This window comes from Paracoccus sp. J56, assembly GCF_019633685.1.
Lineage (GTDB): Bacteria > Pseudomonadota > Alphaproteobacteria > Rhodobacterales > Rhodobacteraceae > Paracoccus > Paracoccus kondratievae.
In genome coordinates this window covers 56,556-168,478 of sequence record NZ_JAFL01000003.1, presented here as the reverse complement: position 1 = coordinate 168,478, position 111,923 = coordinate 56,556, and the positions used below count along the sequence as shown (strand labels likewise).

Sequence of the window (111,923 nt, the reverse complement as noted above, 5' to 3'; positions counted from 1 at the left end):
CGTCAGGACTGCCGGGTCGTAATGCCCAACGGCGACGAAGGAGATAAAGACTTCGTTCTCAGGGATGTTCAGAATGTTCCGGATCGCTTTTTCCCGCTCGGCGTTCATGGCGGTGTTAAGGCTGCAGCCCCCCAGACCCATCTGTTCGAGCCCAAGCAACAGCAGCATCATAAAGAGGCCGCCATCGATAAAGGCCTGGTTCCTTTCAACCGCGCCGACAAAGGCTGACAGATCGCTTGTGATAAGCAGCAGCTTTGGCGGGGTTTTGTAGCCCCGGAAGCCGCCTTGCAGCTCAAGCGCGGCCTTGATGGCATCGGGGTTGGTGAACTGATGGACCCGGACCGGTTGGCGGTTACAGACTGATGGCGCCTGCTGCGCAATCCGAATGGCGCGCTCGATATCCTCGTTGCGGACAGGATCCGATGTGAATTCACGGACGCTGCGCCGCGAAAAGACGACATCTACAAAACTGCGATTCTGGAACCTGTCGACCTCGGCTTCTCGGGTCAGATGGGCGGCCTGGACCCCGCCGGTACCTTTGTCCGCTTTCTGAATCGCCTCCTGGACAGGCGCGTGGAACAGCTTCCAGAAGTGAGATACGTCAAAGCCGATCTCACGATGCCGCTCGAAATAGTTGTGCATGACCGATGCAGCGATCTGGAAGAAGGAATCTTTTGGATCACGGCCCGCTTTGATCCACTTATTCATCTCTTCGGCCAGCGGCAGCATGTAGTCCTTGCCAAAGCCGGGGCGGAAGCTTTCGGACCGGCTCAGCCCCTTTTCAAAACCGTGGCTATAGAACATCAGCAGGGAACGCGCATTCTCGACATTGCGGGAGATGCGGTGCTGTGCATAGAAGTTGATAAAGCGGTTGATATCGTGTTCGCCCAGCTCTCGCACGACCGTTGCCGCGTCCTTCTTGCGTTTGGACGGTGCGACAGGCGCCGCATTCGGCACAACAGCCTCTTTGGGGATCGAGCGCAGAGATATCCCGGTAATATCGGCTCCGGCATTTACGCCGATGAAATGAACTGCCCCGAACATGATCTGAGAAAAGCCTGAGGTAGGCACGACGAAGCTCAGTTTGTCGGTGCGCGGCACGTTCGTTTTCTTTTTTGGTGCTACGGCACCAATAACGCGGAACTTTCCGGTTTGCGGGTTGCGGATGTGAACATTGACGAGGTCGGATGCTGTGCGCACTGTCCAGTCAATCGTCAGTTCATATGCGGAATCTTCCTTCAGCGGCTCGGGCAGGTCGGTCCATACCAGATTGCCCCGGACTGGAGATACAGCCTTCAACTGCGTGGCCTGACCAGTGTGGGTAACTGTCCATGCGTCGCTATTGGCGGTGAATTGCGGCGCCCTCAGGCTGAACTTCTGCTTGCTCATCTGGAACTTGATAAGTTCGGCAGATTTTCTCAGCGCCCGCTCCAGCTTGCCATTGCGCAGGCGTGCACCCAGGGACGGAGAAAGTTTCTTTTTCTCTACTGCGGCAATCGTGTTCCGGATCGGCGTCTTAAGTGCCGATTTCAGCCACAGCTTCGATTCTTTGACATGTGCGTCAAGAGCTGCGTGAATGGGAGTATAGTCGAGCGGAGCCAGGAAATCGGCGCTTCTGGTCAGGATGTCGTTTGCATCCAGCGTGAAACGTTCCTTATGGCCCACAATTCCAAACAGTGAATGGAAACGAGCCACACCGCGACGCTTGTTGCCAATCGAGGCAAAGGGTTTACCAAACTTCAGTGCGAAGGCCGTGCCGTGGAACGAGTCGGTCAGAACATACGAGCTGTTGGCATAAAGTTTGAGGAAATCGTAGGTGTCGATGCCCTCCTCGACCGCGCCCTCGATACCCATGCTCTGCTTGTTTTTTTCAAACAGGTGCGGCCATGCGTCAAGAATGATCCTGATTTTCAGGTTCTTTTCTTTTGCAACATGCTCGATCGCCGCCTTTTTCTCAGGCGTCGGGTCCAGAATATAAGCCAGCAGATAGGGCCCTGACACATCTCGTGTCGATTGGGCCGCCAGATCAAGATAGCGCTGGGTATCAAGCAGGAAGATCGGCTCGGCCACCTGCTTGGCCGGCACCTGATAGATGTCGCGTGCGATTTTTACGCCGGAATCTTCGCGGACCGAGATCGCGTGGAAGCGGCGCATCAACTCGGAGATGACGGGGACTTCATCAGGCGGCGAGAAATCTTTTGAGTGGCCAAAGGACGCCGCATAAGAGATCCGGCGTTTGGAATCCTCGGTAAAGTCCAGATAAAAGGCTTTGCCGAAATGCTGCGAGATCCCGTAGTTCCAGACCTGATCCGAACCGATTACAAAAGTATTGGCGATCCGGTTAAGTTCATGAACGGTCGTCTGACTGTAAATTTTGCTGAGATTATAATGCTTTCTTGCGAACTTGATCGCATGTGTATTCTGAATCTCTGGGTCATCCGCGCTGGCGCCGATCTTTGACACCATAAGGACCTTGTTTCCAAACGACTGAACCGTTTGATAAAGGCTGTAATAGGTTAGAACCGAGCCGTAGTTAGCTCCGACGCCGACCCCGATAATAGCTACGTCGTATTTTTCGTTGGCCTGATTGTCCATTTCAGTACGTCCTCATTCTCGTGGCCGGATATCGCGCACACCTTGGCGCAGTCCGTGTTTTCGTTCTTGGCTTAAGATTCAGCGTTGAAAGTGTTGTGCTGTTTCAAAATCTCACCAGCGTCTGAGCGGAATGGGGGCGATTCCACGTAGCGTATCAGAGATTTCCGGCTCGTTACTTTCCGATCTGTCTCGGCCAGTTCAGGGGGGCGGTATGCTATGCCATCATCTTCATGATTTGATTGCCGGGCGTGGCCATTGTGGTTCTTGCAAATGATGGCGCTAACGAAAACCTGAGCATTGGTTTCCTGGTGGGTTGGATGCTTACTGGCGATGATGGCGTTTAGGGTTTCTGGCGGCTGTTTTCTTAGGGTTCTGCGATCGGTCTGATAGCGGATATCTGTACAATCGCTTTTCCGGGGAACGATACTATCCATGCTGATCATGATGCCGATCTGGCCGTATTTCTGCTGTTCAAAGCTCTTTTTCCGGCTTGTCTGTCGCAAAGAACTATGTAACGTATCAGCATCAGTTTTATGCGACCCTGTGCGCAAGCTACGTGTGCGCGGCAAGAACCCCGAATATTCAATACTGGCTGGGCAGAACCTCTCAGAACCAGTTGCGTTGCGCTGAATACCATCAACGCCACCGTCCGGCAATCCGTGTTGTGACGCCATGCGCCGGATGCCGCTTTTCCTGGCGCCAGATGCTGTTGTCCGTCTTGTTCCGGCTCGTTACTGAGCCAAGGCGGGATGATTGGTTTGGCAAATTTGTGCGTTCGGAGCGTTGCGCCCTGCGCCTTGAGCCAGATACGAAACCGCCCGGAGGTGACAGGCCTCCGGGCGGTTCTTGTTCTGGCGATCCGGGACCCACGGTCCCGGCTATGATCAGGCCCGCAGGTCGAAGCGGTCGGCGTTCATCACCTTGACCCAGGCGGCGACGAAGTCGTTTACGAACTTCTCGGCGTTGTCGTCCTGGGCATAGACCTCGGCGTAGGAACGCAGGATCGAGTTCGAGCCAAAGACCAGGTCAAGCCGCGTTGCGGTCCATTTCACCGCGCCGGTCTTGCGGTCGCGGATCTCATAGGTCCCGTTATCGGCCGGTACCCAGGTGTTCGCCATATCGGTGAGGTTGGCGAAGAAGTCATTCGTCAACGCCCCCTCGCGGCTGGTGAACACGCCGTGCCTGGTGCCGCCGTGGTTAGTGCCCAGAACCCGCATACCGCCGACCAGCACCACCATCTCGGGCGCGGTCAGACCCAAAAGCTGGGTGCGGTCCAGCATCAGCTCTTCGGGGCTGACCGAATAGTCGGCCTTGAGCCAGTTGCGATAGCCGTCGTGGATCGGCTCAAGCACCGCAAAGGATTCGACATCCGTCATCTCTTGCGTGGCGTCGCCACGGCCGGGGGCAAAGGGGACCTCGATATCGAAACCGGCGGCCTTGGCGGCCTGTTCGATCCCGACATTGCCGGCCAGGACGATGGTGTCGGCGACACTGGCGCCGAACTCGGCTGCCAGAGGCTCAAGCACCGACAGGACCTTTTGCAGGCGCCCGGGCTCGTTGCCGATCCAGTCCTTTTGCGGGGCAAGGCGGATACGGGCACCGTTGGCCCCGCCGCGCATGTCCGAGCCACGATAGGTCCGGGCGCTGTCCCATGCGGTCGAGACCAGTTCTGCCACGCTCAGCCCGCTGGCGGCGATGCGTGCCTTGAGACCGGCGACGTCGTAGTTGCTGGTCCCGGCGGGGATCGGGTCTTGCCAGATCAGATCCTCGGACGGCACATCGGGGCCGATATAGCGGCTGCGCGGGCCCATATCGCGGTGGGTCAGCTTGAACCATGCGCGGGCAAAAGCATCGCTGAAGGCCTCAAAGTCGTTCATGAAGCGCAACGAGATTTCGCGATAGATCGGATCGACCTTCAGCGCCATATCGGCGTCGGTCATCATCGGCATTACCCGGATCGAGGGGTCCTCGACGTCCACGGGCTTGTCCTCTTCGGCGATCGAGATCGGCACCCATTGCGAGGCACCCGCAGGGCTGTGCGTCAGTGTCCATTCATGGTTGAACAGCATCCGGAAGAAGCCGTTGTCCCATTCGGTCGGCTTGGTCGTCCACGCACCTTCAAGGCCGGAAACAACGGTATTGCGCCCCACGCCGCGGCCTTTGGTGTTGATCCAGCCAAGGCCCTGAAACTCGGGCGATGCGGCCTCGGGGTCGGCGCTCAGATCAGCGGCGCTGCCATTGCCGTGGCATTTGCCGACGGTGTGGCCGCCCGCAGTCAGCGCCACGGTTTCCTCGTCGTTCATGCCCATGCGGGCAAAGGTTTCGCGCATCTGGTTCGCGGTCGCCTGCGGGTCCGATTTGCCGTTCACCCCTTCGGGGTTGACGTAAATCAGGCCCATCTGCACAGCGGCCAGCGGGTTCGACAGCGTCTCGGCCTTGCTCACATCGTCATAGCGGCCGTCGCTGGGGGCAAGCCATTCCTTTTCGTCACCCCAATAGGTGTCCTTTTCGGGGTGCCAGATGTCCTCACGCCCAAAGGCAAAGCCATAGGTCCTAAGGCCGGCGGCCTCATAGGCGACGGTGCCGGCAAGCACGATCAGGTCGGCCCAGGAAATCTTGTTGCCGTATTTCTTTTTAATCGGCCACAGCAGGCGGCGGCCCTTGTCGGTGTTGACGTTGTCAGGCCACGAGTTCAGCGGCGCGAAACGCTGGTTGCCGGTATTGGCGCCGCCCCGGCCGTCGCCGACGCGATAGGATCCGGCGGCGTGCCAGGCGGTACGGACGAACATGCCGACATAGCTGCCCCAGTCGGCCGGCCACCAGTCCTGGCTGGTATTGATCAGTGCACGCAGATCAGCCTTCAGCGCCTCGACGTCCAGCGTCTTGACCGCTTCGCGGTAGTTGAACCCCCTGAGCGGGTTGGTCTTGCTGTCGTGCTGATGCAGGATGTCCAGGTTCAGCGCGTTCGGCCACCAGTCCATGACCGAAGTGCCGAGCGCGGTATTCGCGCCGTGCATCACCGGGCATTTTCCCGAACTGGCGATATTGTTCCCGTCCATGTTGGCTCTCCTTTTGCTGGGCTGCGTCGCTGGGCGAGGCAGCGTGACCGGATGCGGATTGCGCCCATTCAGGGGACCGCAACGGATGGCTCCGATAACTCTTAGCAGTCTGCTGAGACTTGTATAGCGGGAGAGTTAAATTATTGGAATTTATTAATTTTGATATTCAAGATAATCAATGGTTATTATCCGGGCGGGATTCAGGGCCCTGCGCCTTGTCCATCAGACCGCGGATCCAGCGCCCTGCGGCATAGGCGACGGGCATACCCAGCACCGCCGCCGCTGCCATCGCGCGGGCGGGCGGCAGTACAGGCAGGCCAGTCCAGCTTGCCAGCAACGACAGCATGAAAAGGTTGATCCAGACCGCCGCCGCCGCGAATGGGTAAAACAGCAGCGCCAGTTTCCATGCCGGCCAGCCGTCAGTGACTGGTACCGTCCTCGAATGTGATCTTGTTCCAGACATTGTATTTCCCCGAAGGCTTGCGCATCGGCAGCCGTTTCACCTCTTGCAGCGTTTTCGCGTCATAGACGACGACCGCGCCCTCATCCTCCCACAGCGAGACCAGCACATGGCTGCCGTCGCGGGTGAATTCGCTATGGGCGAAGGTCCGGCCGGGAAAGGGGGCCAGTGTCCTGACGATTTCCAGCGTTTCTTTGTCGATGACATGCATCTGATCCTTGTGCGGGCCAAAGAACACATCCGCCCAGACATAGGGGCTGGAGGCATGACCGCGCAGGAAAAAGCCCGGACCCGCGGTCTTTATCTGCCCGACAAGGCTCCAGTCCTGCATGTCGATGACCGAGATGACGCCCTCGCCCAGATGAGGGGTCGCCATGACCCGGCGGCCGTCGCGCTGCCATGTGATGCCCGAGCCAAGATGCGGCATGCCCGGCAGAGGCAGTTCCGCAACCTTGTGCCCGTCGTCGAGGTCGATCACCACGCCCTTGTCGCCGTCGCGGTTGGCGCCGATCAGCTGGCGGTAGTCCGGCGAAAAGAAGAAGTCGTCCAGCGGCTCATTGATCGGGATGCGGCGGATTGCCAGGTCGGTGGTCCCGACCTCCCAGATTTCGGGCGCATCCTTCAGCGCCAGAACAAAGCTGTGGCGCTGCGGGGCCTGATAGACGGCGCTGACCCGGCTGGGCCTGTCCTTGACCCGCGTTTCAATCAGGCCGACGGGGTTCAGGTCCGCATCAAGAATGGTCAGGCTTTCCGGCAGATAGTTCGCCACCGCAATACGCTGACCGTCCGGACTGATCGCAATGTTGCGGCTGTTCAGGGCGGCGCGGATGCGGCCGACCTCGGACAGCGACCAGATATCGTATTTCTGCACCCAGCCATCGCGCGACATGATGTACACAAAACGCCCGTCAGGGCTGAACTTTGGCCCGCCATGGACGGCAAAGGGGGTGGCAAAACGGTCCAGCACCTCGAAACTGTCGCCATCAAGCACGCTGACATGATGGTCCCCGGTTTCGACGACCAGCGTGATATTCAGCGGATCGGCGGCGAAAACCGGACTGTCGGCGGGCTGGTAATCGGGGTTCATCTCGCGGCTGTCGGCGATCCGGGCAGCGTCCCAGTCCGGGCGATGGCCAAGTGGGGCGGTCACATATTCGACCAGCGCCGCGATCGCCTGGGGCGAGAGACGGTCGGAAAAGCCCTCCATCTGGGTCGAAACGCGACCCTGAGCGATCACCTGATCAATGCCCCGCACCCGACCCAGCGTTTCGGGGATCAGCGCGGGGCCGGTGCCGCCCAGCCGGTCCTCGCCATGGCAGGCGGCGCAATGTTCGGCATAGTCTGCGGCGGCATCGGCCTGTGCTGCCGCAGATGCAAGCATGGTCAGTGGCAGGGCAGCCAGCAGACTAGAAAAAACGATGGGCCGGATCATGGCTTTTTCCCCGGAAAGGTGTCACGGCAAGACGGTCAAGATCGGCACCCTCTGCGCCAATCTCGGCTGCGGAAAGATAACAGGCCGGATCCTCGGCCCATGGATCGCCGGTCAGTTGCAGCGCGCGGATGCGGGTGTTGCCGCCACAGACCGCCTGATAGGCGCAGGCGCCGCAGCGGCCCTTTAACGGGCGCGGACGGGTTCGCAGTGTTGCCAGCATGGGATCGTCGCCGGTCCAGATTTCTGAAAAGGGCCGCTCTTTGACCGAACCCAGCGTGTAATCCGACCAATAGGTATCAGGGTGGACCTTGCCCTGCGGGTCGATATTGCCGACGCCAAGACCCGAGGAATTGCCCCCCCATGCCTCAAGATGCTTGCGCAGGTGGGCGATGGTCTGGGCCGGAAAGCGGGTCTCGGCCCAACGCAGGAAATAGACGGCGTCGGTGTCGTTATTGCCGGTTACGATCTCCAGCGGCTCGCCCTTCTCGGCCGCCTTCCATGCGCGGTCGATCAGCAGGTCCATCGCGTGGCGGGTGCGGGTATGGGCGGTGTCCTCGCCCCGGTGCTTGTCTCCGCGTCCGGCATAGACCAGATGCGACAGGTAGAACTTGTCCACGCCCTCATCCCGGCACAGGTCCAGCATGGCGGGCAGGTGATGGGCGTTGCTCTCGGTGATGGTAAAACGCAGGCCGACCTTGATCCCCTGTGCCTTACAGGCCCGCACCCCGGCAAGCGCCTGATCAAAGGCGCCCTCGACGCCGCGGAACCAGTCGTTCACGGTCCCGATTCCGTCAAGCGAGATACCGACATAGTCAAAGCGCAGATCGGCCAGCCGCGCGACATTTCCGGCGTCGATCCTTGTGCCATTGGTCGAAAGAGCAAGGTGGCGAAAGTCCAGCCGCCGCGCCTCTTTGGCCAGTTCCCAAAAGTCAAAGCGCGCCATCGGCTCGCCCCCGGACAGGATCAGGGCCGGGACACGAAAATCCGACAGATCGCGCAGGACCAAGATCGCCTCGTCATGCGTCAGCTCGCCGGGAAAGGGCCGGTCGGCCGAAACTGTATAGCAATGGCGGCATTTGAGGTTGCAGCTGCGCGTCAGGTTCCAGATCACCACCGGACGGACCGTGCCCGGCCGTGTCCGGCGACGCGGGGGTGAGGGGGACACAAGCTCGCGCATATATTCGGTCAGGCGGAACATGGTTTACCTTTCTTGGCCGTCCCGAAGACGCAGGCCGGTTTTCTTCAGAATGCGGGTGGAGTAAAGGATGTCGTCGGCCAGACAGGCGGGGCCGAGCAGGGCGCGGATCCGGGTGCGCTTGTCCTCGACCTCGGTGCGGTTTTTCCCGTGCAGCATGGCAAAAAGGTTGTAGCGCCAGACCGGTGCACGCGGGCGCAGATAGCAATGGCTGACGAAATCAAGCGCTCCGATCATTTCGCCTAAGGTTCCGGCCACTTTATCCTCGACGTCCCAGACGCTCATGCCGTTCGCGGTCATCCCCAGCGCGTAATGATTGGGGGCCAGGGCGATGCGGCGGATCACCCCGCGCGCTTGCAGTTGGGAAAGCCGGTCGATGACCTGCGCCTCGGTCAAGCCCAGATCGGCGGCTATGCAGGCATAGGGAGCCTGAACCAGAGGCAGCCCGGCCTGAGTAGCCGCGATCAGGCGGCGGTCGGTATCGTCCAGCCTTGTCATGCCGTCACCCGAAAGCCGATGAAAAATTCGCGCAGCTTTGGGAACTGCCATACGGTCAACCCGGTCTCGGCCTCGATCCTGTGGGCGGTCCTGGCGATGCCTTCGGGTGTAGGGGTGGCAAGCACGAACCACATGTTCAGTGCATGGTCGCGGGCGTAGTTATGGGCGACCTCGGCGTGGGCGTTCACCAGCGCGGCGATGCGGTCGAAATCCGGCTCCGGCACCGAAAGCGCACAAAGGCAGAATGCCCCGCCCATCGCCTCTGCATCGAAAAACGGGCCAAAGCGGGTAATCGCACCGATCTCGCGCAGCCGTTGCAGCCGTGTAATCAGCTGGGCGCCGGTCAGCCCCAGCGTCGCGCCTGCGTCGTCAAAGGGGCGGGGCGTCAGGGGAAAACCCTCTTGCAGCGTGTTGAGAATGGCGCGGTCAGCCGTGTCCAATGCCTCGGGTGGCAGGCTGTGGCGTCGAAGGTTCTTCATGCGGCGATCCCGGTGATGGTGGCCCCGCGCTGGCGAAAGCAACGGGTCGAGAACAGGATGCGATGCGGGACATTCGTCAGTGCGGGCAGGGCGCGGGCTTGGGCCAGCACCTCCATCGCCTCGGCACGGGAACGCGCGTGTATCATGCAAAAGAGCGGCCAGCTCCAGCGTCCCGGCACCGATTGCCGCTGATAGCACAGCGTAACGCCCGGCACCCCCGCCAAAGCGGTGCCTGCGGCCTCGACCGCGGTGTCGGGCAGGCGCCAGACGACCATGGCATTCTGCGTCCAGCCAAGGGCGCGGTGCTTGACGATCACGCCGACCCGGGTCAGCAGGCGCGCTTCGGCCAGGGCGCGGATGCGCGAGATGATCTCGGCCTCGCTGCGATGCAGGGCCTGCCCCAGCGCGACGAAGGGGCGCGGTATCAGCGCCAGACCCGAGGACAGCGCCTGCATCAGCGGCTTGTCGCGTGGGCGCAGCGCCTCCAGATCGGCAGGCCGGTCCAGCGCCATCGCCCGGCGCGCGCCGGTCAGGGGGAAGCCAAGGTCGATGTTGAAGGCGCGCACCAGCGGCAGGGACAGGACGGAAAGGCCGGTCGCGGTCTCGATCCGCGCAAGGCTCGCCGCCAGCGCCTCGGCATCCGGGGCGGTGGCGACGAACCACAGGTTCCAGTCGTCCTCGCGAAGGTATGAATGGTTGACGCCGGGCTCTGTCCCGACCATTGCCGCGACCTCTTCAATCCGCCGCGCGGGTACTTGCAGCGCGGCCAGCGTCGAGGCGGCGGCGGTGTTCGGCCGGCAGGTGGCGCCTACGCGCGAGACGATACCTTCGGCCTGCAGGCGGGTGAGGCGTGCGATCACCCCGGCCTCGCTTGTGTCGAGCCGGCGGGCCATGGCGGCAAAGGGACGGGGCACCAGCGGCAGGTCGCGCTGAAAGCCGTCGAGCATGCGCAGATCCAGATCTTCCATGTCAAAGCCCCGTCCTGTGTGCGCGGTCGGTAAAGAAGATCCCCGAAGGCGCACGAGCCTCGATTTCGCCCAGAACCTCGCGGCTGCGGGTGTCGCGGATTTCGACCCGGTTCTCGTCGCGGACCGACAGCCAGACCTCACGCCCGCGCGGGGCGAACTCCATGTGCAGCACACCCTTGCCGGGGGTCAGGGTATCCAGAACCTCATGGGTCAGGGTGTTGACGACCTGCAGCTTGTCATTGTCCGGCGGGGCGAAATTCACCCAGACCTCGCGCCTGTCGGGGCGGGCAAGTGCAAAGACCGGCTGACCGGCAAGTTCGGTGCGGGCAATCTCGGTCAGGTTGTCGGCATCAACCCATAGCAGCTGGTGCAGCCCGACGGCGGGCAGGGCAAAGACGCCATCGGCCAGCGTCCAGCCCTGAAGATGCGGCATCTTGTAGACCGGCATATCGGGCTGGTCGCGGCCGTAATCGGGCAGAAAGCGTGTAACCTCGGGCGGATCCTGCCACAGGTCGATCTGCGTCAGCCCCTTTTCGCCGAAAAGCCCGACGATATAGCGCCGCCCGTCGCTGGTCAGCAGCGCGTCATAGGGGTTGGCGCCGATACCCTTGAGCCGGGTGATTCCGGGCTGTGCCGGGCTGTGCGAGTGGTCGATGATCCAGACTTCGCCCGTGTCCCAGGTGGCAACGATAAAGCGCGAACCGGGTGCGTCCGCGATGCCCACGGTTTTCGACCCCATCGGCACATCGGCAACCAGTTCCAGCGTTTCGGCGTCAAAGACCCGCACGCCCCCCGGTTCGTAATTCGCCACAGCGATCAGCTGCCCATCGTCCGAGATGGCGCCCCCGATCGAATTGCCGGCCTGCACCACGCGCCGGACCACCTGACGGGTCAGGATATCGACCTTGGTCAACCCGCCGTCGCGGCCAAAGACATAGGCGAAACGTTCGTCCGGGGAATAGACGAGGCTGGCATGGGACAGATCGCCAAGCCCCTCGATCCGGCCAAGTGCGGCGCGTTCGCTGCGGTCCACCACCAGCAGCGAGCCTGTTTCACGCTCGACGATCAGCCCCAGATCGCCAGTGCCGCGTAGCTCATCGGCCTGGGCCGGGGTGATGGTAAGCATGAGGGCGGCAAGAACAGCCTTAAGCATCATTCCGTCTCCGTCTTCATCAGGTAATCGGCGATCCAGCGCGCCTCATCCTCGGTCAGCAGGGGGCGCCAGCCGGGCATCGCGGTGCCGGGCAGGCCGTCCAGGATGACCTCGGCCAGATCTCCGGGTTCGCGCTCTGCCAGTGCCTCGGGTGTGATAGGGCGGCCAAGGCCGCCGGTACGGCGCAGCCCGTGGCACGAGCCGCAATCCTGCCGCACCAGATGGCGCAATTCGTCCTGCCGCGTAGCATCGGGCGGGGCTGCCATTGCCGCCCCGGCCAGAAGCATGGGCATGAGCGCCAGCCTAGCCATGCGCCACCAGCCGCCATTCCGGACGGTAGGATTCATGGGGCAGGTCGCAGTCATCCGCCATGGCTGCGACATGGCCGATGATGAACAGGACCGGGGTGGGCAGCGGCTTGCGTGCCAGTGCCGCAGCGATATCCTGCAATGTCGCAAGCAGCCGCTTTTCCTGCGGGGTGCTGGCTTGCGAAACGGCAAGCACCGGCAGGTCGGAGGGCATGCCGTGGCGGATCAGTTCCCGCGCTATCTCGGCCACGTTCGCCGCGCCCATATAGACGGCAAGCGTGGTCTGCGGATCGGCAAGAGACGCCCAGTCCAGATCCAGCGCCGCATCCCGTGCCCGGTGGCCGGTGACATGGCGCAGCCCGGTCGCAAGTCCGCGATGTGTCAGCGGAAACCGGGCCGAGGCCGCCGCACCCTGTGCCGCGGTGATGCCGGGTATATAGTCGCAGGGGATGCCCGCGCGGGTCACGGCCTCAAACTCTTCGCCACCACGGCCAAAGATCGTCGGATCTCCGCCCTTGAGCCGCGCCACGGTCAGGCCCGAGCGTGCCAGCTCGACAAGCAGGGCGTTGATCTGTTCTTGCGGAACAGGGTGAAACCCTGCCGCCTTGCCCACGGGGATGCGGCGGACATGGGCCGGAACGCAGGCCATCACCTCGGCCGAGACCAGCCGGTCATGGACCACCACGTCCGCCTGCTGCAAAAGCCGCAGTGCCCGCAGTGTCAGCAGCTCGGGATCGCCCGGGCCCGCACCGATCAGATCGACGCGGCCCATGCCCGTCTTGCCCTGTTGCGGCCTGTCCAGCGCCGCGCCGTTCAGGCCGCAACGCGCGGCCCCATTCGTCACCGTCTTGCCGGCCATGTCCGAACCCCATTGAAATGCTGCCGGGGCAGGGGCGCGAACGCCCCTGCCTGTGGTTGCAACCGTGCTGATCAATAGGTGTCGGTCATGGTGTTATAGACGTTGAACTTGCCGGTCGGGGTTATCAGCCGCTTGTCCTTGATGACGTGCTTAAGCTCCAGCGTCTGGTCGTCCACGACGACAAGCGCCGATTCCTGGTCCTTGCTGTTCCAGACGCTGAACCAGATTTCGGTACCGTCCTTGTTGAACTCACCCTGAACGACGCGAGGCTGGCCCTCGGTGATGCCCGCCCATTCGGCGATGGGCAGCGTCGTGAATTCGGGGTCCGAGCCGTCGCCCGTCAGCGCCTTGGTGTCAAACACCGCGACCGAGCCCGAGATTTCGGCCTCGGGGTTCAGCGGCGCGTCTACATAAAGGTGCTGCGATTTCGGATGCGTCTTGATGAACAGTGACCCGCCCCCCAACGCCGGGAAGCTGTCGAGGATCTTCCACGCGTTGTCGGGATGGCCCTCGGGATCGGTGCCGATCAGCGCCACCGAATCGTCGCCCATATGCGAGGTCGCCCAGACTGGGCCAAAGGTCGGGTGGACAAAGTTCGCGCCACGCCCCGGGTGCGGGGTCTGGCCGCCGGTATCCTCGATCGAGACGAGCTTGCCTTCCTTGGTGTCGATCACCACCAGCTTGTTGCGGGCATTGGCGGCGGTGATGAAGTAACGGTGCGAGCCGTCCAACCCACCGTCATGCAGGAAACGTTCGGCCTCGATCTCGGTGGTCTTGAGGTTCCTGAGGTCGGTGTAATCGACCAGCAGGATCTTGCCCGTTTCCTTGACGTTAACGATGAACTCGGGCCGGTAATGGCTGGCCAGGATCGCGGCAACGCGCGGCTCGGGGTGGTATTCCTGCTCGTCATAGATCATGCCGCGCGTGGACTGAATCTTCATCGGCTCCAGCGTTTCGCCGTCCATGATGACATATTGCGGCGGCCAGTAGGCCCCGGCGATGGCGTATTTGTCCTCCCAGCCCTCCATCTTCGAGGTCTCGATCGAGCGCGCTTCCGACCCGATCTTGATCTCGGCCACGGTGGTCGGTTCTTTCATCCACAGGTCGATCATGTTGACCTTGCCGTCGCGGCCGATGACGAACAGATAACGGCCCGAGGCGGACATGCGGCTGATATGGACCGCATAGCCGGTGTCGAGTATCGACTTGATCTCATAGCTTGCGCCGTCGATCAGCGCGATCTGGCCTGCGTCCCGCAGTGTGACGCTAAAGAGGTTCTCAAGATCCCAGTCGTTTTCCTGCTTGGTCGGGCGCTGTTCCGGGGGAACGTGGACTTTCCAGGTTTCGCGCATCTCTTTCATGCCGAATTCCGGCGGAGCAGCGGGGTCCAGCAGCAGGTAATTCGCCATCAGGTCGACCTGTTCGGGCGAAAGCTGGCCCGAGGTGCCCCAGTTCGGCATCCCCGCCGGGGAGCCATAGGTGATAAAGCTTTGCAGATAGTCAAAGCCCAGCTCACGCGTCAGGTCGGGGGTCAGCGCCTTGCCGGTCGCGCCCTTGCGCAGCACGCCGTGGCAGCCGGCGCAGCGTTCGAAATAGATCTTGTTGGCCTCGTTATACTGCGCCTCGCTCAACGCCGGGATGCCCTCGGGCGCGCCGGGGGCGGCTACCTCTTGCTGTGCGAGATTGTCGAGCGAGGGCTCGTAGCGGTTGTCTGTCTTGGTCTTGTGATCCTCAAGTGCGGCGGCAGGGTCTTTGGCCGGCGGGGCCTGCTCTTGCGCAGAGACCGCAAGCGGCCCAAGGACAAGGGCCAGGGCTGCCGAGGCCATCAGGCCGGGTCTGGCGAAGAAAGTCCTTTGTCTCATCTGGCTTTCCTATTTGCTGGCGCGCGTTCACGCTGTTCCTGAGCGGATTTCGCGCCAGCGGCTTTGATCTATGTTAAGGCCGGGGTGCGGCATTTCGGCGATCAGCGGGCAAAGACCTGGGACGCGGACCTTTATGCCCGGACACCATCCTTTCGCCCCTTGCCGCCTGTTTTTGGCACTGATCGCACTGATCTTGCTGAGCCTGCCCATGTGGGCCGCGCCGCCTGCCGCCCCCGATGCGGTGCAGGCGCAGGCACTTTTCGGGGCGGATGGGCCAGTGGTGCTGGACCGCCGCGAAACGCCGGTGCCCGGCTGGGGCGTCAGCCGTGAGGGCCGGGCGCTGGGCATGATAGGCTCGACCTGGGAAATCGCGGCAACCACTGGCTATTCCGGCAAGCCGCTGGATGTGCTGGTCGCAGTCACACCACAGGGTATTATCGCCGGTGCGCTGCTGGTTCGCCAGACCGAGCCTGTGCTGAGTCTTGGCATCTCGGACGCGCATATCGCCGCCTATGTGGACGGCTTCCGGGGCGTCGACCTGTCGCAGCCCCCGGGCTGGGACAGTGCGCTGCCCGAGGTGATCTCGCGCGCCACCGTCTCGACCGGGGTGATCCGCGACGGCATTTTGCGCAGCGCCCGGGTACTGGCGCAGGCTCAGGGGGTCGGCGGGGGCGGGATCGACCGCGTTACCTACCGCCCCGCCACATGGGCCGATCTGATGGCTGAGGGGGCGTTGGCTCATGCCGTTGTCTCGATGGCCGATGCAGCGCGCGCCTTTGCCGGGGCCAAAGTACCGGTCCAGCCGTCGGACGCGCCCTATCTGGATCTTTATGCCGGGCTGATCGACCCGCCGACCGTGGGTCGCAACCTGCTGGGTGCGCGCGAATTCACCGCCGCCGCAGGCGCGCTGCAACCCGGTCAGGCACTGGTCGCGGTGCTGTCGCGCGGGCTTTACAGTCCACGTGGGACTGAATGGCACCGCTCGGGCCGGTTTGAGCGTATCGCCTTTGAGCAGGGCGCGCTGCGTATCGGGCCCGGCGACGGCGATTTCACCATGATTGAAAAGCTGGCCTTGCCGGACGCGCCCGAGTTCAGGGAAATGAGCCTGTTCCGGCTGAACATCGACCCCGTTGCCGGGGGCATCGATCCGCGTCAGCCCTTTGATCTGGTCGTGACAGCAACCCGGCCCTTGGCGGCGGGGGGTGAGGCGGTGCTACCGGTCCGCGCCACGATTCGCCTGCCAGAGGCTTATATCCTGACCGATCCACCTGCCGTGCCGCTGTGGCAGGAGTTCTGGCGGGACAAGGTGCCCGGCATCGCCATCGTCGGCGCAATGCTGCTGGTGCTGGCGCTGATCCTTTTCGGGCAAGAGGCGCTGGTGCGCAGGCCCCTTTTGTGGCGCCGGGTGCGGCTGGGCTATCTGACGGTGACGCTATTGGTGCTTGGCTGGGGGCTGAACGGCCAGCTTTCAGTCGTGCAGGTGGTGGCCTTTCTGAATGCGCTTCTGTCCGGGTTCCGGTGGGAGACGTTTCTGATCGAGCCGATCATTTTTCTGATCTGGTCCGCCGTGGCGCTGGGGTTGCTTTTCTGGGGCCGCGGTGTGTTCTGCGGCTGGCTGTGCCCTTTTGGCGCGCTGCAGGAGCTGACGAATGCTGTCGCGCAAAGGCTGGGGGTGCGCCAGATTGCTTTGCCTCAGGCCCTGCACGAACGGCTGTGGGTGATCAAATACACGCTGTTTGTCGCCATCGTCGCGCTGAGTTTTTACAGCATGGAGCAGGCGCTGATCCTTGCCGAGGCCGAACCGTTCAAGACGGTGATCTCGATGCGTTTCCTGCGCGCATGGCCCTTTGTGCTGTTCGCGTTGGCGGTGCTGGCGGGCGGGCTGTTCATCGAGCGTTTTTACTGTCGCTATCTGTGCCCGCTTGGGGCGGGACTGGCGATTCCCGCCAAGCTCAAGATCTTTGACTGGCTGCGCCGCCGTCCGCAATGCGGGCGCGAATGTCGGCTGTGCGAGGTGAAATGCACCGTCGGCGCCATCGACCCGCTGGGGCGGATCAATCCCAATGAATGCGTGCTGTGCCTGCGTTGTCAGGTGGTGATGAACGACCCCGGCACCTGTCCTGTGCTGAAACGCCGCGCCCGAACGGCTGCAAGTCCCGGAGATGCGCCATGAACCGCCGCCGCTTTCTGCTTGTCACCGCCTGCGCCGCCTTGCCCGCCCGGGCATGGGCTGCGCCCCAGGAATGGCGGGGTCGCGCCATGGGGGCCGATGTCACGCTGCGGCTCCGGGATGCCAGCCCCACGCAGGCGCGCAGTTTTTTTGGCGAGGCGGCGCGGGTTCTTGCCCATGTCGAAAGCCTGTTCTCGCTGCATCGCGATTCGGATCTGACCCGGCTGAACCGGGACGGGCGGTTGCGCTTTCCCGCGCCGGGGATGATCGAACTGCTGACGCTTTCCGGGTGGCTGCATGAGGCGACGGGGGGCGCTTTTGACCCGACTGTGCAGCCCCTGTGGGTGGTGCGGGCGCGGGGCGAGGATGAGACGACTGCCCGCACGCTGGTTGGATGGGACGCGGTCAGATGGTCGCGGACCGAGGTGCGGCTGACCCGCCCCGGCATGGCCCTGACCTTTAACGGGTTGGCGCAGGGCTGGGCTGCCGACCGGCTGGCCGGGGCGGCGGTGCGTCACGACCTGACCGATCTGCTGATCGACACGGGCGAAATCCGGGCGCTTGGCACGCGCCGCTGGCCGGTGACTTTGGCCGATACGGCGGGGGCTGCCTATCGCCGCATTCGCCTGTGCGACCGGGCGGTGGCGACTTCTTCGCCTGCGGGCACGCTGATCGGGCCGCGCGGGTTGCCTCATATCCTTGCGCCGGGCGGGGGCGGGGTGTTGTGGGACACGATCTCGGTCAGCGCGGCGACTGCGGCAATGGCGGACGGGCTGTCCACCGCGCTGTGCCTGATGCAGCCCGATGCTGCCTGTGGGGCGCTGAGGCGTCTGCCCGGCTGCCGGATCGAGCTTGCCGTCCCCGCGCAGGACGCGGAATTTTCGGGGAAAATGCCGGCCACCTGCCACGCTTGACTTTCATCAATGAACGACTCGTCCCCCGGGTCCAGTCAGGAAATATCTGACAATAACTGATGGGGACCCGCGTCATGAGCGACATCATGACCAAGAACATGGCCCGGAACGTCTTCTACGGCGGGTCCATATTCTTTTTTCTGGTCTTTGGCGCATTGACCATACACAGCCACATCTACGCCCGCACCAAGGCCGTGGATGAGGCCCAGCTTACGCCTTCGGTCGTTCTCGGCAAGCACGTGTGGGAACGTAACGCCTGTATCGACTGCCATACTTTGCTGGGCGAAGGTGCCTATTTCGCGCCCGAGCTTGGCAATGTCATGCGGCGCTGGGGCGTGCAGGACGATCCCGAAGCCGCTGTCGAGACCCTGCGCGGCTGGATGGAATCCATGCCCTCGGGGATCGAGGGGCGCCGCCAGATGCCCCGGTTCGAGCTGACGGATGAGGAATACCGGGCGCTGACCGATTTCCTGCTGTGGACCGGCACGATCAACACCCAGAACTGGCCGCCGAACGACGCTGGCTGAGGGGGAACAACGATGAGATATCAATCGCAACGCATCGCCTATGCGTATTTTCTGGTGGCCATGGCGCTGTTTGCCGTGCAGGTCACGATTGGCCTGATCATGGGCTGGATCTATGTCAGCCCGAATTTCCTGTCCGAGCTTTTGCCCTTTAACATCGCGCGGATGCTGCACACCAACAGCCTTGTCGTCTGGCTGCTGCTCGGGTTTTTCGGGGCGACCTATTACATCCTGCCCGAAGAGGCAGAGCGCGAGCTGCATTCGCCCCTGCTTGCCTGGATCCAGCTGGGCATCCTTGTCCTGGGCACGCTGGGCGTAGTCGTGACCTATCTTTTCGACCTCTTTCACGGGCACTGGCTGCTTGGCAAAGAGGGGCGCGAATTTCTTGAACAGCCCAAATGGGTCAAGCTGGGCATCGCCGTCGCGGCGGTGATCTTTATGTATAACGTCAGCGTCACCGCGCTGAAGGGGCGGCGGACGGCGGTGACCAACGTCCTGCTGATGGGGCTGTGGGGGCTGGTGCTTCTGTGGCTGTTTGCCTTTTACAACCCGGCGAACCTCGTGCTCGACAAGCAGTACTGGTGGTGGGTCATTCACCTGTGGGTCGAGGGCGTGTGGGAGCTGATCATGGCCGCCATCCTTGCCTTTCTGATGCTCAAGCTGACCGGCGTTGACCGCGAGGTGGTCGAAAAATGGCTCTATGTCATCGTCGCCACGGCGCTGTTTTCGGGCATTCTTGGTACCGGGCACCATTACTACTGGATCGGCCTGCCAGCCTATTGGCAATGGATCGGCTCGATCTTTTCCAGCTTCGAGATCGTGCCCTTCTTTGCCATGATGTCCTTTGCCTTCGTCATGGTCTGGAAAGGCCGGCGGGACCACCCAAACAAGGCAGCCCTGCTTTGGAGCCTTGGTTGCACCGTGCTGGCGTTTTTCGGTGCCGGGGTCTGGGGCTTTCTGCATACGCTGCATGGGGTGAACTATTATACCCATGGCACGCAGATCACCGCAGCGCATGGTCACCTGGCCTTTTACGGCGCCTATGTCTGCCTTGTGCTCGCGCTGGTCAGCTACACCATGCCGGTGCTGAAAGGGCGCGACCCCTATAACCAGGTGCTGAACATGGCCTCGTTCTGGCTGATGTCGGCGGGGATGGTGTTCATGACCGTGACGCTGACTTTTGCAGGCACGGTGCAGACCCATCTGCAGCGGGTCGAGGGCGGCCTTTACATGGACGTGCAGGACGGGCTGGCGCTGTTTTACTGGATGCGCTTTGGCTCGGGTGTTGCAGTGGTCTTGGGGGCGCTGCTCTTTATCTACGCTGTGCTTTTCCCGCGGCGCGAGGTTGTGACCGCCGGTCCGGTGCAGACGCACAGGGACGGCCATATGGAAACGGCCGGGTAAGCCATGAATGCGCATGTGAAACCCGCAGAAGGGAAGGGGGCGGATGTCCCCTTCTACCTGCCGCAGGGCGACGAGGTCGCGGTGTTCGAGGCCGCCGCCGCCCGTGATCTGCCGGTGTTGCTGAAAGGGCCGACCGGCTGTGGCAAGACGCGTTTCGTCGCCCATATGGCGGCGAGGCTGGGGCGGCCGCTTTATACGGTCGCCTGTCATGACGACCTGTCGGCGGCCGATCTGATCGGGCGCTATCTGCTGAAAGGTGGCGAGACGGTCTGGACCGACGGTCCCCTGACCCGCGCTGTGCGCGAGGGTGCGATCTGCTATCTCGACGAGGTGGTCGAGGCGCGCAAGGATGTCACTGTCGTCCTGCATCCGCTGACCGATGACCGTCGCATCCTGCCCATCGACCGCACCGGAGAAGAGATCGAGGCCGCGCCCGGTTTCATGCTGGTCGCGTCATATAACCCGGGCTACCAGAATATCCTCAAGACCCTGAAACCCTCGACCCGGCAACGTTTCGTGGCGATGGAGTTCGACTTTCCCGAACCCACCCGCGAGGCCGAGATCGTCACCCGCGAAAGCGGCCTTGATCCTGACCGCACGCTGGGGTTGGTGCGGCTGGCGGGCAAGATCCGCGGGCTAAAGGGCCAGGACCTCGAAGAAGGCGTCTCGACCCGGCTGGTGGTCTATGCCGCCAGTCTGATCGCCGGTGGCATGGCGCTGGACCGCGCCATCGAGGCGGCGATGATCGAGCCCCTGACCGACGAGGCCGAGGTCAGGCGCGGGCTGCGCGATCTGGTCGCGGCCATCTTTGGCTAAGGGGTCGCGGCATGGGTCTGCACCTTGAACCATGGGAGCCCGAGGAAACTGTCGGCAAGCTTTGGCACGTCTGGGCCAGCGGCTTTGGCGCCCCGCAAGAGTTCGATGATCAGGCGGTGGCGCTGGCCGAGGTTTCGGGCAGGCTTGCGGTGCTGTTTCGCGCTTTGGGCGGCGGCGCCTCGGTTGAGATCCGGCCCGCCGCTGCCCGTTCATCTGCGCATCGTATCGGCTGGCTGCGGCGGCTTGGCACAGTGGCCGAAACAGTCCCGCACGCCAGTTTTGACGGCGAAATCCTGCGCCTGCCCGAACGCCTGTCGGCCTTGCCGTCGCGGCAGGCGAACGGGGCGCTGTATCTGTGGCTTGCGGCCTGCGCGGCCCATGCTGACCTGACGCCTGCGTATGACGATCCGCTGTGCCGCGATCTTGCGCGGCTTGGTGCGGCCCGACGCGCGGTCGATGCCACGCTAAGGGACGCGCCGGGTCTGGCCGGACTTTACGCTGATCTGTCCCGGCTGGTCCTGACCCTGCGCCCCGTCGCCCCCCTGCCGCCCGCCGAGGCCGCAGTCGAGGCTTTGATACGTCATTTGCTTGGCGACCCCGCGCCTTTGCCGGGTCTGGCCCGTGACTGGCTGGCGGTGTTAGACGATCCCACGGCGCAGCGGGTCCCACGTGGCTATCGTCCGATGCGTCCCGTGCCGCTTTGGCCCGATCTGGCGCCGCCCGAGACGGCCGAGGCCGCTGCCCCCGGCGATGCGCCTGACGGTATCACCGCCGATCCGGCCAACGGGCACATCTTTCGCGCCCGCCGACGGCAAAGCGATCAGCCCCAGCGCCGCGACAGCCTGATCCTGCACAAGTTTGAGGCTCTGCTGAGCTGGGCCGACCTGATGAATCTCAACCGGCATGTCGATGATGATGACCAGGATGATGCGAAGAAGGCGGCCGAGGATCAGGAAGAACTGGGCCTTGGCCAGGTGTCAAAGGCACCGGCGACGCGTTTGCGGCTGCATCTCGATCTTGCGCCCGAGGATGCGGATCTTGAGGCAGTCGCTGGCATTCATACCTATCCCGAATGGGACGCCCGGCGCGGGCGCTATCTGGCCAGCCATGTGCGGGTGCTGGAAAACCGCGCGCCCGAACAGGACGAGGCCCCGCAGCCTGACCCCCGCGCGCAGTCGCGCATCCGCGCCGTGCGCCGCCAGTTCGAGGCTTTGCGCCCGGGACGCCTTACCACCACCGGCCACCGCGATGGGGATGATCTGGATGCCGAGCTGACCGTCCGCGCCGCCGCCGATCTGCGTGCCACCGGACAGGGCAGCGACCGCATCTGGCGCCAGTCCCGGCCGCTTGCTCGCAATCTGGCGGTGTCGATCCTGCTTGATGTTTCGCGCTCGACGGAAAGCGCGGTGACCGGGCGCGCCGTGATCGAGGTTGAGCGAGAGGCACTGGCGGCGCTGGCCTGGGGGCTGGACGCCTGCGGCGACCGTTTCGCGATCAACGCCTTTTCGTCGCTGAAACGCGACCGGGTATTTCTGAGCACCTGCAAGGATTTCGATGAACCAATGGGCGTCGCAGTCGAGCAGCGCATCGCCGGGCTGCGTCCACGCTTTTACACCCGGCTGGGCGCGGGCATTCGCCATGCCTCGGCCGGGCTTGCGCGGCAGTTGGGTAGTCGCAGGCTGTTGCTGGTCATCACCGACGGCAAGCCCAACGACCTTGACCACTATGAGGGCCGCCACGGCATCGAAGACAGCGCCATGGCCGTGCGTGAGGCCCGCCGCGCCGGACACGCGGTTCATGGCATAACCGTCGACCGCGACGCGAAAAGCTGGTTTCCACGTATCTTTGGGCCCGGGGGCTTTTCCCTTGTCCCGCATCCAGACCGGCTGCTGGCGGCGCTGCCGGTGATCTACCGGCAATTGGTGCGCTGATGCGGATACAGGACCTTCCCGGAGAGCCGGTGATCTGGGTGCTGATCGCCTCGGAACTGCTGGTCTTTGCTGCGGCTGCTACCGCGATGGCGGCGGTGCGGCTGACCGATCCCGCGGGTTTTGCCGCCGCGCAGTCGCAGCTGCATGGATGGATGGCGGCGCTCAATACGGCGATCCTTGTCACCTCGGGCTTTTGCGCAGCCCTGGCCGAGCGTGCCTGCCGGCGTGGCGACCGCAGGCGGGCGCGTATGACGCTGGCGCTGGCGGCCTTGGGCGGGGTGGGCTTTCTTGCGGTCAAGATCGCCGAATATGCCGCCGACCTGCGCGCAGGCCTTGGCCTTGAAACCCACCCGTTCTTTACCTTTTACTATCTCATCACCGGTTTTCACGCTGCGCATGTGCTCTTTGGGATCGGGGTTCTGGCGCTGGTCGCAATCCGCCTGCGTGCCGAAGAGGTGCAGGCCGGCGCGGCCTTTTGGCATATGGTCGATCTTGTCTGGGTGCTGATCCTGCCGCCGGTTTATCTGCTGGGGTAGGGGATGGATCTGCATCGCATCTGGCTGACCCTTCTGGCGCTGACGGCGGCGACCACGGCCCTGTCTTTTGGCTCGGGCGCTGTGGTGGCAGCAGGACTGGTGGCGCTGGCTTTCCTTAAGGCCCGCGCGATCATGTCGGGTTTTCTGCACCTTGATCGCGCACCGGAGTGGAGGACGGCCTTTACCCTGCCTCTTGCGCTTTGGCTGGTGTTGATCTGGGGGCTTTACGCCTTATGATCCTGCGCGGCGCTAATCCATCGCCAGCGCGCGCAACCCGGCGATATCGGCGATGATAGCGCGGTTGGCCTCGACCTCGACCCCATGCTGACGCAGCCGGGCAAAGGCCCGCGACAGGCTTTCGGGCTGCATACCCAGGTGCCCGGCGATGAGACGTTTGTTATAGGGCAGGCGAACCTCGGCGCCGCCGCTTTCGGCATCGGACAGATCGGCCAGGAACTGCGCCACGCGCTGGACGCCGGTATGGGCCTTAAGCCGCTCTATCTGGTCCACCAGCCCCTGCAGATGCACAAAGGTCGATGCCAAAAGGCCGATGGCAAATTCCTGATTTTCCAGCAGGAACTGACGCAACCGCGCGCCGTCGATCTGCAGCAGCGTGCAGTCCGAGATCGCCTCGGCCGAGACCGGATAGGGTTCGCCGCGCAGCACCATCGCCTCGGCAAAGCTGCGGTTGCGGCCCAGAATCGCAACCACCGCCTCGGCCCCGCTGGGCGTCAGCCGGGACAGTTTGACGAAACCGTTCAGGACGATGAACACCGAACGCGCCGGATCGCCCTGCAGAAAAATCGTCTCGCCCTCGCTATAGCTGCATCGCAGGGCGTCCTTTAGCAGCTTGTCGCGCATCTCGGGCGTCAGCCCGTTCAGCAGAACGGACTTTTTCACTGCTTCGGGCGGGGGGGCGCTCATCGTGACCTCTTTCACGGTTCGGCGAGTTTACAAGTTTCGCACGACCGCGCGCCAAGGGAAAGACCACGCGGACACGTGGCCTTGCCGATGCGTCACAATGACAGCCAGTGTTCGCGCAGGCTGAAGTCGGGGCCAAGCAGCACCAGATCCGCCGCGCGACCCGGAGCAAGCCTGCCATAACGGTCCTCAAGCCCAAGCAGTGCCGCCGGGATGGCCGAGGCCATGCGCAGTGCGCGCTCGGGTGCGATACCGACCTGACTGACCAGCAGCGCGATTGCCTGCGGCAGCGTCAGATCGGCCCCGGCCAGGGTGCCATCCGCCAGCGTCAGCCGCCCGTCACGGCGCAGCACCTTGCGGCCGCCCAGTTCCATCTCGGTCAGGTTGGTGCCGGCAAAGGCCATGCAGTCGGTGACCAGAAAGATGCCGTCGGGCCGTGCCGCCAGCGCCAGTCGCATGACCGCAGGATGGACATGGATGCCATCCGCGATCAGCCCCGCCGCCACATCCGAGGTCAGCACCGCCCCCGCCAGTCCCGGCGCGCGGTGGCCGATCTGGCTCATGGCGTTGAACAGATGCGTGGTGCAGCGGGCGCCCGCAGCAAAACCGGCCTGTGCCTCTTCATAGGTGCATTCGCTGTGGCCAAGGCTGACCACCGCGCCCGCCCCGGCAAGGGCGGCGATCTGCTGGGGGCTTGCTGCCGCGGGCGCAAGCGTCACCATCAGCGCGGGCAGGCGGCGGGCGGCGTCGCACAGCCGCGCCAGGTCCTCATCCGTCATCGGCCGGATCAGCGCCGGGTCATGCGCGCCCTTGCGGCGAGGGTCGAGATGCGGCCCTTCGAGATGCAGGCCCAGAAAACCCGGCACCTCGTTTTCGGCCGCAGCAATGCCAAGCGCGATGACATGGGCGGTCGCCTCGGGCGTGTCGGTGATCAGCGTCGGCAGCACCCCCGCCGTCCCAAGTGAGCGATGGGCGGCGCAGATGCGGCGCAGCCCATCGGCATCGGTTGAGCCGTCCAGCATCAGCCCGCCGCCGCCATTCACCTGCAAATCAAGAAAGGCCGGGGCAAGGATGCCTGTTACGGTACGGCGATCCCCCGCCGGGGCCTCGGCCTCGGGCAGGATGGCGGCGATCTGGCCGTCCTCGATCACCAGCGCATGACCGTCAAGAAAGCGCGTACCGTCAAAGATGCGCGCGCCCGTCAGAACCTCGCGCGTCATCACACCGTCTCCGTCACCTTGCGCAGATGCGGGGGCGTGTCAGGGTCAAAGCCGCGCCGCCGGGCCAGCCCCTCGATAAAGGCATAGAAACCGGCGATGGTGACCAGGGGCGCGACCAGCGGGTGCAGGTCGGGGACCGAGGGCAGGGTGACAGCGTTGTCGGCCTCGGTTCCCGTGACAAACACATCTGCGCCCTGTGCCGCCAGACGCTCGGCGGTGGCCCTGAGCTGGGGCAGCGCGGCGTCCTCGACTCCCAGCGCCAGCACCGGAAAGCCGGATCGGACGATGGCGGCGGGGCCGTGCAGCACCTCTGCGGCGGAATAGGCCTCGGCGTGGATGCCCGAGGTTTCCTTGAATTTCAGTGCTGCCTCGCAGGCGATGGCAAAGCTGGGGCCACGCCCCAGCACAAAGGCCGAGTTCGCCCGCGCAAGACGTGCCGAAAGCGGCGACCAGTCCAGCGTGATGGCCTTGCCAAAGGCCTCGGGCAAGGCGGCGACGGCGTCCTTGAGTGCGCTGTCTTCGCGCCATTCGGCCAGCAGCGACAGGCCCGCGAGCACTGAGCAGACAAAGGTCTTGGTGGCGGCGACGCTTTTTTCCTCACCTGCCTGCAGGGGCAGGCAATGGGCCGAGACCTGTGCCATCGGGCTGTCTTCGACGTTGGTGATGGCGATCGACAGTGCGCCGCCCTGACCCGAGGCGCGCATCATTTCGACCCCGTCCGGGCTGCGACCGGATTGTGAGATGCCGATACAGGCCGCTTTGCCCAGCCGCAGGGGCCGGCGATAGATCGACGCGATGGACGGGCCGACCGAGGCGACCGGCACCCCGGCCTCAAGCTCGATGGCGTATTTCAGATAGGTCGCGGCATGGTCCGACGAGCCGCGTGCCACGGTGACCAGCAGGTCGGGGTCCTTGCGGCGCAGGGCATTGGCGGCGTCCATGACCGCATCGCGCGAACGATCAAGGAAACGGGCGGTGGCCTCGGGGATCTCGGCCACTTCGCGCGCCATATGTGTCTGGCTCATCACGGGTTCCTTTCGCCTTCAGGGGCAAGTTTCAGTTCCACGGCAAAGTCATAGGCATCGCCGCGATAGAGCGAGCGGGTAAACTCGACCACCTTGCCCGAGGGCAGGTACGAGATACGTTCGATCCTTAGCCCGGCCACACCGGGGCTGACGCCCAGCAGATCGGCGTCCTTGGCGTTCAGATTGGCGGCCGAGATCCGCTGCACCGCCCGCACCGGCCGCAACCCGCGCGATTGCAGCACCGCGTATAGTGAATCGGTGACGCAATCGGGATCGGGCAGGATATCCTGGGGCAGCGAGGCGCGCTCAATGGCAAGCGGCACCCCGTCCGAGCTGCGTACCCGTTCCAGCCGGGCCACATGCGCGCCGACGCCCAGCCCCAGCGCCATCACCTCTTCGGGGGCGGGGGTGAACAATCCGCGCGCGATCCAGCGGCTTTCGACATTGCGGCCGCGCCGGGCCATGTCCTCGGTGAACGAGGTCAAAAGCGACAGCGCCTGTTCCAGCTTTTCGACCTTGGGCGCAACAAAGGTGCCCGAGCCGCGCTTTTGAATCACCTGCCCCGAGGCGACCAGCTCGGCCACCCCTTTGCGCACGGTGACGCGCGACAGGCCGGTCATCGTTGCCAGCTCTCGCTCGGACGGCAGGCTGTCGCCCGGTTGCAGCCGCCCCGAGGCGATGGCATCGGCGATCAACCGGTGCAGTTGCAGATACAGCGGCCCGCCGCCGGTTTCCTCAAAGGCCTCGGCGGTGAAAAGCTCTCCCATCACACCTCCTGCCGGGCAAGATGCAGTGCCCCGTCAAGGCCCGAGCCCTTGGGCGCGCGGATTGGCCACAGCCCCTGCAGCCGGTGGGCGTAATGCGCGCCAAGGCCGCCCAGAAATACCACCGGCAGGTCGCGGCCCGCCTGAAGGGTGTCGATCATGGCGCGGATCTCGGCCACGGCGCTGTCAAAAAGACGCTCGGCCGCCGGATCGCCCCCGGCGACGATGCGCGGCGCGAAGATCGCGAACTCGGCCGGTCGTGCCCTGAGGCCAAATGAAATTACGCCCTCGATTCCGCCCAGCTCGTCCAGCACCGCCTGCAAAAGCGGGCTCATGGGCACGAAACCGTCTTCGGCGCGCAGGGCCTCGGATAACAGTGCCCGGCCCAGAACCGCGCCGCTGCCCTCATCGCCCAAAAGAAAGCCGCGTCCGCCGTATTGCCGCATCTCGCCACCGATCTGGACAGCAAAGACCGAGCCGGTGCCCATGGCGGCGACGATCCCGTCATCGGCACCCAGCGCGCCGGTCGCTGCGGTGACGGCGTCGGTAACGATGCGCGTGCGGCGAAAGGGCAGCATGGATTGCAGGCTGAGCGTGGCGGCGGTGACATTCGCGCCTGCAAGGCCCAGCACCGCAGTCAGCTCATCCACATGGCCGCGCCCGGCCTGTTCCAGCGCCGCGCGGGCGGCGGCGAGGATATTGGCGCAGGCTGTCTTTACATCGGTCGAGATATTGGCAGGCCCCGATGCGCCCTCGCCGATAATCCGGCCCGAGCCGTCTGCAATAGCGGCGCGGCAGCCGGTTCCTCCCCCGTCAATGCCCAGAAAATATGACATGGCGACTCCCTTTGAACGGATGATACCAAAGCAATACCAAAAGGGAAGGGTAAATTTCAAAACCGCTGGGAAACGTCAATTTCTGATATCTGATGCAGATGAGTCTTTACAAGTGGTATTGTTTTGGCATTATCGGTGAAACAGGGGGAATCACATGACCGCATCTGGCACCGAGGCAAGGCATCCGGCATCCGCAGGGCTTCACGCCCGTACGGGCGACGAGGTGCTGCGCATCCTGCTTGACGCGCAGGTGGCGGCGCTTGGTGCGCTGCGGCCTGCGTTGCCGGCCATCGAACGCGCGGCCGACGCTGCTGCCGGGGCGCTGCGCCAGGGCGGCAAGCTTGGCTATGCCGGGGCGGGTTCCTCGGGGCTGATGGCACTGGCCGATTGTCTTGAGCTTGCCGGCACTTTCGGCATCGCGCCCGAACGGACGCCGATGATGTTTGCCGGGGGCGCCGGGGCGCTTTTGCATCTGACCGGCAGTGTCGAGGATGATCCGGAACTGGCGCTTGCCGATCTGGACCGTTCAGGGCTGGGCAGGGGGGACGTGCTGCTGTGCCTTTCGGCCTCGGGGCGCACACCCTATGCGCTGGCGATCTGCACGGCGGCACAGGAACGCGGCGTGACCGTCGTCGGCCTGACCAATGTGGCGGATTCGGCGCTGCTCAGGATCGCAGATATTCCGGTCCTGATCGAGACCGGGGCAGAGGTTGTCTCGGGCTCGACCCGGATGGGGGCGGCAACAGCGCAAAAGGTGGCGCTGAACATGCTGTCGGTCCTGGTGGCGATCCGGCTGGGCCATGTTCATGACGGCTATATGGTCAATGTGGTTGCCGACAACATCAAGCTGGTCGATCGCGCAGCCCGCATCGTCGCCGCAGTGGCGGGGGTCGGGCGCGACGTGGCCGAAGAGGCTTTGTCGCGGACGGGTGGCGTGGTCAAACCCGCGATTCTGGTCGCGCGCGGCGCAACGCCCGAAGAGGCTGAGGCGCAGCTGACCGAAAATGGGGGCCTGCTGGCCCCTCTGATCTGATTTCAACCAGAGGGTCCGTGAGAGACCCGATGCCGAAGGGAGAAGACCATGACCAAGACCATCCGCCTGGCGCTGCTGGCCAGCACGATGCTGGGCACCGCCGCCTGGGCCGAGGACGTGACGCTGACCGTCGAAAGCTGGCGCAACGATGACCTTGCCATCTGGCAGGACAAGATCATCCCGGCTTTCGAAGCGGCGAACCCCGGCATCAAGATCAATTTCGCCCCCTCGGCCCCGCCGGAATATAACGCGGTGCTGAACTCCAAACTGGATGCTGGTTCGGCGGGCGACCTGATCACCTGCCGGCCCTTCGACGCCTCGCTCGAGCTCTTTAAAAAGGGCAAGCTGGCGGATCTGACCGATCTGGCGGCGATGGCCAATTTCTCGGATGTGGCGAAATCTGCCTGGCAGACCGACGATGGCAAGCAGACCTTCTGTGTGCCCATGGCCTCGGTGATCCACGGCTTTATCTATAACAAGAACGCCTTTGCCGAGCTGGGGCTTGAGCCGCCGAAAACCGAGGCAGAGTTCTTTGCCCTGCTCGACAAGATCAAAGAGGACGGGACCTATATTCCGATGGCGATGGGCACCACCGACCAGTGGGAAGCCGCGACCATGGGCTATCAGAATATCGGCCCGAACTACTGGAAGGGCGAAGAGGGCCGCAAGGCGCTGCTTGCCGGGACGCAAAAGCTGACCGATGAGGCCTGGGTCGCCCCCTTCCGTCAACTTGCGAAATGGAAAGATTATCTGGGCGATGGTTTCGAGGCCCAGACCTATCCCGACAGCCAGAACCTGTTCACGCTGGGCCGTGCCGCGATCTATCCCGCCGGCTCGTGGGAGATCGGGGTCTTCGGCCCGCAGATCGGCGGTGCGTTCGAGATGGGCGCTTTCCCGCCTCCGGTCCCGGCCGAGGGGGACAAGTGCTATATCAGCGACCACACTGATATCGGTCTGGGCCTGAATGCTGCGACCAAGCATCCCGAAGAGGCCAGGAAATTCCTGGAATGGGTCGGCTCGCCGGAGTTCGCAGAGCTTTATGCCAACGCGCTGCCGGGCTTTTTCTCGCTGAACTCGACGCCGGTCGAGATGCAGGACCCGCTGGCCAAGGAATTCGTGTCCTGGCGTCAGAACTGCGAACCGACGATCCGCTCGACCTATCAGATCCTGTCGCGCGGCACGCCGAACCTGGAAAATGAGACCTGGACCGCCTCGGCCAATGTCATCACCGGTGCCGAGACGCCCGAGGCTGCTGCCGAGCGGCTGCAAAAGGGCCTCGCCTCGTGGTATGAACCGCAGCAGAAGTAACCGTCTGCCGGGTCCGGGGGACCGACGCGATAATCGGCCGGGCTGTCTGGCCCGGCACAAGGCGGGGGGGCGAAACCCCCTGCACCCCCAAGGGTAGTTTCAACCGAGAAGGAGGGCGTCATGGCGCAGCGGAAAGCGTTTCGCTGGCATATCATGGTGTTTCTTGCACCTGCGGTGCTGGTCTATACCGCGATCATGATCGTTCCGCTGTTCGGGACGCTGAACCTGTCGCTGTTCAACACGACAGAAGAGGGGCGCGTCTTTGTCGGCCTGAAGAACTTTGCGACGCTGTTTGGCGATCCGCGCTGGTCTGAACGCTTTTGGAACGCCCTTGGCAACAACGCCTGGTTCTTTCTTGTCCATATGCTGGTCCAGAACCCGGTCGGGGTGGCGCTGGCGGCGCTGCTGTCCTCACCCCGGTTGCGCGGGGCTGCCTTTTACCGCACCGCGATCTTTATTCCGACCATTCTGTCGTTCGTCATCGTCGGCTTTGTGTGGAAACTGATCCTGTCGCCGATCTGGGGCATCGCCCCCGGCATGCTGGATGCCGTCGGGCTGAAGGGGCTGTTTGCGCCCTGGCTTGGCCGCGAAGGCTCGGCGCTGACGACGCTGGCGCTGATCTCGGTCTGGCAGTTCGTCGGCATTCCCATGATGCTGATCTATGCGGCGCTGCTGTCGATCCCCGACGAGGTGATCGAGGCGGCCGAGATGGACGGCGTCACCGGCTGGTCGCAGTTCTGGAAAATCAAACTGCCGCTGATCCTGCCCTCGATCGGTATCATTTCGATCCTGACCTTTGTCGGCAACTTCAACGCTTTTGACCTGATCTATGTGACGCAGGGCGCACTGGCGGGGCCGAATTTCTCGACCGATATCCTTGGAACCTTCCTTTATCGGACGTTCTTTGGCTTCCAGCTCCAAATCGGCGACCCGCATATGGGCGCGACAATCGCCACCGCCATGTTCGGGATCATCCTGCTGGGCGTCAGCCTGTATCTCTTCACCGTCCACCGTCGACTGCGCCGCTATCAGTTCTGAGGGGAAAGTATGAGCCAGGCCCGCAATTCAACTGCCCGCAGCCTTGCCGCACATGCGGTGCTGATCCTCTATACGGCGATCGCGCTGTTCCCGGTCTTTGTCGTGGTCGTGAACAGTTTCAAGAACCGGCGCGCGATCTTTGCCGATCCGCTGGCGGTGCCGACAGCCGACACATTCGACCTGATCGGTTATCGTACGGTGCTGGCGCAGGGGGATTTCTTTCTCTACTTCCAGAACTCGCTGATCGTGACGGTGGCAAGCCTGTTCTTTGTCCTGCTGTTCGGCGCCATGGCAGCCTTTGCGCTGTCGGAATACCGTTTTCGCGGCAATACGCTGACGGGACTTTACCTTGCGCTTGGGATCATGATCCCGATCCGGCTGGGAACGGTCGCCATCCTGCAAATGATGGTGGCATCCGGGCTGGTCAATACGCTGACTGCTCTGGTGCTGGTCTATACCGCGCAAGGGCTGCCCCTAGCCGTATTCATCCTGTCCGAATTCATGCGCGGCGTTTCGGATGATCTCAAGAACGCCGGACGTATCGACGGTCTGTCGGAATACACGATCTTTTTCCGGCTGGTCCTGCCGCTGGTCCGGCCCGCCATGGCGACCGTCGCCGTCTTTACCATGATCCCGATCTGGAATGACCTGTGGTTCCCGCTGATCCTTGCCCCAAGCGAGGCGACCAAGACCATCACGCTGGGCAGCCAGGTCTTTATCGGCCAGTTCGTCACAAACTGGAATGCGGTGCTGGCGGCGCTAAGCCTCGCGATCCTGCCGGTGCTGGTGCTTTACCTCATCTTCTCGCGCCAGCTGATCCGCGGCATCACCGCCGGCGCCGTCAAATGATCCGTCCCGCAGTAAGGAGACCCTGATGGGAGCCCTGACCCTTAGCCAAGTTACCAAGTCCTTCGGCGCCACCCAGGTCATCAGGGGCGTGGACCTCAATGTCGAGAATGGCGAGTTCTGCGTCTTTGTCGGTCCCTCGGGCTGCGGCAAGTCCACGCTCTTGCGCATGATCGCGGGGCTTGAGGATGTGACCTCGGGCGATGTCACCATCCATGGCGCGCGCGTCAACGATCTGGCCCCGGCCAGGCGCGAAATCGCGATGGTGTTCCAAAGCTATGCGCTTTACCCGCATCTGACCGTGCGCGACAACATGGGGCTGGCGCTGAAACAGGCCGGTACCCCGCGGGTCCAGATCGAACAGGCGACCGAGAAAGCCGCCGAGATGCTGGACCTTTCGCATCTGCTTGAGCGCCGCCCGGCCGAGCTTTCTGGCGGTCAGCGCCAGCGCGTCGCCATCGGCCGCGCCATCGTGCGGCGGCCCAAGCTGTTTCTCTTTGACGAGCCGCTGTCGAACCTTGATGCGGCGTTGCGCGTGCAGACCCGGATCGAGATTGCGCGCCTGCATCGCGAACTGGGCGCGACGATGATCTATGTCACCCATGACCAGGTCGAGGCGATGACGCTGGCCGACAAGATCGTCGTTCTGCGCGGTGGCGTGGTCGAGCAGGTGGGCCGTCCGATGGATCTTTACAACGATCCCGACAACACCTTCGTCGCCGGGTTCATCGGCAGCCCGCAGATGAACTTTCTCAAGGCTGGCAAGCTGGGGCTGCGCTCGGACACGCTGGGCATCCGCCCCGAACATCTTGAGCCGGGCAGCGGCCAGATCAGCGGCCGCGTCAGCCATGTCGAGAAGCTGGGCGGCGAGACGCTGGTCTATGTCGCCACCGAAGATCATGGCTTGCTGACCGTGCGTCAGTTCGGCGAACAGGATTATGCCGTGGATGAAGAGGTGGGGCTAAGCTTTGATCCGAACCGTGCCTTCCACTTTGACGCAGAAGGCAAGCGCCTGCGCTAGATGACCACAACGCCCGAGTGCTTGGCCTTGTGTTCGGGTTCGACATGGATCGTGATAAGCGCACCGGGCAGTTTCTGCTTCAGCGCCTGTTCGATCCGGTCACAGATGTCATGGGCGGCATCGACAGTGGTGCCCCCTTCGACCACCAGATGAAAATCGATAAAGGTGCGCGGCCCGGCGTGGCGGGTGCGCAGGTCATGTGCCTCGATCGCGCCGGTGGCGGTGTCCGAGATGGTGGCGCGGATATCGGCCAAAGTATCCTCGGACACGGCTTCGTCCATCAGGCCCGACAGCGACGAAGCCATTACCTTCCAGCCCGACCACAGGATATTCAGCGCAACCAATGCGGCAAGCGCCGGGTCAAGCACCGCCCAGCCGGTTATAACGGCCAGCCCAACCCCGGCGATGACCCCGATTGATGAGATCACATCGGACAGAAGGTGGTGACCGTCGGCGACCAGTGCCGGGGATTTCAGCTTTCGGCCCCGGCTGATCAGCACCCAGCACCACAGCCCGTTCAGGATGCTGGCCGCGCCGTTCACCAGCAACCCCTCCAGCGGGGCGTCCAGCATGCCCGGGTTCTGAAAGCCGTGCCATGCCTCGCGCAGGATCAGCAATGCGGCGACGATGATCATCACCCCCTCCAGCACGGCGCTGAAGAACTCGGCCTTGTGGTGGCCATAGGGGTGGCCGCGGTCGGCGGGCTTGGCCGCGATCCGGATCGCGATCAGTGCCGCGACGGCAGTCGCCACGTTCACCGTGCTTTCCAGCGCGTCCGACAGCAGCGCGACCGAACCGGTCATCCACCAGGCCAGCGCCTTCAGCGCCAGCACCACGATGCCGGTCAGGATGCTGCCAAGGGCGATTTTTTCGGTCGCGGACATGGGCGCGCTTCCTTTTCCGATTCCGTCGCCCGGCGGCTTTTACCCCTGATTGCAGGTGAGGCCAACCGCAACCGGCCCGAAAGGGGATGTATGGCTGGCTTGCAGAACCGTCGCGGTCTTGCTGTAAAACCACCACGTTCAGATGAGGGACATCCCATGCAGATCAGCACAACGCCCGAAATGTGGGTGGTGCAGCGCGAGCGGCGGCTGCGCATCCCCGAGATCGCCAATGCCGCCGCCGAGCTTGCCCCCGAGATCGGGCAGCAGATCAAAGACGCCGGCCTTGAGGTTGCGGGGCCGTGGATATTCATTGCGCAGAACTTGCCCAAGGATGGCGAGACCGAATTTGACTGGCGCATCTGCCGTCCGGTCGCCGCATCGGGCAGCGCCGTTGCCGGGCTGCACCACCTGCCGCCCGTACCTGTCGCCTCTGCCCTGCACGAAGGGCCGCTGGCGGCGCTGTTTTCTGACGGCTATGCGCCGCTTTTGGCCAAGATCGCTGCTGCGGGGCGCGCGCTTACCGGCGAAAGCCGCGAAATCTATCACGACTGGACCGGACCCGGGGCCGAGCGGCAAAAGATCGAGATCCAGTTCGGTCTGACACAGTAGCCCCACGTTACGGGGGATGTGAAACGGGGGCCCCGCAGGCCCCCGTATTCGTTTCATTCCGCCGGGATCGCTGACAGATCCTCGACCGGGGCAATGGGATGCTTCAGATGGGGCAGCATCTCTTTGGGGCAGACCTGCAGGAAATTCCGCCGCTCTTCTTCCCAGTTTTGCAGGATCTCGTCGGCACGGCGCGAGCCCGTCTCTTTCACGTGCATCTCGATCAGGCCCTTGAGCTCGGCTTCCCAATGGGGCTGGGTAACCGGGCAGAGCACCAGCGTTTCGGGGTTGATGTAATCGCGTGCGATGCCCTCGGGGTCATAGAGATAGGCCATGCCCCCGGTCATGCCGGCGCCAAAGTTCGCGCCGATGCGGCCAAGGATCACTGCAACGCCCCCGGTCATGTATTCGCAACCGTTCGAGCCACAGCCCTCGATCACCACCGTGGCGCCCGAGTTGCGGACGCCAAAGCGTTCGCCCGCCCGGCCAGCCGCGAAAAGATAGCCGGCGGTCGCGCCATAAAGCACGGTGTTGCCGATGATCGTGTTTTCATGGGCGACCAGCGGGCTGCCCATGGGCGGACGTACGACGATGATGCCGCCCGATAGCCCCTTGCCGACGTAGTCGTTGGCATCGCCCGAGACCTCGATCTTCAGCCCCGGCGCGGCAAAGGCGCCGAGGGACTGGCCCGCGCTGCCGGTCAGCCGGACCGTCAGGTGGTCGGGCTGCAGCTTGTTGCGCATACCAAAGGTCTGCACGATCATCGACGAGGTCCGGGTCCCGACCGTCCGCTGGGTGTTCCGGATCGCATAGCTCAGCTGCATCTTCTCACCATCCGAGAAGAAGCGGCCAGCATCGCGGATGATCTCGGCATCCAGCGTGTCGGGCACGGCGTTGCGCGGCTTGGAGCGGTCATAGACGATCTTTTCCGAGCCATCGACGGTGATCAGCAGCGGGTTAAGGTCAAGGTCGTCCAGCGATTTGTCACCCCGGCTGACCTGGGTCAGCAGATCGGCGCGGCCGATGACCTCGTCCAGTGAGCGGGCACCGATGCTGGCGAGGATCTCGCGCACCTCGGTGGCGTAGAAGGTGATCAGGTTCACCACCTTGTCGGCCGAGCCGTTGAACATGGCCCGCAGCTTTTCGTCCTGCGTGCAGACGCCCACCGGGCAGGTGTTCGACTGACACTGACGGACCATGATGCAGCCCATGGCGATCAGGGCGGCGGTGCCGATCCCGTATTCCTCGGCCCCCATCATCGCTGCCATGACGATGTCGCGCCCGGTACGCAGGCCACCGTCGGTGCGCAGCGTCACCCGGTCGCGCAGGCGGTTCATCGCCAGCACCTGATGCGCCTCGGTCAGACCCATCTCCCACGGCAGGCCCGCGAATTTGATCGAGGTCGCGGGGCTGGCGCCCGTGCCGCCGTTATGGCCCGAAATCAGGATGATATCGGCCTTGGCCTTGGCAACGCCCGCCGCGATGGTGCCGACACCGGACGAGGCGACCAGCTTTACCGTGATCTTGGCACGCGGGTTGATCTGCTTGAGGTCATAGATCAGCTGCGCCAGATCCTCGATCGAGTAGATGTCGTGATGCGGCGGCGGGCTGATCAGCGTCACGCCTTTGGTCGAGTGGCGCAGCCGGGCGATCAGCTCGGTCACCTTCATGCCGGGCAGCTGGCCGCCTTCGCCGGGCTTGGCGCCCTGTGCGACCTTGATCTCAAGCTCTTCACAGGCGTTCAGGTATTCGGCGGTGACGCCGAAACGGCCCGAGGCGACCTGCTTGATCTTGGCACAGGGGTTGTCGCCGTTCGGCAGCGGATGGCTGTGGGCCGGATCCTCGCCGCCCTCGCCCGAGTCGGACTTGGCGCCGATGCGGTTCATGGCGATGTTCAGGGTCATATGCGCCTCGGGCGACAGGGCGCCCAAAGACATGCCCGGGGTCACAAAGCGCTTGCGGATCGAGGTGATCGATTCAACCTCTTCGATCGGCACCGGCTTACCCAGCGGTTTGATATCCAGAAGGTCACGGATATGGATCGGCGGGTTCGCCCGCATGGTGGCGGTGAACTGCTTCCAGATATCATAGGACGCTTTCTCGCAGGCAAGCTGCAACAGCCGCATGGTGTTGGCTTCCCACGCGTGCTTTTCGCCCGAACGACGCGCCTTGTAAAAGCCGCCCACCGGCAGCAGATCGACAAGCGGCGCGCCAAAGCCCTTGGCATGAGCCTCTTCCAGCTTGGCCTGAAGCCCGTGCAGACCGATCCCCGAGATGCGCGACTGCATGCCGGGGAAATATTCCGCGACCATCGCACGGCTCAGCCCCACGGCCTCAAAGTTCAGGCCGCCGCGATAAGAGCTGAGGACCGAAATCCCCATCTTGGCCATGATCTTCAGCAGGCCGGCGTTGATCGCCTCGCGGTAGCGGGTCATGACGTCGATCAGGTTGCCTTCCAGCAGGCCGCGCCCGATCCGGTCGGCCAGCGTGTCCTGGGCCAGATAGGGGTTCACTGTGGTCGCGCCGCAGCCGATCAGCACCGCAAAGTCATGCGGGTCCACGCATTCCGAGGACCGGACGTTCAGCGAACAGAAGGTCCGCAGCCCCTTGCTGGTCAGCCAGCTATGCACGGCGCTGGTCGCAAGGATCGTCGGTACGCCGACGCGGCTGGCCGAGATACCTTCGTCGGTCAGGATGATGTGACCGTGACCCGAGCGGACGGCATCCTCGGCCTCGGCGCGGATGCGGGCCAGCGCATCGGCCAGCGCGTCCTGCCCGCCATTGACCGGGAAGGTACAGTCGATCTGCGTTGCCTGATCCTGGAACATGCGGGTCAGCTCTTCGAACTCGCCATTGGCGAGGAAGGGGCTTTCCAGCATGGTGATCTCGGCATGGGTCGAGCTTTCCTCAAGCACGTTCTTGAGGTTGCCGAACCGCGTGCGCAGGCTCATCACCCGGCTTTCCCGCAGCGAGTCGATCGGCGGGTTGGTCACCTGGCTGAAGTTCTGGCGGAAATAGTGCGACAGCGGCCGGAACTGGCGCGACAGCACCGCAGGTGGCGTGTCGTCACCCATCGAGGCAAGCGCCTCTTTGGCGTCCTCGGCCATCGGCACCAGCACCTGTTCGATCAGCTCGATGTTGTAGCCAACGGCGATCTGGCGACGGCGCAGGTCTTCATCTTCGTGCAGGGCGGTTTCGGGCAGTGTCGCCATCAGCTCGGACGGCTGGACGACTTTTTCCACCCAGTCGCCAAAGGGCTGGCTGGCGGCCAGATGGTCCTTGATCTCGCGGTCGTGGTAAAGCTTGCCCTCGGCCATATCGACGGCGATCATCTGACCCGGACCAAGCGCGCCCTTTTCGCGCACAGTGGTTTCATTGACCGGGACCATGCCAGCCTCTGACCCCGCGATCAGCAGGTTATCGGCGGTCACGACATAGCGCAGCGGCCGCAGCCCGTTACGGTCCAGACCGCCGCAGACCCAGCGCCCGTCGGTCATGGCCAGCGCCGCGGGACCGTCCCATGGCTCCATGATCGAGTTGCAATAGGCGTACATATCCGCCCATGCCTTGGGCATGTCGGTCGTCGCTTTGGACCAGGCCTCGGGGACAAGGATGGTCTTGGTCATCGGCGCATTGCGGCCCGAGCGGACCAGCACCTCGAACACCGCATCAAGCGCCGCCGAGTCCGAAGAGCCGCCGGGGATGATCGGCTTGATATCCTCGGCCATGTCGCCAAAGGTGCGGCTGGCCATGCGGATTTCATGGCTGCGCATCCAGTTGACGTTGCCTTTCAGCGTGTTGATTTCGCCGTTATGGGCCAACATGCGGAAGGGCTGGGCCAGCCACCATTGCGGGAAGGTGTTGGTCGAATACCGCTGGTGATAGATCGCAAAGGCGCTTTCGAACCGCTCATCCTTGAGGTCGGGATAGAACTCGGCCACCTGCTCGGCCAGCATCATGCCTTTGTAGATGATGCTGCGGCACGACAGCGTGCAGATATACATGCCCGCGATCTGAGCCGCCACCGCCGCTTTCTCGATCCGGCGGCGGATGATGTACAGTTCGCGCTCGAACTGCTCGTCGTCGATGTCCTTTTCGCAGCGGATCAGGATCTGTTCGATCTCGGGGCGGGTGGCGTTGGCCTTTTCCCCCAGAACCGAGGTGTTCACCGGCACATGCCGCCAGCCATAGATGTAATGGCCCATGCGCAGCACTTCGGATTCCACGATGGTCCGGCAGCGTTCTTGTGCGGCGAAATCGGTGCGTGGCAGAAAGACCTGGCCGACGGCGATCAGCTTGTCATTGTCGGGCTCATGCCCCGTGCGGCGCACCTGATCGTAAAAGAAGGGCACCGGGATCTGCACATGGATGCCCGCGCCATCGCCGGTCTTGCCATCCGCGTCCACCGCGCCGCGATGCCAGATTGCCTTCAGCGCATTGATGCCGCTTTCGACGACCTTGCGGCTGGCCTTGCCGTCGATGCTGACCACCAGCCCGACGCCGCAGGACGAATGTTCATCCTCGGCACGGTAGAGGGAGTGTTCCGCCATCCAGTCGCGGCGGGCCTGTTCCTGCTGTTCCCAGCTCGTCATGTCACAGTCCTTCACGTCCGTGCCTCCTTCAAAAGCTGCCTCAGGATGTCGGCCCCCTCGCCGCCCACCATCTGCAGGTCGCAATCATATTCCGGTGTGGTCGAACCAAAGCCGGGGTGTCCCGGGAACGCGAAGGTTACCGGACTGTCGTTGGTCTGCTGCACTGCGCCGGTCCAGTCCTCCGAGGTCTCAACGCCCCCGTAGAACCGCCCTTGCGTGCGGCTGATGAATTGCTGGCCACGGCGCCGGATCAGCACCTGCCCGGATTCGCTGTAGGTGGTCAGCTCGAACCGGGTGACATCCAGCGCCATGCCGTCGATCTGCACCTTTTCGCCCGTCAGCTCGTCCTGACCGACGTGGTGCAGCCGCTCGCCGCTGTTTGAGCGGGTCCAGAAGTCGAAATCGTCCTGGCCGCTGCGCAAAAGCGTGCTGAACGAGGCATGATCCTCGGCCTCGTCCTCAAGCACATCGGTCAGGCCGGTACGCAGGTCGGTGCTTTCCATCCAGCGCGTCTCGCGGTCGATGCGCGACTGAAAGGTCGCCCCTTCCTGGGTGAAATAGGTCACGCGCTGGTCGCCTGGCGCGTCCGAGTCGCAACGATAATGCTGCGAGACGGTACAGCCGCGGTTTTGCACCGTGACCTCAAGCTTGCAGCCCGAAGGCGGGGTGAAATTCGCCGCCGCCGCCGGTCCTGCGGGCAGCAACAGCCAGATCGCCATACCTGCCGCCAGCGCCATGGCGCCGGCCGGCCGGATGGGGCAGGGGCGCTGCGCCTGTGTCCTGAAGGAATATATCCGCATGGTCCGCCCCCTTATTCCGCAGCGACCCGGGCAGCGCCCGAGAGATAGCTGACGATGCTGTCGGCGGCCTCGCGCCCGTCGCGGATTGCCCAGACGACCAGTGAGGCGCCGCGTACGATATCGCCCACGGCAAAGACGCCGGGCAAGCTGGTCTGATGGGTCTGGTAATCGGCCTTGATCGTGCCCCAGCGCGTCACCTCAAGCCCGTCCACGCCCCAAAGACGCGGCAGCTCCTCGGGCTCAAAGCCCAGGGCCTTGATGACCAGTTCGGCGGGTTCGTCGTAATCGGCACCCTCGATCAGTTCGGGACTTTGCCGGCCCGAGACATCGGGCGCGCCCAGCCGCATCCGCTGCACGCGAACGGCGCTGATGGTCGGAACCTCGCCCGTGTCGTCAACATCGCGTTCCTGCGCAACCATCGCCTCGCCCGTGACATGGCCGGAGAAGGCGCCGGGGGCCGAAAGCCAGACGAATTCGACGCCTTCCTCTTCGGCGTTCTGCACTTCGCGCTGGCTGCCCGGCATATTGGCCCGGTCGCGGCGATAGAGGCATTTCACCGATTGCGCGCCCTGACGGATGGCGGTGCGCACGCAATCCATGGCGGTGTCGCCGCCGCCGATGACGATGACGCGCTTGCCCTTGGCGTTCAGCTCTCCGTCCTCGTAATCGGGGATCTCGTCACCCAGATCGACCCGGTTCGAGGCGGTCAGATAGTCCAGCGCCCGCACCACGCCCCGCGCGGCGGCATTGTCGATGTCCAGATCGCGGGTCTTGTAAACGCCGGTCGCGATCAGCACCGCGTCATGTTTGCCGCGGATCGCGTCAAAGCTGATATCGGTGCCGACATCGACGTTCAGAACGAATTCGACCCCGCCTTCGGCCAGTTGCCGGGTGCGACGCTCGACCACGTGCTTTTCCAGCTTAAAGCCGGGGATGCCATAGATCAGCAGCCCGCCGGCGCGGTCGTGGCGGTCATAGACCGTGACCTGAAAGCCCATGCGGCGCAGGCGGTCCGCTGCGGCAAGGCCACCCGGGCCGGCGCCAATGATGCCGATCGACTCCGAACGCTCCTGAGCCGGGGTGATCGGTGCGACCCAGCCCTCTTCCCATGCGGTGTCGGTGATGTATTTCTCGATCGCGCCGATGGTGACGGTGCCATGGCCCGATTGTTCGATGACGCAATTGCCTTCGCACAGCCGGTCCTGCGGGCAGATGCGGCCGCAGATTTCGGGGAAGGTGTTCGTCTCCTGGCTGCGCAGGTACGCTTCCCGGGTGCGCCCCTCGGCGGTCAGGCGCAGCCAGTCCGGGATGTTGTTGTGCAGCGGGCAGTGGCTTTGGCAATAAGGCACGCCGCATTGGCTGCACCGGCTGGACTGCTCCTTGGCCTTGGCATCGGCGAATTCGCGATAGATTTCGTGGAAATCTCCCGAGCGGGATGCCGCGTCACGTTTTTCGGGCATCTCGCGCCCAATGGTGACGAATTTAAGCATCTTCTGCGTGGCCATGGCTGCGCGTCCTTGGATGGCGAGGGAATTCCCCGCCTGATACGGCAGCCTGCAGTCAAATAAAAGTCAGCAATACTGACTCATTTAACGATTTTTCGGTCTGAGCGCGATTTTTTATCGCTGAGCGGCAGGAAAATAGGTCAACATTGCTTACCATCCAGCCTGTAAAGCCAGCAAAACCACGACTCCGACCACGATTCGCCACCAGGCAAAGAAGCCATAGCCATGGGCCGAGACATAATTCAGCAGCCCGCGGACCACGACGATGGCGGCCAGAAAGGCGCAAACAAAGCCGATGACGATGTTTCCGGTCGCAGCGGCGTCCAGAACATCGCGGTTTTTGTAGAGGTCAAAGACAAAGGCGCCCAGCATCGTCGGCATGGACAGGAAAAAGCTGAACTCGGCCGCAGAGCGTTTGTCCGCCCCCAGGAGCAGCGCCCCGACGATGGTCGCGCCCGAACGTGAGACGCCGGGGATCATCGCCAGGCACTGGATAAAGCCGATCTTTAGCGCCATTGGCAGCGGAAAATCTTCGGCTGCGAAATAGCGCGGGCGCGAGGCCAGCCGGTCCACGAACAACAGCACCACGCCCCCGACGATCAGCATCGTGGCGATAAGGGTTGGGGTCTCGAACAGGACCTCCTTGATGATCTTGTGGGTCAGGACCCCGATCACCGCGGCGGGCAGGAACGCCAGCAGCACCGCAAGGATAAAGCGGCGTGCCTGCGGGTCATGCGGGGCGGCAGAGAAAATCCGCCACAACCGCCCGGCATAGACGCCAAGGATGGCAAGAATCGCGCCCAGCTGGATCAGCACTTCGAATGCGCGGCCGGGCGAATCAAAGCCCAGAAAATGCCCGGCAAGCAGGACATGACCAGTCGAGGACACGGGAATGAACTCGGTCAGCCCTTCCAGCAGACCGAGTGCGGCAGCGACAAGAGTGTTATGATCCATCAGCTGTTGCGCAGGTTTTTCGCCGAGGCCGTGATCGCCTCATATTGGCCGGTCGGGCGGAAGCGCCAAAGATAGCCCTCGATGATCGGGGGCGCGGCGGTCGGTTCGATGCCCAGATCGGCAAAAGTCCTGACCTTGCCCGAGACACGGTTCGGCTGACGCAGCTGCCGCGCCTGATCGCGGGTCAGCACCCGGTTTGTCAGCAACCCGCCGCTGACGACCTGGACAGTGTCCAGCGCAAAGCCCATCAGTCCGGCCAGCCAATGCGGCACGCCGATGATTGCGCGGCGGCGTGCAGTGGCGGTCAGCACCTGCCGGGCGACATCTCGCATGGTCAGAACATCGGGGCCGCCAAGTTCATAGATGCCCGATCCGGCCTCGCCCGAGGCGGCCATGACGGCGGCGCGGGCCACGTCCAGAACATGGACCGGCTGTACCTCGGTCCCCGCGCCCGGCACGAACAGAAACGGCCCCAGACGGGTCAGCGAGGCAATGCGGTTATAAAAGCGGTCATCGGTCCCAAAGATGATCGAGGGGCGCAGGATCACCGCATCGGGGCGATGGGTCAGCACCTTGGCTTCACCCCGGCCTTTCGAGGCTGCGTAATTGCTGGCGGCGTCGGGATCGGCGCCCAGGGCCGAGACATGGACGAAATGTTTCACCCCGGTCTCGGCAGCGATGCGGGCGACACGGCCCGCCGCCTCTTCGTGAACGGCGTCGAACGTGTTCTTGCCCTCGCGGACCATAATGCCGACGCAGTTGATCACCGCGTCCGCATCCGCCATGCAGGCGGCGACGGACATGTCGTCGCGGACGTTGCAGGGTACGGGTTCGACCTGACCGGGGGCACCATAGGTGCGGACGACTCCGGCTTCATAGGGGCGGCGGACGGCGACACGGATGCGCCAGCCCTCGGCGGCCATGATCCGGGCGATCTGCCGGCCCAGGAATCCAGAGCCGCCATAGATGGTGACAAGCTTGGCTGTGGACATGCGTCGCTCCCTTCGTGGCGTGCTTGCCCGTTCAATAGCCAAGCCTGTCGCCAGCGGCAAGCCGTGGCCGCAGCCCTGCGACGATAGCGTCCGCGACCCGCAGCGCATTTGCCGCGATGGTCAGGCTGGGATTGACCCCGTTCGAGGTCGGCATGAATGACGAATCGCTGACATAAAGGTTGTCTATCCCGTGCACGCGGCAATCACGGTCCAGCACGCTGGTCGCCGGATTGTCGCCAAATCGCAGTGTCCCGCAGGGATGGGCAAAGTTAAGCTGGGGCGTCGTGCCCATGAACATCGCGCGATGTGGGCGAAATGCGGCCCGCATCGCCTTGCGGAATGCGGCCCGTCGCGCCCGCAGCTCGTCCGAGATGTCATAGCGAAAGCGCAGGCGGTCGGGGTCCTGCGGATCAGGCAGCACGCGGTTATGCGCATAAGGCAGGTCCTCAAGGACGCCGACAAACAGCTTGGCGCGTCCCAGAATCCGCGCTGCGATCATCGCGGGCAGGCGCAACCCGTGGCGCAACGCGCGCAACCGGCGCAGCGCCGACTGGTCGAAACGTCCGTTCAGCGCATGTAAAATCTCGCCATATCCGGCAGTAAGGCCCATGGATTGCACCGTGCCAAAGCGCTGACCATCCATGAAATAGAGGTCGCGTATGCTGACCGAGCGAGCCTCTCCGTTTTCGTCGCGGCCAGGAGCGGCCCAGATGGCGATGATCTCGCTAAGGTGAAACATCAGGTTACAGCCGACCATGCCGTTACCATTGCCAAGCCCTTGCGGCCAAATCTCGCTGCCCGAGCGCAGCAGAAGTGACGGTGAGCCAAGCCCCCCCGCTGCTAACACATAGGTTCGCGCCCGCAGGGTGAATTCCTGTCCGTCCCGGCGGCAAACCAGCCCTTGGACGTTGTGGTGACCGGCCTTGATCCGCATGACGGTGCAACGGTCGATCAGCGTGGCGCGACCAGTCTCGATCGCCGGCAGAACCCCTGCGGTACGGCCATCCATCTTGCAGCGACGCGGACAACGGCGGCCAAAGCAGCTTTCACATCCCGGCAGAAAGCGCGCTGCCATATGGGTGCGATAGGGGTGCATTCCGGCGCGATTCAGCGCCTCGATCAGCGCCGCGTCCGACGGTGGCAGCGGCAGGCCCGGTGGCAGCAGGTCGGATTTCTCTTGCGCAAGGGGATCGCTTTCGCCGCTGACGTGAAAATATTTTTCGGCCAGAGCGAACCAGGGCAGCATCTCGTCATAACTGACGGGCCAGCCACCGGTTGGGTGGGGCAGCGTCTGGGAGGAATCGAGATCGTGCCGCTCGGGGCGTTCCAGCGTCGCGGCGTAATAGGCCGAGGTGCCGCCGACCCCGGCGCCGATCATGCCGTCAAGTTCGCACCAGTTGCCGTCAAGCTGCGCCTCAAGCAACCGCGGCCACGCTCCGTTTGCCAGACGTTTTTCGGGATCATGAGTGTCGATGCCAAGTGCTGGCAGGGGGGCATCGCCCAGATCGGGGCCCTTTTCGACGAACAGCACCGACAAGCCCGCTTCTGCCAGATGGCGGCCTGCGGTGCCTCCGCCGATTCCCGTGCCGATCACGATGACATCCCATTCTTGGCGCGTCAGTTCGTCCATGAAAGTTCCATCAGGCGGCGGAGATCGCGGGCCATGCCCCTTGGTCGAGGTTTTGTAGCCTCGTGCGATTTGCCTCAGCAAGCTGGCCGAATGGACAGGATTTCCGGCTGTCCCTGCGCGATTTCGCAGCTGCAGCATGACCTGCGCAGCATCCGCATCACGGCCGGGGCGAAAAAAGATGATGGCAGTGCGAAGATTCTTCGTCACCCCCGTTGACACCTCCCGCGGCTGGCCTTAATCACCCGGCTCACGCGACCTGCCCAGGTGGCGGAATTGGTAGACGCGCACGGTTCAGGTCCGTGTGCCGCAAGGCGTGGAGGTTCGAGTCCTCTCCTGGGCACCATAACAAAAGCCGCGCAAGCCTTTGGGTTTGCGCGGCTTTTGCGTTTCAGGCCAGACTGCCATACCTTTTGTGCCCATGCGCGGCCCACGCTTAGCGTGCCTTCGCCTTGGATCCGAAAAAGGTGCGTTGCTGCGACTGCGATGCGTTACGCCGAGAAGAATGGGGAAGAACGCCCGATGATACCGCGTTATGGAACGCCGCCCGGTCGCCGCGCCTATCGCCTGCGTCCGGGCGCCTATGCTCTGCTGATCCGGGATGGCGCGGCCTTGCTGACCTTTCAGCACGCACCCGAGCCAGAGTTTCAGCTGCCGGGCGGCGGCATAGACCCCGGCGAGTCGGCATTGGCTGCGCTGCATCGTGAGGTGCGGGAAGAGACCGGCTGGCGTATCGGGTATCCGCGCCGCTTTGGGGCCTATCGGCGTTTTTGTTACCTGCCGGATTACGGTTTCTGGGCCGAAAAGCTGTGCAGCATCTGGCTGGCCCGTCCCGTTGCCCGGCTCGGCGCACCTTCGGAGCCGGGCCATGAGGCGCATTGGGTGCCCTTGGCCCAAGTCACAGGCCTGTTGCCCGACCCTGGGTCGCGGGCCATGGTTCGGGCGGCATTGCGCAGGTTCGGGGTCGCGGGCTAGCTGCAAGACGCGCCCTCGCTTCGCCGTTCGACCAGCACGGCCGAGATGTCGTCACTTCGCTGGCCACTGCTGTAATGTGTTGCTGACCAACAGATTGATTCCAACAGCGCGTCGCCATGCAGCGTCGCATTGGTGCGCAGGATGGCGTGCAAACCCTCTTCTCCCAAAGGGTCGCCGCGGGCGTTTTCGCATTCGGTCAGCCCGTCCGAATAGATGAACAGCCTGTCCCCAGGGGCGAGTGTGACTTGCAATTCCTCATAATCGGCCTGCGAAAAGACCCCGATAGGCAGGCCCCCTTGCCCGATGGATTCGATCCGCCCGTCAGCGCGCTGCACCATCGGATGGGGATGGCCCGCCTGCACCAGCCGCAAATGCCCGGTCCACAGGTTCAGATCGGCATAGATCATGGTGAAATACGATTCGATGCGCAGTTCATCGAGCATCAGCGAGTTCAGCAGGCGCATGACCTCGACCGGGGGCTTGGGATCGCAGCCCCCGCTGTCAGAGGCGCGTATTGCGACGTTCTGATGGTTTGTCCCCGAAAGCAGCGCCGCCAGACGGGCGCAAAGCAGGGCCGAGGCGACCCCGTGTCCCGCCACGTCCAGTGCAAACAGCCCGACCCGTCCCGCGTTGATTGGAAAAAAGCCGACAAGATCGCCACCAACATGGCCGGCGGGCCGCATCAGCAGCGACAGGTCGAAATCCCCAAAACTGCCGTGGCATTCGCGAACCAGCCCCTGTTGCAGGCGTTGTGCCTCACGCAGGTCGCGTTCGATTGCCGTCTGGGTCTCACGCAGCTTGGTCAGTGCAGCGGTAAGGCGGGTGTTGGCGCTGCGCAGCTTTTCCTCCATGCGCAGGATGCGCTCGCTGGCTGCAAGCCGCGCCAGCAGCTCGGCCCCCGAGACCGGCTTGGTCAGGAATTCGTCGGCACCGGCGCGCAGACCTTCGGCAATGTCCTTCTTGTCGTTGCGCGAGGTCAGCAGGATGAAATAGCCGTACCGGTCCGATTGCATGGCACGGAAACGGCGGCAGAATTCAAGCCCGCTATGCCCGGGGATCATCCAGTCCGAAATCACGATGTCCGGCCGTCGCTCAAGGCAGAGGCGCATCGCTTCACGGCTGTTTGCGGCCTCTGCCACCTGATAGCCTGCGCGGGTCATCTGGACCGCCAGTGTCCGCCGCTGTGCCCGGCTGTCATCGACAATCAGCACCAGCCTTTGGGTCTGGGGCGCAGGATTCGGTGCATGGCTATCAGCGATCATCATGCTGACGGGTTTAGCTCCACCGGGCTGAATGTTCGGTTAATCTATACCATTTTCAGTATTAACCGGATGTAGACGGGTTCGCTGTTACGAAGGTCGCGTGATTCTGTCGGAGGGTGTCCGTGCTGGACTGGAACCGTATCAACGAACTGCGTGACGAAGTCGGTGATGACGAGTTTCAGTTGATTCTGGAGCTGTTTCTGGACGAGGTCGAAAGGGGTCATTATGCGCTTGTCGCCTCTGGATGCGCTGCGCCTGGAAACCGATCTGCATTTCCTCAAAGGCTGCGCCTGGAGCCTGGGCTTTGCGGTTTTCGGCTGTCTTTGTGACGCGGGTGAGCGTCAGGCGGCCGAAGGGCACCCGGAAAAGGTCGATGTTGAGGCCTTGCTTGCCTGTTACTCGGAATCAAAACAGGCGCTGATGGGCCGGTTTGGCGGGACACGGCGGACCTGTCAGCAAGGCGGCCGTGTCTGAGATGCGATTAGATCAGGAATTCCGCCAGTACCGGATCACGGGTGATGTCGCGATAGCCGATCCCCGCAGCCTCCAGCCGCTCGCGCAGCCGGTCGAGGTTTTCGGGGGCCGTAGTCTCGATACCGATCAGGACCGAGCCAAAGTTGCGGGCCGATTTCTTAAGATATTCAAAACGGGCGATATCGTCCTCGGGGCCGAGCAACTGCAGGAAATCACGCAGCGCGCCGGGGCGCTGGGGCATACGCAGAATGAAATACTGCTTGAGTCCCGAAAATCTCTGGGCGCGCTCTTTGACCTCGGGCAGGCGCTCGAAATCGAAATTCCCGCCCGAGCACAGGCAGACCACGCGTTTGCCTGCCAGATCGGGCATGTCGCGCAGCACGTCGATGGCAAGCGCCCCAGCAGGTTCCAGGACGATCCCTTCGATGTTCAGCATTTCCAGCATAGTGGCGCAGATGCGGTCTTCGGGCGCGGTATGGACATCGTTCGCCGTAAAGTGCGACAGGGCGCGGAAGGGCAAATCACCGATTCGCGCCACGGCGGCGCCATCGACGAAATTATCGACCGAGGGCAGGGTGACGGGCGCGCCCGATTGCAAGGCCTCGCGCAGGCTCGCGCCCCCTTCTGGCTCGGCGAATTCGGCGCGGGTCCGGGGGGCCAGCTCGCCAAACAGCCGGGTGACGCCTGCGGCAAGCCCGCCGCCGCCGACCGGCAGGATGATCAGATCCGGCGCCCCGCCAAGCTGGTCCAGAAGCTCCAACCCGACTGTGGCCTGGCCCTCGATGATGTCTGCATCGTCAAAGGGCGAAAGAAAGGTCGCGCGTTGGGCGCGGGCAAAGTCCTGCGCAGCGGCCAGCGTCTGGTCGAAATAGTCGCCTGCAAGCACGATCTCGATCGCATCGCCGCCAAAGATGCGGGTCTTGTCGATCTTTTGCTTCGGCGTGGTGACCGGCATGAAAATCGTGCCCTTGGTGCCGAAATGGCGGCAGGCATAGGCCATGCCCTGGGCATGGTTGCCGGCGCTGGCACAGACGAAATGCCCCTTTGCCCCGCCGCTGATCTTGTGCATGGCGTTGAAGGCGCCGCGCAGTTTGTAGCTGCGCACGGGTGTCAGGTCTTCACGCTTCAGCCAGATTTCGGCCCCGTATTTGGCCGAAAGGTGGTCGTTCTTTTGCAGGGGCGTCGGCTCGAAGAGGTCGCGCAGCGCGATCTCTGCCTGGCGGACAGAGGCGGCAAAGTTTTCCATGAATTCGCGAATGACCCGATTTTTCCCGATTGGCAAGAGAGAACAGGGGCTGATAGCCCTATCAAAACGGGTACGATGGCACGGGGAAGGGGCGTTTTGTCGTGCTCCTCTTGTGACACACCGCGAATGATCCTATTCCCTGCCGAAATTCCATTGGGGGTTATCTGCATGTCCGACGCGCCGAAGAAAGTCGTCCTTGCCTATTCGGGTGGGCTCGACACCTCGATCATCCTGAAATGGCTGCAGACCGAATACGGCTGCGAGGTCATCACTTTTACCGCCGACCTTGGCCAGGGCGAAGAGCTGGAGCCGGCGCGCCAAAAGGCCGAGTTGCTGGGCATCAAGCCGGAAAACATCCATATTGTCGATGTGCGCGAAGAATTCGTGCGCGACTTTGTTTTCCCGATGTTCCGCGCCAACGCGGTCTACGAGGGGCTGTATCTGCTGGGCACCTCGATTGCGCGCCCGCTGATTTCGAAACATCTGGTCGATATCGCGCACCGTCACGGTGCAGATGCCGTCGCCCATGGCGCGACAGGTAAAGGCAACGACCAGGTGCGGTTCGAACTGTCCGCCTATGCGCTTGACCCCTCGATCAAGGTGATCGCGCCGTGGCGGGAATGGGACCTGACCTCGCGTACCAAGCTGATCGAATTCGCCGAGGCGAACCAGATCCCGATTGCCAAGGACAAACGCGGCGAGGCCCCGTTCAGCGTCGATGCCAACCTGCTGCACACCAGCAGCGAGGGCAAAGCGCTTGAAAACCCGGCCGAGGAGGCGCCCGATTACGTCTATCAGCGCACGGTCAGCCCCGAGGACGCACCCGACCAGCCCGAATATATCGAGATCGGCTTTGAGCGTGGCGATGCCGTGTCGATCAATGGCGAGGCACTGTCGCCCGCCACCCTGCTGACCCGGCTGAACGAATACGGCCGCACGCATGGTATCGGCCGGCTCGACTTTGTCGAGAACCGCTTTGTCGGGATGAAGTCGCGTGGCATTTACGAAACCCCCGGCGGCACGATCCTGCTAGAGGCCCATCGCGGTATCGAACAGATCACGCTGGACAGCGGCGCGGGCCACCTCAAGGACTCGATCATGCCGCGCTATGCCGAGCTGATCTATAACGGTTTCTGGTTCAGCCCCGAGCGTGAGATGCTGCAGGCGCTGATCGACAAAAGTCAGGAACATGTGACCGGCACCGTGCGGCTCAAACTCTATAAGGGCAGCGTTCATACGGTTGGCCGCTGGTCGGATCACTCGCTTTATAGCGAACGTCACGTCACCTTCGAGGATGACGCCGGCGCATACGATCAGAAAGATGCGGCGGGCTTTATCCGGTTGAACGCGCTGCGGCTCAAGCTGGTCGCGAACCGGAACGCGCGGTTCAAGTAGCCGCAGCCAGATCCTTACCTCAAAGGCCGCGGACAAACCCGCGGCCTTTCATATGCTGGAACCTCGCCACTCCTGAAACGTTTGCCCCCAGCCAACGGTTCAGGGAGGAGCTTGCGATGACCGTACCCAAGAACACCGTCTGCATCTGGTATGACAAGGACGCAGAAGAGGCCGCCCGCTTTTACGCCGAAACCTTTCCCGACAGCGCTGTCACCGCAATTCGACGGGCGCCAAGTGACTACCCCTCAGGCAAGGCAGGCGATGTGCTGGTAGTGGAATTCACCGTCGCGGGCATTCCCTGTATCGGGCTGAATGGCGGTCCGGTCTTTCAGCATAGTGAGGCATTCTCGTTCCAGATCGCAACCGAGGATCAGGCGGAAACCGACCGTTACTGGGACGCGATCGTCGGCAACGGCGGCCAGGAAAGCGCCCGTGGCTGGTGCAAGGACAAATGGGGCATCTCGTGGCAGATTACTCCCCGAGTGCTGACCGAGGCACTTGCCGTCGGAGGGGATGAGGCGAAGCGCGCATTCCAGGCGATGATGCAGATGACCCGCATCGACGTCGCGGGCATCGAGGCGGCGCGGCGCAGCTGAGATCCGCTTTTCTTCGGACGCGGGCTGGGCCAAGATATCGCCATGACCCAAAGTTCCGCCATCCGCCCCGCCCATATTGCCATTGTCACCGTCTCGGACCGCGCCTCTCGCGGGGAATATGAGGACAAAGGCGGGCCTGGGGCCGAGGATTGGCTGCGCGCGACCATCACCTCGCCCATGATCGTCAGCCGCCGCATCATCCCCGACGGGCGCGAAACGGTCGCCGACTGTTTGCGTGACCTTGCCGATCATCAGGGCGCCGATCTCATTCTGATCACCGGCGGCACCGGCCCCGCCCCGCGCGACCAGACGCCCGAGGCTGTCGCAGATGTGATTGAAAAGGAGCTGCCGGGTTTTGGCGAAGAGATGCGCCGCGCCAGCCTGCGCGAGGTTCCGACCGCCATCCTGTCGCGCCAGACTGCCGGCATCCGGGGGGCTTCGTTGCTTATAACGCTACCGGGCAAACCCTCAGCCATCGCCACCTGCCTCGATGCGGTTTTCGCAGCAGTGCCCTATTGCCTTGACCTGATCGGCGCTGCCTGGATCGAAACCGACCCGGCGTACATCAAGGCGTTTCGGCCAAAGAAATAGACTCTGGCTGCACAACCAGATCGGCCGTCATAGATTCGCGCAGCACCACCTCGGCATTGCCCAGGTCGTTTTCCAGATGCGCCATCACTTCGGCCGGCGAACGACTCAGCCCCTGCCAGCGCGCGGTCAGGCGGCGGCGCAACTCGTCCTGGGGCACATCCAGCATCACCGACAGATCCCAAAGTCCGGCCAGCTGTCGCCATGGCACGCGATCAAGCAGCAGGTAATTGCCCTCGACCACGATCAGCCGGGTTTCCGCTTCGACCCGCCCGGCACCGGCAATGGCCAGATCCCGCTCGCGGTCGAAAAGCGGGTAGATCACCTCGCCCCCGGTTTTCAGGCGCTCGATCAGCTTGACGAAACCGGCGGCGTCAAATGTCTCGGGCGCGCCCTTGCAGCTGCGTAAGCCATCCCGGTCCAACAGCCGATTGTCCAGGTGAAACCCGTCCATCGGAACCAGAACCGCGCCGGATAGTCTCGCAACCAGCTGCGCGGCCAGTGTCGACTTCCCCGAACCCGGCGCGCCTGCAATCGCGACCACCCGCCGACCGGGGCCCAGCTGTGCAATCCGATCCAGTATTTCTTCCATGCAAAAATATCCCGGGGGGAGTCCAAAGGACGGGGGGCAGAGCCCCCCGCGACCACGCAACTCAGGCTGCCGTTGCCGCCTCGTCCGGTACCTTGGCGCCGGTCATAAAGGCAACCGCATCCGACATCGAATAATCCTGCGGCCGGATCACGCACAGCCGTCGGCCCAGCCGGTGAATGTGGATGCGGTCCGCGACCTCAAAGACATGCGGCATATTGTGGCTGATCAGGATGATCGGGATGCCGCGCGCGCGCACGTCGCGGATCAGCTCCAGCACGCGGCGGCTTTCCTTGACCCCCAGCGCTGCTGTCGGTTCGTCAAGGATCACCACTTTCGAACCAAACGCCGCGGCCCGGGCCACCGCGACGCCCTGACGCTGGCCCCCCGACAACGTCTCGACCGCCTGATTGATGTTCTGGATGGTCATCAACCCCAGTTCATTCAACTTTTCGCGGGCGAATTTTTCCATGGCCGGACGGTCCAGCTTGCGAAACCACTTGCCCATGATGCCGGGTTTGCGCAGTTCACGCCCCATGAACATGTTGTCTGCGATGGACAGGGCAGGGGACATGGCCAACGTCTGATAGACGCATTCGATCCCTGACGCCCGCGCATCCAGCGGGCTTGCGAACCGGACCTGCTGTCCCTCCAGCATGATCTCGCCTTCATCGGGCTGGATCGCCCCTGACAGGGCCTTGATGAGTGAGGATTTGCCCGCGCCGTTATCGCCGATGACAGCCAGAATCTCGCCCGGCATCAGGTCAAAGTCGCAGTGGTCCAGCGCAGTGACTTTGCCATAGCGCTTGACGAGGCCGCGCGCCTTCAAAAGCGGTTCCCGGGTCATGCCGATGCCTTTCTGATCCATTGATCCACCGCCACGGCGATGATGATGAGCATGCCGATAAGGAAAAAGGTCCATTGCGGGTCAGTGCCGACCATCTTCAGCCCCATCTCAAAGACGCCGACGATCAGCGCGCCAAAGAACATGCCGACGATCGAACCGCGCCCGCCAAAGAGGCTGATCCCGCCGATCACCACGGCAGTAATCGACTGGATATTGCCTAACTGCCCGGTCGAGGCCGAGGGTGAGACCGAGCCGAACCGGCCGATCATTACCCAGCCGGCGATGGCGCAGAACAGTCCGGCCAGCGCATAGACCTGAATAAGCACGCGACGGGTTCGTACGCCGGCCAGCTCGGCCGCTTCGGGATCATCTCCCACGGCATAGACATGTCGGCCCCAGGCTGTGTGGCGCAGCACATAGGCAAGTAGCGCGACCAGCGCGATCATCAGAAAGACGGCGTAGAGGATCTTCACCCCGCCGGGTTGGATCGAATAGCCCCAGAATTGCAGGGCCGGTGCCTCGGCCGCGATTTCCGATGAACGGATCGTCTCATTGGCAGAATAGATATAGTTCGCCGCCAGAATGATCTGCCAGGTGCCGAGTGTCACGATAAAGGGCGGCAGCTTGACCCGTGCGACCAGCCAGCCGTTGGCAAAGCCCATCGCCGTCCCCGCTGCAAGCCCCAGTGCGATCGAAAGTGGCGCTGGGATGCCATAGCGAAAGGTGAACTGTCCCATCAGCACCGATGAAAAGACGGCGATCGCCCCGACCGACAGGTCAATCCCGGCAGTCAGTACCACCAGTGACTGGGCGCAGCCCAGAATACCGACGATGACAAGTTGCTGCAGGATCGTGGACAGTGTGACGGCCCTGAAGAAGTTTTCCTCCTTCAGGCCAAAGATGATGATCGCCGCGATCAGCACGATCATCGGCACAGCCGAGGGTGTCATATGCAGCCAGTGCTGCAGGCGCTTCAGGGCGGATTTTGGTTCGTGAAATTCGGCAACCTTGTCCGAGGCGCCGCGCAGGCCCTCCTCGTAGCTGGCGGCCGTCTTGGTGTCGGATGACATGGACGGTCTTCTCCCTTGAAGGACGCCACCCCCCGCGGCGCCCGCTGCCTGTGATCGGGCAGGGCGCGCCTTCGCGCCCCGCCCCGCGGTTCAGCCGGGCATCAGCCCCAGCAAAGCTCGGTGCCCTTGGTGCTGTCGATGGATTCGATGCCCTCGGCCGGCTTGTCGGTGACAAGCTGCACGCCGGTATCGACGAAATCCTTGCCTTCGGTCGGTGCGGGGCGGGTGCCATCTTTCGCAAAGGCGGCAATTGCCTCGATCCCTTTCGACGCCATATCCAGCGGATATTGCTGCGACGTGGCGCCGATTACCCCGTCTTTGACGTTCTGCACGCCGGGGCAGCCGCCATCGACAGATACGATCAGCACATCCTTTTCGCGACCAATGGCCTTCAGCGCCTCATAGGCCCCGGCGGCGGCCGGTTCGTTGATGGTATAGACCAGATTGATGTCGGGATCCTTGGCCAGCAAGGTCTCCATTGCCTTCAGCCCGCCTTCTTCGTTGCCCGAAGTGACCTCATGACCGACGATGCGCGGATCGGTCTCATCGCCCCATTTGTTCGGGTCGCCCAGTTCAATGCCAAAACCTTGCAGGAAGCCCTGGTCGCGCAGCACATCGACCGAGGGCTGCGAGATGCCCAGATCCAGCATGGCGATCCTGGCCTCGGCGGCCTTGTCGCCCAGCGTTGCCTTTGCCCACTGGCCGATCAGCTCACCCGCCTTGAAGTTGTCGGTGGCAAAGGTCGCATCCGCCGCGTCGATCGGGTCGAGCGGTGTGTCCAGTGCGATGACCAACAGGCCCGCATCCCGCGCCGCCTTGACGGAATCGACGATTGCCTTGGTGTCCGAAGCGGTGATCAGGATGCCCCTGGCGCCGTCGGCGATACAGGCTTCGACCGCCGCGACCTGGCTTTCGTGGTCGCCGTCAATGCGTCCGGCATAGGATTTCAGCTCGATCCCAAGTTCGGCCGCCTTGGCTTGGGCACCCTCTTTCATTTTGACGAAGAAGGGGTTGGTGTCGGTCTTGGTGATCAGGCAGGCGCTTTCCGCCTGCGCCATACCCGCCAGCAGGGTCAGTGCCGTGCCCGCCAGCGCTGCACGCAGCAATCCAGTCTTGGTCATGTGGTTTTCCTCCTCTCGGCCAAAGGGGCCGCCATTGCCTGCGGAAGGCTGCCGAACAAAAGGTGGCTTGTCAATAAATCAATTTCGTTGATTTATAGGGTGAGAGGAGAAAAGCCATGCCCACGACCATGCCAGCCGGATCGACCCCCCAAGGGGTGCGGGGCCAGAATGAGCGCCTGATTCTGTGGTTGATCCGCCGCAATGGCCCGATGCCGCGCGCCGCGCTTGCGCAGGCAATGGGCCTGTCGGCACAGGCCGTCTCAAACATCACGCGTGAGTTGATCGCTGCGGGTCTCTTGGACGCAGGGGGCGAGCGGCGGCGCGGCAAGGTCGGTCAGCCGCTGTTGCCGCTGGCACTTGCGCCCGAGGGGGCGCTGTTTCTGGGTCTCAAGGTCGGGCGCAGGCTGGCCGAGCTGGTGCTGGTCGATTTTGCAGGGCAGATCAGACAGATGCGGGTGCTGCCTCATGCCTTTCCCCATCCTGACGCGATCCGCGACTTTGCCATCGCCAGCGCGGACGAGATTCTTGCCGGGCTAACCGAGGCGCAGCGTGCGCGTCTGTCGGGCATGGGCATCGCAAGCCCCTTTTATCTGTGGGATTGGGCGAGAGAGATGGAGCCCTGGCGCGGCCGCGACCTGCGCGCCGAGCTGGCCGAAGTGCTGGACATGCCGGTCTGGCTGGAAAACGACGGCTCCTGTGCCTGCGGGGCCGAGATGATGTTCGGGACGGCCGAGCTGCCCGAAAATTTCCTGTATTTCTACATTGCCCATTTTGCCGGGGGCGGCGTCGTGCTGGACGGGCGCTTGCGGCTTGGGCCGTCGCGCAATGCAGGGGCAATGGGTTCATTTCCGGTACCGGGCGGGCGCCAGGTGCTGGATGTGGCCTCGGTTTCAGTGCTTGAGGCGGCGCTGGGCCATGACCTGCCGCTGGATGACACGGCATGGGACCTGCCGCCTGATATCCTGTGTGAATGGCTGGACAAATCGGCACAGGTGCTGTCCCATGCAGCCTTAGGAGCGGTGGCCGCTCTGGACTTTCCGCTGGTGGTGATCGACGGTGCAATGCCGGACAAATTGCGCGCTGCGCTGGTCGAGGCGACCTCCGCCAGTCTGGCCCGGATGCGTCACCACGGCGTGACCTTGCCCGAGGTACGCGCCGGAACCCTAGGCCGCAGTGCCCGTGCATTGGGCGCTGCTGCTTTGCCGCTGGGGGCGGGGTTCATGCCGGGCGGCACCTTCTCTGCCCCCCGTCCGGGCCGGATCGGGCAGGAAACCCAGGGGGCGCCTTTGCGTTCCCCCGATGACAGGTGAAGAAAGGATGACCCGGCCATGGCCGACGATCCATACAAGGCGCTGGGGCTGAACAAGAACGCCAGTCAGGACGACATCAAGCGGGCCTATCGACGGATCGCCAAGACTGACCACCCGGACCTGAACTCTGATCCCGTCGCGCATGATCGCTTCAAGGCGGCCGCCGCCGCTTATGAACTGCTCAGGGACCCCGAACAGCGCGCGCGCTTTGACCGGGGTGAAATCGACGCCTCGGGGCAAGAACGTCAGCAGCGGCATTACTACCGCGAATATGCCGAATCGGACGACAATCCCTATCGGCAACATCAGGGCTTTGACGATCTGTCGGATGTGTTCTCGGATCTTTTTGGCCGTGGCGGCGGGGGCGGAGGGGGCAGCTGGCGCGGCGGTGCGAAAAGCTTTGATATGCGCGGTCCCGATCAGCGCTTTACGCTGGAAATCGACTTTATGACCGCCGCGCGGGGCGGATCGACCCGGATCACCATGCCTGATGGCAGCGTGCTGGATGTGAAAATCCCCGAAGGCGCGCACGACGGTCAGGTGGTGCGCCTGCGCGGCAGGGGCGGGGCGGGCATGGGCGACGGTCCCCCGGGCGACGCACTGCTGACCCTGATCGTTGCCGAGGACCCGGATTGGAGGCGCGACGGCGACGATGTCGAAACCATTTTGCCCATCACCATTGATGAGGCCGTGCTAGGTGGCAAGGTCGAGGCCGAAACCATCGACGGCCCTGTCATGCTGACCATCCCTCGCGGCGCAAGTTCCGGTCAAAAGCTGCGGCTGAAAGGCCGCGGCCTGCGGGGCGAGGGCGGCCGGCGCGGCGATCAGCATGTGATCCTGAAAATCGTCATGCCGTCGCGCATCGACGCAGAACTGGAACATTTCATGGAACAATGGCGCCGCGACCATGCCTATGATCCAAGGGGGAGAAGATGACCCAGCGGCATTACACCCTGTCCGAAACGTTGGAGGCCGTCAGCGACCTGACGGCCGAGCAGCTGGAGCGTTACGTCAGTTCCGGTGTCGTCGTGCCGGTTCAGTCCGAGCAGGGGCCGTTGTTTCGTGAAATCGACCTTGCGCGGCTGAATCTCGTGGTTGACCTGGCCGAAGGCTATCATCTGGATGATGAGGCTCTGGCGCTGGTTCTGTCGCTGATAGACCAGCTTCACGGACTGCGTGGCGACATGCGGGCGATTCTGGATGCCGTGGCGCGCGAGCCGGCTGAAACCCGGCTGCGGCTCAAGACGGCGATCCGCGAAGTGCGTGTGGTGACGCGTTAATCCGCCCTTCGCCCTGTCAGCTGGCGGTCAGGCAGCTGGGCCATGATTGCCAGCCGCTCGGCCTCGGTCATGCTGGCCCAACGTGCGATCTCATCAAGACTGCGCAGGCAGCCGCGGCAAAGGCCGCTGTCTGCATAGATCTGGCAGATCTGGATGCAGGGGCTGGACGGTTTCATCCGATAAAGCGCAGCCGGTCGAGCGCCCCTTGCAGGATATAGCCTGCCGCAACCTGATCTATCACCTCTGCCCGGCGTTTGCGCGAGGTATCGCCCTCAAGCAGCGCCCGCTCGGCCGCGACGGTGGACAGTCGCTCATCCCAAAAGGTGATCGGCAGCGGCGTCAGCCGTTCAAGATTGCGGGCAAAGGCGCGGGTCGACTGGGCGCGCGGCCCCTCGCTGCCGTCCATATTGCGAGGCAGGCCCAGCACCAGCCCGACCAGCGCACGCTCATCGACGATCTTCAACAGCGCCTGTGCATCCAGCGTGAATTTCGTCCGCCGGATCACGGTAAGCGGGGATGCGACACCGCGCAGCCCGTCGCTGACCGCAACGCCGATGGTTTTGGTGCCAAGATCCAGCCCGACGATTGCGCCGCTGCGGGGCAGAGCTTCGGCAAAAGCCTCGACGGTCTCGCAGATCATTCCAGCCCCGCCTGCTTTGCGGCCGCCTCGATCAGATCCAGCGCCGGTTGATTGCCTGAAAACCGCTGCCGCGCCTCGCCAAGCACGGCTTTCGCATGGTCCTGCTGCCCGATCACAGGCAGCGAAGAGATCAGCCGCGCCCATTCCTCGGGAGTACCGCCCTGGGTTGCCAGCCGGGATTCCAGCCCCTTGACCATCCCTTCGATCATCTTCTGGCGCTCTTCGGGTGGCAGGTCCTGCGCGGCTGCTATCGCATCCGCGTCGGGGCCGGGCAGGGTCGAGGGCTCGGGCGGGGTATAGTCCGGCTGCCCGGCAAGCCACGCCAGATCGCTGATCGCGGCGCGGATGGGGGCAATCCACGGCGCGCTTTCCGGCCCTTCGGCCAAAAGGCCCGCCCAGATGGGAAAGGCGCGGTCGGGACGGCCGTTCTGCAAGTGCAGCAGCCCGACCATGAAACGCGCCTGCGGGTTGCGCGGGTCGCGCGCCAGCGCCTCGGCAACCGCCTTTTCACCATCGCTGGTGATAAGCCCGCCTGCCGCCTCGATTGTCAGCCCGGCAAGACGCGCCAGATCCTCGGCGCTGGCCTGATCGCCGCGTAGTGCGACCAGACGGCGCTGAGCATCCTTGGCCGCGACCAGATTGCCCAGCCGCTCTTCATGCTCGGCCAGCAGTTCCAGCCCGCGCGGATCGTTGGGATTCTTTTGAACCACTTCGCGCAGCTGGTCGATCAGCGCGGTATATTCGGCATCGGGCTCGGGCCGTTCGGGGTGGGGGGCCCTGGCCTCGGCCTCGGTCTGAGTGGGGCGGCTGTCGTAAAGGGCCTGTGCATCGGCGATGCGCTGCGCGATGGGGGCATCGGGGCGATCAGGCTGACCCAGCCGCTGATAAAGAAAGAACGCCCCGACAAGCAGCAGTGCCAGTGCGACCAGCGCCACCCACCCCCCAGGCGAGCGTTGGCCGCTGACGGCACGTTGCAGCGCACGGTCGGCGGCCAGAACCTTGCGGCCGATTTCGACACGCAAACGCTCGGCATCGGTCTGATCTATCACCCCGCGTTCCAGATCCCTGCCGACCTCGCGCAGCTGGTCTCGATAGACCCGCAGGTCATAGGCGGCGGCGGGCTCGGCCTCGTCGCCCTGCCGTCGCAGAAGCGGTGCTGCGATGGCGACGGTCACCATCCCTGCCAGCGCGGCACAGATAATCCAGAACATCGGCTTCCCCTTGTGGCTGGTTCCGGTGATAGCCGTTTTCGCCGGGCGGAAAAAGTCAAAGCACTGCGACAAAAATACAGCGCCCCGACGGGAGATCTGCGCCCCGCCCTGACGCATTTTGACAACCGCCGCGTCGCAACCCGGCTTGCCCGAAAACGGCTGCCGTTTCACTCTGCTGTCATTGAGTCGAAAGAGGTTCTGTCATGCCTGCTGCCCCCGCAAGTTCCAGCACCGGCCGCTATTCGGTCTTTGCCATCGCGCGAGAGGCGATGCGGCTTCACACCGGCTGGAAGCGCGCCTGGGCCAGCCCCGAGCCGCGCAAGAAATATCAGGTCATCATCGTGGGTGCTGGCGGCCACGGCCTTGCCACCGCCTATTACCTTGGCAAGAATTTTGGCATCACCGATGTTGCAGTTCTGGAAAAAGGCTGGCTGGGCGGCGGCAACACCGGTCGCAACACCACGATCATCCGGTCGAACTATCTGCAGGACCCCTCTGCGGCGATCTATGACAAGGCGCTGAAGCTTTACGAAAATCTGTCGCAGGATCTGAACTACAACATCATGTTCAGCCCGCGCGGCCTGCTGATGCTGGCGCAGACCGAACACGAGGTGCGCGGCTACAAGCGCACCGCCTATGCCAACCAGTTGCAAGGCGTGGCGACCGAGTGGATCACCCCCAAGCGCATCAAAGAGATGCTGCCGATCATCAATATCGACGGACCGCGCTATCCGGTTCTGGGTGGTCTGTATCAGGAACGCGGCGGTACCGCCCGGCACGATGCCGTCGCCTGGGGCTATGCCCGCGCCTGTTCGGCCATGGGCATGCATATCATCCAGAACTGCGAGGTGACCGGTGTTGAGACCGCCGGCGGCAAGGTTGTCGCGGTGAACACCGGCAAAGGCCGGATCGAATGCGACAAGCTGGCGCTGATCGCGGCGGGCCACAGTTCGGTTCTGGCAGAGATGGCGGGCTTCCGCCTGCCCATCGAATCGCTTGCCCTTCAGGCGCTGGTGTCCGAGCCGATCAAGCCCTGCTGTGATCTGGTCATCATGGCCAACACCGTTCACGGCTATCTGTCGCAATCCGACAAGGGTGAAATGGTGATCGGGGGCGGGACCGACGGGTTCAACAACTACACCCAGCGCGGCTCGTGGCATCATGTCGAAGAAACCGTGCGCGCGCTGATCGAGACCTTCCCCATGCTCTCGCGGCTCAAGATGCTGCGGCAATGGGGAGGGATCGTCGATATGACCGGCGATCGCTCTCCGATCCTGTCGACGACGCCGGTGGGCAATATTTTCGTCAACTGCGGTTGGGGTACGGGTGGTTTCAAGGCCATCCCCGGCTCGGGCTGGGCCATGGCCGAACTGGTCGCCAAGGGCCAGCCTGGTCCTTTGGCTGCTGATTTTGGCCTGAACCGCTTTGCCGAAGGCCGCTTCATCGACGAAAGCGTCGCCGCGGGGGTGGCGCACTAATGCTCATGCCGGGCGCGATCCTGCCGGGGTCCGCGGAATTTGGGCCAATTCTTGCCAAATTCCGCGCCGGCGCAGAAAATTTCGTCCAAGCCTTGGGAAACTCTTCGTTGTCTGGTGAATTGTCTCAGTACGTCACCATGACCAAGGAGTTTTCTTCATGGCCGAACAGAACAAGAGCAACCTCTGGCTCATCGGCGGCGTTGTCGTCGTCGTGCTGGTCGTCATTTACTGGTTCGTGTCCTCGGGAACCGAACCGGCCGCGACTGAACCGCCTGCCGCACCGGCAGCCTCGTCCGAAAGCGCGCCCGCAGATGACGGCGCTGTTTCGGTCGAACCTCCGGCTGAGCCTGCGGCTCCGGCTGAACCCGCGACGCCTTCTACGAACTAAGGCGCCTGATCCGGCGCCAGGGGGCGCCTTTTCCTGCATTGGCCGGGGGGCGGTTCGTCCCTCGGTTTCCTGCTGCGCGTTCTGGCCGGGTCCTGCTGCGACCCTTGCCGCCGGGCCGGCGCTGACCAAACCTGCTTTCCTTCTGCAAGCCCTGCCGGTGCGCCACGCGCCCGCAGTCGGCTGCGGAAGCTTCAGCAACCCCCAGCCCATTACACAGATGACCCGCGTCCGGCCCTTTGCCGGGACGCGGGCCTGTCTGCGCGACCTGCCGCCCAAGGAGTGACCCATGCTGATCCTGACCTGTCCCTATTGCGGCATTTCGGCCGAGGAAACCGAGTTGCAGCCGGGCGGCGAAGCGCATCTGAAGCGCGTCGGCCCCGGGTCCTCGGACACCGAATTTGAAAGCTATCTGTTCGCCCGCAAGAACCCCAAGGGCGTGCATTTTGAGCGTTGGCGTCACGCCTATGGCTGCGGCAAGTGGTTCCTTGCCGCCCGCGACACCGCAACGTTGCAGGTCTTTGGCACCTACAGTGCCCAGACCCCGCATCCGACGGACGAAATCGTTGCCGCCATCCGGGTGCATCGCCCTGATTGGCAACCCGACTGGGATAGCGCACCGGCTGCCGCAAGCTCTGCTTCCAACCCTGCCGCCATCTCTGGCGAAACCTCTGCCGAAAGCCCGAAAGCATGACCGAGACCGGACCCTTCCGACTGCCGCGCGGCGGCCGCCTGATTGATCGCGCATATCCGTTGCCCTTCCGCTTTGACGGGCGCCAGATGCGTGGGGTTGCGGGCGACACCATTGCCTCGGCCCTGTTGGCGAATGGCCAGCTGATGATGGGCCGCAGCTTCAAGTATCACCGCCCGCGCGGCCCGATCGCCTCGGGCGTGGAAGAGCCGAACGCGCTTTTGGGCCTTGGTCAGGCGGGCCGGTTCGAGCCGAACCAGCGTGCGACCACCACGCCGCTGATCGGCGGCATGGTCACGACCAGCCAGAACTGCTGGCCCAGCCTGAACGCTGATATCGGCGCGGTAAACAACTGGCTGTATCGCTTTTTCCCGGCGGGGTTCTATTACAAGACCTTCATCCATCCCCGCGCGTTCTGGAAACATGTGTTTGAGCCGGTGATCCGCCGGTCGGCCGGTCTGGGCAAGGCCCCGACCGAAGCCGACCCCGACAAATACGAACAGGCCTATGCCCATGTGGATGTCGTTGTTGTCGGTGGCGGCATTGCTGGTCTGGCCGCTGCCCGCGACGCGGCGCGCGAGGGCAAATCGGTCTGGCTGGTCGAGCAGACGCCCCATTTCGGCGGCCGCACCCCCACCGACCACGCTGATGGTCAGTCCCACGTCGACGCTCTGGTAGCCGAGCTGCAGGGGATGCAGAACGTAACCCTGCGCCGCTCGACCCAGGCGACCGGGCTTTACGACCATGGCTATCTGCTGGCGCGCGAATCGCTGGCCGATCACGACCCGAACGCAGGCATCCCCCGCCAGCGCCTGTGGCGCATCCGTGCAGGTCATGTGATCGTCGCGACCGGCGCGCTTGAACGGCCGCTAAGCTTTGCCGGCAACGATGTGCCGGGTGTGATGCTGGCCTCGGCCGTGCGCGATTACATCAACGATTATGGCGTCGCGCCGGGGCGCAGGATCGTTGTCGTTGCCAATAATGACGACGCTTATCGCACCGCGCTGGTGGCTCTTGAGGCCGGGCTTGAGGTGCCGGCGGTGATCGACGCGCGCAACTCGGTCGAGGGTGCTTTGCCCGCGGCGGTGCGTGCCCGGGGCGTGCGCGTCCTGACCGGCAGCGCCATCGCCGGGATCAAGGGTGGCCATTCGGTCGAGGCGGTCAAGATCTGCGCCCATTCCGGCTCGGGCGATGTGACCGAGACGGTGGACGCCGATTGCGTGGCAATGTCCGGCGGCTGGTCCCCGGTGGTTCACCTGTGGAGCCATTGCGGCGGCAAGCTGAACTGGAATGACGCGCAGGCGATGTTCGCCCCCGACCCGAACCGTCCCCCGACCGGGGCAGACGGCAAGGCAATGGCAAGCTGTGCCGGTGCCGCTGCGGGCGATCTGCTGGTCGCCGGGCTGACCGGCGCGCAGGCCGAGGCGGCGATCATGCCGGTCTGGGTCATGCCGCAGCAGGCCACGCGCAAGATGAAGTTCAAGATGTGGCTCGACTTTCAGAACGACGTGAAGGTCTCGGATGTCGAACTTGCTGCGCAAGAGGGCTATCACAGCGTCGAACATACCAAGCGGTACACCACGCTTGGCATGGCGACCGATCAGGGCAAGGTCAGCAATATCAACGGCCTTGCTGTTCTGTCGAACGCGCTGAACCAGCCGATCCCGGCGACCGGCACCACGACTTTCCGCCCGCCCTATACGCCCCTGACGCTTGGCACCATCGCTGCTGAGGCGCGGGGTGAGCTGTTCCAGCCCCTGCGCAAAACCCCGATGCATGGCTGGCACGAGGCGCGCAGCGCCTTCTTTGAGCCGGTCGGTCACTGGCGCCGCCCCTATTGCTATCCCAAGGCGGGCGAAAGCCATGCCGATGCGGTGGCGCGTGAGGTGCGGGCGGTGCGGGCCAGCGTCGGGACCCTGGACGCCTCGACGCTGGGCAAGATCATCGTCAAGGGTCCCGATGCGGGCAAGTTCCTCGACATGATCTACACCGGCATGATGTCCACACTGCCGGTCGGCAAATGCCGCTATGGCCTGATCTGTAACGAGAACGGCTTTCTGATCGACGACGGCGTCGCCGCGCGGCTTAGCGAGGACACCTGGCTGGTCCACACCACCACTGGCGGGGCCGAGCGCATCCATGGTCACATGGAGGACTGGCTGCAATGCGAATGGTGGGACTGGAAGGTCTGGACTGCCAACGTGACCGAGCAATGGGCGCAGATCGCTGTGGTCGGCCCCAAGGCGCGCGTTCTGCTTGAGCGGCTGGGCGGCATGGATCTGTCTGCCGAGGCGCTGCCCTTTATGGGCTGGGCCGAGGGCGAGATTGCTGGTATTCCGGCCCGCGTCTATCGCATCAGCTTCTCGGGTGAGCTGTCCTTTGAGGTGGCCGTTCCTGCCAACCGCGGGCTTGAGCTTTGGGAAAAGCTGCATGAGGCTGGCAAGGACCTGAGCGTTACGCCCTATGGTACCGAGGCCATGCATATCATGCGGGCCGAAAAAGGCTTTATCATGATCGGCGACGAAACCGACGGCACGGTGATCCCGCAGGATCTGGGCCTTGGCTGGGCGGTCAGCAAGAAAAAGGCCGATTTCATCGGCAAGCGTGCACAAGAGCGCAGCCACATGACCGATCCCGAACGCTGGAAGCTCGTCGGCCTGGAAAGCGTTGACGGGCGGGTGCTGCCCGACGGCGTCTATGCTGTCGATGAGGGCGTGAATGCGAATGGTCAGCGCAAGACGCAGGGCAGGGTGACCTCGACCTATATGTCTCCGACGCTGAACCGGCCGATTGCCATGGGTCTGGTCAGGCATGGACCTGACCGCATGGGTGAGGTGCTGGAATTCCCCGTTGCGGGTCAGGAAAGCTACAAGGCGCGGATCGTCGATCCGGTGTTCTACGACAAGGAAGGGAGCCGGGCGAATGGCTGAGGCATTGGCAAGGATTTCGCAGGTCCAGGACTGGGGCATGATCCAGATCCGCGCCGATCTGGAGCGCGCGGGCGATGCGATTGCCGGCGCAGCCGGGCTCGCCGTGCCCGGGCGCGGCCGCGTCACCTCGGACGGCAGCCGCAAGCTGGGCTGGATGTCCCCGGATGAGCTGCTGCTGGTCCTGCCGCTTTCAGAGGTGGCCGGGACGCTGGCCGCCCTGCGGGATGCGCTGTCGACCGAACACGCGCTGGTTCTGGACGTCAGCGATATGCGCGCGGTGTTCCGCATCCATGGCGCCAGGGCCCGTCAGGTGCTGATGAAACTGTGCCCGACGGATCTGTCCTCGATGCCCGAGGACGGGCTGCGCCGTACCCGTGCCGCGCAGGTCGCCTGCGGCATCTGGCGTGAGCCCGAGGGCTATGTGCTGATCGGCTTCCGCTCGGTTGCCGATTATCTGCGCAACCTTCTGACGACTGCGGCGGCGCCGGGCACGCAGCTGGACCCTCGCTAGGGCTTGTGGTCGCGGCGGGGCGGCGTATGGATGGTGGGCTGATGCCATCCGGTTGATTCCATGCGTTCCGTCCCGTTCCTGCCTGCCCTTGCTTTTGCCGGTCTGATGATGCCGGTCTCTGCCTCCAGCGCGCAGGACCGCGCGCAAGAGGCACCTATCGTGATGATGTGCCAGATCGTCGATCAAAGCGGCACCGGCTGGGTGCCCGAGTTCATCATGCTGACCCGCCAGACCTCTGGCCCGAAAGAGGGCCGGATCGAGGTCTTTGACCCGATCCTTAAGCGTCTTGTCGGCCGCCCGACCGAGGCGCGCATTACCGGTGACGACCGGCAGAGCCGCACCTATGGCTGGGCGCTTGCCGGGGTGCGCAACGCCTCGGGTCAGCGGACCGAGCGGCTGGACTATAGGTTGAACCTTCGCAAGGCGGATGGTACGGCTATGGTGACGGCGACGGCCCTGGGCTATGATAACGTCATGACCGGAACCGGATTTTGCGGTTTTCCCGGCGCGGAATGAGGCAGGAACTTGCCTGCCTGCCAGGCGTTAAGCTGGCAGCAGGGGCTTTTCCCCGTTTCCCATCCGTGCCAGAACATCACTCCAAACCCGTTGGAAAGGATACAGAAATGGCCTTTACGCTTCCCGACCTTCCTTATGCTCACGACGCGCTGGCCGCGGGCGGTATGTCCAAGGAAACGCTCGAGTTTCACCACGACAAGCACCACAAGGCCTATGTTGACAAGCTCAACGAGCTGATCGCGGGTACCGAGTGGGAAGGCAAAAGCCTTGAGGACATCGTCAAGGGCACCTACCAGTCGGGCGCTGTGGCGCAGAACGGCATTTTCAACAACGCCAGCCAGCACTGGAACCACAGCCAGTTCTGGGAAATGATGGGCCCGAACCCCGGCGCGATCCCCGGCGAGCTTGAAAAAGCCCTGACCGAATCCTTTGGCTCGGTTGCGGACTTCAAGAAGAAATTCACCGAAGCCGGCGTCGGCCAGTTCGGTTCGGGCTGGGCCTGGCTGGTCAAAGACGCCGACGGCAGCCTGAAGATCACCAAAACCGAAAACGGCGTGAACCCGCTGTGCTTTGGTCAGACCGCGCTTTTGGGTTGCGACGTGTGGGAGCACAGCTACTACATCGACTTCCGCAACGCCCGGCCGAAGTATCTCGAGAACTTCCTCGACAAGCTGGTGAACTGGGAAAACGTGGCCTCGCGCCTCTGAACCTCTCGCCACATTGGATCAGGGCCCGCCATCTGGCGGGCCTTTTTCCATCGCGCAGCACGGTTGCAAGTTTCTGATGTTCTGGCTGACCGCGATGCGGTCGGTGTCAGCATTCAAAAGCAGGAAACCGGGTGCCTTACGCCTGCTGAAGGGCAAGATTAACGTCTGCTTCCAGGAGGCTGTAATGAAAAAGGTAACGTTTCTTCCTTTGCCAAGCGATCACGTGAAGGCCCTGAGGTCAGGGGGACGCGATGCATATGGTTGCCTGCCCGAGCGGACGATCTCTGACGGTAAGGGCAATCCATGCCGACATTGTCCGGGGCTTATTCCCAAGGGCGCCGGGATGCTGATCTTGGCCTGTCGACCATTTGATGAACTACAGCCCTATGCCGAAACAGGCCCGATCTTTCTATGCGCTGATGAGTGTCAGCCGTGGGCTGGCGACGGCCTGCCGCCGATGCTGGAAAGCCCGGACTATCTGCTGAAAGGATATACGGCCGATCAGCGAATCCGATACGGGACCGGAAAAATCGTCGCCAAAGACGAAATCAGTTCCTATGCCGCAGAGCTGCTTGCCTGCGATGACATCAGCTTTGTTGATGTCCGGTCCGCGCGCAACAATTGCTTTCAGACCCGGATTGTAAGGGCGTCCTGAACCGGCCGCCATGTACAACGCACCTGGTTTGGCCAGGTCACGAACCGGATTCCCTGGCTGTCTTGCCACACGTTATCCGGCGGCCCCTTGCCCCGGTTGCGAATCGGCGGCATGGCTTGGCGACCGAAAGGATTCCTGCATGAGTGATTGGACCAAGGGCTTTTGGGCGATGATCGCGGTCTGTGTGACCTGGGGTCTGTCGCCGATCTATTATCGTGCGCTCTCGGGAGTGCCGACTGTTGAGGTGCTGGCGCATCGCACCCTTTGGTCTTTGGTCCTGTTTCTGATCGTGCTTGCCGTTCAGGGAAGGCTGGGGGCGCTGCGCGAGGCGCTGACCGGGCGCTGGGTTGGGCGCATCACGCTGGCAGCACTGATGGTTTCCACGAACTGGGGCCTGTTCATCTGGGCGATCCAGGCCGGTCATGTCGTTCAAAGCTCGCTTGGCTATTACATCTTTCCGCTGATGGCGGTGGTGGTCGGGATGCTGCTTTTCGGCGAAAAGCTCAGTGCGGCGCAGGCGGTGGCGGTGCTGCTTGCGGTGACGGCGGTGGTGCTGCTGACCTGGGGACTGGGGGTCGCGCCGTGGATCAGCCTTGGGCTGGCGCTGACTTTTGTCGCCTATGGCGCGATCAAGAAGGCTCTGCCGCTGGGTCCGGTGCTGTCGGTCGCAGCCGAAGTGGCGCTGCTGACGCCGCTTGCGCTTTTGTGGCTGCTGGGACAGGGGTTCGGGCTGATGCCGGAGGCGCTGGCGCAGCCGCTGGCATTCGGGGCCGATCTGTGGACCTCATTGCTGCTGATCAGCTCGGGTGCGGTGACGGCCGTGCCGCTGATCCTGTTCAGCTATGCCGCACGGCGGGTCGGGATGGCGACGCTGGGGTTGATGTTCTATCTGAACCCGACGTTGCAGTTTCTGTGTGCGGTGCTGCTGTTTGGTGAGCCGTTCACCCGCTGGCACATGGTTGCGTTCGCGATCATCTGGGTGGCGCTGGCGATCTACAGCCTGTCAGCCTTCCGTCAGTCGCGTCGCGTCCCGCCATTGGCAAACGGGTGAAACCGCGTATAGAACAGCGCGCAGGATATATCCGGGGACGACATGGCCAATCAGAACGACAGCTTCATCGACGAAGTCACCGAGGACCTGCGCCGAGACCGGCTGTTCGCATTTTTCCGCCGCTATGGCTGGGTTGCGCTGGTGGTGATTCTGGGGATCGTCGGCGGTGCAGCCTGGCACGAATATTCCAGCCGTCAGGCCGAAACCAGGGCTCAGGTCTGGGGCGATGCCGTTCTTGCCGCCCGTCAGGGCGAGGACCCGATCACGGCGCTTTCCGCCATTGATCCCGCAGGCTCGGCCGGCCGCAAGGCCCTGTCCGAGATGCTGGCCGCCGGAGCCGAGGCCGAGGCCGGGCTGCCGCAAAAAGCTGCCGAGCGTCTCAAGGCCGTTGCGGCTGATCTGGCAGGCGATCCCGTGCTGCATGATCTGGCGCTGCTCAAGGCCGTGATGGTCGCCGGTCCCTCGATGGACGCGGCCGAACGTGACCGGCTGCTGGCCGATCTGTCCAAGCCCGGCGCGCCCTTTGAGCTTCTGGCGCTTGAGCAAAAGGTCGTGGCGCTGATGGGCGCGGACCGCAAAGAGGACGCAATCACCCTGATCGGCCAGATCCAGCAAAAGGATGGCCTGTCCGAGCCCTTGCGTCGCCGCCTGTCCGAGATGATGATCACCCTGGGCGTCGAGCCCAAGCGCGACGCGGGTCCCGGGCCGCAAACCGTGCCGGCCCCCGCCGCAAATTAATGACCGGTCCTGCCGGCGAACTGAAACACCGTGCCCGCGGCCGGGTCTGATTCGACACCCGGCCAGGATAAAGGAGAACGCGATGACGAGGCTGCCCCTGATCGCCGCCCTGGCCGGACTGACCGTCCTTTCGGCCTGCCAGCAGCGTGAGGTCATCCTGCCCGGAGAACGGCTGGACCCGCGCGCGGTGCTGTCGCCCGAAGGACCGGTGGCTGACGGAGCTCAGGCGCCGGCCACAGCCGCCCTGTCTCTGCCGCCGGTGCGCGGTAACTCTGACTGGACCCAGCGTGCTGGCAATGCTGCGCATGCGCCGGGCAACGTCGCGCTGGGGGCGGGGACGCAACGGGTCTGGGCGGCCGCCATCGGCTCTCCGTCGGGCAAGCGCCACCGCATCACCGCCGATCCGGTTGTGGGGGGCGGCCTGATCTTTACGCTGGACAGCCAGTCCACCGTCACTGCAACAACCACCGGCGGGGGCCGGGTGTGGAGCGTCGATCTGCGCCCTGCTGGCGAAAGCGACCGCAGCGTCTCGGGCGGCGGTCTTGCCGTCGAGGGCAGCCGGGTCTTTGCGACCACCGGTTATGGTGAGCTGGTTGCGCTGGACACCCGCAATGGCGGCGTCGCGTGGCGCCAGCGGGTCGATGCGCCGATCAGCGGCGCGCCCACTGTGGCGAATGGCGTCGTTTATGTCGTCGGCCGCGACCAGACCGGCTGGGCGGTGCGCGCCAGCGACGGCAAGGTGCTGTGGCGCAGCTTTGACAACAAGGACATGGCGGGCGTCATGGGGGCATCGGCCCCGGCGGTTGCGGGTGATACGGCGGTGTTCCCGTCGAATACCGGCGGCCTGATCGGCGTCGACACCGGCAATGGCAGCCAGCGCTGGGTCTCGAACGTCGGGGGAACCCGGCTTGGCCGTGCGGTCTCGTATTTCCGCGACATGACGGGCGATCCGGTCATCGTCGGCAACACTGTCTACGCTGGCACCAGCGCGGGCGGGGTCGGGGCCTTTGACCTTGGCACCGGCATGATGAAATGGCACGCCCGCGAAGGCGCGGCGAGCCCTGTTCTGGCAGCGGGCAATTCGGTCTTTCTCGTCAACGATCAGGCGCAGCTGATCCGGCTGGACGCGGCCAATGGTGGCCGGGTCTGGGCGCAGAAACTGCCCTATTTTACCGAACAGATCGTTCGCAAGCAGGACAAGATCTGGAACCACTATGGTCCGGTGCTGGCAGGATCCAGGCTTTACCTTGCCTCATCTGACGGTTATCTGCGCGTCTTCGATCCCGCTTCGGGCGCGCTGATCGGCACGGCCCAGATCCCGGGCGGGGCCGCGGCGGCGCCGGCTGTGGCGGGCCAGACCCTTTATGTCGTCACCCATGGCGGCCAGTTGATTGCATACAGATGACCTTTACCCTCGCCATTGTCGGGCGTCCCAATGTCGGCAAGTCCACGCTGTTCAACCGCCTTGTCGGCAAGCGGCTGGCACTGGTTGACGACCAGCCCGGCGTGACCCGCGACCTGCGCGAGGGGCAGGGGCGTCTGGGCGATCTGCGCTTTATCGTCGTTGATTCGGCCGGACTTGAAATGGCCGAAGATGACAGCCTGCAAGGCCGCATGCGCCGCCTCACCGAACGCGCGGTCGATGAGGCGGACGTCTGCCTGTTCATCATCGACGCCCGTGTCGGGGTGACTGCGGCGGATGAGTATTTCGCCGATATCCTGCGCAAGCGCGCCAAACACGTCATTCTGGCCGCGAACAAGGCCGAGGGCCGTGCCGGAGAGGCGGGCGCGATCGAGGCCTATGCCCTTGGTCTGGGCGAACCCCTGCGCATCTCGGCCGAGCATGGTGAGGGGATGGACGATCTATACCGCGCCCTTGTCCCGCTGGCCGAGGGGTTTGAGGCCCAGAACGTCCAGCAGGCGCCCGAAACCGATGTCGCTGTCGAGGATGGTGACGAAGAGGCCGAGGATTGGCGTCCCTCAGAGCGCAAGCCTTTGCAGATCGCTGTGATCGGTCGGCCGAACGCGGGGAAATCGACGCTTATCAACCGTATTCTGGGCGAAGATCGCCTGCTGACCGGGCCCGAGGCCGGGATCACCCGCGATTCGATCAGCGTCGGTACCACGTTCATGGGGACGCCGGTCCGCATCTTTGACACGGCGGGGATGCGTAAAAAGGCGCGCGTCACCGACAAGGTCGAAAAGCTGTCGGTCGCCGATGGCCTGCGCGCCGTGCGCTTTGCCGAGGTGGTGGTCGTTCTGCTGGACGTGGGTATCCCGTTCGAGCAGCAGGACCTGCGCATTGCCGATTTCGCGGAAAGCGAGGGCCGCGCCGTGGTCGTCGCCGCGAATAAATGGGACCTCGAAGAGGACAAGCCCGAAAAGCTCAAAGAGCTGCGCGAGGCGTTCGAGCGGCTGCTGCCGCAGCTCAAGGGCGCGCCTTTGGTCACCGTCTCGGCCCGCACGGGCAAGGGGCTGGACCGGCTGCATGCAGCGATCCTGCGCGCGCATGAGGTCTGGAACCGGCGTGTGTCGACCGCGCGTCTGAACCAGTGGCTGTCGGCGATGACCGAGGCGCATCCGACCCCTGCTCCGGGGGGGCGGCGCATTCGGCTGCGCTATATCACTCAGGTCAAGACGCGTCCGCCAGCCTTTGTCATCATGGCGACCCATACCGACAAACTGCCCGACAGTTACGCGCGCTATCTGGTCAACGGGCTGCGGCAGGATTTCGACATGCCGGGTACACCGATCCGGCTGACCTTCCGCGATCAGGGGTCCAAGAACCCCTACAAGGACAAGGCGAACAAGATCAATCAGTCCGGCGCGCTTTCCAAACACAAGCACCGGCAAAAGCCCAAGGGCGCTTAGGTCAGCACCCGCACCATAGCCACGGCGATGATGGCGATCGAGATCACCGCCATGGTGGCGATCACCGCGTCGGTGGTGACCGTCGCCCCGGCAAGGCAGATCAGCCCCCAGAGCAGCGCCAGGCTGAAACCCGTCCTGCGCCCCAGCCGCAGTTGCACGCTGACCGCCGCGACCGAGCCGATGAGCATGGTGATTACGGCGGCAATCTCTTGCGGGATGCCAAGCTCGTCTCGCAAAAGTCCCGCCAGAACGGCAAAGCTGATCAGCATCCCCCAGCCCGCGATAAAGCCAAGGGTCGAGCTGTGCAGCACCTCATCCTCGCTGCGGACGCCGCGCATGGCCGCGGCAAGAAATGCCGTCAGCATTGCGGCAGCCAGTACCAGCGCCACCACCGGCTGTCCGGGCAAAAGCCAGGGCCAGATCGCCCCCAGGACCAGCCCAAGGATCAGTGGCCCCTGCACGGCCCCGCCATCGTTGCGTCTGGCCTGCCGCCACGGGCCCGGCAGAACGAAACAGCGGGCAAGGTGATAGACCAGCGCCACCATGGTCACGACCATCAGCCCGGCCATGCCAGGGCCCCCGGGTTGCAGGAACAGCCCCGGCAGATCCATTTGCTGTGGCTGCTCGGTGAGGCGCTGAAGGCCCGCCAGCGCAATGCCCCGCTCGGCCAGTGTCACGCCTTCTTGCGCGGGCGTCATGGCGTGAAAGACCGTGCTGGCCATAAAGACCAGCGCAGCCAGAACCAGCAACAAGGTACCCACGCGCGACATGAGCAGGAAACGCCGCCAACGCGCATGAAGTTGCGCGCCGGACCGCCTTTTCTTGACTCAGATCAGCTGGCCGTCAGCCCCTAGCCGCGTCTTTCCGCCCAGATAGGGATGCAGCACCTCGGGCAGGACGACCGAACCGTCGGCTTGCTGGCCGTTTTCCAGCACCGCGATCAGCGTCCGGCCGACCGCCAGACCCGAGCCGTTCAGGGTATGGACGAACTCGGGCTTGCCGCCATTCGCCGGGCGATAGCGCGCATTCATGCGCCGCGCCTGAAAATCACCGCAATAGCTGATCGAGGAAATCTCGCGGTAGCGGTTCTGCCCGGGCAGCCAGACTTCGAGGTCATGGGTGATGCGCGCGCCAAAGCCCATATCGCCACCGCAAAGTACGATGGTGCGATAGGGCAGACCCAGCCGCTCCAGCACCGCCTCGGCACAGCGGGTCATGCGGGCGTGCTCGGCCGGTCCCGATCCGGCATCGGTGATCGACACCATCTCGACCTTTTCGAACTGGTGCTGACGCAGCATACCTGCGGTGTCGCGCCCGGCGCTGCCTGCCTCAGAGCGGAAGCACTGGCTGTGCGCCACATAGCGGCGCGGCAGGCTGGAGTGGTCGATGACCTCGTTATTGACGATATTGGTCAGCGTCACCTCGGCGGTCGGGATCAGCCACCAGCCTTCGCGGGTCTGATAGCTGTCCTCGCCGAATTTCGGCAACTGGCCCGTACCCTCCATCATTTCGGACAGGACCAGCACCGGGGTCCAGGTCTCGGTCAGCCCGTGCTCGTTGCCGTGCAGGTCAAGCATGAACTGGGCAAGCGCGCGATGGATGCGGGCGACGCCGCCCGACAGCACGACAAAGCGTGAGCCTGCCAGTTTCGCAGCAGTTTCAAAATCCATGCCGGGCTTGACGCCTTCGATCTCGAAATGTTCGCGGGGGGTGAAATCCAGGGTGCGCGGCTCGCCCCAGCGGCGGATCTCGACGTTGTCATCCTCATCTTTGCCGGGCGGCACGCTGTCGAGTGGCAGGTTGGGGATGGTCAGCAGCAGCTCGCGCAGCTTGGCATCCAGCGCCGAGGCCTCGGCTTGCAGGCGGGCGGTTTCGTCCTTCTTGGCGGTGACGAGGTTGCGCAGGCGCTGGAATTCCGCCTCGTCGCCGCGACCCCTGGCGGCGCCGGCCTCTTTGCTGGCCTTGTTCTGTTCGGCCTGCGCGGCCTCGGCCGCGGCGATGCGGGAACGGCGGTCGGCATCCAGCGACAGAATTTCGGGAGAAGCCGGCGGCAGGTTGCGCAAGCCAAGTGCGGCGTCGAAAGCGGCGGGATTCTCGCGGATTGCGCGGATGTCGTGCATGGCTGACCCGTGTCTAGGTAAGTACTTACTTGCGATGGGATAAACCAAAGCGGACCGGGGTGAAAGCCTCAGCCCGCCGCCTGGGCCAGCATATCGCGCAGAACGTCAAAGAAACGGTCGCGGCCGGGGTAGCCTTCAAAGCGGACCATCTCGACCCCGTCCTGCAGCAGGATGAATGTCGGGGTCAGCCATGGTCGCCGCGCCAGCGCCAGCCCGTCGGGATAGGGACCGTCCAGATCGACCGTCAGCAAGGGCGCAGCGCGGCCCTCGGGGTGGCTGGCATAGACGGGGGCAATCTCGCGGTCCCATTGTGCGCAATAGACGCAGCCCCGACGCCGCACCATCATCAGCTGCAGGCGCGGCGCGGCCATGGCAGGTCCAGCCAGAGCCGCTGCCATTGCCGCCAATATTGCCCGCCGTGTCGGCATGATCCGCCCCGTTTTCTGCGTCCGGACATCACCCCGCGCCGATCCGTCACAACCGCCCGGCGTTTACATGTCCCCTCGGTGGAAATATCCACAAGGGGCGGGGCAGTCGACCCCCGCCTTGCTAGGACGCCGCCGGGAGTGGCCATGGATGAACTGACCGAACCCCTGACGCAGGGCAATCGCCGCGCGCTGTCCCGCGCGATTACGCTGATCGAAAGCACCCGTCCTGACCATCGCGCCCGTGCCGTGGCGCTGATGGCCGAGCTGCCCCGGCGGCAGGCGCTGCGCATCGGCCTGTCGGGCACGCCGGGCGTCGGCAAATCGACCTTTATCGAGGCTTTTGGCAAGATGCTGACTGCGCAGGGGCTTAAGGTCGCTGTGCTGGCGGTTGATCCCAGCTCGGCACGTTCGGGCGGCTCGATTCTGGGCGACAAGACCCGGATGGAAGAGCTCAGCCGCGATCCGAACGCCTTTATCCGCCCCTCACCCTCGCGGGCCGAGCTGGGCGGGGTGGCGCGCCGTACCCGCGAAACGGTGCGGTTGTGCGAGGCGGCGGGCTTTGACGTCGTCCTGATCGAGACGGTGGGTGTTGGTCAGTCCGAAACGCTGGTTGCCGAGATGTCGGACCTCTTTATCCTGCTGCTGGCCCCTGCTGGCGGCGATGAGCTGCAGGGGGTCAAGCGCGGCATCATGGAGATCGCGGACCTGATCCTGGTGAACAAGGCAGACGGCGATCTGCGTGAAACTGCCCTGCGCACGGTTGCCGATTACGCGGGTGCGCTGCGGCTTTTGCGCAAGCGCCCCTATGACCCCGAGGGGTTCCCCAAGGCGCTGCCCGTCTCTGCCTATACCGGCGAGGGGCTGGAAAAGGCTTGGGATAATATGACCTGGCTTGCCGATTGGCGGCGCGATCACGGTCATTTTGTGGCCCGGCGGGCCGAGCAGGCGCGCCATTGGTTCCTGTCCGAGCTGCGCGCGGGTCTGCTGGCACGGCTTGAGCGGCCCGAGGTGCGCGCCCGACTGCGCGAGGTTGGGGATGCCGTGGCGCGGGGGGAAGGCGACCCTGATTCGGCGGCGGCGCAGATGCTCGATTGGCTGGACGCTTCTGACGCCGGGCTGCAGGCGCATGAGCGCAGGGCCTGACCTGCGGCCTGATCCCGGCCCGGCGCTTGCAGAGCTGCTTGCGCCGGTTTCGGGCGGGCAGATGGCTCTTGTGGCGGCGGGGTTCAGCACCCCCCTTGGCGGGATGATCGCGGTTGCAGATGACGCCCGGCTGCATCTGCTGGAGTTTGTTGAGCGCAAGGAACTGCCCGCCGAGCTGACGCGCCTGCACCGGATTGCCGGGGGAGGCATCAGCGCCGGACGGAATGCCGTCATCGACCGGACCGAGGGCCAGATCGCCGGCTATTTTGCCGGAACGCTTGCCGGGTTCGACCTGCCTCTGGCGCTGTATGGCACGCCTTTTCAGCAAGAGGTCTGGCAGGCGCTGCAGCAGATCCCTCCGGGCATCACCATCAGTTACAGCGAGCTTGCGCGGCGCGTCGGGCGGCCTTTGGCAGTGCGGGCTGCAGCAGGGGCAAATGGCGCGAACCAGCTTGCCATAGTGATTCCCTGCCATCGCGTAACCGGTTTGGACGGGCAGCTGACCGGCTATGGTGGCGGGCTGTGGCGCAAACGGGCTTTGCTTGATCATGAAAACCGGGCATATTCCGCCGTAATCCGGGGCGACGGGCCGCGAAAACCCGGCGAAAAGGCTTGACGCGCTGGCCGTCTGCCTTTATCCCCCGCAAACGGATTTCCGGGCGCTGCCACGCGGCGCCCTTTCATATTGCGGGCAGACGCCCGTGCAGGATCGAAGCGAAGGAACAAGATCATGTCGCGCGTTTGCGAACTGACCGGCAAGGGCCCGATGAGCGGCAACAACGTGTCCCACGCCAACAACAAGACCCGCCGCCGGTTTCTGCCGAACCTGAACGAAGTTTCGCTGCTGTCGGAGAAACTGGGCCGCAGCTTCCAGCTGCGCATCTCGGCCGCGGCGCTGCGTTCGGTTGATCACCGTGGCGGTCTGGACGCTTTCCTGGCCAAGGCCAAGGACTCTGAGCTGTCCGAGCGTGCTCTGAAAATCAAGCGCGATCTGGCGAAAGCCTGATTCGCGATTTCCTGACAGGGGTTCCGATTTGGCCCCGTTGAGGATGCGTGCGCCCTGCCGTTCCCGGCGGGGCTTTTTCGCGTGAATGCTCTCTGGCATCCTTGGCTTAACCCGCTGCGACCGGAATGAGGCCTGCCATGAAATTCCTTTCTGCCGCTTTCTGTCTGACCTTGCTGCCCTGCGCCGTGCTGGGACAGGATCTGGTGCTGCGCGATGGCTATGTCCGCTCGACCAATCCCCGGTCCGGCGCGGCTTTCATGGTGATCGAGAATCAGGGGCAGGCGGCCTGTACACTTTCTGCCGCTGCCTCTGAGGCCGCTCAGCGGGTTGAGCTGCACGGCAACCGCGAAGAGGGCGGGATGATGCGCATGGTCAAGATGGACCCGGTCGCGATCCCTGCCGGGGGGCGCCACGAACTCGTCCGCGGGGGCGAACATCTGATGCTGATGGGGCTGAATCACCCGCTGGCCGAGGGGGAGGAGGTCGATCTGGTGCTGGATTTCGGAACCTGCGGCAAGGTCGGGGCGCGCTTACCGGTTCGGAACGGGCGCTAACCGCCTACCTCTGGTGATCAGCGCGGGATGCTGGCAGCGGCGATCAGTTCCTCGACCTTGGGGCCCAGCGATTCGATGATCAGTCTGACCCCCTCAGCCGAGGCATGCAGCTTGTCGGATTGCAGCATGGTTTTGTAATCTTCGCCCGGCAGGTCAAAAAGCGGCTGGTAGAGGTTTTCCATCAGCAAGGTGCCGTGTTTTTGGGCCAGGCGGGGCCAGATCGTGGCCCAGTCCTCGCGCAGCGGATCGTTCTCGTCCGGCAAGGCGATGCCGACCAGCAAGAGCGGCTTTCCGCCCTTGCCGGCCTGTTTCAGAATCGAATCCAGATTGTCCTCGACCATGGCCGGACCGAAACCCATCAGCAGGTCGTTGCCGCCCAGCTCGACGATCACCGCATCGGGTTTATGGCGGGCCAGCGAATAGCCGATCCGTACCCGCCCGCCGGCGGTGGTGTCGCCCGAAAGGCCTCCGTTCAGCACAACCACGTCATGGCCACGCGCCTTTAGCCAGCTCTGCAGCTGTGGCACCAGCCCGTGATGGCGCGGCAGACCATAACCTTCGGTCAGGCTGTCGCCAAAGGCGAGAATGCGCAGCGGGGCGGCCGCCGCCATCTGCGCGGCGGCCAGGGTCATGATCAGGACAAGGATTCTCAGCATTATCCGGCTCGTTTCAGGCGCAATGCGTTGCTGACCACAAAGACCGATGACAGTGCCATCGCACCCGCCCCCAGCATGGGCGAAAGCTGTGGCCCGCCAAAGGGCACCAGCGCCCCCATGGCCACCGGAATCAGCGCGGCATTATAGCCAAAGGCCCAGAACAGGTTCTGCCGGATGTTGCGCATGACGCTGCGCGACAGGCGGATGGCACGCACCACGCCCAACGGGTCGCCGCCGATCAGAACCACCTCGGCCGATTCGATGGCGACATCGGTGCCGGTGCCGATGGCGATGCCGGTCTCGGCCGCGGCAAGCGCCGGGGCGTCGTTGATCCCGTCACCGACAAAGACCGTGCCTGCGCCCATATCGCGGATTGCGGCCAGCTTGCCCTCGGGCAGGACGCCGGCGGTCACGCGGTCGATGCCAAGCTGGCGGCCAACCGCCTCGGCCGTGGCCTGCACATCACCCGAGATCATCGCAGTCTGCAGGTCCAGTTCGTGCAGCTTTGCCACCGTTTCTGCAGCCTCGGGGCGGATCGGGTCGGCCAGCGCCATGGCTGCTACATGCTGGCCGTCGACGGCCAGATGCACGGGGGTTGCGCCATTCGCAGCCCATCCCCGGGCAGCCGCGATCAGCGTGGGCGAGGTGGCGATCCCGCTTTCGGTCAGTGCGGCGGCATTGCCGATCAGCAGTGCGCGTCCCTCGACCCGGGCTGACAGGCCGCGTCCCACCGTGGCCTGGACGTCCTCGGCCGGGGGCAGCTCCAGCCCTTTGTCACGGGCGGCAGCAGTGATGGCGGCGGCAAGAGGATGCTCGGAACGTGCTTCGGCAGACGCGGCAAGGCGCAGCGCATCTTCGGGCGTCATGCCCTCGGCCTTGATCGCGGTCAGGGCGGGCGCGCCCTGGGTCAGCGTTCCGGTCTTGTCAAAGGCGACGATGCGGGCATCGGCCAGCCGTTGCAGCGCATTGCCGCGCCGGAACAGCACGCCCAGTTCGGCACCCCGCCCGGTGCCGACCATGATCGAGACCGGCACCGCCAGCCCCATTGCACAGGGGCAGGCGATGATCAGGACCGATATCGCCGCAACCATCGCTTGCCCGAGCGAGCCGGTAAAGATCAGCCACAGCGCAAAGGACAGAATCGCAAGCCCGATCACGACCGGAACAAAGACCGCGGTGATGCGGTCCACCAGTGCCTGAACCGGAAGTTTGGTTGCCTGTGCATCCTCGACCATGCGGATGATGCGCGCAAGAACCGTGTCGCCACCCGTGGCGGTGACGCGATAGGCAAGGGCCGAGGTGCCGTTGACCGTGCCGCCGGTCACGGGGTCTCCGGTCGTTTTGCTGACCGGAACCGGCTCGCCCGTCAGCATGGATTCGTCGATGGCGCCGCTGCCCTCGGTCAGCACACCGTCGACGGCCACCCGCTCGCCCGGGCGCAGGTGGACGATGTCACCGGTGCGCAGTTCGGCCACCGGAATGTCGCGGATGCTGCCGTTCCGTTCGACCCGGGCGGTGTCTGGGGTAAGCTCGATCAGGCGGCGGATGGCGTCGCCCGCCTGTCCTTTGGCCCGCGCCTCAAGCCAGCGGCCCAGCAGAATCAGCGTGACGATGACGGCGGCGGCCTCGTAATAGACATGCACTGATTCAGACGGCAGCAGGCCCGGCGCAAAGGTTGCCACGGTCGAATAGAGCCACGCCGCCGAGGCACCAAGCGCGACCAGGCTGTTCATCTCGGGTGCGCGGCGCATCAGGGCGGGAAAGCCGATGCGAAAGAACATCCGCCCCGGTCCCGCCAGCACCGCCGTCGTCAGCACGAATTCGCCAATCCACAGCAGGCGCTGGTCCAGCGCCATGGAAAGCCAGTGATGGAAGGCCGGAAAGATATGGCCACCCATTTCGGCCACAAAGATCGGCAGGGTAAGAACCAGCGCGATCAGGAAATTGCGCCGAAGCGTGGCGGCATCGGCCGAGTGGTCGTGCATGTGGTGGCCTGCCTCGGCCTGCACCTGCGCGGGATAACCCTTGGCGGTGACCGTCTCGGCCAGCGTCTGGGGCGTTACGGCGGGGGAATGGTGGATTGTGGCGCTGCCGGTGGCCAGATTGACCTGCGCAGAAGTCACGCCCGGCATGGCCGAGAGCGCCTTTTCGACGCGACCGACGCAAGAGGCGCAGGTCATCCCGTCGATGTTCAGCCGGGTCTCCAGCGGTTCGGCCGGATAACCGGCACCGGCCAGCGCCTCGATTGCGCGGGGCAGGGCATCGGCAGAGTTCACGACAAAGCGTGCGCGTCCGGTCGCAAGGTTGACCTGCGGGTTTTCGATCCCCGGTACAGCGGCCAGCGCCTTTTCGACGCGGCCTACACAAGAGGCACAGCTCATGCCGGCGATAGTCAGCTCGGCATCGTTATGATGATTTTTCATTGGCTTACCCTGTCAGAATGCGGGAAGGGCGCTATTCAGACAGGAAACGGCGGAGCCTGCTGGCGCTGGGGCTGGTGATGCAGGACCTGATGGCGCGGCACCCCTTTACCGGGGTCGGGGCGCCAGCGCAGCGCGTGGCCATTGCCGGCAAGTGCCGGTCGGGCCTGCCGCAGCCGGGCAGAGACATGACAGCGACAACCACGCCCACTCCGATCCTGGCACAGATGCGGGACACGTGTGGCCGCGCGGCGCGGCAGGCGTTCAGTCGGGGCGCAGGTTGCACGGATCATGGCAGACGGTCCTTTCCTGATGTAACCTGGGCACGTTCCTTGCGCGTTTCAACCGCGTCACGGCGCTTTGAGTTGATCCGGGCGGTTCAAGAGGTTAGGCGCTGGATCAAGGAACATCGAAGAATTTGGGACAAACAGATGAATCGCAGACAGATGCTGATGGCCGCGTTGCCTTTGGTGGCCGTGCCTACGCTGGCTCTGACCCAGGAGCGGGCTCAGCCAGCGGCGCAGACGAAACGTGCCGAGCCCAAGCGCGACCCCTATGCCCCGACCGAGGTTGCAATCCGCAGCGATTTCGAGGTCGGCAGCATCGTCGTGGTTTCCAAGGACTTTTTCCTGTACCACGTCATCGCTCCGGGCCGGGCGATCCGCTATGGCGTTGCCGTGGGCAAGGATGAGCTGGTCTGGAAAGGTCGCGCTACGGTCGGTCGCAAGACCGAATGGCCAAGCTGGACGCCGACCCCTGCGATGATCAAGCGCAAGCCCGCACAATATGCCAAATGGGCTGATGGCATGCCGGGTGGTCCGACCAACCCGCTGGGTGCGCGCGCGCTGTATCTCTATGACGCCAAGGGCAACGACACCGCGATCCGCATTCACGGCACGACCGAGCCGAATTCGATCGGCCGGGCTGTCTCGAACGGCTGTATCCGTATGCGTAACGAGGCAGTGATGGACCTGTATGAGCAGGTTCCGATCGGGACTCCGGTCTACGTCTACTAAGTGGATATCCGCCTGAAATCGCTGTCGGATCCGGCGCTTGCCGGGTTCGACACCATTATCGACGTCCGATCTCCGTCGGAATATGCCGAGGATCATCTGCCCGGCGCGGTCAACCTGCCGGTGCTGTCGGACGAGGAACGTGCCCAGGTCGGCACGATCTACAAACAGGTTTCCCCCTTTGATGCCCGCAAGCTGGGTGGTGCCATGGTCGCCGCCAATGCCGCGCGCCACATTGCCGGGTCGCTGGCCGGGCATGGCGGCGGCTGGCGGCCCTTGGTCTATTGCTGGCGGGGCGGTCAGAGGTCGGGTGCCTTTGCGACCATTCTTGCCCAGATCGGCTGGCGCGTCGGGCGCGTCGGGGGAGGTTACAAGGCATGGCGTGCGCTGGTGGTTGAGCGGGTGCAGCAGTTGGTCACCGCACCTGTCGTGGTGCTGGACGGCAATACCGGCAGTGCCAAGACCGAGATCCTGCAGCGCCTTGCCGCACGTGGTCATCAGGTCATCGACCTTGAGGGGCTTGCCAATCATCGTGGCAGCCTGTTTGGCGCGATGCCCGATGGTCAGCCCAGCCAGAAATGTTTCGAGGGTCGACTTGCCGTGGCGCTGGAGGCTTTGGATTCAAGCCGGCCGCTGCTTGTCGAGGCCGAGAGTTCGCGCATCGGTGACGTGAACCTGCCACGCGGTATCTGGCAGGCGATCATTGCCGCGCCGCGTATCCGGCTGGCCGTTCCGGTCGAAGCTCGCGCCGCCTATACTGCCCGGGTCTATGCCGACACCAGCGCCGACCCCGCAGCTGTGGCGCGCATCGTGGACCTGCTGCGACCGCTGCATCCGGCCGAGCGGATAGAGGATTGGTTGCGCCTGATTGACGTCGCCGATTGGGCTGGGCTTGCCGAGGGTCTGATGCGTCATCATTACGACCCGCGCTATGACAAGCACCGGGCACGCCATGATGACGGGCGGGGGCCCGTAGTGGCGCTGGAAAGCCTTGAGGACCCCGAGGGCGCAGCTGATCGGGTCGAGGCGGTGCTGGCCGGGATGAATCTGGCGGGGTAGCGCCGGTGGTCAGGTTGCGTGCCTCCGGCGGGGATATTTGAACACGAAAGAAACGCTGTCAGCTGCTCTGGGTCAGAAAGCGGCGCAGGATGCGTTCCAGCTTGGCGGCACCGAGCGGGGCCATCGCCTTGGTATGTTCGTGGCTGATCGATTCATCCGAAAGCCCCGCGCCCATATTGGTGATGACCGAGACGGCTGCACATTTGAGGCCGAGAAAGCGTGCGAGGATCACCTCGGGCACGGTGGACATACCGACCGCGTCAGCGCCGAGGGTGCGGGCGGCGCGGATTTCGGCCGGGGTTTCGAACGAGGGACCTGAAAACCAGCAATAGACGCCTTCGGGCAGGGGGATGTCCTCGGCCTTGGCAGCGGCTTTCAGGGCGGCGCGGATTTGCGGGTCATGGGCTTTGGTCATGGGTACGAAGCGGGCCTCGGAAGGTTCGCCGATCAGCGGGTTGGTGCCCGCGAAAGCGATATGGTCCGAAAGCAGCATGAGTGAGCCGGGCGGCATCTCGGGGCGCAGGCTGCCGGCGGCATTTGTCAGCAAGAGCCGTTCGCAGCCAAGCGCCTTGAGCACCTCAAGCGGCAGGCGCATCACATCCGCGCGGCCCGCTTCGTAATAATGCGCCCTGCCGCCGAAGACCGCGACGCGGCGGCCTTCGAACTGGCCGATCACGAGCTGCGGCACATGGCCCGAAACCCCGGCATGGGGAAAGCCGGGCAGGTCGGAATAGGGGATTGCGGTGCCTTCTACCGCGCTGGCGAGATGCCCGAGGCCAGAGCCGAGGATCAGCCCGTATTCGGGTGCGGCGTTTCCGGCACGGCCCTGGATCAGGCGGGCAAGCTCAGCGCTCTTTGACATAGGGCTCTCCTCCCGCGCGGGGCGGTATGGCGCGGCCGACAAAGCCGGCCAGGATGATGACGGTCAGGATATAAGGCAGCGCGTTCATGAACATCGACGGCACGGTGACAAAGCCGAGGTCCAGATTGGGAAAGCGGTTCGCCACTGCCTCGAGCAGACCAAAGAGGAAGGTTGCGCCCAATGCGCTCCATGGTCGCCATTTGGCGAAGATGAGTGCCGCCAGTGCGATAAAGCCGCGTCCGGCGGTCATTTCTTTGACGAAACCAGCGGAAATGCCAGTGGCGAGATAGGCTCCGGCAAGCCCGCAAAGCAGGCCACAGATCAGCACTGCGGCATAACGCAGCCGCGTGACCGAGACCCCGGCGGTATCGACCGAGGCCGGGTTCTCGCCCACCGCGCGCAGCCGCAGGCCAAAGCGGGTGCGGTAAAGCACCCACCAGGTCAGCGGTACGATGGCGAAGGCGACATAGACAAGGATCGTGTGGCCCGAGATCAGCTCGGCATAGATCGGGCCGATCACCGGCACCGGGCGCAGGCTGTCGGCAAAGGGCAGGGTGATCGCGTCAAACCGCGCCGCGCCGGATAGCGAGGGGGTTCGGCCGCCGAGCTCAAAGATCTTTTGCCCTAGCAGAACGGTCAGCCCCGATGCGAGAAAGTTGATCGCCACGCCCGAGATAAGCTGATTGCCCCGGAAGGTGATCGAGGCGAGCCCGTGCAGCAGCGCCAGCGCCACTGCGCCTGTGATCCCTGCCAGAAGCCCGGCCCAGGCGCTGCCTGTCGCATAGGCGACCGAGGCCGAGGCAAAGGCCGCCATCAGCATCTTGCCCTCAAGTCCGATGTCAAAGACGCCGGCACGTTCCGAGTAAAGCCCGGCGAGGCAGGCGAGCAGCAGGGGCGTCATCAGCCGCATGGCGGAATCAAGGATTTGCAGGATGGTTGCGAAATCCATCTCAGCCTCTCTTGCGGTTCAGGGTCAGGAACAGCCGCTCAAGCGGCATGCGCACCATGTTGTCGAGCGCCCCGGTGAACAGGATCACCAATGCCTGAATGATGACGATCAGTTCGCGCGGAATCGAGGTCCAGAGGGCAAGCTCTCCTCCGCCCTGATAAAGAAAACCAAAAAGCAGCGCGGCAAGGAATACGCCAAGCGGATGGTTGCGTCCCATCAGCGCGACGGCGATGCCGATGAAGCCTGCGCCCTCGACGGCATTCAGGACCAGCCTCTCGGCCTCGCCCATGACGTTGTTGACCGCCATCAGACCTGCCAGCGCGCCGGATATCAGCATGGCGACCACGGTGATCCTTACCGGAGAGATACCGGCGTAAAGCGCGGCTGGCTCGGACTTGCCGAAAGCGCGGATCTCATAACCCAGCCGCGTGCGCCAGATCAGCAACCAGACCAGCAGGCAGGCGATGATGGCGATGAAAAAGGCGATATTGGCCGGGGTGTTCCTGCCCCAGTCGATCCCGAATGCCAGCGCCATATCGGAAAGTTTGGGCAGATGGGTCGCCGGCGGAAAATTCGCCGAGGCAGGGTCCATGCTGCCCACCGGGCGCAGCAGGTTCACAAGCACATAGTTCAGCAGCGCCGCGGCGATAAAGTTGAACATGATCGTGGTGATGACGACATGGCTGCCACGCTTGGCCTGCAGCCAGGCCGGGATCAGCGCCCAGAGCGCGCCAAACAGCGCAGCGCCCACCACGGCGGCGGGCAGCGCCAGCGCCCAATGCGGCCAGGGCAGAGCCAGCACCACCAGTGTCACGCCCAGCCCACCCATCGCGGCCTGCCCCTCGCCCCCGATGTTGAAGAGGCCAGCGTGATAGGCGACCATGACGGCAAGGCCGGTAAAGACGAAATTCGTCGTGTAATAGAGGGTGAATCCCCAGCCGTAGCTAGAGCCGAGCGCCCCTTCGACCATGACCTTCAGCGCCTCGACCGGGCTTTCCCCGATGGCAAGGATCACCAGCGCCGAGATGGCAAAGGCCAGAGCCAGCGAGATCAGCGGCGTCACGATCACATCCGCCCATTTCGGCATTCGCTCCATTAACCTGCCCCTCCCGGCATATTCATATTCTGGGGCCCTCTGGGCCGGGACATGCAGCGCGTCATTCGGTGCCTCCGCTGGTCGCCGGTGCCGCGGCGGGTTCGACCCCGGCCATCAGGCAGCCCAGCTCTCCGGCCGTGGTGCTGGCCGGCAGACGCTCACCCATGATCCGGCCGTCAAACATCACCGCGATGCGGTCAGATAGCGCCATGATTTCATCCAGTTCGACCGAGACAAGCAACACCGCTTTGCCCGCATCGCGCAGGGCTACGATGCGTTTGTGAATGAACTCGATCGCGCCAATATCCACCCCGCGTGTTGGCTGGCCGATCAGCAGCAGATCGGGGTTGCGCTCGATCTCGCGCGCGACCACGATTTTCTGCTGATTGCCGCCGGAGAAATTCTTGGCCGCAAGGTCGGGGTTCGGGGGGCGGACGTCGAAACGCTGCATCTTGTCGGCCGCGTCGGCGCGGATCGCGGCATTGTCCATCAGCAGCCCGTTCTGGAATTGCGGCGCGTCATGATAGCCAAAGGCGCTGTTTTCCCAGGCCGAGAAATCCATGATCAGCCCCTCGACCTGCCGGTCCTCGGGGACATGGCCTATTCCCGCTGCGCGCCGGGCGCGGCCGTCTGCGCCAGTGCCGCTAAGGGGCAGGGGCGTGCCGTTCAGCCGGATTTCGCCCTGCAACCTTGCACCGGGTTCGGGAAAACCACCCAGAATTTCAAGAAGTTGCGTCTGGCCGTTTCCTGCCACGCCTGCGATGCCGACGATTTCGCCCGCGCGGACTTCAAGGTCGATGCCGCGCAGCCGCTCGACCCCGTCCGCATCGACCATGCCAAGGCCCCGAACCTCAAGCACCGGTGCGCCGGGCTGGGCGGGGGTCTTTTCGACCCGCAGCAGAACCTTGCGTCCCACCATCAGTTCGGCCAGCTCTGTCGGGTTCGTCCCGGCGGTGCGGACCGAGGCCACCATCTCACCTCGCCGCATGACCGAGACGTTGTCCGTGATCTCCATGATCTCGCGCAGCTTGTGGGTGATCAGGATGATGGTTTTGCCCTCATCCTTGAGGCCACGCAGGATGCGGAACAGGTGGTCTGCCTCGGCCGGGGTCAGAACGCCGGTCGGTTCGTCCAGAATCAGGATATCGGCCTGACGATAAAGCGCCTTGAGGATCTCGACCCGTTGCTGATGGCCGACAGACAATTCCTCGACTGCCGCGTCGGGGTCGACCTGCAGCCCATATTCCTCGGCCAGGCGCTTTAACTCGCCTCGCGCGCGGGACAGCGAATGGCGCAGCAGCCCTCGGTCCTCGGCCCCAAGGATAATGTTTTCCAGCACGGTGAAATTCGGCACCAGCTTGAAATGCTGGAACACCATGCCGATGCCGGCGCGGATCGCCGCCTGGCTGTCGCTGATCGTGACCGGCTGGCCGCCGATCAGGATCTCGCCGGCATCGGGACGGTAAAAGCCGTAGAGGATCGACATCAGCGTCGATTTCCCGGCCCCATTTTCGCCGATGATGCCGTGGATCGTGCCGCGGGGCACGACCAGGTCGATGTTCCGGTTTGCCTGCACCGGCCCGAAGGCCTTGGAAATCCCCCGCAATTCGATTGCGGGGGCCGTGCCTGTCGCGCCAGCAAGCGCCATGTTACTGAACCGGGCAGGTGTTGTCGGTCATGTAGTCATGCACCTTGATTTCGCCTGCGGTGATCGCCTTGGCGGCGGCATCGACGGCGGCCGTAATCTCGTCGGTAATGAGCGGCTTGTTATTGTCGTCCATCGCCAGCGATACCCCACCCGAGGCAAGATCCATGACCTTGATGCCCGGCTGGACCTCGGCCCCGGCCTTGAACGCCTCATAAACCGAGACGTCGACGCCCTTGACGACCGAAGTCAGCACCTTGCCCGGATGCAGGTGGTTCTGGTTGCTGTCGACACCAATCGACAGCACTCCGGCATCTGCCGCCGCCTGCAGCACGCCAATGCCGGTACCGCCAGCCGCCGCATAGACCACGTCTGCCTGTTGCGAGACTTGCGCCTTGAGCAGCTCGCCCCCCTTCACCGGGTCGTTCCATGCTGCGGGGGTGGTGCCGGTATAGTTGATGATGACCTTGCCATCGGGGCGGGCGGCCTTGAACCCTTGGGCATAGCCGCATTCGAACTTGTGGATCAGCGGGATATCCATGCCGCCGATAAAGCCGACCGTGCCGGATTTCGAGGCCTTGGCTGCCGCGATCCCGGCGAGATACGAGCCCTGTTCCTCGGTAAAGACCACGGATTGTACGTTCGGCTGTTCGACGGTCGTGTCAATGATGACGAATTTCGTGTCGGGATAGTCCGGGGCGATTTTGTTCAGCACCTCGCCAAAGGCAAAGCCGGTCATCACGATGGGATTGGCCCCCGATTGCGCCAGCCGACGCAGCGCCTGTTCGCGCATCGCCTCGGACTGCATTTCCAGCTCTTTGTAGCTGCCCCCGGTCTCGGCCTTCCAGCGCTCGGCGCCTTCATAGGCGGCTTCGTTGAAGGATTTGTCGAACTTCCCGCCCAGATCGAAGATCAGTGCCGGATCGGCCAGAGCCGCCAGCGGCATGAAAGTCAGGCAGGCACCGGCAAGCAGAGATTTCATCAGGGACATATCGAGCCTCAAAACGGGTTACGGGCGAGTCAGCCCAGGATTTACGAATTAGGGCGCATGGGCCCGAATCCGTCAACAGGCTTATCCGGGATCAAAGCGTTCGCTGCATCAGTACTGCATCGACGCCAGAGGCGTAATAATCACGTCGCTTTCCAACGGTTTCCCAGCCAGCACCTGCGTAAAGTGCCAAGGCGGGAACATTGTCCGAGGCGACCTCAAGAAATGCCCGGACCGCGCCCCGCTGGCATGACGTGGCGGCGAATTCGTCAAGCAGGGCAGAGGCCAGACCCTGACGCCTTGCCTCGGGTGCGATGGCCAGCGTCAGCAACTCGGCCTCATCCACGATGCAACGACCCAGCAGAAAGCCGTGGGGTGGGCGGGTCAGCAGGAAATTCGCCGGGCTGGTCAACAGGCCCTTAAACTCAGGCTCGGACCATGGGCGGGGATGGGTGGTAAAGGCGCTGCGATGCAGTGCGGCCAGCGTTTGGGGGGTCATGGCGGCGTCAGGGCAGGATGGGCGGCGCATGGTCACGCGCCGGGGCTGCATCGGCCGGGCGCAGATAGATCGGGGCCGGGCACGGCAGATCCGGATGGTCACGCCGTTCGGCCGCAATGCGGGCAATTGCCTCGGCCAGTGGCATCACGGGGGACAATAACGGTGGCCCCGCAGGCAGATCGTGCAACGTTCCCTGTTCGGGCATCGAGGTAAGGCCGGGGCCGAAATCCTGCCAGATCACCTCGCCATTACGGGCGGGGACAGCGACACGACAGGGGCGAGGCAGGCCATGCGCGGCAGCCTCGGTTACGCCGACGCCTACTGCGGGGATGCCAAGCGACAAGGCGAGCCCCCGCGCCGCCGCAACCGAGATGCGGATACCGGTAAAATTTCCCGGCCCGATACCGCAGCCAAGAACCGAAAGCTGGCTCCAGACGACGCCAGCCCCGGTCAGCACCTCTTCAAGCAGAGGAAACAGACGCTCGGCCTGGCCGCGGGCCATTTCCTCGTGGCGGTGGGCCAGCAGCTTGTCGCCTTGCAGCAAAGCGGCCGCGCAATGCGCGGCCGATGTGTCGAAACCCAGCGAAAACGTCTCAGCCAACGGGCCGCACCTCGGTCACTTCCGGGATGTAATGGCGCAGCAGGTTCTCGATGCCCATTTTCAGGGTCAGCGTGGACGAAGGGCAGCCGGCGCAAGCGCCCTGCATATGCAGATAGACGACGCCGCGATCAAAGCCGTGGAAGGTGATGTCGCCGCCGTCCTGCGCCACGGCGGGGCGGACGCGGGTGTCCAGCAGTTCCTTGATCTGGTTGACGATTTCGGCATCGGGGCCGGTCTGATCGTTATGGGCGCTGCCGGTCGCGCCTTCGATGGCCGGAGCGCCGGACTGGTAATGCTCCATGATCGCGCCAAGGACCGAGGGTTTCAGATGGTCCCAGACCGCATCATCGGCCTTGGTCACCGTCACGAAATCCGAACCGAGAAACACTCCGGTCACGCCCGGAACGGCAAAGATGCGGCGGGCCAGCGGGCTGGTGGCCGCAGCCTCGGGCGCGGGGAAATCAGCGGTGCCGTCGCCGAGCACGGTTTCACCCGGCAGAAACTTCAGCGTCGCGGGGTTGGGGGTGGTTTCGGTCTGGATGAACATGGCGCGGGCTCCTTTGCCCTCGGATATGGGGATCGAAGGGGGAACAAGTCAAGTCAGACCGGTATTCCATTCGCCGCGGCGAGCCTTGCAAAGACAAGGAAATTGACCAGCACATGCGCAATCGCCCCGGCCCCCGCCGTCCCCGAGGACAGCCGTGCCGCCATCAGAAACGGCGCAATCACTGTTGCCCCAAGGATGGTGCCAACCCCGCCGCCCGGCGCATCAAGCCGTGCCATGGCAAGGGCAGGGGCCAGATGCCACAGGATGAATAGCCCTGTGGCCACAGCCTGCGCGCTTGGGCCGGGGCGGGGAATCAGTGCGCCACGCCAGAAAGCCTCTTCCAGGGTGCCGTTGATCAGCGCGGCCAAAGCGACCGCGCCAGACACATGTGCCGACAGTTGCAGCGGTGCGGTTCCGGCCCAAAGGGCGCAGGCAGCGACGAATGCTGTCAGGGCCAGCAGCGTCAGGCCCGGGGGCAGGTAAGGGCGTAGCGACCATCCGTCGCAATGCCAGAGCGCGCCGACGATAAGTGTCCAGTAAAGCCCAAGCCCGATTGCAATGGCCGTCAGCGGGCGCAGCCCCTCAAGGTGGCCAAGTTGATGAAATATCCATGCAAGCACTGGAATCGCCGCAAGCGTGGCCAAGGCCAGCCCACGGTTCATCAGGTGATCTGTTCCAGCCGTTCGCGCGAGATGTCGCCGGGCACGATGGTGATGGTGCAGGGCAGGCTGGCGACCTCTCGCATCAGTCTTGTGACCAGAGGTCCGGGACCGGCGTTTTCGGTCGCGGCCGCCAGCACCACCACGCCGATTTCGGGATCGGTATGGATCTGGGCCAATAGCTCGGTCGCGGGCTCTCCTTCGCGGACCACCAGTTCGGGCTCGATGCCGGGGCGGTCGCGCATCCATTTGGCAAAGACTTCGTAATGCGCCTCGATCCGCTCATATGCCTCGGCGCGCATAACCTCGGCGACGCCCATGCCATGCTGGATAGCTGTGGCCGGAATCACCCCGAGAACCTGGACACCGCCGCCAGTCTTGGCTGCGCGTAGAGCGGCGTAGCGGATAGCATTCAGACATTCTCGCGTGTCATCCAGAACCACCAGAAATTTCCGCATGTACCCTGCCTTGGCTGCCCAGAATAAGCAAAGACTGGCCGAAAGGACACGGTTCTGCAAGTCTCGCTCTGTTTCGCGCTTGCAGGAGTTTCAAATTGCAAGTCGCTATGTTAGGCGAGAAAAGTTCTCCAAGGTGCCAAACGCGGGACGGTATTGTGACGATTCACCACGATTGGGACAAAGCCGACCGTCGCGATCTGGCCTCGATAACAAATGTCGATCTGGGCTGGATCGCACGTGAAGAGGCGCAGACCCGGGTCGGCATGACCTTGGGCAAGCGCCTTTTTGACATTTTCCTGGCACTTGTTCTGCTTGTCCCCCTGTCGGTCGTCATGGCCGTGGTTGCGGTGGTTTTGCTGGTCACTCAAGGGCGGCCCCTGCTGTACGTCGCGCCCCGCATGCGCGCGCCGGGTGAGCCGTTCAACCTGCTGAAGTTCCGCACCATGCTGCGGGACGAAGGGGATTTCGGTGCGACCGGCGGGCATAAACATTGGCGCATCACCCGTGTCGGCCGCATCCTGCGCCGTACCCGCATCGACGAGCTGCCGCAGCTTTTCAACATCCTGCGCGGCGATATGAGCTTTGTCGGCCCGCGTCCGCCGCTGCGCGAATATGTCGAACGTTTCCCTGCGCTTTATTCACAGGTGCTGAAGAACCGGCCAGGTGTCACCGGGCTTGCGACGATGATCTATCATGCGCATGAGGACCGGATCATGGCGCGCTGCCAGACGGCAGAGGCGACCGAGGCCGCCTATTACCGTCGCTGCCTGCCGACCAAATTGCGTCTGGACCTGATCTATCAGCGCCGCCGCAGCTTGCGCATGGATCTGTGGATCATCTGGCATACGGTGATGACCGTGCTGATCCCGAACTGGCAGGGCCGCCGCGCCCGCCGGGTGCCCAGCGGACAAAAGCTGGAGGCAGGCAAACCCGTCTCCGAGAACACAGCGCAGAAAGTCGCTGTCTCTGGCGGGCCGCGCCTGCAATCCGCGCGGGCTTCGACGCCGGCGCTTTCCCAGATCCAACCCTCTCAGACCCGGCCCGGTGTTCCGGCCGAATGATCGGCTGCTGCTAGCTTGTGGCGAAGGGGTCTTGCGGATAGCTGACCCCTGTCAGGTACAGCCCCTGCGGCGGGCAAACCGGGCCACAGGCGGCGCGGTCGCGCGCCTCCAATGCCTTGGCGACGCGGTCGGGGGGCCATGAGCCCGCGCCAACCCGCTCAAGCGTTCCGACGATCGAGCGCACCTGATTATGCAGAAATGAGCGTGCGCGCAGGGTAAAGCGGTATTCGCGCCCTTGCGGGATCTCGGCCTCGGTGATCGTCAACTCATCCAGCGTTTTCACCGGGCTTTTCGCCTGACACATGGTCGAACGGAAGGTGGTAAAGTCGTGCCGCCCCAGCAGATGCGCTGCGCCCTCGCGCATGGCGGCCAGATCCAGCGGGTGTGAGACCTGCCAGGCGCGGCCACGATCATGCGTCAGCGGCGCGCGGCGCGAAATCAGGCGGAACAGGTAGCGCCGCTCAAAGGCTGAGAAGCGGGCATGAAACTCATCATCGACCCTTGCCACGGCAAGGATGGCGACGGGCGCAGGTTTCAGGTGCCAGTTCAATGCCTCAGAGAGGCGGAACGGGTCCCAGTCACGAATCAGATCGGCATGGGCGACCTGACCAGTCGCATGTACACCGGCATCGGTGCGACCGGCGGCAGCGATGCGGGCGCCCTGGGCAAAGCCAGGGTCAAGACGGGCCAATGCGGCCTCGACCGCGCCTTGCACGCTGGGGCGGTCGGCCTGCGCCTGCCAGCCGGCGAAGGGACCGCCGTCATATTCGATCAGCAGCGCGAAACGAGGCATGGTCTAACGGCGCGACTTTTCCGATTCGCGGGGAATCAGCAGATCGTCCAGTGTCATCGGGCGCTGCAGCTCTGCCGGCTCGGCCGGTGGGGTGGGCGCGGGGCGAACCCCTTCGCGAACCAGCCGGTCGCGCAGCACGCTGATTTCAATGTCGAGATCGGTGCGCCCCCCTTCGAGCAGGCGGGCGCTGCGGGCGGCGAATTCGGTTTCCAGATCGGTAAGCAGCGTTTCATAATCCTGCCGGGCGCGCTGGTCGCGGGTCTGGACATAGAGATCGGCGAATTTCACTGTCGCATCGCGCGCCCCTTGCAGATAGACGCTGAGATAGCGGCGCACGGCGGAGATGGTGTCGGGGTTTTCCTCGACATGGCTGAAAAGTTCGCGGGCGGTGGCAGCGAACATGCCGACACGGGCCTCAAGCCGGCGATCGCCGGTCCGCAGAATCGCGTCCTGCATGGCCTTCAGATGGGCTTCGCCCTCGGCCACGATGCGTTGGGCGCGGTCCTGTTGGTAACCGTCGATGCCCTCCATCCCCTTGTCACGCATCGGGTCGGTGCCGAATGCCAGCCAGTGCAGCATGGCCCCGGCAAAGCCGATCACGCCTGCGCCTGCCTCTGCCCCCGGCACATAAGAGCCGATGGCAAGGCCAAGGCCAGTCAGGATGCCCCCAAAGAGCTTGCGCGGGATCGCCGGTCGGCGTGCGACGCGGCGTGCGTCATATGCAGCCTCGGCCTGCAGTCCCTCGCGGGTCATCCACATGCCCGAGGCAACAGCGCCAAAGGCGATCAGGTGCAGCGCGAGTCCGTTCGGGTCCTGCCAGAAGGCGCTGATGAGAAAGGGGATCGCCATGATCGTCACCCAGCGGGTGCGCGATTCGAGCGGGTGGCGGAACTCGCCCGGTGCTGGCCGCGCGGGGGCGCGCAGGTCGGTTCCGTCCAGCCGGGGCTGCGGCGAAAAGCGGCCGCCGAAACGCTTTGCCATCATTGCCCCCTTAGCCAGCGCCTACAAAGGAAGCATAGAGCGTCAGACCCATCAACAGAAAGAAGGACAGGCGCTGCATGGCTTTCTGGGACATCGGCTTCCTTTCGGCGCATTTCCGCGGGTTGCCCGCAGGATATAGGGCGCCCCCGGCCCGAACGGAAGGGCGAAGGCTTGTGCGGTGTGACTGGCTGGATGGATGGGGGCTCTGCCCCCGCGCCTGCGGCGCTCCCCCGGGATATTTCAGCACGAAAGAAGGTGGGGGATGGAGCGGGTGATGGGAATCGAACCCACGTATTCAGCTTGGAAGGCTGCTGCTCTACCATTGAGCTACACCCGCATCGGGCTTTTCTATAGGGGCAGACGTGTTCTTGCGCAAGCGTCACGCGCTTGACGGTTGCATGGCGGCGGGGCAAGCAGGCGGCATGATCGATATCCGTCCCGTCGCCAATATCGTAGGCAAGGTTGTGGTCACGCTGGGGGCGGCGATGACGCTGCCCATGCTGGTGGACTGGTGGCATGGCGATGCTCATTGGATGAGCTTTCTGGAAAGCAGCTTTCTGACCATGCTTGCAGGTGGCCTTGTCGCCTTGTCCACCCGGCAGTCCGACAAGTCGCTTGCGATTCAGCAGGTGTTCCTGCTGACCGCGATGCTGTGGCTTGTCGTGCCGGTTGCCGGGGCGCTGCCCTTTATGCTGGGCGAGCCGCAGGCCAGTTTCACCGACGCCTATTTCGAGGCCATGTCGGGGATGACCACAACAGGGACCACGGTCTTTCCCGATCTGGACAGTTTGCCCAAGGGCACGAATCTGTGGCGGGCGTTTCTGAACTGGGCAGGCGGGCTTGGGATCATCGTTGTCGCCATGATCTTTCTGCCGGTGATGAAGGTCGGGGGGATGCAGTTCTTTCGCTCGGAGGGTTTTGACACTCTGGGTAAGATCCTGCCCCGCGCCTTTGACATCGCGCGCGAGATGACCGGGGTGTATATTGCCATGACCGCCTGTAGCATGGTGGTCTATATCCTTCTGGGGATGAAGGGGTTTGACGCGCTGGTGTTTGCGCTGTCCACCTGTTCGACCGGCGGGTTTTCCAATTATAACTCGAGTTTCGGCCCCTATATCGGTGCGCCGGAATATGCGGCCGCGTTCTTTATGATCATGGCCTCGATTCCCTTTATCCGCATGGTGCAGCTGATCCGGGGCTCGGCAGAGCCCTTATGGCGCGACATTCAGGTCCGGGCCTATCTGCGCTGGACCTTTTATGCGGTGGCGGTGATCGTCCTTTACCGGCTGCTGTGGCTGGAGGCAAAAAACCCTCTGGATGTTATCCGGGAAACTACTTTCAACGTGGTTTCGGCCTTTTCCGGGACGGGACTATCCACAACGGATGTGACGCAATGGGGGCATTTCCCCTTTGTCATCCTGCTGGTCGTCGGGCTGATCGGAGGTTGCACCGGCTCGACCTCATGTTCAGTCAAGGTGTTCCGCTATCTGGTGCTGTTTCAGGCGGTCAAGGCGCAGCTGCGGCGTATGCAGTCGCCGCATCGGGTGTTCCCGCTGCTTTACGATGGCCGCCCACTGGACGAGGACGTGATCGATTCGGTCATGTCCTTCTTTACCCTGTTCATCCTGTCCTTTGGGCTGCTGATCATCGGGTTGGCACTGACCGGGCTGCATCCGCGCACCGCACTGACTGCGGCCTGGACCGCGATTGCCAACGTTGGAACTGTCTGGGGGCCTGAGATGACCGATAACGGTGGGGTAACGAATTTCCCCACCGCGTCGAAATGGCTGATGATCTTTGGCATGTACCTTGGCAGGCTTGAGCTGATCTCGGTGCTTGTCCTGTTCCTGCCGCGGTTCTGGCGCAGCTAGTTCGCGGGGGTGGCCGGTTCCGGCGCGGGCGTCTCGGGGGGGTCTGCCGGGGCGATGGCCGGCACCTCGGGCTGGGCTTCGCCTGCGCCGGGGGCAAAGCGGGTCAGGTTGTCCGAAATTTCAGCCGCGAGGCGGTGCTGGTTTTCAGGGTCCGAGACCGGCCAGATCAGGACAAAACCCTGTACCCGGCCGTCGATCACCCTGGCTTCGGCATGGCCGATATGGGTCTGGTTCTGACCATCAAGCGTGACTGCGCCACGCGTCACCTTGCGTTCAGGCGACGGTACCCAGCCAAGGGCGGTGACAAGACCTGCCAGGTCCAGCATTTCCTGTTGGCCGCCGGGCTGTGAAAAGAGGATCAGCGCCGCACCCGAGCCGTCCTTGGGCCCATAGATCGACAGTGCACGCTCTGCCCGTTCGAATTGCAGCTTGTCCATGGGGGCAGGCAGCGTAAGGCCGGTGTGGCTGTCCTGCAGCTCGGCCAGCCCCATTTCGGCCCGCCATGCAGCGCGGCGGGCGATCAGCTCGGCCATGGCGGTGGCGGTGTCGGGAGAGGCCCGCAGGCGCACGATCTCGGCCGCGATCGCGGCGCGGGTCATCGGGCCGTCCTTGCCGTCGATGGACCCTTCGTAATGGCCGGCCCAACGCAGGGCACGCTGGATATCTTCAAGCGGAGGCATGGAAACCGGCTCGGCCTCGGGTGCCGGGGGGGCGCCAAGCTCGGGCGTCTTGCCGGCAATGGCGACCTCACCCATGTCCTCGGCGGGTGAGAGGAAGGCGTCCTTGGGTACCGCGCCTGCATTTTTGAACGCCTTGAGCCAGGCGGTGCCCGTCGCCTCGTCCATCGGGCCAAAGGCGATGGCCGAGCGGCCATTTGGCAGGGTCCAGAGCCCGGATTCGGGCAGGGTCTGGCGCCATTTTTCAAGCATCTCTTCGGCCTTGGCGCGATTGGGGCTTGATTCGAGGCGCAGGAAGAATTTCGCCGGCTCGGGTTCGGCGACCGGTTCGGGTGCGACTGCCGGGGATGCCGGATCCCCGGTCACAGCTGCGGCCGTGTCCTGCGGGAAGGTCGAGGCATTGCCGGCAGAGTTTGCGGGTTCGGCGGCGGCGGTCACGTTCAGCGGGGTAAAGCTGCGCCCCTCGGCGGTGGCAATGAAGCTGTCGCCCGGAACTTTGCGCTGTTGTTTCAGCTCGTCCAGCCGCGCTGCGGCAACTTCGCGCGGCATGGGGCCAAGGGCGATTCCGACCCAGCCTTCGCTTAACGGAAAGGTTACGACATCGGGAAACTGTGCACCCCATGCTTCGGCGCTGGCCTGAGCGGCCTCGGCCCCGCGCTTGGCCTCGATGCGGATCACCACATCCTCGGCCAGCGCGGCCGAGCCGAGAGCCAGCGGCAAAGCCGCACCAAAGACGAATGCAAAGCGCCCCATGGGCATGTCCCTCTCATTGACCCTGCGCCGCCCTCTGCCTAGAAGGCGGCAGACATTTCCTGCCAGTTATGCCGAAGGAAGCCCCGATGACCAGCCCAAAGGACAACCAGACGGCCAAACCCGTCTGCTTTCAGGACGTGATCCTGCGCCTGCAATCCTATTGGGCCGCACAGGGCTGCGCGGTGCTGCAACCCTATGACATGGAGGTCGGTGCCGGCACCTTCCACCCGGCGACCACGCTGCGCAGTCTGGGTGCCCGGCCTTGGGCTGCGGCCTATGTCCAGCCCTCGCGCCGCCCGACCGATGGGCGCTATGGCGAGAACCCGAACCGCCTGCAGCACTATTATCAATATCAGGTTATCATCAAACCCTCGCCGCCGAACCTGCAAGAGCTGTATCTGGGCAGCCTTGCCGCCATCGGCCTTGATCCGATGATCCACGATGTCCGCTTTGTCGAGGATGACTGGGAAAGCCCGACCCTGGGCGCATGGGGCCTGGGTTGGGAAGTCTGGTGTGACGGGATGGAGGTCAGCCAGTTCACCTATTTCCAGCAGGTCGGCGGGCATGACTGCCGCCCGGTCTCGGGCGAGCTGACCTATGGGCTTGAGCGGCTGGCGATGTATGTCCTTGGGGTCGAGCATGTGATGGACATGCCGTTTAACCATCCCGACAGCCCGATCCCGCTGACCTATGGCGACATCTTCCGTCAGGCCGAGCGTGAATATTCGCGCTGGAACTTTGAGCAGGCCGATACGGAAATGCTGCTGCGCCACTTTGAGGATGCCGAGGCCGAATGCGAGCGCATCCTGACCGCGGCCGAGACCGATGCCGCCGGGCGGCAGATCCCGATGGCGCATCCTGCCTATGATCAGGCGATCAAGGCCAGCCACCTGTTCAACCTGCTTGATGCGCGCGGGGTGATCTCGGTCACCGAGCGGCAGGCCTATATCGGCAGGGTGCGGGCGCTGGCCAAACGTTGTGCGGATCTGTTTGTGACCACCTCGGCCGCCACGGGCGAGCCGCTGCCCGCCTTCCCGGCTGGGGCCTAGGATGGACGGCCGCTTTCCCGCCCTTGTGCTGATCGTTACTGCCGCCGTTGCGGGGGCAGGGGTCTGGTACGCGCAGCAATATGCTTTTTACGACCGGCTGGACCCGGCCTCGGTCACGCTGACCGCGACTGTGAACGGTGAAAGCGTGCCTGTGCCGGCCAGCGAGGTGCAGGTCATCGACGCCAGCAGCTCTCCGATCCGCTGGCGGGCCTGTTTTCGCCTGACCGAGCCTTTGCCCGCAGGGGCCGAACCCTTCCCCGAGGCGCAGCCGCTGAACGGCCCGGGCTGGTTTTCCTGTTTTCAGGCCGGGCAGATTGGCGCTGATATCGAATCCGGGGCCGCCCGGGCCTATCTTTCCCAGGCCGAGGTCCGCCCCGATGTGGACCGCGTGATTGCGGTCTATCCCGACGGCCGCGCCTTTGGCTGGCACCAATTCAATGACAAGACCCCCGAACGCGGAGTGATGGACTGATGGCCGACCTTCTGATCGAGCTGTTCTCCGAGGAAATTCCGGCGCGGATGCAGGCCCGCGCGCGCGAGGACCTCAAGAAACTCGTCACCGACGGGTTGGTCGAGGCCGGCCTGACTTACCGTTCCGCCGGTGTTTTCAGCACCCCGCGCCGGTTGACGCTGGCGATCGAAGGGCTCAGCGCCCATAGCCCCACCACCCGTGAAGAGCGCAAGGGCCCGCGGACCGACGCGCCCGAGGCCGCGCTGGAGGGGTTTTTGCGCTCAACTGGCCTGACCCGTGACCAGCTTGAGGCCCGCGATGACAAGAAAGGGCAGGTCTGGTTCGCCACCATCACCCGCCCCGGTCGTCCGGCGGCCGATATTGTGGCCGAGGTGCTTGAGGCCGCGATCCGTAACTTTCCCTGGCCCAAATCGATGCGCTGGGGCGCGGGCAATCTGCGCTGGGTGCGGCCTCTGCACTCGATCCTGTGCCTGCTCACGGACGAATCGGGTGCAAGTGTGGTGCCACTTGAGATCGAAGGCATTCGCGCCAGCAACACCACCCGCGGCCATCGCTTCATGGCACCCGAGGAATTCACCGTTTCCGGCTTTGACGATTATGCCGCGAAACTGCGCCGTGCGCGCGTGATGCTGGATTCAGCCGAACGTGAGGCGGCGATCCGGCAAGAGGCCGCTAATCTGGCCTTTGCCCGCGGCTGGGAAATTGTCCCGGACGAAGGGCTGCTGACCGAGGTCGCCGGTCTGGTCGAATGGCCGGTGCCGCTGATGGGTGCGATCGAGGATCGCTTTCTGTCGCTGCCGCCCGAAGTGCTGCAAACCTCGATGAAAGAGCATCAGAAGTTCTTTTCGGCCCGTAACCCCAAGTCGGGCCGGATCGAGGGCTTTGTCACCGTCGCCAATATCGAGACTTCGGATCAGGGCGAAACGATCCTCAAGGGCAACCAGCGCGTCCTGGCCGCCCGCCTTTCGGACGCGGCCTTCTTCTGGGAAAACGATCTGCGCGAGGCCAGGTCAGGCATGACCGACTGGGCCGAGGGTCTCAAGGCGGTGACCTTCCAGAGCAGGCTTGGCTCTCAGGCCGACCGCATTACCCGCATCGCTGCCCTTGCGCGTCAGATCGCCCCACTGGTCGGCGCCGATGCCGATCAGGCCGAGCAAGCGGCCAGGGTGGCCAAGCTTGACCTGCGCTCGGCCATGGTCGGCGAATTCCCGGAACTGCAAGGCATCATGGGTCGTTATTACGCGCTTGAGGCCGGGCTGCCTGCCGCGGTGGCCGATGCTGCGCGAGATCATTATTCGCCGCTCGGTCCCTCGGATGCGGTGCCTTCCGCGCCGGTGTCGGTCGCGGTGGCGCTGGCTGACAAGCTGGATACGCTGACCGGCTTCTGGGCCATCGACGAAAAGCCGACCGGGTCGAAGGATCCCTTCGCGTTGCGTCGCGCCGCACTTGGCGTGATCCGGCTGGTGCTGGTGAACGGTGCGCGCCTTGGCCTGTCCGAACTCTTCCGCCTCTTTGGCGAGGCGCATCTGGCCGCGCTCACGCCTGGGCAGGGCGATCAGCAGATTGCGACGCTGCAAAACGACCTCCTCGCTTTCTTCCACGACCGGCTCAAGGTCCATTTGCGCGATCAGGGCATCCGTCATGACATCATCGACGCCGTGCTGAACATGCCGGGCAGCGACGATCTCGTGCTGCTGGTGAACCGTGCCACGGCGCTGAACGACGTGCTGCGGACCGATGACGGCACCAACCTGCTGCAAGGGCTGAAACGCGCCGGCAACATCCTCGCCCAGGCCGAGGATAAGGACGGGGTTGAATACAGCTTCGGCGCTGATCCGAAATTCGCAGAAACTGATGAGGAACGCGCCCTGTTCGCCGCACTTGATCAGGCCGAACCTGCGATCCGCAATGCTGTCACGGGCGAGGATTTCCCTGCTGCGATGCAGGCGATCGCCGCTCTGCGGGGGCCGATCGACGCCTTTTTCGAGGCGGTACAGATCAATACCGACAATCAGATCGTGCGCCGCAACCGCCTGAACCTGCTCTCCCGCATCCGCGAGGCAGGCCGGCTGATCGCTGATTTCGGCCGGATCGAGGGCTGATCCCAGCCTTTCTTTCGTGCCCAAATATCCCCGGGGGAACGCTCCTGGGGCCCCATTGAGGGGCCGCAGGAGCGTGGGGGCAGAGCCCCCGCTCCCCGCGCTGCCGACCTGCGCTTCGCACTTGCAGCAATGCGCTTGCCATGCCTAATGTGACGGCATCATGACCGCGCTGACTGATCCAGGAGCCATCGTCGAAATCACCCCCTCGGCGGGGATTCAGACCGCGCGTCATGGCTGGCGGGCAAAATGCCTGCAGCGTCTGATCCGGATGGAGCTGCCGGTTCCGGCAAGCTTCGCCATCTCGGCCGAAGCAGTACGCGCCATTGCTGCCGGGCAGATGCCCGACCGCGCCCGGCTTGCCGCGATCATTGATCGTGCGGATGGGCTGGTCAGCGTGCGCCCCTCGGCAGTAGATCCGGCGTGGGGCGGACCGGGAACGGTGCTGAATGTCGGCATCAACCACGAACGCCACGCCCTTCTGGTGCAAAGCCGGGGCAAGGCAGCGGCAGATGCGATCTACCTGGGCTTTGTGCAGTCCTATGCCATCCACGTTGCGCGGCTGGACCCCGACATGTTCTCGGACAGCGAGGGCGGGCTTGCCGCTGCCCTGCGCGCCTATGAGGACGAAACGGACGAAGAATTCCCCCAGGACCCTGCCCGCCAGCTGGCCGAAGTGCTGCGCAGTATGGCGCGGGCCTGGGACGGGCCGACCGCCCGGCTTTTGCGTCAGGCCAAGGGTGCGCCGGCCAATGCGCCGCTTGGGTTGGTGGTGCAGCACATGGCACTGGCGATCGGGCCGGGCGTAACCGGCTCTGGCACCATCCAGTTCATAGACAGCGTTACCGGCATGCCGCGTATCACCGGCCGGTTCCGGGGTCAGACCCAGGGCCGTGCCAAAGGCGAGGGGGCCGAGACGCTCTATCTCGTGCGCGACCCGCGCGGCCCCTCGCTGGAAGAGGCGGCACCGCAGGTGTTCGCCGATCTTGTCCGCTTTGGCGTCGCCGCGCGTGAACGCCTGCGCGAAGAGATGCAGATCGAATTCGTCGTCTCGGATGGCAAGCTGTCGATCATTGATGCGGTACGGGTCGGCCGCAGCTCACGCGCGAGCGTCCGCATCGCCGTGGCACTGGCCCGCGATGGCATCATCACGCCCGAAGAGGCGGTGATGCGGGTCGAGCCGCGCGCCCTCTCTGATCTGCTGCACCATCAGGTCGACCCGCGCGCGCCCCGCGATGTCATCACCAGGGGCATCAACGCCAGCCCGGGCGCGGCTACCGGGCGCATCGTCTTTACCGCCGCCGCTGCTCAGGCTGCCGAGGCGCGGGGTGAGCGTTGCGTCCTCGTCCGCCGCGAGACTGTGCCCGAGGATATCCGCGGCATGCATGCCGCCGTCGCTGTTCTGACGGAGCGTGGCGGCATGACCAGCCACGCCGCGGTGATCGCGCGCGGCATCGGTCTGCCCTGCATCGTCGGCGCCAGCGGTATCTCGATCGACGCGCGTGCACGCACGATGATGGTTGGCGGCCGGTTGTTTCATGAGGGTGAAGAAATCACCATCGACGGCACCTCGGGTGAGGTGTTGGCCGGTGCGGCCGAGATGCTTGAGCCGGCGCTGGACGATAGCTTTGCCCAGCTGCTGGAATGGGCCGATGCGCATTGCCGCATCAGGGTACGCGCCAATGCCGACACGCCCGAGGACGCCCGCACCGCCCGCATGTTCAACGCTCAGGGCATCGGCCTGTGCCGCACCGAGCATATGTTTTTTGATGACGAGCGCCTGCCCGCCATGCGTGAGATGATCTTTGCCGGACGGCCTGAAGATCGTCGCCTGTCGCTTGAGCGTCTTTTGCCCATGCAGCGCAGCGATTTCGCCAAGCTGTTCGAAATCATGGCGGGCCTGCCGGTTACGATCCGCCTGTTTGACCCGCCGCTGCACGAATTCCTGCCCCATGACCGCGAGGGCATGCGCGAGCTGGCCGAATCACTGGACCTGCCCCTGTCGGACGTGACCCGCCGGGTCGAGGCGCTTAGCGAATTCAACCCGATGCTGGGGATGCGCGGGGTGCGGCTGGGGATCACCGTGCCCGAAATTTATGACATGCAGGCCCGCGCAATCTTTGAGGCGACCATCGAGGCCAGCCATAACGGCGATCCGGTCGTGCCCGAGATCATGATTCCGCTGGTCAGCGCAAGGCGTGAGGTCGAGCTGGTCAAGACCCGGATCGACGCTGTCGCGGCCGCCGTCCGTAATGAGACGCGCAAGGACTTTACCTACCGTCTTGGCGTGATGGTCGAAACTCCGCGCGCAGCACTGCGTGCCGGTGAAATTTCCGAACATTCGGCATTCTTATCATTTGGTACCAATGACCTGACGCAAATGACCTATGGGCTGTCACGCGACGACGCGGGCCGTTTTATGGGCATTTATGTCAGCCAGGGGGTCTATTCCGAGGACCCGTTCCACATTCTTGACCGCGACGGTGTTGGCGAACTGGTCGCCATCGGGGCCGAGCGCGCCCGTGCCACCAAGCCCGATATCACCATCTCGGTCTGCGGCGAACATGGTGGCAACCCTGAATCCATTGCCTTCTGCCTCAGGGCGGGGGTGAATTACGTCTCGTGCTCGCCCTTCCGGGTGCCGGTGGCGCGTCTGGCGGCGGCGCAAGAATCGATTCTCATGGCTCGCGAAGAGGCCGATTCGGCGGTCGGGGCCTAGTTCCCGGCCTGGCCGATTTTGGCCAGAATCTGCCCGTAACCTAATTTGTCGTCGGCGAGTTTCCGCCAAAATCGTTAAAATTCAACTGAATCGCTCCGCTCACGCCTATGTGGGGTGGATCGGATGGCCCTGTTTCATGCCTCTAGCGCCGAATATCCGCTGAGGTAGCGGACCCCAGTTTCAAACCGACCGGGTCGGACCCGGACCGAAAACAGGACCAACATGTCGATATACAAGTCATGGCTGGCGTGCGTTTCTGTGTGTATGGTTGTCGCTTTTTCGCCCGTCGCCACCACTCCGGCGCTTGCTGACGGAAAGCACCAAGTCGCGTACGAGATCAAGACCGGGCGTGGCCGTCAGGTCGTCCAGATTGATCCCAATGACCTGCAATGCCTGTCAGAGGCCTTGTATTTCGAGGCCCGCGGCGAAGGTCTGCGCGGCCAGCAGGCCGTGGCCGAAGTAATCCTGAACCGCGTCGACCATCCACGCTTTCCAAAAACCGTTTGCGGTGTCGTGAACCAGCGCGGCCAGTTCACCTATAACAAAGGCGCCCGTATCCGTGAAAAGGGCACCTTTGCCCGCGTGCAAAAGGTCGCAGTCGCCGCGCTTTCCGGCGCACCACGCACGCTGACCAACGGCGCGACCTATTTCCATGCTCGCGGCGTCAAGCCCTCGTGGACCAAGCGGTTCGAACGCACGATCCGTATCGGCAGCCATACCTTCTATCGCTCGGATCGTCGTCTGGCATCGAACTGAGCCCGCGACGCAAATTTGCCATCAAAGCAGCGGCCCTGTCCCTTGCGGCGGGGCCGTTTTCCTGAAAACACAGGCGGCATGGACCAGCCTGATCGTATCCACCTGCGCGACTATATCCTTTCGACCGAGATTGGCGCGTTCCAGACCGAACGGGGCCAACAGCAGCGGCTGCGCTTTAACATTGATGTCGAACTGGCCACCCATGTCGTCGGCGTCAATGACGAGGTGGACCGGATCCTGAGTTATGACATTCTGACCGGCGCTGTCGCCGCGGGGCTGGCGGACCGCCGCTATGACCTGCTTGAGACGCTGGCGGAAAAGATCGCGGCGCAGATCCTTGCCCATCCGCGCGCGGCACAGGTCTCGGTCACTATCGAAAAGCTGGACCGTATTCCTGGTGCCCTGGGGGTGACGCTGGTGCGCCGTCAGGGCCGTGTCGTTGCCGATCCGATCGAGGCGCCGATCCGTGTGATCCTGCATGGCCGCGACCTGACCCTGCCCGAAGGGGCGGTGGCGCTGGTACCCGACGCGCCGGGCCTGCCGCTGCCGCAGGGTGGAAACCTGCGCGAGATCGAGCTTTTGGCACTGGATCAGGCTGCATGGGCCTTGGCGGGGCGTCTGGGCCTGACCGTTGCCAACAGCCGGACCGAGCTGGACTGGGCCGCGACCGAGGGCCGCGCCGTGGTCTGGGCCCCTGCGCGCATGGTCCGCGACGTGGCTGACCTGCCTGCCACGCCAACGGCGCTGGCGCTGTGGCTGGCGCAGCGGCTGGGTGCAAGCCGGCTTGACTGGGCGTTGGCTCAGGGTGTGCCCGCGCCCGAGGTGCCGGCGGATTTCCCCATTCCGACGGGTCATCTTTGATCGCCGGGCTTGAATCGCCCGCTACGGGGCGTAAAGACTTGGAAATATGACCGATTATTTCCGCCCTATTCCATGCGAGACGGGCCGGTGGCAGCTTGCCGGCGGCTGGGTACGTTTTTCGCAATTCGAACTTTTGCGCAGGGGTGAGGCTCCGCGTGTCGTGGACAGCGCCCCGGATGCGGTGCTTGAGGCGCTGACCGCGCCGCGTGTCTCGCTTTTGGGCCTTTCGATGCAGCAGCCGCGCATCATGGGCATCGTCAATACGACGCCCGACAGCTTTTCGGATGGCGGTACCTATGACGGGGCCGGGCAGGTGCGGCTGTTGGCCGGGCAGGGGGCCGAGATTCTGGACATCGGCGGCGAATCGACCCGACCCGGCGCCCGCGAGGTGCCTGTCGCGGAAGAGATTGACCGCGTCACCCCCGCTATCGAGGCGGCGCGGGGGCTCGCCGTGATCTCGGTCGATACGCGCAAGGCCGAGGTGGCCCGTGCAGCCGTCGATGCCGGGGCACATATGGTAAATGATGTGTCGGGCTTTGACTTCGACCCCGATATGGCGGGGATGGTGGCCGCTTCGGGTGTGCCGGTCTGTCTGATGCACGCTCAGGGCATCCCCGAAACGATGCAGGACAACCCGACCTATGGCGATGTGCTGCTTGACGTCTATGACGCGCTGGCCGAACGCATCGCCCGGGCCGAAGCGGCGGGTATCGCCCGCGACAGGATCGTGATCGATCCGGGCATTGGTTTCGGCAAGACGCAAGAGCATAATCTGGCTATCCTGCGCCGGATCTCGCTTTACCACGGGCTGGGCTGCGCGGTGCTTTTGGGTGTGTCGCGCAAGCGGTTCATCGGCAGTATCGGTGGGGTCGAACGTCCGGCCGACCGGGTGGCCGGTACACTGGCGCTGACGCTTGCCGGGATTGCGCAGGGTATCCAGATCCACCGCGTCCATGACGTGGCGGAGACAAGGCAGGGCATCGCCCTATGGCGGGCCGCGACGACAGAGACAGGATGAGCAGGTAAAGATGGGCAGGAAACTTTTTGGTACCGATGGTGTCCGGGGCAGGGCAAATACTCATCCCATGACGGCCGAGATGGCGCTGCGGCTTGGTGCCGCCGCCGGGCGCTATTTCCGTCGCAAGGGCGAAGATCACCACCGCGTCGTCATTGGCAAGGACACCCGCCTGTCGGGTTATATGCTGGAAAACGCCCTGACGGCAGGGCTGACCTCGACCGGGATGAATGTCCTGCTGCTCGGCCCGGTGCCGACGCCTGCGGTGGGCTATCTGACCCGCTCGATGCGGGCGGATGTGGGCATCATGATCTCGGCCAGCCACAACCCGGCCCATGACAACGGCATCAAGTTCTTTGGTCCTGACGGTTTCAAACTGTCTGACGAGGCCGAGGCCGAAATCGAGTCGATTGTCGCAGGCGAAATCGAACCCGCCCAGCCCCAGAACATCGGCCGCGCCAAGCGCATCGACGATGGGCGTGGGCGCTATGTCGAATACGCCAAGACCACCTTTCCGGCCGGTCAGCGGCTGGAGGGGCTGAAGGTCGTGATCGACTGCGCCAATGGCGCCGCCTATCGCGCCGCACCCGATGTGCTGTGGGAACTGGGCGCCGAAGTGATCCCGCTGGGCGTCAGCCCGAACGGCTATAACATCAACGACGAAGTTGGTTCGACCCACCCCGAAGCCTGCGCCCGCGCCGTCGTCGAACATGGGGCTGATCTGGGGATCACTCTGGACGGCGACGCCGACCGGGTGATGATCGTTGATGAAAAGGGCAAGGTGGCTGACGGCGACCAGATCATGGCGCTGCTTGCCGATCGCTGGGCCACACAGGGCCGGCTGCGCGGCGGCGCTCTGGTGGCGACGGTGATGTCGAACCTGGGGCTTGAACGGTTCCTGCAAGGGCGTGGGCTGCGGCTTGAGCGTACCGCCGTCGGTGACCGCTATGTGGTCGAGCGGATGCGCGGCGCGGGCTTTAACCTGGGGGGTGAGCAGTCGGGCCATATCGTGATGACCGATTATGCAACCACAGGCGACGGGCTGATCGCCAGCCTGCAATTCCTTGCCGCGCTGGCTGACAGTGGTAAACGCGCCTCGGAACTGGTGGCGCAGTTTGAGCCGGTGCCGCAATTGCTAAAGAACGTGCGCTATGCCGCAGGGGCCGATCCGTTGTCGCAGGACAGCGTCCGGGCCGAAATCGCCCGGGCCGAAGAGCGGCTGAACGGTCAGGGACGGGTGCTGATCCGAAAATCCGGGACGGAGCCGCTGATCCGGGTCATGGCCGAGGCCGAGGACGAAACCGTCCTGCGCGAAGTCGTGGAAAACATCGTCGCAGCGGTCGAGCAATTCGCCTGACCTGTCCGCAGGTGCCGGAATAGGGCTGAGGGGGTCGTCTTGCCGACCCTCTCAGACCACGGTGGTCGGGTCGTAATCGTAAAGCCAGGCAAAACGCCGGATCATGCTGCCCGGCGCAAGCCGCGAAACTGCGCGCAACCCGGCATGGGCGACGGCACGGGTCGGGCCGCGCAGATGGTAATTGCGGGCATTGGCATTGGCGGCCTCGACGATGCGCTGGCAGCGCGGCTGGCGCAGGGCCTGGAACCGCGCCAGTGCCGACTGTTGGTCAGAATCGGCGGCAAGGCAGGCGGCCAGTACCCAGGCATCCTCAATCGCCATCACCGCGCCTTGGGCCATAAAGGGCAGGGTCGGATGCGCGGCGTCTCCGATCAATGCGCGGCGACCATCCTGCCAATGGGCGGCGACGGTGTGGCGGAACAGCCCCCAGATGCTGGCCTCATCGACGCGGGCCAGCCATTCCGGCACAGGACCGCCAAAACGGGCGAAGGCGGCGCGCAGCTCGACCGGATCGCCGGCAATCGACCAGCCTTCTTCTCTCCAGTCCGGGCGTTCGACGACGGCGACGATATTGCGCAGACCCGCACCAAGCGGATAGCTGACCAGATGCCGACCCGGACCCATGAAGACCTGTGCCACCGGCGCTGCATCAGGTTCTGCCGGGATCAGAGTCCGCCATGCGGTCTGGCCGGTAAAGAAGGGGGTTTCGATGCCGTTAAGTTCGGACCGAAGTCGGCTTTTCACCCCGTCCGCACCGATGAGCAGCGGCACATCGGGTATGTCGGTGACCTGATGCCCGGTCTTGATCTGTACACCCGCCTCGCGCGCGGCTGTTTCGAGTATTGCAAGCAGCTTGGCGCGGTGGACAAGGCGAAAGTGGTCGGCTGGGCGGTGGCGGGCCAGATCAAGTACTGCGACCGTTCGCCCGACGGAATCATGCAGTTCGACCCGACGCGAAGGTACGGAAATTTCCTCGAATCGCGGCCAAAGCCCAAGCGCCTCGATCACCCTCACCGCATTGGGTGAGATCTGCAATCCTGCGCCGACCTCTCGCAACGCGGCAGCACGTTCCAGCACCGTCACCTGATAGCCGCGTTGCGCCAAGGCACAGGCAGCGGTCAGACCGGCGATTCCGGCCCCGATGATGGTGACGGAACGGGGGTTCAGCGCATCACCTCGGCGCTGGCGAGGGCGATAAAGCCTTCGACCTGATCGGCAGGCAAGCCGGCAGCACGCATTACCTCGGCGGCAAAGGTCACGGGTGCGGAACCGGGCGCGGTGATGATGCCGCCATCGGCCACAGCATGGGGGACATCGCGGTAATGCGCCTGGGCTGCATAGCCGGACAGATGGCCTTGCAGAAACTCCAGCCCGTTCGAGGTATGTGCCCGCCCGTCCAGCAGTCCGGCGCGCCCAAGTGCCAGCGTGGCACCGCAGATGCCAGCGATGGTTTGACCGCGGTCATGGGCGGCACGCAGCATTTCACCCAGATCGGGGGCATCGTCGCGCAGCCAGCTGTCGCCGCCGCAAAGGACGATCACCTCATCCCCGTGCGGTGTGGCGTCGGCAAGCCCGGTCACCGACAACCCACCCATCGAGCGCAGGTTGCCGCCGCCGGGCGTGACATAGCGGACGTCGAGCCCGTAGAAACTTGCGCCGATACCAGAGATCTGCGCTGTCTCCCAATCGGCGAACCTGTCGAGCAACAGGATCATCACGGGTTTCATGGACTTGTCCGGCATGTCATTCTCCCCGGTTCGGGGCGTCCCAGGGCCTAGTCGTCGCGGTGCACACGCTCGCGACGCTCGTGCCGCTCTTGCGCCTCCAGCGTCATGGTCGCGATCGGGCGCGCATCCAGCCGCTTAAGGCTGATCGGCTCACCCGTCATTTCGCAATAGCCGTATTCGCCGGTCTCGATTCTCCGCAGTGCTGCGTCGATCTTGGCGACCAGCTTGCGCTGACGGTCGCGGGTACGCAGCTCAAGCGAGCGGTCGGTTTCTTCGGACGCACGGTCGGCGAGATCGGGGACATTGCGCGCGCTGTCCTGCAGACCTTCGAGTGTCTCGGCAGATTGATCCAGAAGTTCCTGCTTCCATGCAATCAGTTTGCGGCGGAAATATTCAAGTTGCCGCTCGTTCATGAAAGGTTCGTCTTCGGCGGGGCGATAATCTTCAGGCAGAAAGATCTGGGCTTTCATCGTTCCTCCGGCATCCGGGCGGCTTGTATGCCCGGACCTTGCGGCCCCCTTAAAGTATGGCAGGGGAATTGTCACTAGCCCTTTCCGTTCCGCCTTGCCCCGCCAGCTTGCAGAGCGGGTCTCTGCTGGCTAGGGTCGCGCAGATTGCGCAAAGGACAGGCGGATGCAGTTTTCCTCGACCGAAACCTATGTGGCTCCCCCCGATCTCGCCATGGCCGTGAATGCGGCGATCACGCTTGAGCGGCCCTTGCTGGTCAAGGGAGAGCCGGGCACGGGCAAGACCGAGCTGGCGCGGCAGGTTGCCGCAAGCCTGAATCTGCCCATCGTTGAATGGCATGTGAAATCGACCACGCGCGCCCAGCAGGGGCTTTACGAATATGATGCCGTGTCGCGGCTGCGGGACAGCCAGCTTGGTGATCCGCGCGTGCATGACATCGCCAACTATATCCGCAAGGGCAAGCTGTGGCAGGCCTTCGATGCGGAAAGCAAGGTCGTGCTGCTGATCGACGAGGTCGATAAGGCCGATATCGAATTTCCCAATGACCTCTTGCAGGAACTCGACCGCATGGAGTTCCATGTCTACGAGACCGGAGAGACCGTGCGCGCCCGCCACCGGCCCGTGGTCATCATCACCTCGAACAATGAAAAGGAACTGCCCGACGCGTTTCTGCGCCGCTGTTTTTTCCACTACATCCGGTTCCCTGATGCAGAGACGCTGAAGCGTATCGTCGAGGTGCATTACCCCGGGCTCAAGCGCCGCATTCTTGACGAGGCGCTGAGCCAGTTCCTTGAACTGCGCGAGGTGCAGGGGCTTAAGAAAAAACCCTCGACCAGCGAGCTTCTGGACTGGCTCAAGCTGATCCTTGCCGAAGACCTTGCCCCCGAGGACCTGCGCCGCCCGGCCGGAGAGATGCTGCCCCGGCTGCATGGTGCGCTGCTTAAGAACGAACAGGATGTGGCGCTGTTCGAACGGCTGGCCTTTATGGCGCGGAGACAGAGGTGATCCGTCCCCTTCGCCCTCAGGATCGCAGGGGTTGGCAGCGTCTCTACGAGGGCTATCAGGCCTTTTATGGTTTTGCTGACCGCCCGGCTGAATTCTATGACCGCGCCTTTGCCAGACTGTCCTCGGGTGAGGCGCGCGACTTTCACGGGCTGGTGGCCGAGGTCGATGGCCGGCTGGTCGGGCTGACCCATTACGTCTTTCACCCCAACCTGTGGCGCGATGAGGGGGTCTGCTATTTGCAGGACCTGTTCACCTCGTCCGAGGCACGGGGCAGGGGTGTTGCCCGCGCGCTGATCGAGGCCGTTTATGAGGCGGCGGATGCTGCCGGCGTGCCTGCGGTCTATTGGCTGACGGCCGAGGACAATTATCCGGCCCGGATGCTATATGATCGGGTGGCGGCGAAATCGCCCTTTATCCGCTACAACCGCAAGCTTTGACCAAACGAAAAGGGCGGTCCCGTAAGACCGCCCTTTCCAGATCTGCTGTCCCTCGCCTTAGCGCAGGCCGGTTTCTTTCAACAGGCCCTTGCGCTTGGCTTCGTAGTAATACCCGCGGGCATACCATTTCACCGCGGCATCCTTGTTCCCGCCCGAGACCAGATAGGCCCCGCGCAGATATTTGACGCCGTATTTCAGGTTCGTTTCGGCATCAAGCAGGCCAGCGGCAGAGCCGCGATACCCCATGCCCCGCGCGGTGGCGGGCAGGATTTGCATCAGCCCATAATAGGGACCGTTGCGGGCGCCGGGCCGGTGGCGCGATTCGCGGATGATGACGCGATGCACCAGATCAACCGGCACGTCGTATTCCGCAGCGTATTTGTTGATCAGCCGACGCAGCTCGGGTGTCTCGTTGGGATGCAGGTTCGCAACCTCGGCGGCCGAGGCGCGCGGTTCGACCAGATACCGGCGGTCGGGATCCACCCGGTTGTCGCCGCAGGCGCCGAGAGCCAGAACGCTGCCCAGCACCAACAGTCCGATCATGGATTTCATGACTGCCCCTTGTCTTGGTGATTGTCCAAGGGATTAGCCGGGTCCGGGTCCGGGATGGTAATCAAAAGAATGGACCGCCCGGGGTGCGGGCGGTCTATCGGCGGAAACCCGCCACACGCTGCGGCGGGTTTAGGTGAAGTTTCGCCGATCAGGCGTGAATAGCACCGTCACCGCAGGCCAGAGCCGCCTCACGCACCGCCTCCGAGCAGGTCGGGTGGGCGTGACAGGTCAGCGCGATGTCCTGAGCAGAGGCACCGAATTCCATCGCAACGCAGACCTCGTGAATCATCTCGCC

At 63.9% G+C, this 111,923-nt stretch carries 109 protein-coding genes, 2 tRNA genes and 1 pseudogene (2 of these 112 cut by a window edge); 53 read left to right on the top strand and 59 right to left on the bottom strand.

Features of this window, described 5'->3' with window-relative positions; translation table 11 throughout:
- From M511_RS03560 to M511_RS03500, 13 genes are all read right to left on the bottom strand, one after another.
- On the bottom strand, positions 1–2,595 hold the 5' portion of the coding sequence (locus M511_RS03560) for a polysaccharide pyruvyl transferase family protein (protein WP_085501379.1). The gene continues 57 nt to the left of window position 1, outside the view; 2,595 of the gene's 2,652 nt are visible here — the first part of the coding sequence; it begins with the start codon at positions 2,593–2,595; the stop codon falls past the left edge of the window.
- Positions 2,596–2,666: 71 nt separating this feature from the next.
- Positions 2,667–3,269, bottom strand: coding sequence for a hypothetical protein (locus M511_RS03555; protein ID WP_138918279.1), 603 nt, complete (start codon positions 3,267–3,269; stop codon positions 2,667–2,669).
- A gap of 210 nt (positions 3,270–3,479) precedes the next feature.
- A complete protein-coding gene (katG, locus tag M511_RS03550; protein ID WP_010393319.1) occupies positions 3,480–5,654 on the bottom strand; it encodes a catalase/peroxidase HPI in 2,175 nt (724 codons plus the stop codon).
- A 175-nt stretch (positions 5,655–5,829) separates the two neighbouring features.
- Positions 5,830–6,117, bottom strand: coding sequence for a hypothetical protein (locus M511_RS03545; RefSeq protein ID WP_085501378.1), 288 nt, complete (start codon positions 6,115–6,117; stop codon positions 5,830–5,832).
- Complete coding sequence (locus M511_RS03540; protein ID WP_085501377.1) at positions 6,074–7,546, bottom strand: nitrite reductase; 1,473 nt, start codon at positions 7,544–7,546, stop codon at positions 6,074–6,076. Before M511_RS03540 ends, M511_RS03545 begins: the two co-directional genes overlap by 44 nt.
- Complete coding sequence (gene nirJ / locus M511_RS03535) at positions 7,521–8,744, bottom strand: heme d1 biosynthesis radical SAM protein NirJ (protein WP_085501376.1); 1,224 nt, start codon at positions 8,742–8,744, stop codon at positions 7,521–7,523. The genes M511_RS03540 and nirJ overlap by 26 nt, the downstream gene beginning before the upstream one ends.
- 3 nt (positions 8,745–8,747) lie before the next feature.
- The gene (ahbB, locus tag M511_RS03530) at positions 8,748–9,239 is read right to left on the bottom strand and encodes a siroheme decarboxylase subunit beta (RefSeq protein ID WP_085501375.1); all 492 of its coding nucleotides are present in this window, start codon (positions 9,237–9,239) and stop codon (positions 8,748–8,750) included.
- Complete coding sequence (locus M511_RS03525; protein ID WP_085501374.1) at positions 9,236–9,718, bottom strand: Lrp/AsnC family transcriptional regulator; 483 nt, start codon at positions 9,716–9,718, stop codon at positions 9,236–9,238. The genes ahbB (M511_RS03530) and M511_RS03525 overlap by 4 nt, the downstream gene beginning before the upstream one ends.
- Positions 9,715–10,686, bottom strand: a complete 972-nt coding sequence (gene ahbB / locus M511_RS03520; RefSeq protein ID WP_085501373.1) for a siroheme decarboxylase subunit beta — start codon at positions 10,684–10,686, stop codon at positions 9,715–9,717. The genes M511_RS03525 and ahbB (M511_RS03520) overlap by 4 nt, the downstream gene beginning before the upstream one ends.
- Before the next feature lies 1 nt (position 10,687).
- Entirely contained in the window at positions 10,688–11,842 is a 1,155-nt protein-coding gene (locus M511_RS03515; RefSeq protein WP_085501372.1) for a cytochrome D1 domain-containing protein, read from the bottom strand.
- The gene (locus M511_RS03510; RefSeq protein WP_085501371.1) at positions 11,839–12,150 is read right to left on the bottom strand and encodes a c-type cytochrome; all 312 of its coding nucleotides are present in this window, start codon (positions 12,148–12,150) and stop codon (positions 11,839–11,841) included. Before M511_RS03510 ends, M511_RS03515 begins: the two co-directional genes overlap by 4 nt.
- A complete protein-coding gene (cobA, locus tag M511_RS03505; protein ID WP_085501370.1) occupies positions 12,143–13,006 on the bottom strand; it encodes a uroporphyrinogen-III C-methyltransferase in 864 nt (287 codons plus the stop codon). The genes M511_RS03510 and cobA overlap by 8 nt, the downstream gene beginning before the upstream one ends.
- A 71-nt stretch (positions 13,007–13,077) precedes the next feature.
- Positions 13,078–14,868 carry a nitrite reductase gene (locus tag M511_RS03500; protein WP_085501369.1) on the bottom strand — a complete coding sequence of 597 codons (1,791 nt, stop codon included), beginning with the start codon at positions 14,866–14,868 and terminating at the stop codon, positions 13,078–13,080.
- A gap of 133 nt (positions 14,869–15,001) precedes the next feature.
- On the opposite strand from M511_RS03500, the gene M511_RS03495 reads away from it, so the two are divergent.
- From M511_RS03495 to M511_RS03460, 8 genes are all read left to right on the top strand, one after another.
- Positions 15,002–17,041, top strand: coding sequence for a NosR/NirI family protein (locus M511_RS03495; RefSeq protein WP_085501368.1), 2,040 nt, complete (start codon positions 15,002–15,004; stop codon positions 17,039–17,041).
- Positions 17,038–17,952: an FAD:protein FMN transferase gene (locus M511_RS03490; protein ID WP_085501367.1), complete on the top strand. Its 915-nt coding sequence runs from the start codon at positions 17,038–17,040 to the stop codon at positions 17,950–17,952. The genes M511_RS03495 and M511_RS03490 overlap by 4 nt, the downstream gene beginning before the upstream one ends.
- A 74-nt stretch (positions 17,953–18,026) precedes the next feature.
- Positions 18,027–18,479: a c-type cytochrome gene (locus M511_RS03485; RefSeq protein WP_010393297.1), complete on the top strand. Its 453-nt coding sequence runs from the start codon at positions 18,027–18,029 to the stop codon at positions 18,477–18,479.
- A gap of 12 nt (positions 18,480–18,491) precedes the next feature.
- Positions 18,492–19,880, top strand: coding sequence for a cbb3-type cytochrome c oxidase subunit I (locus tag M511_RS03480; protein ID WP_010393295.1), 1,389 nt, complete (start codon positions 18,492–18,494; stop codon positions 19,878–19,880).
- 3 nt (positions 19,881–19,883) lie between these two features.
- A complete protein-coding gene (locus M511_RS03475; protein WP_010393291.1) occupies positions 19,884–20,696 on the top strand; it encodes a CbbQ/NirQ/NorQ/GpvN family protein in 813 nt (270 codons plus the stop codon).
- An 11-nt stretch (positions 20,697–20,707) separates the two neighbouring features.
- On the top strand, positions 20,708–22,627 hold the full coding sequence (locus tag M511_RS03470; RefSeq protein ID WP_085501366.1) for a nitric oxide reductase activation protein NorD: 1,920 nt from the start codon (positions 20,708–20,710) through the stop codon (positions 22,625–22,627).
- Positions 22,627–23,163, top strand: coding sequence for a cytochrome c oxidase subunit 3 (locus M511_RS03465; RefSeq protein ID WP_010393287.1), 537 nt, complete (start codon positions 22,627–22,629; stop codon positions 23,161–23,163). The genes M511_RS03470 and M511_RS03465 overlap by 1 nt, the downstream gene beginning before the upstream one ends.
- Positions 23,164–23,166: 3 nt before the next feature.
- On the top strand, positions 23,167–23,400 hold the full coding sequence (locus M511_RS03460; RefSeq protein ID WP_010393283.1) for a cytochrome C oxidase subunit IV family protein: 234 nt from the start codon (positions 23,167–23,169) through the stop codon (positions 23,398–23,400).
- A gap of 12 nt (positions 23,401–23,412) precedes the next feature.
- On the opposite strand, the gene M511_RS03455 is transcribed toward M511_RS03460, so the two are convergent.
- The 5 genes from M511_RS03455 to M511_RS03435 all read right to left on the bottom strand — a co-directional run bounded on the left by M511_RS03455 (position 23,413) and on the right by M511_RS03435 (position 27,929).
- On the bottom strand, positions 23,413–24,087 hold the full coding sequence (locus tag M511_RS03455; RefSeq protein ID WP_010393279.1) for a Crp/Fnr family transcriptional regulator: 675 nt from the start codon (positions 24,085–24,087) through the stop codon (positions 23,413–23,415).
- 92 nt (positions 24,088–24,179) lie between these two features.
- On the bottom strand, positions 24,180–25,304 hold the full coding sequence (gene nagA, locus M511_RS03450) for an N-acetylglucosamine-6-phosphate deacetylase (protein WP_010393276.1): 1,125 nt from the start codon (positions 25,302–25,304) through the stop codon (positions 24,180–24,182).
- Positions 25,304–26,329: an SIS domain-containing protein gene (locus M511_RS03445; protein WP_010393274.1), complete on the bottom strand. Its 1,026-nt coding sequence runs from the start codon at positions 26,327–26,329 to the stop codon at positions 25,304–25,306. The genes nagA and M511_RS03445 overlap by 1 nt, the downstream gene beginning before the upstream one ends.
- Positions 26,329–27,096 carry a GntR family transcriptional regulator gene (locus M511_RS03440; RefSeq protein ID WP_010393273.1) on the bottom strand — a complete coding sequence of 256 codons (768 nt, stop codon included), beginning with the start codon at positions 27,094–27,096 and terminating at the stop codon, positions 26,329–26,331. The genes M511_RS03445 and M511_RS03440 overlap by 1 nt, the downstream gene beginning before the upstream one ends.
- On the bottom strand, positions 27,096–27,929 hold the full coding sequence (locus tag M511_RS03435; RefSeq protein WP_085501365.1) for a glucosamine kinase nucleotide-binding domain-containing protein: 834 nt from the start codon (positions 27,927–27,929) through the stop codon (positions 27,096–27,098). The genes M511_RS03440 and M511_RS03435 overlap by 1 nt, the downstream gene beginning before the upstream one ends.
- A gap of 154 nt (positions 27,930–28,083) precedes the next feature.
- On the opposite strand from M511_RS03435, the gene M511_RS03430 reads away from it, so the two are divergent.
- From M511_RS03430 to M511_RS03410, 5 genes are all read left to right on the top strand, one after another.
- Positions 28,084–28,962: an N-acetylmuramic acid 6-phosphate etherase gene (locus M511_RS03430; protein WP_085501364.1), complete on the top strand. Its 879-nt coding sequence runs from the start codon at positions 28,084–28,086 to the stop codon at positions 28,960–28,962.
- A gap of 48 nt (positions 28,963–29,010) precedes the next feature.
- Complete coding sequence (locus tag M511_RS03425; RefSeq protein ID WP_085501363.1) at positions 29,011–30,270, top strand: ABC transporter substrate-binding protein; 1,260 nt, start codon at positions 29,011–29,013, stop codon at positions 30,268–30,270.
- A 120-nt stretch (positions 30,271–30,390) separates the two neighbouring features.
- Complete coding sequence (locus tag M511_RS03420; RefSeq protein WP_010393266.1) at positions 30,391–31,308, top strand: carbohydrate ABC transporter permease; 918 nt, start codon at positions 30,391–30,393, stop codon at positions 31,306–31,308.
- 9 nt (positions 31,309–31,317) lie between these two features.
- Positions 31,318–32,157, top strand: a complete 840-nt coding sequence (locus tag M511_RS03415; protein ID WP_010393263.1) for a carbohydrate ABC transporter permease — start codon at positions 31,318–31,320, stop codon at positions 32,155–32,157.
- Positions 32,158–32,182: 25 nt separating this feature from the next.
- Positions 32,183–33,175 (top strand): ABC transporter ATP-binding protein, encoded by a 993-nt coding sequence (locus tag M511_RS03410; RefSeq protein WP_010393260.1) that lies wholly within the window; start codon positions 32,183–32,185, stop codon positions 33,173–33,175.
- Here the strand turns inward: M511_RS03410 and M511_RS03405 are convergent.
- On the bottom strand, positions 33,172–34,059 hold the full coding sequence (locus M511_RS03405; protein ID WP_085501362.1) for a cation diffusion facilitator family transporter: 888 nt from the start codon (positions 34,057–34,059) through the stop codon (positions 33,172–33,174). The genes M511_RS03410 and M511_RS03405 overlap by 4 nt on opposite strands.
- Positions 34,060–34,215: 156 nt before the next feature.
- Here M511_RS03405 and M511_RS03400 point away from each other — a divergent pair, with 156 nt between their 5' ends.
- Entirely contained in the window at positions 34,216–34,668 is a 453-nt protein-coding gene (locus M511_RS03400; protein WP_010393257.1) for a GyrI-like domain-containing protein, read from the top strand.
- Between the two features lie 53 nt (positions 34,669–34,721).
- On the opposite strand, the gene gltB is transcribed toward M511_RS03400, so the two are convergent.
- From gltB to M511_RS03370, 6 genes are all read right to left on the bottom strand, one after another.
- A complete protein-coding gene (gene gltB, locus M511_RS03395; RefSeq protein ID WP_085501361.1) occupies positions 34,722–39,257 on the bottom strand; it encodes a glutamate synthase large subunit in 4,536 nt (1,511 codons plus the stop codon).
- Between the two features lie 11 nt (positions 39,258–39,268).
- A complete protein-coding gene (locus M511_RS03390) occupies positions 39,269–40,057 on the bottom strand; it encodes a hypothetical protein (RefSeq protein ID WP_085501360.1) in 789 nt (262 codons plus the stop codon).
- Between the two features lie 11 nt (positions 40,058–40,068).
- A complete protein-coding gene (locus M511_RS03385; protein ID WP_010393251.1) occupies positions 40,069–41,562 on the bottom strand; it encodes an NAD(P)-dependent oxidoreductase in 1,494 nt (497 codons plus the stop codon).
- Positions 41,563–41,712: 150 nt separating this feature from the next.
- The gene (locus tag M511_RS03380) at positions 41,713–42,519 is read right to left on the bottom strand and encodes an undecaprenyl-diphosphate phosphatase (protein WP_176224508.1); all 807 of its coding nucleotides are present in this window, start codon (positions 42,517–42,519) and stop codon (positions 41,713–41,715) included.
- On the bottom strand, positions 42,516–43,508 hold the full coding sequence (locus M511_RS03375) for a complex I NDUFA9 subunit family protein (protein ID WP_085501358.1): 993 nt from the start codon (positions 43,506–43,508) through the stop codon (positions 42,516–42,518). Before M511_RS03375 ends, M511_RS03380 begins: the two co-directional genes overlap by 4 nt.
- Before the next feature lie 31 nt (positions 43,509–43,539).
- Positions 43,540–45,138 (bottom strand): GMC oxidoreductase, encoded by a 1,599-nt coding sequence (locus M511_RS03370; RefSeq protein ID WP_085501357.1) that lies wholly within the window; start codon positions 45,136–45,138, stop codon positions 43,540–43,542.
- Between the two features lie 258 nt (positions 45,139–45,396).
- On the opposite strand from M511_RS03370, the gene M511_RS03365 reads away from it, so the two are divergent.
- Positions 45,397–45,481: transfer RNA gene (locus M511_RS03365), tRNA-Leu, on the top strand.
- Between the two features lie 176 nt (positions 45,482–45,657).
- On the top strand, positions 45,658–46,110 hold the full coding sequence (locus M511_RS03360; RefSeq protein ID WP_085501408.1) for an NUDIX domain-containing protein: 453 nt from the start codon (positions 45,658–45,660) through the stop codon (positions 46,108–46,110).
- Here the strand turns inward: M511_RS03360 and M511_RS03355 are convergent.
- Positions 46,107–47,375: a PP2C family protein-serine/threonine phosphatase gene (locus M511_RS03355; RefSeq protein WP_085501356.1), complete on the bottom strand. Its 1,269-nt coding sequence runs from the start codon at positions 47,373–47,375 to the stop codon at positions 46,107–46,109. The two genes, M511_RS03360 and M511_RS03355, sit on opposite strands and share 4 nt — an antisense overlap.
- A 222-nt stretch (positions 47,376–47,597) precedes the next feature.
- On the opposite strand from M511_RS03355, the gene M511_RS03350 reads away from it, so the two are divergent.
- Entirely contained in the window at positions 47,598–47,846 is a 249-nt protein-coding gene (locus M511_RS03350) for an Hpt domain-containing protein (protein ID WP_336245871.1), read from the top strand.
- A 7-nt stretch (positions 47,847–47,853) separates the two neighbouring features.
- Here the strand turns inward: M511_RS03350 and ilvA are convergent, their stop codons facing one another.
- The gene (ilvA, locus tag M511_RS03345; RefSeq protein WP_085501355.1) at positions 47,854–49,092 is read right to left on the bottom strand and encodes a threonine ammonia-lyase IlvA; all 1,239 of its coding nucleotides are present in this window, start codon (positions 49,090–49,092) and stop codon (positions 47,854–47,856) included.
- 168 nt (positions 49,093–49,260) lie between these two features.
- Between ilvA and M511_RS03340 the strand changes: the two genes are divergently transcribed.
- The 3 genes from M511_RS03340 to mog all read left to right on the top strand — a co-directional run bounded on the left by M511_RS03340 (position 49,261) and on the right by mog (position 51,674).
- Positions 49,261–50,487, top strand: a complete 1,227-nt coding sequence (locus M511_RS03340) for an argininosuccinate synthase (protein WP_010393233.1) — start codon at positions 49,261–49,263, stop codon at positions 50,485–50,487.
- A 116-nt stretch (positions 50,488–50,603) separates the two neighbouring features.
- Complete coding sequence (locus M511_RS03335; RefSeq protein ID WP_085501354.1) at positions 50,604–51,083, top strand: VOC family protein; 480 nt, start codon at positions 50,604–50,606, stop codon at positions 51,081–51,083.
- Between the two features lie 42 nt (positions 51,084–51,125).
- On the top strand, positions 51,126–51,674 hold the full coding sequence (gene mog / locus M511_RS03330) for a molybdopterin adenylyltransferase (protein ID WP_010393228.1): 549 nt from the start codon (positions 51,126–51,128) through the stop codon (positions 51,672–51,674).
- Here mog and M511_RS03325 read toward each other — a convergent pair.
- The 4 genes from M511_RS03325 to M511_RS03310 form a co-directional block, all read right to left on the bottom strand.
- The gene (locus M511_RS03325) at positions 51,649–52,263 is read right to left on the bottom strand and encodes an AAA family ATPase (protein ID WP_085501353.1); all 615 of its coding nucleotides are present in this window, start codon (positions 52,261–52,263) and stop codon (positions 51,649–51,651) included. The two genes, mog and M511_RS03325, sit on opposite strands and share 26 nt — an antisense overlap.
- A 61-nt stretch (positions 52,264–52,324) precedes the next feature.
- Positions 52,325–53,107, bottom strand: coding sequence for an ATP-binding cassette domain-containing protein (locus M511_RS03320; protein ID WP_217809568.1), 783 nt, complete (start codon positions 53,105–53,107; stop codon positions 52,325–52,327).
- Positions 53,104–54,177 carry an ABC transporter permease gene (locus M511_RS03315; protein ID WP_085501351.1) on the bottom strand — a complete coding sequence of 358 codons (1,074 nt, stop codon included), beginning with the start codon at positions 54,175–54,177 and terminating at the stop codon, positions 53,104–53,106. Before M511_RS03315 ends, M511_RS03320 begins: the two co-directional genes overlap by 4 nt.
- Positions 54,178–54,278: 101 nt before the next feature.
- The gene (locus M511_RS03310; protein WP_010393219.1) at positions 54,279–55,298 is read right to left on the bottom strand and encodes a sugar ABC transporter substrate-binding protein; all 1,020 of its coding nucleotides are present in this window, start codon (positions 55,296–55,298) and stop codon (positions 54,279–54,281) included.
- A 116-nt stretch (positions 55,299–55,414) separates the two neighbouring features.
- On the opposite strand from M511_RS03310, the gene M511_RS03305 reads away from it, so the two are divergent.
- From M511_RS03305 to M511_RS03295, 3 genes are read left to right on the top strand one after another with little or no spacing between them, the layout of a single operon-like run.
- Positions 55,415–56,608, top strand: a complete 1,194-nt coding sequence (locus M511_RS03305) for an ROK family transcriptional regulator (protein WP_085501350.1) — start codon at positions 55,415–55,417, stop codon at positions 56,606–56,608.
- An 18-nt stretch (positions 56,609–56,626) separates the two neighbouring features.
- Positions 56,627–57,544, top strand: a complete 918-nt coding sequence (locus M511_RS03300; RefSeq protein WP_010393215.1) for a DnaJ C-terminal domain-containing protein — start codon at positions 56,627–56,629, stop codon at positions 57,542–57,544.
- Positions 57,541–57,888, top strand: coding sequence for a hypothetical protein (locus M511_RS03295; protein WP_010393213.1), 348 nt, complete (start codon positions 57,541–57,543; stop codon positions 57,886–57,888). Before M511_RS03300 ends, M511_RS03295 begins: the two co-directional genes overlap by 4 nt.
- Here M511_RS03295 and M511_RS03290 read toward each other — a convergent pair.
- The 3 genes from M511_RS03290 to ccmI are packed head-to-tail and all read right to left on the bottom strand — an operon-like array spanning position 57,885 to position 59,739.
- Positions 57,885–58,064 (bottom strand): DUF1289 domain-containing protein, encoded by a 180-nt coding sequence (locus M511_RS03290; protein WP_010393211.1) that lies wholly within the window; start codon positions 58,062–58,064, stop codon positions 57,885–57,887. The two genes, M511_RS03295 and M511_RS03290, sit on opposite strands and share 4 nt — an antisense overlap.
- Positions 58,061–58,528 carry a Holliday junction resolvase RuvX gene (gene ruvX, locus M511_RS03285; protein ID WP_010393209.1) on the bottom strand — a complete coding sequence of 156 codons (468 nt, stop codon included), beginning with the start codon at positions 58,526–58,528 and terminating at the stop codon, positions 58,061–58,063. Before ruvX ends, M511_RS03290 begins: the two co-directional genes overlap by 4 nt.
- Positions 58,525–59,739 (bottom strand): c-type cytochrome biogenesis protein CcmI, encoded by a 1,215-nt coding sequence (gene ccmI / locus M511_RS03280; RefSeq protein ID WP_176224506.1) that lies wholly within the window; start codon positions 59,737–59,739, stop codon positions 58,525–58,527. Before ccmI ends, ruvX begins: the two co-directional genes overlap by 4 nt.
- A 203-nt stretch (positions 59,740–59,942) precedes the next feature.
- Between ccmI and M511_RS03275 the strand changes: the two genes are divergently transcribed.
- The 12 genes and pseudogenes from M511_RS03275 (at position 59,943) to der (ending at position 72,272) form a co-directional block, all read left to right on the top strand.
- The gene (locus M511_RS03275) at positions 59,943–61,217 is read left to right on the top strand and encodes a sarcosine oxidase subunit beta family protein (RefSeq protein ID WP_010393204.1); all 1,275 of its coding nucleotides are present in this window, start codon (positions 59,943–59,945) and stop codon (positions 61,215–61,217) included.
- Between the two features lie 157 nt (positions 61,218–61,374).
- Positions 61,375–61,605, top strand: a complete 231-nt coding sequence (locus M511_RS03270) for a hypothetical protein (RefSeq protein WP_010393202.1) — start codon at positions 61,375–61,377, stop codon at positions 61,603–61,605.
- Between the two features lie 286 nt (positions 61,606–61,891).
- Positions 61,892–62,203 (top strand): annotated as a pseudogene (locus M511_RS03265) (sarcosine oxidase subunit delta); the annotation flags it as partial.
- 89 nt (positions 62,204–62,292) lie between these two features.
- Positions 62,293–65,223, top strand: coding sequence for a sarcosine oxidase subunit alpha family protein (locus M511_RS03260; RefSeq protein ID WP_085501348.1), 2,931 nt, complete (start codon positions 62,293–62,295; stop codon positions 65,221–65,223).
- Positions 65,216–65,734 carry a sarcosine oxidase subunit gamma gene (locus M511_RS03255; RefSeq protein ID WP_010393196.1) on the top strand — a complete coding sequence of 173 codons (519 nt, stop codon included), beginning with the start codon at positions 65,216–65,218 and terminating at the stop codon, positions 65,732–65,734. The genes M511_RS03260 and M511_RS03255 overlap by 8 nt, the downstream gene beginning before the upstream one ends.
- Positions 65,735–65,794: 60 nt before the next feature.
- Positions 65,795–66,250 (top strand): hypothetical protein, encoded by a 456-nt coding sequence (locus tag M511_RS03250; protein ID WP_010393194.1) that lies wholly within the window; start codon positions 65,795–65,797, stop codon positions 66,248–66,250.
- 107 nt (positions 66,251–66,357) lie between these two features.
- A complete protein-coding gene (locus tag M511_RS03245; protein ID WP_085501347.1) occupies positions 66,358–66,957 on the top strand; it encodes a superoxide dismutase in 600 nt (199 codons plus the stop codon).
- Between the two features lie 76 nt (positions 66,958–67,033).
- On the top strand, positions 67,034–67,612 hold the full coding sequence (locus M511_RS03240) for a DUF1203 domain-containing protein (protein WP_085501407.1): 579 nt from the start codon (positions 67,034–67,036) through the stop codon (positions 67,610–67,612).
- A gap of 139 nt (positions 67,613–67,751) precedes the next feature.
- Entirely contained in the window at positions 67,752–68,663 is a 912-nt protein-coding gene (gene rarD / locus M511_RS03235) for an EamA family transporter RarD (protein ID WP_010393187.1), read from the top strand.
- 42 nt (positions 68,664–68,705) lie between these two features.
- Positions 68,706–69,401: a tetratricopeptide repeat protein gene (locus M511_RS03230; protein ID WP_085501346.1), complete on the top strand. Its 696-nt coding sequence runs from the start codon at positions 68,706–68,708 to the stop codon at positions 69,399–69,401.
- Positions 69,402–69,483: 82 nt separating this feature from the next.
- Positions 69,484–70,806 carry a PQQ-like beta-propeller repeat protein gene (locus tag M511_RS03225; protein ID WP_085501345.1) on the top strand — a complete coding sequence of 441 codons (1,323 nt, stop codon included), beginning with the start codon at positions 69,484–69,486 and terminating at the stop codon, positions 70,804–70,806.
- Positions 70,803–72,272, top strand: a complete 1,470-nt coding sequence (der, locus tag M511_RS03220) for a ribosome biogenesis GTPase Der (protein ID WP_010393181.1) — start codon at positions 70,803–70,805, stop codon at positions 72,270–72,272. Before M511_RS03225 ends, der begins: the two co-directional genes overlap by 4 nt.
- On the opposite strand, the gene M511_RS03215 is transcribed toward der, so the two are convergent.
- The 3 genes from M511_RS03215 to M511_RS03205 form a co-directional block, all read right to left on the bottom strand.
- Positions 72,269–73,042 carry a hypothetical protein gene (locus tag M511_RS03215; RefSeq protein WP_010393179.1) on the bottom strand — a complete coding sequence of 258 codons (774 nt, stop codon included), beginning with the start codon at positions 73,040–73,042 and terminating at the stop codon, positions 72,269–72,271. The genes der and M511_RS03215 overlap by 4 nt on opposite strands.
- A gap of 57 nt (positions 73,043–73,099) precedes the next feature.
- Positions 73,100–74,392: a serine--tRNA ligase gene (serS, locus tag M511_RS03210; protein WP_085501344.1), complete on the bottom strand. Its 1,293-nt coding sequence runs from the start codon at positions 74,390–74,392 to the stop codon at positions 73,100–73,102.
- Between the two features lie 68 nt (positions 74,393–74,460).
- Positions 74,461–74,820: a thioredoxin domain-containing protein gene (locus M511_RS03205; protein ID WP_240547520.1), complete on the bottom strand. Its 360-nt coding sequence runs from the start codon at positions 74,818–74,820 to the stop codon at positions 74,461–74,463.
- A 144-nt stretch (positions 74,821–74,964) separates the two neighbouring features.
- On the opposite strand from M511_RS03205, the gene meaB reads away from it, so the two are divergent.
- The 4 genes from meaB (at position 74,965) to M511_RS03185 (ending at position 77,523) form a co-directional block, all read left to right on the top strand.
- Positions 74,965–75,963, top strand: coding sequence for a methylmalonyl Co-A mutase-associated GTPase MeaB (gene meaB, locus M511_RS03200; RefSeq protein WP_085501342.1), 999 nt, complete (start codon positions 74,965–74,967; stop codon positions 75,961–75,963).
- Complete coding sequence (locus M511_RS03195) at positions 75,947–76,579, top strand: methylated-DNA--[protein]-cysteine S-methyltransferase (protein WP_085501341.1); 633 nt, start codon at positions 75,947–75,949, stop codon at positions 76,577–76,579. The genes meaB and M511_RS03195 overlap by 17 nt, the downstream gene beginning before the upstream one ends.
- Before the next feature lie 114 nt (positions 76,580–76,693).
- The gene (gene rpmB / locus M511_RS03190; RefSeq protein ID WP_010393169.1) at positions 76,694–76,969 is read left to right on the top strand and encodes a 50S ribosomal protein L28; all 276 of its coding nucleotides are present in this window, start codon (positions 76,694–76,696) and stop codon (positions 76,967–76,969) included.
- A gap of 137 nt (positions 76,970–77,106) precedes the next feature.
- Positions 77,107–77,523: a copper chaperone PCu(A)C gene (locus tag M511_RS03185; RefSeq protein ID WP_010393167.1), complete on the top strand. Its 417-nt coding sequence runs from the start codon at positions 77,107–77,109 to the stop codon at positions 77,521–77,523.
- Positions 77,524–77,540: 17 nt separating this feature from the next.
- Here the strand turns inward: M511_RS03185 and M511_RS03180 are convergent, their stop codons facing one another.
- The 3 genes from M511_RS03180 to M511_RS03170 are packed head-to-tail and all read right to left on the bottom strand — an operon-like array spanning position 77,541 to position 80,892.
- Positions 77,541–78,179, bottom strand: coding sequence for an arylesterase (locus M511_RS03180; RefSeq protein ID WP_010393166.1), 639 nt, complete (start codon positions 78,177–78,179; stop codon positions 77,541–77,543).
- Positions 78,179–80,602: a heavy metal translocating P-type ATPase gene (locus tag M511_RS03175; protein ID WP_085501340.1), complete on the bottom strand. Its 2,424-nt coding sequence runs from the start codon at positions 80,600–80,602 to the stop codon at positions 78,179–78,181. The genes M511_RS03180 and M511_RS03175 overlap by 1 nt, the downstream gene beginning before the upstream one ends.
- A 35-nt stretch (positions 80,603–80,637) precedes the next feature.
- Positions 80,638–80,892: a hypothetical protein gene (locus tag M511_RS03170; protein WP_085501339.1), complete on the bottom strand. Its 255-nt coding sequence runs from the start codon at positions 80,890–80,892 to the stop codon at positions 80,638–80,640.
- A gap of 138 nt (positions 80,893–81,030) precedes the next feature.
- Between M511_RS03170 and M511_RS03165 the strand changes: the two genes are divergently transcribed.
- Positions 81,031–81,615, top strand: coding sequence for a L,D-transpeptidase (locus M511_RS03165; protein WP_029371451.1), 585 nt, complete (start codon positions 81,031–81,033; stop codon positions 81,613–81,615).
- Positions 81,616–82,671 carry a tRNA 2-selenouridine(34) synthase MnmH gene (gene mnmH / locus M511_RS03160; protein WP_085501338.1) on the top strand — a complete coding sequence of 352 codons (1,056 nt, stop codon included), beginning with the start codon at positions 81,616–81,618 and terminating at the stop codon, positions 82,669–82,671.
- Positions 82,672–82,729: 58 nt separating this feature from the next.
- Here the strand turns inward: mnmH and M511_RS03155 are convergent, their stop codons facing one another.
- From M511_RS03155 to M511_RS03110, 10 genes are all read right to left on the bottom strand, one after another.
- The gene (locus tag M511_RS03155; protein ID WP_085501337.1) at positions 82,730–83,533 is read right to left on the bottom strand and encodes a purine-nucleoside phosphorylase; all 804 of its coding nucleotides are present in this window, start codon (positions 83,531–83,533) and stop codon (positions 82,730–82,732) included.
- Complete coding sequence (locus M511_RS03150) at positions 83,517–84,482, bottom strand: ABC transporter permease (protein WP_085501336.1); 966 nt, start codon at positions 84,480–84,482, stop codon at positions 83,517–83,519. The genes M511_RS03155 and M511_RS03150 overlap by 17 nt, the downstream gene beginning before the upstream one ends.
- A 1-nt stretch (position 84,483) precedes the next feature.
- On the bottom strand, positions 84,484–85,578 hold the full coding sequence (locus tag M511_RS03145; protein WP_029371447.1) for an ABC transporter permease: 1,095 nt from the start codon (positions 85,576–85,578) through the stop codon (positions 84,484–84,486).
- Between the two features lie 61 nt (positions 85,579–85,639).
- On the bottom strand, positions 85,640–87,226 hold the full coding sequence (locus M511_RS03140; RefSeq protein ID WP_085501335.1) for an ABC transporter ATP-binding protein: 1,587 nt from the start codon (positions 87,224–87,226) through the stop codon (positions 85,640–85,642).
- Position 87,227: 1 nt separating this feature from the next.
- Positions 87,228–88,214 carry a BMP family lipoprotein gene (locus tag M511_RS03135; RefSeq protein ID WP_010393147.1) on the bottom strand — a complete coding sequence of 329 codons (987 nt, stop codon included), beginning with the start codon at positions 88,212–88,214 and terminating at the stop codon, positions 87,228–87,230.
- A 91-nt stretch (positions 88,215–88,305) separates the two neighbouring features.
- Positions 88,306–88,710, bottom strand: coding sequence for a GNAT family N-acetyltransferase (locus tag M511_RS03130; protein WP_029371445.1), 405 nt, complete (start codon positions 88,708–88,710; stop codon positions 88,306–88,308).
- A 7-nt stretch (positions 88,711–88,717) separates the two neighbouring features.
- Positions 88,718–89,311: a tRNA (adenosine(37)-N6)-threonylcarbamoyltransferase complex dimerization subunit type 1 TsaB gene (tsaB, locus tag M511_RS03125; protein WP_085501334.1), complete on the bottom strand. Its 594-nt coding sequence runs from the start codon at positions 89,309–89,311 to the stop codon at positions 88,718–88,720.
- Positions 89,304–89,858, bottom strand: a complete 555-nt coding sequence (locus M511_RS03120; RefSeq protein ID WP_010393139.1) for a NifU family protein — start codon at positions 89,856–89,858, stop codon at positions 89,304–89,306. The genes tsaB and M511_RS03120 overlap by 8 nt, the downstream gene beginning before the upstream one ends.
- A 53-nt stretch (positions 89,859–89,911) precedes the next feature.
- Positions 89,912–90,520, bottom strand: coding sequence for a CPBP family glutamic-type intramembrane protease (locus tag M511_RS03115; RefSeq protein WP_010393138.1), 609 nt, complete (start codon positions 90,518–90,520; stop codon positions 89,912–89,914).
- Complete coding sequence (locus M511_RS03110) at positions 90,520–90,975, bottom strand: universal stress protein (RefSeq protein WP_010393136.1); 456 nt, start codon at positions 90,973–90,975, stop codon at positions 90,520–90,522. Before M511_RS03110 ends, M511_RS03115 begins: the two co-directional genes overlap by 1 nt.
- A 155-nt stretch (positions 90,976–91,130) precedes the next feature.
- Here M511_RS03110 and M511_RS03105 point away from each other — a divergent pair, with 155 nt between their 5' ends.
- Positions 91,131–92,036, top strand: a complete 906-nt coding sequence (locus M511_RS03105; protein ID WP_010393134.1) for a sugar transferase — start codon at positions 91,131–91,133, stop codon at positions 92,034–92,036.
- 10 nt (positions 92,037–92,046) lie between these two features.
- On the opposite strand, the gene truA is transcribed toward M511_RS03105, so the two are convergent.
- From truA to M511_RS03090, 3 genes are all read right to left on the bottom strand, one after another.
- Entirely contained in the window at positions 92,047–92,829 is a 783-nt protein-coding gene (gene truA, locus M511_RS03100) for a tRNA pseudouridine(38-40) synthase TruA (protein ID WP_085501332.1), read from the bottom strand.
- A gap of 3 nt (positions 92,830–92,832) precedes the next feature.
- Positions 92,833–93,810, bottom strand: coding sequence for a 5-bromo-4-chloroindolyl phosphate hydrolysis family protein (locus tag M511_RS03095; RefSeq protein WP_085501406.1), 978 nt, complete (start codon positions 93,808–93,810; stop codon positions 92,833–92,835).
- A 263-nt stretch (positions 93,811–94,073) separates the two neighbouring features.
- A tRNA-Gly gene (locus M511_RS03090) sits at positions 94,074–94,147 on the bottom strand.
- 85 nt (positions 94,148–94,232) lie between these two features.
- Between M511_RS03090 and M511_RS03085 the strand changes: the two genes are divergently transcribed.
- The gene (locus tag M511_RS03085) at positions 94,233–95,681 is read left to right on the top strand and encodes a TrkH family potassium uptake protein (protein ID WP_085501405.1); all 1,449 of its coding nucleotides are present in this window, start codon (positions 94,233–94,235) and stop codon (positions 95,679–95,681) included.
- On the opposite strand, the gene M511_RS03080 is transcribed toward M511_RS03085, so the two are convergent.
- Positions 95,678–97,117 (bottom strand): peptidoglycan-binding domain-containing protein, encoded by a 1,440-nt coding sequence (locus tag M511_RS03080; protein WP_085501331.1) that lies wholly within the window; start codon positions 97,115–97,117, stop codon positions 95,678–95,680. The genes M511_RS03085 and M511_RS03080 overlap by 4 nt on opposite strands.
- Positions 97,118–97,197: 80 nt before the next feature.
- On the opposite strand from M511_RS03080, the gene M511_RS03075 reads away from it, so the two are divergent.
- The 8 genes from M511_RS03075 (at position 97,198) to glmM (ending at position 107,439) form a co-directional block, all read left to right on the top strand.
- The gene (locus M511_RS03075; protein WP_085501330.1) at positions 97,198–98,160 is read left to right on the top strand and encodes a glycine--tRNA ligase subunit alpha; all 963 of its coding nucleotides are present in this window, start codon (positions 97,198–97,200) and stop codon (positions 98,158–98,160) included.
- A gap of 1 nt (position 98,161) precedes the next feature.
- Entirely contained in the window at positions 98,162–98,632 is a 471-nt protein-coding gene (locus M511_RS03070; RefSeq protein WP_010393126.1) for a DUF6446 family protein, read from the top strand.
- Positions 98,632–100,734 carry a glycine--tRNA ligase subunit beta gene (gene glyS, locus M511_RS03065; protein ID WP_085501329.1) on the top strand — a complete coding sequence of 701 codons (2,103 nt, stop codon included), beginning with the start codon at positions 98,632–98,634 and terminating at the stop codon, positions 100,732–100,734. Before M511_RS03070 ends, glyS begins: the two co-directional genes overlap by 1 nt.
- Positions 100,735–100,894: 160 nt before the next feature.
- On the top strand, positions 100,895–103,450 hold the full coding sequence (locus M511_RS03060) for a putative PEP-binding protein (RefSeq protein ID WP_085501328.1): 2,556 nt from the start codon (positions 100,895–100,897) through the stop codon (positions 103,448–103,450).
- Between the two features lie 264 nt (positions 103,451–103,714).
- Positions 103,715–104,206 carry a cell wall hydrolase gene (locus tag M511_RS03055; RefSeq protein ID WP_010393120.1) on the top strand — a complete coding sequence of 164 codons (492 nt, stop codon included), beginning with the start codon at positions 103,715–103,717 and terminating at the stop codon, positions 104,204–104,206.
- 78 nt (positions 104,207–104,284) lie between these two features.
- Positions 104,285–105,067: a dihydroneopterin aldolase gene (locus tag M511_RS03050; RefSeq protein WP_010393119.1), complete on the top strand. Its 783-nt coding sequence runs from the start codon at positions 104,285–104,287 to the stop codon at positions 105,065–105,067.
- Between the two features lie 46 nt (positions 105,068–105,113).
- Positions 105,114–106,085: a dihydropteroate synthase gene (gene folP, locus M511_RS03045; RefSeq protein ID WP_010393116.1), complete on the top strand. Its 972-nt coding sequence runs from the start codon at positions 105,114–105,116 to the stop codon at positions 106,083–106,085.
- Between the two features lie 10 nt (positions 106,086–106,095).
- Positions 106,096–107,439, top strand: coding sequence for a phosphoglucosamine mutase (gene glmM, locus M511_RS03040; protein ID WP_010393115.1), 1,344 nt, complete (start codon positions 106,096–106,098; stop codon positions 107,437–107,439).
- Between the two features lie 51 nt (positions 107,440–107,490).
- Here glmM and M511_RS03035 read toward each other — a convergent pair whose 3' ends face one another.
- From M511_RS03035 to dksA, 3 genes are read right to left on the bottom strand one after another with little or no spacing between them, the layout of a single operon-like run.
- Positions 107,491–108,585 (bottom strand): FAD-dependent monooxygenase, encoded by a 1,095-nt coding sequence (locus M511_RS03035; protein WP_085501327.1) that lies wholly within the window; start codon positions 108,583–108,585, stop codon positions 107,491–107,493.
- A gap of 17 nt (positions 108,586–108,602) precedes the next feature.
- Positions 108,603–109,181, bottom strand: coding sequence for a DJ-1/PfpI family protein (locus tag M511_RS03030; RefSeq protein ID WP_085501326.1), 579 nt, complete (start codon positions 109,179–109,181; stop codon positions 108,603–108,605).
- Between the two features lie 32 nt (positions 109,182–109,213).
- Entirely contained in the window at positions 109,214–109,636 is a 423-nt protein-coding gene (gene dksA, locus M511_RS03025; RefSeq protein ID WP_010393107.1) for an RNA polymerase-binding protein DksA, read from the bottom strand.
- 163 nt (positions 109,637–109,799) lie between these two features.
- Here dksA and M511_RS03020 point away from each other — a divergent pair, with 163 nt between their 5' ends.
- Both M511_RS03020 and M511_RS03015 read left to right on the top strand, forming a co-directional pair.
- The gene (locus tag M511_RS03020; protein ID WP_010393105.1) at positions 109,800–110,639 is read left to right on the top strand and encodes an AAA family ATPase; all 840 of its coding nucleotides are present in this window, start codon (positions 109,800–109,802) and stop codon (positions 110,637–110,639) included.
- Positions 110,636–111,076, top strand: a complete 441-nt coding sequence (locus M511_RS03015; protein WP_085501325.1) for a GNAT family N-acetyltransferase — start codon at positions 110,636–110,638, stop codon at positions 111,074–111,076. The genes M511_RS03020 and M511_RS03015 overlap by 4 nt, the downstream gene beginning before the upstream one ends.
- Positions 111,077–111,133: 57 nt before the next feature.
- Here the strand turns inward: M511_RS03015 and M511_RS03010 are convergent, their stop codons facing one another.
- Both M511_RS03010 and lpdA read right to left on the bottom strand, forming a co-directional pair.
- On the bottom strand, positions 111,134–111,628 hold the full coding sequence (locus M511_RS03010; RefSeq protein ID WP_029371430.1) for a lytic transglycosylase domain-containing protein: 495 nt from the start codon (positions 111,626–111,628) through the stop codon (positions 111,134–111,136).
- A gap of 148 nt (positions 111,629–111,776) precedes the next feature.
- Positions 111,777–111,923 carry the end of a dihydrolipoyl dehydrogenase gene (gene lpdA / locus M511_RS03005; protein WP_010393099.1) on the bottom strand. Its footprint extends 1,248 nt past the window's final position, so the window shows 147 of its 1,395 coding nt (coding positions 1,249–1,395); its start codon lies beyond the right edge, outside the window — the gene reads right to left on this strand; it ends in the stop codon at positions 111,777–111,779.

Excerpts from the sequence above, each read along its gene's own strand:
- M511_RS03555 (WP_138918279.1), bottom strand. The coding sequence starts at position 3,269 with ATGGCGTCACAACACGGATTGCCGGACGGTGGCGTTGATGGTATTCAG.
- katG (WP_010393319.1), bottom strand. The coding sequence starts at position 5,654 with ATGGACGGGAACAATATCGCCAGTTCGGGAAAATGCCCGGTGATGCAC.
- M511_RS03545 (WP_085501378.1), bottom strand. The coding sequence starts at position 6,117 with ATGTCTGGAACAAGATCACATTCGAGGACGGTACCAGTCACTGACGGC.
- M511_RS03540 (WP_085501377.1), bottom strand. The coding sequence starts at position 7,546 with ATGATCCGGCCCATCGTTTTTTCTAGTCTGCTGGCTGCCCTGCCACTG.
- nirJ (WP_085501376.1), bottom strand. The coding sequence starts at position 8,744 with ATGTTCCGCCTGACCGAATATATGCGCGAGCTTGTGTCCCCCTCACCC.
- ahbB (WP_085501375.1), bottom strand. The coding sequence starts at position 9,239 with ATGACAAGGCTGGACGATACCGACCGCCGCCTGATCGCGGCTACTCAG.
- M511_RS03525 (WP_085501374.1), bottom strand. The coding sequence starts at position 9,718 with ATGAAGAACCTTCGACGCCACAGCCTGCCACCCGAGGCATTGGACACG.
- ahbB (WP_085501373.1), bottom strand. The coding sequence starts at position 10,686 with ATGGAAGATCTGGATCTGCGCATGCTCGACGGCTTTCAGCGCGACCTG.
- M511_RS03515 (WP_085501372.1), bottom strand. The coding sequence starts at position 11,842 with ATGATGCTTAAGGCTGTTCTTGCCGCCCTCATGCTTACCATCACCCCG.
- M511_RS03510 (WP_085501371.1), bottom strand. The coding sequence starts at position 12,150 with ATGGCTAGGCTGGCGCTCATGCCCATGCTTCTGGCCGGGGCGGCAATG.
- cobA (WP_085501370.1), bottom strand. The coding sequence starts at position 13,006 with ATGGCCGGCAAGACGGTGACGAATGGGGCCGCGCGTTGCGGCCTGAAC.
- M511_RS03500 (WP_085501369.1), bottom strand. The coding sequence starts at position 14,868 with ATGAGACAAAGGACTTTCTTCGCCAGACCCGGCCTGATGGCCTCGGCA.
- M511_RS03495 (WP_085501368.1), top strand. The coding sequence starts at position 15,002 with ATGCCCGGACACCATCCTTTCGCCCCTTGCCGCCTGTTTTTGGCACTG.
- M511_RS03490 (WP_085501367.1), top strand. The coding sequence starts at position 17,038 with ATGAACCGCCGCCGCTTTCTGCTTGTCACCGCCTGCGCCGCCTTGCCC.
- M511_RS03485 (WP_010393297.1), top strand. The coding sequence starts at position 18,027 with ATGAGCGACATCATGACCAAGAACATGGCCCGGAACGTCTTCTACGGC.
- M511_RS03480 (WP_010393295.1), top strand. The coding sequence starts at position 18,492 with ATGAGATATCAATCGCAACGCATCGCCTATGCGTATTTTCTGGTGGCC.
- M511_RS03475 (WP_010393291.1), top strand. The coding sequence starts at position 19,884 with ATGAATGCGCATGTGAAACCCGCAGAAGGGAAGGGGGCGGATGTCCCC.
- M511_RS03470 (WP_085501366.1), top strand. The coding sequence starts at position 20,708 with ATGGGTCTGCACCTTGAACCATGGGAGCCCGAGGAAACTGTCGGCAAG.
- M511_RS03465 (WP_010393287.1), top strand. The coding sequence starts at position 22,627 with ATGCGGATACAGGACCTTCCCGGAGAGCCGGTGATCTGGGTGCTGATC.
- M511_RS03460 (WP_010393283.1), top strand. The coding sequence starts at position 23,167 with ATGGATCTGCATCGCATCTGGCTGACCCTTCTGGCGCTGACGGCGGCG.
- M511_RS03455 (WP_010393279.1), bottom strand. The coding sequence starts at position 24,087 with ATGAGCGCCCCCCCGCCCGAAGCAGTGAAAAAGTCCGTTCTGCTGAAC.
- nagA (WP_010393276.1), bottom strand. The coding sequence starts at position 25,304 with ATGACGCGCGAGGTTCTGACGGGCGCGCGCATCTTTGACGGTACGCGC.
- M511_RS03445 (WP_010393274.1), bottom strand. The coding sequence starts at position 26,329 with ATGAGCCAGACACATATGGCGCGCGAAGTGGCCGAGATCCCCGAGGCC.
- M511_RS03440 (WP_010393273.1), bottom strand. The coding sequence starts at position 27,096 with ATGGGAGAGCTTTTCACCGCCGAGGCCTTTGAGGAAACCGGCGGCGGG.
- M511_RS03435 (WP_085501365.1), bottom strand. The coding sequence starts at position 27,929 with ATGTCATATTTTCTGGGCATTGACGGGGGAGGAACCGGCTGCCGCGCC.
- M511_RS03430 (WP_085501364.1), top strand. The coding sequence starts at position 28,084 with ATGACCGCATCTGGCACCGAGGCAAGGCATCCGGCATCCGCAGGGCTT.
- M511_RS03425 (WP_085501363.1), top strand. The coding sequence starts at position 29,011 with ATGACCAAGACCATCCGCCTGGCGCTGCTGGCCAGCACGATGCTGGGC.
- M511_RS03420 (WP_010393266.1), top strand. The coding sequence starts at position 30,391 with ATGGCGCAGCGGAAAGCGTTTCGCTGGCATATCATGGTGTTTCTTGCA.
- M511_RS03415 (WP_010393263.1), top strand. The coding sequence starts at position 31,318 with ATGAGCCAGGCCCGCAATTCAACTGCCCGCAGCCTTGCCGCACATGCG.
- M511_RS03410 (WP_010393260.1), top strand. The coding sequence starts at position 32,183 with ATGGGAGCCCTGACCCTTAGCCAAGTTACCAAGTCCTTCGGCGCCACC.
- M511_RS03405 (WP_085501362.1), bottom strand. The coding sequence starts at position 34,059 with ATGTCCGCGACCGAAAAAATCGCCCTTGGCAGCATCCTGACCGGCATC.
- M511_RS03400 (WP_010393257.1), top strand. The coding sequence starts at position 34,216 with ATGCAGATCAGCACAACGCCCGAAATGTGGGTGGTGCAGCGCGAGCGG.
- gltB (WP_085501361.1), bottom strand. The coding sequence starts at position 39,257 with ATGACGAGCTGGGAACAGCAGGAACAGGCCCGCCGCGACTGGATGGCG.
- M511_RS03390 (WP_085501360.1), bottom strand. The coding sequence starts at position 40,057 with ATGCGGATATATTCCTTCAGGACACAGGCGCAGCGCCCCTGCCCCATC.
- M511_RS03385 (WP_010393251.1), bottom strand. The coding sequence starts at position 41,562 with ATGGCCACGCAGAAGATGCTTAAATTCGTCACCATTGGGCGCGAGATG.
- M511_RS03375 (WP_085501358.1), bottom strand. The coding sequence starts at position 43,508 with ATGTCCACAGCCAAGCTTGTCACCATCTATGGCGGCTCTGGATTCCTG.
- M511_RS03370 (WP_085501357.1), bottom strand. The coding sequence starts at position 45,138 with ATGGACGAACTGACGCGCCAAGAATGGGATGTCATCGTGATCGGCACG.
- M511_RS03360 (WP_085501408.1), top strand. The coding sequence starts at position 45,658 with ATGATACCGCGTTATGGAACGCCGCCCGGTCGCCGCGCCTATCGCCTG.
- M511_RS03355 (WP_085501356.1), bottom strand. The coding sequence starts at position 47,375 with ATGATGATCGCTGATAGCCATGCACCGAATCCTGCGCCCCAGACCCAA.
- M511_RS03350 (WP_336245871.1), top strand. The coding sequence starts at position 47,598 with ATGCGCTTGTCGCCTCTGGATGCGCTGCGCCTGGAAACCGATCTGCAT.
- ilvA (WP_085501355.1), bottom strand. The coding sequence starts at position 49,092 with ATGGAAAACTTTGCCGCCTCTGTCCGCCAGGCAGAGATCGCGCTGCGC.
- M511_RS03340 (WP_010393233.1), top strand. The coding sequence starts at position 49,261 with ATGTCCGACGCGCCGAAGAAAGTCGTCCTTGCCTATTCGGGTGGGCTC.
- M511_RS03335 (WP_085501354.1), top strand. The coding sequence starts at position 50,604 with ATGACCGTACCCAAGAACACCGTCTGCATCTGGTATGACAAGGACGCA.
- mog (WP_010393228.1), top strand. The coding sequence starts at position 51,126 with ATGACCCAAAGTTCCGCCATCCGCCCCGCCCATATTGCCATTGTCACC.
- M511_RS03325 (WP_085501353.1), bottom strand. The coding sequence starts at position 52,263 with ATGGAAGAAATACTGGATCGGATTGCACAGCTGGGCCCCGGTCGGCGG.
- M511_RS03320 (WP_217809568.1), bottom strand. The coding sequence starts at position 53,107 with ATGACCCGGGAACCGCTTTTGAAGGCGCGCGGCCTCGTCAAGCGCTAT.
- M511_RS03315 (WP_085501351.1), bottom strand. The coding sequence starts at position 54,177 with ATGTCATCCGACACCAAGACGGCCGCCAGCTACGAGGAGGGCCTGCGC.
- M511_RS03310 (WP_010393219.1), bottom strand. The coding sequence starts at position 55,298 with ATGACCAAGACTGGATTGCTGCGTGCAGCGCTGGCGGGCACGGCACTG.
- M511_RS03305 (WP_085501350.1), top strand. The coding sequence starts at position 55,415 with ATGCCCACGACCATGCCAGCCGGATCGACCCCCCAAGGGGTGCGGGGC.
- M511_RS03300 (WP_010393215.1), top strand. The coding sequence starts at position 56,627 with ATGGCCGACGATCCATACAAGGCGCTGGGGCTGAACAAGAACGCCAGT.
- M511_RS03295 (WP_010393213.1), top strand. The coding sequence starts at position 57,541 with ATGACCCAGCGGCATTACACCCTGTCCGAAACGTTGGAGGCCGTCAGC.
- M511_RS03290 (WP_010393211.1), bottom strand. The coding sequence starts at position 58,064 with ATGAAACCGTCCAGCCCCTGCATCCAGATCTGCCAGATCTATGCAGAC.
- ruvX (WP_010393209.1), bottom strand. The coding sequence starts at position 58,528 with ATGATCTGCGAGACCGTCGAGGCTTTTGCCGAAGCTCTGCCCCGCAGC.
- ccmI (WP_176224506.1), bottom strand. The coding sequence starts at position 59,739 with ATGTTCTGGATTATCTGTGCCGCGCTGGCAGGGATGGTGACCGTCGCC.
- M511_RS03275 (WP_010393204.1), top strand. The coding sequence starts at position 59,943 with ATGCCTGCTGCCCCCGCAAGTTCCAGCACCGGCCGCTATTCGGTCTTT.
- M511_RS03270 (WP_010393202.1), top strand. The coding sequence starts at position 61,375 with ATGGCCGAACAGAACAAGAGCAACCTCTGGCTCATCGGCGGCGTTGTC.
- M511_RS03260 (WP_085501348.1), top strand. The coding sequence starts at position 62,293 with ATGACCGAGACCGGACCCTTCCGACTGCCGCGCGGCGGCCGCCTGATT.
- M511_RS03255 (WP_010393196.1), top strand. The coding sequence starts at position 65,216 with ATGGCTGAGGCATTGGCAAGGATTTCGCAGGTCCAGGACTGGGGCATG.
- M511_RS03250 (WP_010393194.1), top strand. The coding sequence starts at position 65,795 with ATGCGTTCCGTCCCGTTCCTGCCTGCCCTTGCTTTTGCCGGTCTGATG.
- M511_RS03245 (WP_085501347.1), top strand. The coding sequence starts at position 66,358 with ATGGCCTTTACGCTTCCCGACCTTCCTTATGCTCACGACGCGCTGGCC.
- M511_RS03240 (WP_085501407.1), top strand. The coding sequence starts at position 67,034 with ATGTTCTGGCTGACCGCGATGCGGTCGGTGTCAGCATTCAAAAGCAGG.
- rarD (WP_010393187.1), top strand. The coding sequence starts at position 67,752 with ATGAGTGATTGGACCAAGGGCTTTTGGGCGATGATCGCGGTCTGTGTG.
- M511_RS03230 (WP_085501346.1), top strand. The coding sequence starts at position 68,706 with ATGGCCAATCAGAACGACAGCTTCATCGACGAAGTCACCGAGGACCTG.
- M511_RS03225 (WP_085501345.1), top strand. The coding sequence starts at position 69,484 with ATGACGAGGCTGCCCCTGATCGCCGCCCTGGCCGGACTGACCGTCCTT.
- der (WP_010393181.1), top strand. The coding sequence starts at position 70,803 with ATGACCTTTACCCTCGCCATTGTCGGGCGTCCCAATGTCGGCAAGTCC.
- M511_RS03215 (WP_010393179.1), bottom strand. The coding sequence starts at position 73,042 with ATGTCGCGCGTGGGTACCTTGTTGCTGGTTCTGGCTGCGCTGGTCTTT.
- serS (WP_085501344.1), bottom strand. The coding sequence starts at position 74,392 with ATGCACGACATCCGCGCAATCCGCGAGAATCCCGCCGCTTTCGACGCC.
- M511_RS03205 (WP_240547520.1), bottom strand. The coding sequence starts at position 74,820 with ATGCCGACACGGCGGGCAATATTGGCGGCAATGGCAGCGGCTCTGGCT.
- meaB (WP_085501342.1), top strand. The coding sequence starts at position 74,965 with ATGGATGAACTGACCGAACCCCTGACGCAGGGCAATCGCCGCGCGCTG.
- M511_RS03195 (WP_085501341.1), top strand. The coding sequence starts at position 75,947 with ATGAGCGCAGGGCCTGACCTGCGGCCTGATCCCGGCCCGGCGCTTGCA.
- rpmB (WP_010393169.1), top strand. The coding sequence starts at position 76,694 with ATGTCGCGCGTTTGCGAACTGACCGGCAAGGGCCCGATGAGCGGCAAC.
- M511_RS03185 (WP_010393167.1), top strand. The coding sequence starts at position 77,107 with ATGAAATTCCTTTCTGCCGCTTTCTGTCTGACCTTGCTGCCCTGCGCC.
- M511_RS03180 (WP_010393166.1), bottom strand. The coding sequence starts at position 78,179 with ATGCTGAGAATCCTTGTCCTGATCATGACCCTGGCCGCCGCGCAGATG.
- M511_RS03175 (WP_085501340.1), bottom strand. The coding sequence starts at position 80,602 with ATGAAAAATCATCATAACGATGCCGAGCTGACTATCGCCGGCATGAGC.
- M511_RS03170 (WP_085501339.1), bottom strand. The coding sequence starts at position 80,892 with ATGATCCGTGCAACCTGCGCCCCGACTGAACGCCTGCCGCGCCGCGCG.
- M511_RS03165 (WP_029371451.1), top strand. The coding sequence starts at position 81,031 with ATGAATCGCAGACAGATGCTGATGGCCGCGTTGCCTTTGGTGGCCGTG.
- M511_RS03155 (WP_085501337.1), bottom strand. The coding sequence starts at position 83,533 with ATGTCAAAGAGCGCTGAGCTTGCCCGCCTGATCCAGGGCCGTGCCGGA.
- M511_RS03150 (WP_085501336.1), bottom strand. The coding sequence starts at position 84,482 with ATGGATTTCGCAACCATCCTGCAAATCCTTGATTCCGCCATGCGGCTG.
- M511_RS03145 (WP_029371447.1), bottom strand. The coding sequence starts at position 85,578 with ATGGAGCGAATGCCGAAATGGGCGGATGTGATCGTGACGCCGCTGATC.
- M511_RS03140 (WP_085501335.1), bottom strand. The coding sequence starts at position 87,226 with ATGGCGCTTGCTGGCGCGACAGGCACGGCCCCCGCAATCGAATTGCGG.
- M511_RS03135 (WP_010393147.1), bottom strand. The coding sequence starts at position 88,214 with ATGTCCCTGATGAAATCTCTGCTTGCCGGTGCCTGCCTGACTTTCATG.
- M511_RS03130 (WP_029371445.1), bottom strand. The coding sequence starts at position 88,710 with ATGACCCCCCAAACGCTGGCCGCACTGCATCGCAGCGCCTTTACCACC.
- M511_RS03120 (WP_010393139.1), bottom strand. The coding sequence starts at position 89,858 with ATGTTCATCCAGACCGAAACCACCCCCAACCCCGCGACGCTGAAGTTT.
- M511_RS03115 (WP_010393138.1), bottom strand. The coding sequence starts at position 90,520 with ATGAACCGTGGGCTGGCCTTGGCCACGCTTGCGGCGATTCCAGTGCTT.
- M511_RS03110 (WP_010393136.1), bottom strand. The coding sequence starts at position 90,975 with ATGCGGAAATTTCTGGTGGTTCTGGATGACACGCGAGAATGTCTGAAT.
- truA (WP_085501332.1), bottom strand. The coding sequence starts at position 92,829 with ATGCCTCGTTTCGCGCTGCTGATCGAATATGACGGCGGTCCCTTCGCC.
- M511_RS03095 (WP_085501406.1), bottom strand. The coding sequence starts at position 93,810 with ATGGCAAAGCGTTTCGGCGGCCGCTTTTCGCCGCAGCCCCGGCTGGAC.
- M511_RS03085 (WP_085501405.1), top strand. The coding sequence starts at position 94,233 with ATGATCGATATCCGTCCCGTCGCCAATATCGTAGGCAAGGTTGTGGTC.
- M511_RS03080 (WP_085501331.1), bottom strand. The coding sequence starts at position 97,117 with ATGCCCATGGGGCGCTTTGCATTCGTCTTTGGTGCGGCTTTGCCGCTG.
- M511_RS03075 (WP_085501330.1), top strand. The coding sequence starts at position 97,198 with ATGACCAGCCCAAAGGACAACCAGACGGCCAAACCCGTCTGCTTTCAG.
- M511_RS03070 (WP_010393126.1), top strand. The coding sequence starts at position 98,162 with ATGGACGGCCGCTTTCCCGCCCTTGTGCTGATCGTTACTGCCGCCGTT.
- glyS (WP_085501329.1), top strand. The coding sequence starts at position 98,632 with ATGGCCGACCTTCTGATCGAGCTGTTCTCCGAGGAAATTCCGGCGCGG.
- M511_RS03060 (WP_085501328.1), top strand. The coding sequence starts at position 100,895 with ATGACCGCGCTGACTGATCCAGGAGCCATCGTCGAAATCACCCCCTCG.
- M511_RS03055 (WP_010393120.1), top strand. The coding sequence starts at position 103,715 with ATGGTTGTCGCTTTTTCGCCCGTCGCCACCACTCCGGCGCTTGCTGAC.
- M511_RS03050 (WP_010393119.1), top strand. The coding sequence starts at position 104,285 with ATGGACCAGCCTGATCGTATCCACCTGCGCGACTATATCCTTTCGACC.
- folP (WP_010393116.1), top strand. The coding sequence starts at position 105,114 with ATGACCGATTATTTCCGCCCTATTCCATGCGAGACGGGCCGGTGGCAG.
- glmM (WP_010393115.1), top strand. The coding sequence starts at position 106,096 with ATGGGCAGGAAACTTTTTGGTACCGATGGTGTCCGGGGCAGGGCAAAT.
- M511_RS03030 (WP_085501326.1), bottom strand. The coding sequence starts at position 109,181 with ATGCCGGACAAGTCCATGAAACCCGTGATGATCCTGTTGCTCGACAGG.
- dksA (WP_010393107.1), bottom strand. The coding sequence starts at position 109,636 with ATGAAAGCCCAGATCTTTCTGCCTGAAGATTATCGCCCCGCCGAAGAC.
- M511_RS03020 (WP_010393105.1), top strand. The coding sequence starts at position 109,800 with ATGCAGTTTTCCTCGACCGAAACCTATGTGGCTCCCCCCGATCTCGCC.
- M511_RS03010 (WP_029371430.1), bottom strand. The coding sequence starts at position 111,628 with ATGAAATCCATGATCGGACTGTTGGTGCTGGGCAGCGTTCTGGCTCTC.